The sequence below is a fragment of the Streptomyces sp. 63XJN7_1_ISO-PGPR-S23-121 genome (genome assembly GCF_056173025.1).
Map to the genome: position 1 here is coordinate 7,052,501 of NZ_CM149653.1, position 114,468 is coordinate 7,166,968.

The 114,468-nt window shown below is 72.6% G+C and carries 97 protein-coding genes, 1 tRNA gene and 1 riboswitch (2 of these 99 only partly in view); of the genes, 34 read left to right on the forward strand and 64 right to left on the reverse strand.

Features of this window, described 5'->3' with window-relative positions; translation table 11 throughout:
- On the reverse strand, positions 1–79 hold the 5' end (the start) of the coding sequence (locus AC0VYN_RS31510) for a stage II sporulation protein M (RefSeq protein ID WP_475533715.1). The gene continues 929 nt to the left of window position 1, outside the view; the window shows 79 of its 1,008 coding nt (coding positions 1–79); it begins with the start codon at positions 77–79; its stop codon lies off the left edge, out of view.
- 126 nt (positions 80–205) lie between these two features.
- On the opposite strand from AC0VYN_RS31510, the gene AC0VYN_RS31515 reads away from it, so the two are divergent.
- Positions 206–1,150, forward strand: a complete 945-nt coding sequence (locus tag AC0VYN_RS31515) for an RDD family protein (RefSeq protein WP_475533716.1) — start codon at positions 206–208, stop codon at positions 1,148–1,150.
- Positions 1,151–1,189: 39 nt separating this feature from the next.
- On the opposite strand, the gene AC0VYN_RS31520 is transcribed toward AC0VYN_RS31515, so the two are convergent.
- The 9 genes from AC0VYN_RS31520 to AC0VYN_RS31560 all read right to left on the reverse strand — a co-directional run bounded on the left by AC0VYN_RS31520 (position 1,190) and on the right by AC0VYN_RS31560 (position 11,290).
- Positions 1,190–1,828: a hypothetical protein gene (locus AC0VYN_RS31520; protein WP_475533717.1), complete on the reverse strand. Its 639-nt coding sequence runs from the start codon at positions 1,826–1,828 to the stop codon at positions 1,190–1,192.
- Between the two features lie 110 nt (positions 1,829–1,938).
- Positions 1,939–3,396 carry an adenosylhomocysteinase gene (ahcY, locus tag AC0VYN_RS31525; protein ID WP_385461210.1) on the reverse strand — a complete coding sequence of 486 codons (1,458 nt, stop codon included), beginning with the start codon at positions 3,394–3,396 and terminating at the stop codon, positions 1,939–1,941.
- Positions 3,397–3,718: 322 nt separating this feature from the next.
- Entirely contained in the window at positions 3,719–4,693 is a 975-nt protein-coding gene (locus AC0VYN_RS31530; protein WP_475533718.1) for a cation diffusion facilitator family transporter, read from the reverse strand.
- A 144-nt stretch (positions 4,694–4,837) separates the two neighbouring features.
- Positions 4,838–5,989: a mannose-6-phosphate isomerase, class I gene (gene manA, locus AC0VYN_RS31535; RefSeq protein WP_475533719.1), complete on the reverse strand. Its 1,152-nt coding sequence runs from the start codon at positions 5,987–5,989 to the stop codon at positions 4,838–4,840.
- A gap of 79 nt (positions 5,990–6,068) precedes the next feature.
- Positions 6,069–7,196 carry an SIS domain-containing protein gene (locus AC0VYN_RS31540; RefSeq protein WP_385461219.1) on the reverse strand — a complete coding sequence of 376 codons (1,128 nt, stop codon included), beginning with the start codon at positions 7,194–7,196 and terminating at the stop codon, positions 6,069–6,071.
- Between the two features lie 59 nt (positions 7,197–7,255).
- Positions 7,256–7,426, reverse strand: a complete 171-nt coding sequence (locus AC0VYN_RS31545; protein WP_385461222.1) for a Trm112 family protein — start codon at positions 7,424–7,426, stop codon at positions 7,256–7,258.
- 292 nt (positions 7,427–7,718) lie between these two features.
- The gene (locus AC0VYN_RS31550; protein WP_475533720.1) at positions 7,719–9,083 is read right to left on the reverse strand and encodes a phosphomannomutase/phosphoglucomutase; all 1,365 of its coding nucleotides are present in this window, start codon (positions 9,081–9,083) and stop codon (positions 7,719–7,721) included.
- 60 nt (positions 9,084–9,143) lie between these two features.
- A complete protein-coding gene (locus AC0VYN_RS31555; RefSeq protein ID WP_475537022.1) occupies positions 9,144–10,760 on the reverse strand; it encodes an L-lactate permease in 1,617 nt (538 codons plus the stop codon).
- Positions 10,761–10,915: 155 nt separating this feature from the next.
- Positions 10,916–11,290, reverse strand: coding sequence for a DUF3499 domain-containing protein (locus AC0VYN_RS31560; RefSeq protein ID WP_475533721.1), 375 nt, complete (start codon positions 11,288–11,290; stop codon positions 10,916–10,918).
- A 343-nt stretch (positions 11,291–11,633) separates the two neighbouring features.
- Here AC0VYN_RS31560 and AC0VYN_RS31565 point away from each other — a divergent pair, with 343 nt between their 5' ends.
- Positions 11,634–12,086, forward strand: a complete 453-nt coding sequence (locus AC0VYN_RS31565; protein ID WP_385461306.1) for a metallopeptidase family protein — start codon at positions 11,634–11,636, stop codon at positions 12,084–12,086.
- Positions 12,087–12,117: 31 nt separating this feature from the next.
- On the opposite strand, the gene AC0VYN_RS31570 is transcribed toward AC0VYN_RS31565, so the two are convergent.
- The 3 genes from AC0VYN_RS31570 to AC0VYN_RS31580 form a co-directional block, all read right to left on the reverse strand.
- Positions 12,118–13,629 (reverse strand): DUF5719 family protein, encoded by a 1,512-nt coding sequence (locus AC0VYN_RS31570; protein WP_475533722.1) that lies wholly within the window; start codon positions 13,627–13,629, stop codon positions 12,118–12,120.
- Positions 13,626–17,372 (reverse strand): glycosyltransferase family 2 protein, encoded by a 3,747-nt coding sequence (locus AC0VYN_RS31575; RefSeq protein ID WP_475533723.1) that lies wholly within the window; start codon positions 17,370–17,372, stop codon positions 13,626–13,628. Before AC0VYN_RS31575 ends, AC0VYN_RS31570 begins: the two co-directional genes overlap by 4 nt.
- 271 nt (positions 17,373–17,643) lie before the next feature.
- Positions 17,644–17,907: a WhiB family transcriptional regulator gene (locus AC0VYN_RS31580; RefSeq protein ID WP_003975777.1), complete on the reverse strand. Its 264-nt coding sequence runs from the start codon at positions 17,905–17,907 to the stop codon at positions 17,644–17,646.
- 693 nt (positions 17,908–18,600) lie between these two features.
- On the opposite strand from AC0VYN_RS31580, the gene AC0VYN_RS31585 reads away from it, so the two are divergent.
- From AC0VYN_RS31585 to AC0VYN_RS31600, 4 genes are all read left to right on the forward strand, one after another.
- Positions 18,601–19,122 (forward strand): cysteine dioxygenase, encoded by a 522-nt coding sequence (locus AC0VYN_RS31585; protein ID WP_475533724.1) that lies wholly within the window; start codon positions 18,601–18,603, stop codon positions 19,120–19,122.
- Between the two features lie 44 nt (positions 19,123–19,166).
- Positions 19,167–20,126: a 2-phospho-L-lactate transferase gene (gene cofD / locus AC0VYN_RS31590; RefSeq protein WP_475533725.1), complete on the forward strand. Its 960-nt coding sequence runs from the start codon at positions 19,167–19,169 to the stop codon at positions 20,124–20,126.
- A complete protein-coding gene (locus AC0VYN_RS31595) occupies positions 20,123–21,430 on the forward strand; it encodes a coenzyme F420-0:L-glutamate ligase (protein WP_475533726.1) in 1,308 nt (435 codons plus the stop codon). The genes cofD and AC0VYN_RS31595 overlap by 4 nt, the downstream gene beginning before the upstream one ends.
- A gap of 163 nt (positions 21,431–21,593) precedes the next feature.
- Positions 21,594–22,604, forward strand: coding sequence for a DNA-3-methyladenine glycosylase family protein (locus AC0VYN_RS31600; RefSeq protein ID WP_475533727.1), 1,011 nt, complete (start codon positions 21,594–21,596; stop codon positions 22,602–22,604).
- Between the two features lie 213 nt (positions 22,605–22,817).
- Here the strand turns inward: AC0VYN_RS31600 and manB are convergent, their stop codons facing one another.
- Together manB and AC0VYN_RS31610 are read right to left on the reverse strand one after the other, a co-directional pair.
- Positions 22,818–23,900, reverse strand: coding sequence for a mannose-1-phosphate guanylyltransferase (manB, locus tag AC0VYN_RS31605; protein WP_475533728.1), 1,083 nt, complete (start codon positions 23,898–23,900; stop codon positions 22,818–22,820).
- A 104-nt stretch (positions 23,901–24,004) separates the two neighbouring features.
- Positions 24,005–25,297 (reverse strand): peptidoglycan recognition protein family protein, encoded by a 1,293-nt coding sequence (locus AC0VYN_RS31610; protein WP_475533729.1) that lies wholly within the window; start codon positions 25,295–25,297, stop codon positions 24,005–24,007.
- A 138-nt stretch (positions 25,298–25,435) separates the two neighbouring features.
- Here AC0VYN_RS31610 and AC0VYN_RS31615 point away from each other — a divergent pair, with 138 nt between their 5' ends.
- The 6 genes from AC0VYN_RS31615 (at position 25,436) to AC0VYN_RS31640 (ending at position 35,358) form a co-directional block, all read left to right on the forward strand.
- Complete coding sequence (locus AC0VYN_RS31615; protein WP_385461253.1) at positions 25,436–26,200, forward strand: TIGR03089 family protein; 765 nt, start codon at positions 25,436–25,438, stop codon at positions 26,198–26,200.
- 411 nt (positions 26,201–26,611) lie between these two features.
- Complete coding sequence (locus AC0VYN_RS31620; protein WP_475533730.1) at positions 26,612–27,820, forward strand: LCP family protein; 1,209 nt, start codon at positions 26,612–26,614, stop codon at positions 27,818–27,820.
- Between the two features lie 260 nt (positions 27,821–28,080).
- Positions 28,081–29,826, forward strand: coding sequence for an LCP family protein (locus tag AC0VYN_RS31625; protein ID WP_475533731.1), 1,746 nt, complete (start codon positions 28,081–28,083; stop codon positions 29,824–29,826).
- Between the two features lie 165 nt (positions 29,827–29,991).
- Entirely contained in the window at positions 29,992–31,680 is a 1,689-nt protein-coding gene (locus AC0VYN_RS31630; RefSeq protein WP_475533732.1) for an LCP family protein, read from the forward strand.
- 203 nt (positions 31,681–31,883) lie between these two features.
- On the forward strand, positions 31,884–33,638 hold the full coding sequence (locus tag AC0VYN_RS31635; protein WP_475537023.1) for an LCP family protein: 1,755 nt from the start codon (positions 31,884–31,886) through the stop codon (positions 33,636–33,638).
- 85 nt (positions 33,639–33,723) lie between these two features.
- A complete protein-coding gene (locus AC0VYN_RS31640; RefSeq protein ID WP_475533733.1) occupies positions 33,724–35,358 on the forward strand; it encodes an LCP family protein in 1,635 nt (544 codons plus the stop codon).
- Positions 35,359–35,364: 6 nt separating this feature from the next.
- On the opposite strand, the gene AC0VYN_RS31645 is transcribed toward AC0VYN_RS31640, so the two are convergent.
- Positions 35,365–36,411: a glycosyltransferase family 2 protein gene (locus tag AC0VYN_RS31645; RefSeq protein WP_475533734.1), complete on the reverse strand. Its 1,047-nt coding sequence runs from the start codon at positions 36,409–36,411 to the stop codon at positions 35,365–35,367.
- A gap of 139 nt (positions 36,412–36,550) precedes the next feature.
- Here AC0VYN_RS31645 and AC0VYN_RS31650 point away from each other — a divergent pair, with 139 nt between their 5' ends.
- Positions 36,551–38,044, forward strand: a complete 1,494-nt coding sequence (locus tag AC0VYN_RS31650) for an LCP family protein (protein ID WP_475533735.1) — start codon at positions 36,551–36,553, stop codon at positions 38,042–38,044.
- A gap of 12 nt (positions 38,045–38,056) precedes the next feature.
- Here the strand turns inward: AC0VYN_RS31650 and AC0VYN_RS31655 are convergent, their stop codons facing one another.
- Positions 38,057–39,331 carry an LCP family protein gene (locus AC0VYN_RS31655; protein WP_475533736.1) on the reverse strand — a complete coding sequence of 425 codons (1,275 nt, stop codon included), beginning with the start codon at positions 39,329–39,331 and terminating at the stop codon, positions 38,057–38,059.
- Between the two features lie 118 nt (positions 39,332–39,449).
- Between AC0VYN_RS31655 and AC0VYN_RS31660 the strand changes: the two genes are divergently transcribed.
- Complete coding sequence (locus tag AC0VYN_RS31660) at positions 39,450–40,016, forward strand: acyl-CoA thioesterase (protein WP_475533737.1); 567 nt, start codon at positions 39,450–39,452, stop codon at positions 40,014–40,016.
- Positions 40,017–40,083: 67 nt separating this feature from the next.
- On the opposite strand, the gene AC0VYN_RS31665 is transcribed toward AC0VYN_RS31660, so the two are convergent.
- Positions 40,084–41,241, reverse strand: a complete 1,158-nt coding sequence (locus tag AC0VYN_RS31665; protein ID WP_475533738.1) for an acyl-CoA dehydrogenase — start codon at positions 41,239–41,241, stop codon at positions 40,084–40,086.
- Between the two features lie 182 nt (positions 41,242–41,423).
- On the opposite strand from AC0VYN_RS31665, the gene AC0VYN_RS31670 reads away from it, so the two are divergent.
- Entirely contained in the window at positions 41,424–42,767 is a 1,344-nt protein-coding gene (locus AC0VYN_RS31670) for a UDP-glucose dehydrogenase family protein (protein ID WP_451686133.1), read from the forward strand.
- A 225-nt stretch (positions 42,768–42,992) separates the two neighbouring features.
- Here AC0VYN_RS31670 and AC0VYN_RS31675 read toward each other — a convergent pair whose 3' ends face one another.
- On the reverse strand, positions 42,993–43,499 hold the full coding sequence (locus tag AC0VYN_RS31675; protein ID WP_475533739.1) for a CGNR zinc finger domain-containing protein: 507 nt from the start codon (positions 43,497–43,499) through the stop codon (positions 42,993–42,995).
- A gap of 92 nt (positions 43,500–43,591) precedes the next feature.
- Between AC0VYN_RS31675 and AC0VYN_RS31680 the strand changes: the two genes are divergently transcribed.
- Together AC0VYN_RS31680 and AC0VYN_RS31685 are read left to right on the forward strand one after the other, a co-directional pair.
- Entirely contained in the window at positions 43,592–43,963 is a 372-nt protein-coding gene (locus AC0VYN_RS31680; RefSeq protein ID WP_475537024.1) for a VOC family protein, read from the forward strand.
- 31 nt (positions 43,964–43,994) lie between these two features.
- Positions 43,995–44,387, forward strand: coding sequence for a VOC family protein (locus tag AC0VYN_RS31685; RefSeq protein WP_475533740.1), 393 nt, complete (start codon positions 43,995–43,997; stop codon positions 44,385–44,387).
- A gap of 12 nt (positions 44,388–44,399) precedes the next feature.
- Here the strand turns inward: AC0VYN_RS31685 and AC0VYN_RS31690 are convergent, their stop codons facing one another.
- The 4 genes from AC0VYN_RS31690 to AC0VYN_RS31705 all read right to left on the reverse strand — a co-directional run bounded on the left by AC0VYN_RS31690 (position 44,400) and on the right by AC0VYN_RS31705 (position 48,620).
- On the reverse strand, positions 44,400–45,530 hold the full coding sequence (locus AC0VYN_RS31690) for a dipeptidase (RefSeq protein ID WP_475533741.1): 1,131 nt from the start codon (positions 45,528–45,530) through the stop codon (positions 44,400–44,402).
- 236 nt (positions 45,531–45,766) lie between these two features.
- Positions 45,767–46,945, reverse strand: a complete 1,179-nt coding sequence (locus AC0VYN_RS31695) for a dipeptidase (protein ID WP_475533742.1) — start codon at positions 46,943–46,945, stop codon at positions 45,767–45,769.
- A gap of 5 nt (positions 46,946–46,950) precedes the next feature.
- Positions 46,951–47,484: a 5-(carboxyamino)imidazole ribonucleotide mutase gene (gene purE / locus AC0VYN_RS31700; RefSeq protein ID WP_475533743.1), complete on the reverse strand. Its 534-nt coding sequence runs from the start codon at positions 47,482–47,484 to the stop codon at positions 46,951–46,953.
- Positions 47,481–48,620 (reverse strand): 5-(carboxyamino)imidazole ribonucleotide synthase, encoded by a 1,140-nt coding sequence (locus AC0VYN_RS31705; protein WP_475533744.1) that lies wholly within the window; start codon positions 48,618–48,620, stop codon positions 47,481–47,483. The genes purE and AC0VYN_RS31705 overlap by 4 nt, the downstream gene beginning before the upstream one ends.
- Positions 48,621–48,781: 161 nt before the next feature.
- On the opposite strand from AC0VYN_RS31705, the gene AC0VYN_RS31710 reads away from it, so the two are divergent.
- Positions 48,782–49,351 carry a GtrA family protein gene (locus AC0VYN_RS31710; protein WP_475533745.1) on the forward strand — a complete coding sequence of 190 codons (570 nt, stop codon included), beginning with the start codon at positions 48,782–48,784 and terminating at the stop codon, positions 49,349–49,351.
- Positions 49,352–49,420: 69 nt separating this feature from the next.
- On the opposite strand, the gene AC0VYN_RS31715 is transcribed toward AC0VYN_RS31710, so the two are convergent.
- Positions 49,421–51,001 (reverse strand): IS1182 family transposase, encoded by a 1,581-nt coding sequence (locus AC0VYN_RS31715; RefSeq protein ID WP_475536814.1) that lies wholly within the window; start codon positions 50,999–51,001, stop codon positions 49,421–49,423.
- Positions 51,002–51,293: 292 nt separating this feature from the next.
- Here AC0VYN_RS31715 and AC0VYN_RS31720 point away from each other — a divergent pair, with 292 nt between their 5' ends.
- On the forward strand, positions 51,294–52,385 hold the full coding sequence (locus AC0VYN_RS31720) for an IS630 family transposase (protein ID WP_470534466.1): 1,092 nt from the start codon (positions 51,294–51,296) through the stop codon (positions 52,383–52,385).
- Here the strand turns inward: AC0VYN_RS31720 and draK are convergent.
- Both draK and AC0VYN_RS31730 read right to left on the reverse strand, forming a co-directional pair.
- Entirely contained in the window at positions 52,382–53,653 is a 1,272-nt protein-coding gene (gene draK / locus AC0VYN_RS31725; protein WP_475533746.1) for a two-component system sensor histidine kinase DraK, read from the reverse strand. The two genes, AC0VYN_RS31720 and draK, sit on opposite strands and share 4 nt — an antisense overlap.
- 35 nt (positions 53,654–53,688) lie before the next feature.
- On the reverse strand, positions 53,689–54,366 hold the full coding sequence (locus AC0VYN_RS31730) for a response regulator transcription factor (protein WP_077798502.1): 678 nt from the start codon (positions 54,364–54,366) through the stop codon (positions 53,689–53,691).
- A 548-nt stretch (positions 54,367–54,914) separates the two neighbouring features.
- Between AC0VYN_RS31730 and AC0VYN_RS31735 the strand changes: the two genes are divergently transcribed.
- Positions 54,915–56,411, forward strand: coding sequence for an MFS transporter (locus tag AC0VYN_RS31735; RefSeq protein ID WP_475533747.1), 1,497 nt, complete (start codon positions 54,915–54,917; stop codon positions 56,409–56,411).
- A gap of 574 nt (positions 56,412–56,985) precedes the next feature.
- On the opposite strand, the gene AC0VYN_RS31740 is transcribed toward AC0VYN_RS31735, so the two are convergent.
- Together AC0VYN_RS31740 and AC0VYN_RS31745 are read right to left on the reverse strand one after the other, a co-directional pair.
- A complete protein-coding gene (locus tag AC0VYN_RS31740; protein WP_475533748.1) occupies positions 56,986–57,555 on the reverse strand; it encodes an ATP-binding protein in 570 nt (189 codons plus the stop codon).
- A gap of 195 nt (positions 57,556–57,750) precedes the next feature.
- Positions 57,751–58,128 (reverse strand): STAS domain-containing protein, encoded by a 378-nt coding sequence (locus AC0VYN_RS31745; protein WP_385458949.1) that lies wholly within the window; start codon positions 58,126–58,128, stop codon positions 57,751–57,753.
- A gap of 239 nt (positions 58,129–58,367) precedes the next feature.
- Here AC0VYN_RS31745 and AC0VYN_RS31750 point away from each other — a divergent pair, with 239 nt between their 5' ends.
- Positions 58,368–59,294 (forward strand): RNA polymerase sigma factor SigF, encoded by a 927-nt coding sequence (locus tag AC0VYN_RS31750; protein WP_475533749.1) that lies wholly within the window; start codon positions 58,368–58,370, stop codon positions 59,292–59,294.
- A gap of 111 nt (positions 59,295–59,405) precedes the next feature.
- Here the strand turns inward: AC0VYN_RS31750 and hutI are convergent, their stop codons facing one another.
- The 4 genes from hutI to hutU are packed head-to-tail and all read right to left on the reverse strand — an operon-like array spanning position 59,406 to position 64,901.
- Positions 59,406–60,617, reverse strand: a complete 1,212-nt coding sequence (gene hutI, locus AC0VYN_RS31755) for an imidazolonepropionase (RefSeq protein WP_475537025.1) — start codon at positions 60,615–60,617, stop codon at positions 59,406–59,408.
- Positions 60,618–60,655: 38 nt separating this feature from the next.
- Positions 60,656–61,999: a formimidoylglutamate deiminase gene (locus AC0VYN_RS31760; protein WP_475533750.1), complete on the reverse strand. Its 1,344-nt coding sequence runs from the start codon at positions 61,997–61,999 to the stop codon at positions 60,656–60,658.
- Positions 61,996–63,213, reverse strand: coding sequence for an allantoate amidohydrolase (locus AC0VYN_RS31765; protein ID WP_475533751.1), 1,218 nt, complete (start codon positions 63,211–63,213; stop codon positions 61,996–61,998). Before AC0VYN_RS31765 ends, AC0VYN_RS31760 begins: the two co-directional genes overlap by 4 nt.
- Positions 63,210–64,901, reverse strand: coding sequence for a urocanate hydratase (gene hutU / locus AC0VYN_RS31770; protein ID WP_475533752.1), 1,692 nt, complete (start codon positions 64,899–64,901; stop codon positions 63,210–63,212). The genes AC0VYN_RS31765 and hutU overlap by 4 nt, the downstream gene beginning before the upstream one ends.
- 170 nt (positions 64,902–65,071) lie before the next feature.
- On the opposite strand from hutU, the gene AC0VYN_RS31775 reads away from it, so the two are divergent.
- Positions 65,072–66,472: a type III PLP-dependent enzyme domain-containing protein gene (locus tag AC0VYN_RS31775; protein WP_475533753.1), complete on the forward strand. Its 1,401-nt coding sequence runs from the start codon at positions 65,072–65,074 to the stop codon at positions 66,470–66,472.
- Between the two features lie 69 nt (positions 66,473–66,541).
- Here the strand turns inward: AC0VYN_RS31775 and AC0VYN_RS31780 are convergent, their stop codons facing one another.
- The 16 genes from AC0VYN_RS31780 to AC0VYN_RS31855 form a co-directional block, all read right to left on the reverse strand.
- Entirely contained in the window at positions 66,542–67,126 is a 585-nt protein-coding gene (locus tag AC0VYN_RS31780) for a hypothetical protein (RefSeq protein ID WP_475533754.1), read from the reverse strand.
- Between the two features lie 115 nt (positions 67,127–67,241).
- Positions 67,242–68,084, reverse strand: coding sequence for a MurR/RpiR family transcriptional regulator (locus AC0VYN_RS31785; RefSeq protein ID WP_385458963.1), 843 nt, complete (start codon positions 68,082–68,084; stop codon positions 67,242–67,244).
- A 124-nt stretch (positions 68,085–68,208) separates the two neighbouring features.
- The gene (locus AC0VYN_RS31790; RefSeq protein WP_475537026.1) at positions 68,209–69,507 is read right to left on the reverse strand and encodes an ABC1 kinase family protein; all 1,299 of its coding nucleotides are present in this window, start codon (positions 69,505–69,507) and stop codon (positions 68,209–68,211) included.
- Positions 69,508–69,776: 269 nt separating this feature from the next.
- Positions 69,777–72,029: an anthranilate synthase component I gene (locus tag AC0VYN_RS31795; RefSeq protein WP_475533755.1), complete on the reverse strand. Its 2,253-nt coding sequence runs from the start codon at positions 72,027–72,029 to the stop codon at positions 69,777–69,779.
- 146 nt (positions 72,030–72,175) lie between these two features.
- Complete coding sequence (locus AC0VYN_RS31800; RefSeq protein ID WP_475533756.1) at positions 72,176–73,318, reverse strand: acyl-CoA dehydrogenase family protein; 1,143 nt, start codon at positions 73,316–73,318, stop codon at positions 72,176–72,178.
- A complete protein-coding gene (locus AC0VYN_RS31805) occupies positions 73,300–73,827 on the reverse strand; it encodes a PaaI family thioesterase (RefSeq protein WP_451686174.1) in 528 nt (175 codons plus the stop codon). Before AC0VYN_RS31805 ends, AC0VYN_RS31800 begins: the two co-directional genes overlap by 19 nt.
- 251 nt (positions 73,828–74,078) lie before the next feature.
- On the reverse strand, positions 74,079–75,206 hold the full coding sequence (locus AC0VYN_RS31810; RefSeq protein ID WP_475533757.1) for a ferritin-like domain-containing protein: 1,128 nt from the start codon (positions 75,204–75,206) through the stop codon (positions 74,079–74,081).
- Positions 75,203–76,735, reverse strand: a complete 1,533-nt coding sequence (locus tag AC0VYN_RS31815; protein WP_475533758.1) for a class I adenylate-forming enzyme family protein — start codon at positions 76,733–76,735, stop codon at positions 75,203–75,205. Before AC0VYN_RS31815 ends, AC0VYN_RS31810 begins: the two co-directional genes overlap by 4 nt.
- A gap of 1 nt (position 76,736) precedes the next feature.
- Entirely contained in the window at positions 76,737–76,982 is a 246-nt protein-coding gene (locus tag AC0VYN_RS31820; RefSeq protein ID WP_362497771.1) for a phosphopantetheine-binding protein, read from the reverse strand.
- Positions 76,979–77,998 (reverse strand): hypothetical protein, encoded by a 1,020-nt coding sequence (locus AC0VYN_RS31825; RefSeq protein ID WP_475533759.1) that lies wholly within the window; start codon positions 77,996–77,998, stop codon positions 76,979–76,981. Before AC0VYN_RS31825 ends, AC0VYN_RS31820 begins: the two co-directional genes overlap by 4 nt.
- A complete protein-coding gene (locus AC0VYN_RS31830; RefSeq protein ID WP_385458976.1) occupies positions 77,995–78,252 on the reverse strand; it encodes an acyl carrier protein in 258 nt (85 codons plus the stop codon). The genes AC0VYN_RS31825 and AC0VYN_RS31830 overlap by 4 nt, the downstream gene beginning before the upstream one ends.
- The gene (locus AC0VYN_RS31835) at positions 78,249–79,922 is read right to left on the reverse strand and encodes an AMP-binding protein (RefSeq protein ID WP_475533760.1); all 1,674 of its coding nucleotides are present in this window, start codon (positions 79,920–79,922) and stop codon (positions 78,249–78,251) included. Before AC0VYN_RS31835 ends, AC0VYN_RS31830 begins: the two co-directional genes overlap by 4 nt.
- A gap of 5 nt (positions 79,923–79,927) precedes the next feature.
- The gene (locus AC0VYN_RS31840) at positions 79,928–81,526 is read right to left on the reverse strand and encodes a class I adenylate-forming enzyme family protein (RefSeq protein ID WP_475533761.1); all 1,599 of its coding nucleotides are present in this window, start codon (positions 81,524–81,526) and stop codon (positions 79,928–79,930) included.
- A gap of 251 nt (positions 81,527–81,777) precedes the next feature.
- The gene (locus AC0VYN_RS31845) at positions 81,778–82,698 is read right to left on the reverse strand and encodes an alpha/beta fold hydrolase (RefSeq protein WP_475533762.1); all 921 of its coding nucleotides are present in this window, start codon (positions 82,696–82,698) and stop codon (positions 81,778–81,780) included.
- Between the two features lie 250 nt (positions 82,699–82,948).
- Positions 82,949–84,169 carry a 3-deoxy-7-phosphoheptulonate synthase gene (locus AC0VYN_RS31850; RefSeq protein WP_475533763.1) on the reverse strand — a complete coding sequence of 407 codons (1,221 nt, stop codon included), beginning with the start codon at positions 84,167–84,169 and terminating at the stop codon, positions 82,949–82,951.
- 212 nt (positions 84,170–84,381) lie between these two features.
- A complete protein-coding gene (locus AC0VYN_RS31855) occupies positions 84,382–84,978 on the reverse strand; it encodes a 4'-phosphopantetheinyl transferase superfamily protein (RefSeq protein ID WP_475533764.1) in 597 nt (198 codons plus the stop codon).
- A 352-nt stretch (positions 84,979–85,330) separates the two neighbouring features.
- On the opposite strand from AC0VYN_RS31855, the gene AC0VYN_RS31860 reads away from it, so the two are divergent.
- Complete coding sequence (locus AC0VYN_RS31860; protein WP_475533765.1) at positions 85,331–85,834, forward strand: hypothetical protein; 504 nt, start codon at positions 85,331–85,333, stop codon at positions 85,832–85,834.
- On the opposite strand, the gene AC0VYN_RS31865 is transcribed toward AC0VYN_RS31860, so the two are convergent.
- A complete protein-coding gene (locus AC0VYN_RS31865; RefSeq protein WP_475533766.1) occupies positions 85,811–86,347 on the reverse strand; it encodes an RNA polymerase sigma factor in 537 nt (178 codons plus the stop codon). The genes AC0VYN_RS31860 and AC0VYN_RS31865 overlap by 24 nt on opposite strands.
- A 662-nt stretch (positions 86,348–87,009) precedes the next feature.
- Here AC0VYN_RS31865 and AC0VYN_RS31870 point away from each other — a divergent pair.
- The 3 genes from AC0VYN_RS31870 (at position 87,010) to AC0VYN_RS31880 (ending at position 88,632) form a co-directional block, all read left to right on the forward strand.
- Positions 87,010–87,576 carry an RNA polymerase sigma factor gene (locus AC0VYN_RS31870; RefSeq protein WP_451686193.1) on the forward strand — a complete coding sequence of 189 codons (567 nt, stop codon included), beginning with the start codon at positions 87,010–87,012 and terminating at the stop codon, positions 87,574–87,576.
- Positions 87,573–88,064 (forward strand): hypothetical protein, encoded by a 492-nt coding sequence (locus AC0VYN_RS31875; RefSeq protein ID WP_475533767.1) that lies wholly within the window; start codon positions 87,573–87,575, stop codon positions 88,062–88,064. The genes AC0VYN_RS31870 and AC0VYN_RS31875 overlap by 4 nt, the downstream gene beginning before the upstream one ends.
- Before the next feature lie 142 nt (positions 88,065–88,206).
- Positions 88,207–88,632 (forward strand): hypothetical protein, encoded by a 426-nt coding sequence (locus tag AC0VYN_RS31880; RefSeq protein ID WP_475537027.1) that lies wholly within the window; start codon positions 88,207–88,209, stop codon positions 88,630–88,632.
- 333 nt (positions 88,633–88,965) lie between these two features.
- Here AC0VYN_RS31880 and AC0VYN_RS31885 read toward each other — a convergent pair whose 3' ends face one another.
- The gene (locus AC0VYN_RS31885) at positions 88,966–90,354 is read right to left on the reverse strand and encodes a cystathionine beta-synthase (RefSeq protein ID WP_475533768.1); all 1,389 of its coding nucleotides are present in this window, start codon (positions 90,352–90,354) and stop codon (positions 88,966–88,968) included.
- Positions 90,355–90,521: 167 nt separating this feature from the next.
- Here AC0VYN_RS31885 and AC0VYN_RS31890 point away from each other — a divergent pair, with 167 nt between their 5' ends.
- The 3 genes from AC0VYN_RS31890 to AC0VYN_RS31900 all read left to right on the forward strand — a co-directional run bounded on the left by AC0VYN_RS31890 (position 90,522) and on the right by AC0VYN_RS31900 (position 94,158).
- Positions 90,522–91,547 (forward strand): SGNH/GDSL hydrolase family protein, encoded by a 1,026-nt coding sequence (locus AC0VYN_RS31890; protein WP_475533769.1) that lies wholly within the window; start codon positions 90,522–90,524, stop codon positions 91,545–91,547.
- Positions 91,548–91,865: 318 nt separating this feature from the next.
- Entirely contained in the window at positions 91,866–93,086 is a 1,221-nt protein-coding gene (locus AC0VYN_RS31895; RefSeq protein ID WP_475533770.1) for an acetyl-CoA C-acetyltransferase, read from the forward strand.
- Positions 93,087–93,378: 292 nt separating this feature from the next.
- On the forward strand, positions 93,379–94,158 hold the full coding sequence (locus AC0VYN_RS31900; protein ID WP_475533771.1) for a hypothetical protein: 780 nt from the start codon (positions 93,379–93,381) through the stop codon (positions 94,156–94,158).
- Positions 94,159–94,176: 18 nt separating this feature from the next.
- Here AC0VYN_RS31900 and AC0VYN_RS31905 read toward each other — a convergent pair whose 3' ends face one another.
- On the reverse strand, positions 94,177–94,488 hold the full coding sequence (locus tag AC0VYN_RS31905) for a hypothetical protein (protein WP_475533772.1): 312 nt from the start codon (positions 94,486–94,488) through the stop codon (positions 94,177–94,179).
- Between the two features lie 103 nt (positions 94,489–94,591).
- Between AC0VYN_RS31905 and AC0VYN_RS31910 the strand changes: the two genes are divergently transcribed.
- A complete protein-coding gene (locus AC0VYN_RS31910) occupies positions 94,592–94,822 on the forward strand; it encodes a DUF4287 domain-containing protein (protein ID WP_451686199.1) in 231 nt (76 codons plus the stop codon).
- Between the two features lie 117 nt (positions 94,823–94,939).
- On the opposite strand, the gene AC0VYN_RS31915 is transcribed toward AC0VYN_RS31910, so the two are convergent.
- From AC0VYN_RS31915 to AC0VYN_RS31940, 6 genes are all read right to left on the reverse strand, one after another.
- Positions 94,940–95,851: a Bax inhibitor-1/YccA family protein gene (locus tag AC0VYN_RS31915; RefSeq protein ID WP_385459006.1), complete on the reverse strand. Its 912-nt coding sequence runs from the start codon at positions 95,849–95,851 to the stop codon at positions 94,940–94,942.
- Positions 95,852–96,006: 155 nt separating this feature from the next.
- A complete protein-coding gene (locus tag AC0VYN_RS31920; RefSeq protein ID WP_475533773.1) occupies positions 96,007–97,182 on the reverse strand; it encodes a 4-hydroxybenzoate 3-monooxygenase in 1,176 nt (391 codons plus the stop codon).
- 282 nt (positions 97,183–97,464) lie between these two features.
- Positions 97,465–98,613, reverse strand: coding sequence for a glycosyltransferase family 4 protein (locus AC0VYN_RS31925; protein ID WP_475533774.1), 1,149 nt, complete (start codon positions 98,611–98,613; stop codon positions 97,465–97,467).
- Positions 98,610–99,188, reverse strand: coding sequence for a hypothetical protein (locus AC0VYN_RS31930; protein ID WP_475533775.1), 579 nt, complete (start codon positions 99,186–99,188; stop codon positions 98,610–98,612). The genes AC0VYN_RS31925 and AC0VYN_RS31930 overlap by 4 nt, the downstream gene beginning before the upstream one ends.
- Before the next feature lie 177 nt (positions 99,189–99,365).
- Positions 99,366–101,633, reverse strand: a complete 2,268-nt coding sequence (locus AC0VYN_RS31935; RefSeq protein ID WP_475533776.1) for a bifunctional glycosyltransferase/CDP-glycerol:glycerophosphate glycerophosphotransferase — start codon at positions 101,631–101,633, stop codon at positions 99,366–99,368.
- A 441-nt stretch (positions 101,634–102,074) separates the two neighbouring features.
- Positions 102,075–102,158, reverse strand: a tRNA-Leu gene (locus AC0VYN_RS31940).
- A gap of 439 nt (positions 102,159–102,597) precedes the next feature.
- Here AC0VYN_RS31940 and AC0VYN_RS31945 point away from each other — a divergent pair.
- On the forward strand, positions 102,598–103,368 hold the full coding sequence (locus tag AC0VYN_RS31945) for an ABC transporter ATP-binding protein (RefSeq protein WP_475533777.1): 771 nt from the start codon (positions 102,598–102,600) through the stop codon (positions 103,366–103,368).
- A 45-nt stretch (positions 103,369–103,413) separates the two neighbouring features.
- Positions 103,414–105,945 carry an ABC transporter permease gene (locus AC0VYN_RS31950; RefSeq protein WP_475533778.1) on the forward strand — a complete coding sequence of 844 codons (2,532 nt, stop codon included), beginning with the start codon at positions 103,414–103,416 and terminating at the stop codon, positions 105,943–105,945.
- 78 nt (positions 105,946–106,023) lie between these two features.
- On the opposite strand, the gene AC0VYN_RS31955 is transcribed toward AC0VYN_RS31950, so the two are convergent.
- Together AC0VYN_RS31955 and AC0VYN_RS31960 are read right to left on the reverse strand one after the other, a co-directional pair.
- Positions 106,024–107,340, reverse strand: coding sequence for a class I SAM-dependent methyltransferase (locus AC0VYN_RS31955; protein ID WP_475533779.1), 1,317 nt, complete (start codon positions 107,338–107,340; stop codon positions 106,024–106,026).
- 243 nt (positions 107,341–107,583) lie between these two features.
- Positions 107,584–108,975 carry an NAD(P)/FAD-dependent oxidoreductase gene (locus AC0VYN_RS31960; RefSeq protein ID WP_475533780.1) on the reverse strand — a complete coding sequence of 464 codons (1,392 nt, stop codon included), beginning with the start codon at positions 108,973–108,975 and terminating at the stop codon, positions 107,584–107,586.
- A gap of 515 nt (positions 108,976–109,490) precedes the next feature.
- Here AC0VYN_RS31960 and AC0VYN_RS31965 point away from each other — a divergent pair.
- Entirely contained in the window at positions 109,491–109,763 is a 273-nt protein-coding gene (locus AC0VYN_RS31965) for a type II toxin-antitoxin system Phd/YefM family antitoxin (protein WP_439245941.1), read from the forward strand.
- Positions 109,760–110,029, forward strand: coding sequence for a type II toxin-antitoxin system RelE family toxin (locus AC0VYN_RS31970; protein ID WP_475533781.1), 270 nt, complete (start codon positions 109,760–109,762; stop codon positions 110,027–110,029). Before AC0VYN_RS31965 ends, AC0VYN_RS31970 begins: the two co-directional genes overlap by 4 nt.
- 19 nt (positions 110,030–110,048) lie before the next feature.
- Here the strand turns inward: AC0VYN_RS31970 and AC0VYN_RS31975 are convergent, their stop codons facing one another.
- The 5 genes from AC0VYN_RS31975 to AC0VYN_RS31995 form a co-directional block, all read right to left on the reverse strand.
- Positions 110,049–111,002 carry a Ppx/GppA phosphatase family protein gene (locus tag AC0VYN_RS31975; protein ID WP_475533782.1) on the reverse strand — a complete coding sequence of 318 codons (954 nt, stop codon included), beginning with the start codon at positions 111,000–111,002 and terminating at the stop codon, positions 110,049–110,051.
- Positions 110,999–111,538, reverse strand: a complete 540-nt coding sequence (locus tag AC0VYN_RS31980; protein ID WP_475533783.1) for a DUF501 domain-containing protein — start codon at positions 111,536–111,538, stop codon at positions 110,999–111,001. Before AC0VYN_RS31980 ends, AC0VYN_RS31975 begins: the two co-directional genes overlap by 4 nt.
- Positions 111,539–111,567: 29 nt before the next feature.
- The gene (locus AC0VYN_RS31985) at positions 111,568–112,050 is read right to left on the reverse strand and encodes an FtsB family cell division protein (protein WP_385459022.1); all 483 of its coding nucleotides are present in this window, start codon (positions 112,048–112,050) and stop codon (positions 111,568–111,570) included.
- A gap of 123 nt (positions 112,051–112,173) precedes the next feature.
- Positions 112,174–113,460 carry a phosphopyruvate hydratase gene (eno, locus tag AC0VYN_RS31990; protein WP_475533784.1) on the reverse strand — a complete coding sequence of 429 codons (1,287 nt, stop codon included), beginning with the start codon at positions 113,458–113,460 and terminating at the stop codon, positions 112,174–112,176.
- A 276-nt stretch (positions 113,461–113,736) separates the two neighbouring features.
- Positions 113,737–114,456: a transglycosylase family protein gene (locus AC0VYN_RS31995; protein WP_475533785.1), complete on the reverse strand. Its 720-nt coding sequence runs from the start codon at positions 114,454–114,456 to the stop codon at positions 113,737–113,739.
- Between the two features lie 3 nt (positions 114,457–114,459).
- Positions 114,460–114,468: riboswitch (cyclic di-AMP (ydaO/yuaA leader) on the reverse strand; it runs 158 nt beyond the window's last position.

The window sequence follows — 114,468 nt, forward strand, 5'->3', positions numbered from 1 at the left end:
GCCGGCGTCGGCGCCGCAGCAGGGTGTCGAGGCGGTCCCACTCCGCGCGGTGGGCGGAGACGAAGACGTCGAGGTCCATCGGGGTGCCTGCTCCTCGGCTATCGTCGGCGGCTCGTCGTGGATCAGCTTGTCGTACCGCGGCGCGGTGCGTCCTCAGCTTGGCAGACTGGCGGGGACGGGGGCAGCCAGGGGAAGGGCGTCAGGCGTGAGTGAGCTGGTGACGGGCGAGGCCGTGGCGCTGGAGCTGCGTCCCGCGAAGCTGCCCAGCAGGGCGCTGGCCGTCCTGCTCGATCTGGCGGTCGCCGTGGCCGCCTACGTGGTGGGGACCGTCGCTCTGGTGGCGTCCACCTCGTCCCTGGACGCGGCGGCCCAGACGGCGCTGTCCCTCGCCGTCTTCGTCCTGGTGCTGGTGGGCGCGCCGATCGCGGTGGAGACGCTCAGCCACGGCCGGTCGCTGGGGAAGATGGCGTGCGGGCTGCGGGTGGTGCGGGACGACGGGGGGCCGATCCGGTTCCGGCACGCGCTGGTGCGGGGTCTGATCGGGGTCGTGGAGATCCTGCTGACGCTCGGAGTGGTGGCCTGCATCGCTTCTCTGGTGTCGGCACGGGGGCGCCGCCTCGGGGACGTCTTCGCGGGGACGCTCGTCGTGCGGGAACGGGTGCCGGTCGCGCCCACCGGTTTTCTGCCCCCGCCTCCGCCGTGGCTGGCGGGGCGGTTCTCGGAGCTCGACCTGTCCGCGGTGCCGGACGGTCTGTGGCTCGCCGTGCGTCAGTACCTGGCACGGATGGGGCAGCTCGATCCCCAGGTCGCCCGGACCATGGCGGAACGGCTCGCCTCCGACGTCGCGACCCGTACGGGGGCTCCGGCGCCGCACGGTGTCCCGCCGGCGGGTTATCTGGCGGCGGTGCTGCAGGAACGGCAGGCCCGGGAGGCCCGGCGGGCCTTCGGCGGCGGTGCGCCCGGGGGCGGGACACCTGCCGCGCTGCCGGCCGCGCCTCAGCCGTCGGTGGCGTATCCGTCGCCGGTGTCGCCGGTGACTCCGCCGGTCGTGCCTCCGGCGGGGGCGGCGCACGGTTCCCGGCCGCCGGAGGTGCCGGGGGACGGGCCGCGCGGTGAGCGGCCCGCCACCGGGTTCGTGCCGCCGGAGTAGCGGTCGCCGCCGTCCCGTCCCGCCCGCCGTGTCACGGGGTCACGTGCCCGCGCCCGGTTCCTGCGAGGGGAAGACGGACGGCGGTGACTCCAGGTCCTCCAGCTCGATGCCGGGAGCCGCGAGCACCACGTCGCCGGCGATGTGCACGGCGTGCTGTTCGCCCGTGTCCAGGGCTGTGACCTGGTACTCGTCCACGGTGAGTGACCCGCTGTCAGTGGCGTGTGCTTCTCTGTTCACCAAGGCCCAGGACTGGTCCAGGGTGCGGGGGGCGAGGACCGGGTCCGTGAGGGCGACGAGCCGCAGGCGGGTGGCCGGTGCGAAGGGGGTGAGGCGCAGGAGTCGGGCGGTGGCGACGAGGAAGGCGGGGGACGTGCCGGTGAAGGCGTGGGCGCGCGCATTGCCTTCGGTGGCGTGTACCCCGGTGGGGTCGGTCCGGACCCAGGTGACGCCGTCGATGGCCGCGCCGCGGACCTGCCAGTCGGCTGCGTGGAGTTCGAGACGGATGGGGCGGCCGAGTTCGTCGAGGGCGAGGTCGACGGATCCGAGGTGGTCTCCGGTGGGCGTGGTCCGCCGGGAGACGTAGCGCCAGCCGGAGGGGCCGGGGGCGCACTGGAAGTGTTCTTCCGCGAGGGGGGTGTGATCGTGCGGATCGTGGAGCGAATAACGGCCGCGGGGCATGGGTGTCCTGGGTGGTGACGGGCTCGTCCGGCCGCTGATGCGGGCGCGGCGCTCATGGGGCAGGCCCCCGGCACGGGGGTGCGGGGGCCTGCCTCGGAGGAGCCGGTGACTCAGTAGCGGTAGTGGTCCGCCTTGTAGGGGCCCTCGACCTTGACGCCGATGTAGTCGGCCTGCTCCGGGCGGAGCGTGGTCAGCTTGACGCCGAGGGAGTCGAGGTGGAGGCGGGCGACCTTCTCGTCGAGGTGCTTGGGCAGCACGTAGACGTCGGTCGGGTACTCGTCGGGCTTGGTGAACAGCTCGATCTGGGCCAGGGTCTGGTCCGCGAACGAGTTGGACATCACGAACGACGGGTGGCCGGTGGCGTTGCCCAGGTTCAGCAGGCGGCCCTCGGAGAGGACGATGAGGACCTTGCCGTCGGGGAAGGTCCAGGTGTGGACCTGCGGCTTGACCTCGTCCTTGACGATGCCGGGGATCCGGGCGAGGCCGGCCATGTCGATCTCGTTGTCGAAGTGGCCGATGTTTCCGACGATGGCCTGGTGCTTCATCTTGGCCATGTCCGAGGCCATGATGATGTCCTTGTTGCCGGTCGTGGTGACGAAGATGTCGGCCTTGTCGACGACCTCGTCCAGCGTCGTGACCTGGTAGCCGTCCATCGCCGCCTGCAGGGCGCAGATCGGGTCGATCTCGGTGACGATCACGCGGGCGCCCTGGCCGCGCAGGGACTCCGCGCAGCCCTTGCCGACGTCGCCGTAGCCGCAGACGACGGCGGTCTTGCCGCCGATCAGGACGTCCGTGGCCCGGTTGATGCCGTCGATCAGGGAGTGGCGGCAGCCGTACTTGTTGTCGAACTTCGACTTCGTCACGGCGTCGTTGACGTTGATCGCCGGGAACAGCAGGGTGCCGTCGCGGTGCATCTCGTACAGGCGGTGGACGCCGGTGGTGGTCTCCTCGGTCACGCCGCGGATCTCGGACGCCAGCTGGGTCCACTTCTGCGGGCTCTCGGCGACCGTGCGGGTGAGGAGTTCGAGGATGACGCGGTGCTCGTCGGACTCGGCGGTGTCGGGCGAGGGGACCTTGCCGTCCTTCTCGTACTCGACGCCCTTGTGGACGAGGAGGGTGGCGTCACCGCCGTCGTCCAGGATCATGTTCGGGCCGCCGGTGGGAGTGTTCGGCCAGGTCAGCGCCTGCTCCGTGCACCACCAGTACTCCTCGAGGGTCTCGCCCTTCCAGGCGAAGACGGGGACGCCCTGCGGGTCGTCGGGCGTGCCGTTCGGGCCGACGGCGATGGCGGCGGCCGCGTGGTCCTGTGTGGAGAAGATGTTGCAGGAGGCCCAGCGGACCTCGGCGCCGAGGGCGACGAGGGTCTCGATGAGCACGGCGGTCTGCACGGTCATGTGCAGGGAGCCGGTGACGCGGGCGCCGGCGAGGGGCTGGGCGTCGGCGTACTCCTTGCGGATCGCCATCAGGCCCGGCATCTCGTGCTCGGCGAGGGTGATCTCCTTGCGGCCGAACGCGGCCAGGGAGAGGTCGGCGACCTTGAAGTCCTGTCGGTTGTCGACAGTCGTCATTACGGACTGCTCCTCGGGTTGGGATCGAGGTGATTACGGCTGACCTGCGCGGCGGCGGACACAGGGGTGCCCCGAAGAGGACACAGGCATGCCCGCGTACGCGCAGCGCAGTCCGTCGGAGGCCCTCTCTCCCTCGGCCGGTCCGTCCTGGGACCGCCCGACCGCCATCAGCAGCGACGTCTGGCTCCGTCCCAAGCTACACCGCTGGACCCCGCGTCCCCAGTCCGCCTCCGCAGACTTCCGGCCGTTCCGCGGGTGGGCGGAGCGCGACCGGGGCCCGCCGAGAGTTCGGCGGGCCCCGGTCGAATGGAGCAAGCGGGTGTCAGTGGTGGCCGGTGGCCGGGCCGCCGGGGGTGGCTTCGCGGTCGGAGCCCTTGGCGGCCTCGGACTCGCTGTAGATGTCCGGTTCGAGGTAGATGACGCGGGCGATCGGGACGGCCTCGCGGATGCGGGCCTCGGCGGCGTCGATGGCGGCGGCGACCTCGGCGGCCGTCTCGTCGTGCCGCACGGCGATCTTGGCGGCGACGAGGAGTTCCTCGGGCCCGAGGTGGAGGGTGCGCATGTGGATGATGCGGGTGACGGTGTCGCCGTCGACGGTCGCGGCCTCGATCCTGCGGAGGTTCTCGGCGCCCGCGGACTCGCCGAGCAGCAGGGACTTCGTCTCGGCGGCCAGGACGAGCGCGATCAGGATGAGCAGGACGCCGATGCACAGGGTGCCGATGCCGTCCCAGACGCCGTCGCCGGTGAGCAGGGCGAGGCCGACGCCGCCGAGGGCGAGCACCAGGCCGATGAGCGCGCCGAAGTCCTCGAGCAGGACGACCGGCAGCTCGGGAGCCTTGGCGCGGCGGACGAACTCCGTCCAGGACTGCTTGCCCCGCAGGGTGTTCGACTCCTTGATCGCGGTGCGGAAGGAGAAGCCCTCGGCGATGATCGCGAAGACGAGGACGCCCACTGGCCAGTACCAGTGCTCGAGTTCGTGCGGGTGCTTGATCTTCTCGTAGCCCTCGTAGAGGGCGAACATACCGCCGACCGAGAAGAGCACGATGGAGACGAGGAAGGCGTAGATGTAGCGCTCGCGGCCGTAGCCGAAGGGGTGTTGCGGGGTGGCCTCGCGCTGCGCCTTCTTGCCGCCGACCAGGAGCAGTGCCTGGTTGCCGGAGTCCGCGAGCGAGTGCACGGCCTCGGCGAGCATCGACGACGAGCCGCTGAAGAGGAACGCCACGAATTTCGATACAGCGATCGCGAGGTTGGCGCCGAGTGCCGCCACGATCGCTTTGGTGCCGCCTGACGCGCTCATGTGTCGCGTTGTCCCTTCGCCTTCGCCTGCGTGTGTGCGCCGCCGGGCTGCCCGCCGGTGATCGGCTTTGCCCGTCCTTTGCGGTGGGTCATTGTTGCAGCCCGGCGGGGCACCGGTGCGCCCGACCGGGTTGCCGCTTTCCCGTCAGACACGCACGGTGGCGCGGAAGAGCGTGCCGCCACCGGACACTTCGGCCTTTTCGCCCGCCGGGACGAAGACGGACCGGCCGGGGGCCAGGTCGTGCTCGCCCGCCCGCACGGAACCGGCCGTGCACAGCAGGATCTGCGGTGCGGGGAGGGTGAGGTCGTGCGGGGCGGTGCCCTCGGGGAGGACGTAGCGGGAGAGGCGGAACTCGTCGGTCGGGGTGTCGTAGACCTCTTCGCCGTCGGGGGACGCCTCCGGGCGGAGGATGCCGGGGTCGCCGGGCTCGAAGCGGACGATGCGCAGCAGTTCGGGGACGTCGACGTGCTTGGGGGTCAGGCCGCAGCGCAGGACGTTGTCGGAGTTGGCCATGATCTCGACGCCGAGGCCGTTCAGGTAGGCGTGCGGGATGCCGGCGCCCAGGTACAGGGCCTCGCCGGGCTGGAGCCGGACGTGGTTGAGGAGCAGGGCGGCGAGGACGCCGGGGTCGCCCGGGTAGTGGTGGGCGATGCCGGCGTACGGGGCGTAGGGGCCGCCGAGGCGTTCGCAGGCGGCCGCGGTCTCGGCGACCGTGCGGGACATCTCCTCGGGGTCGGCCGTGAGGATCGCGGTGAGGACCTCGCGCAGGGCGGCGTCCTCGGGGTGGGCGCGGAGCAGGTCGACGTAGGGCTTGAGGGAGGCGACGCCGAGCCCGTCGAGGAGGTCGGCGGTCCCGGTGGGGGCGCGGAAGCCGCACAGGCCGTCGAACTCGGTGAGGGCGCAGACCAGTTCGGGCTTGTGGTTGGCGTCCTTGTAGTTGCGGTTCGGGGCGTCCAGGGGGACACCGCGGCGCTCCTCGTCCGCGTAGCCCTCCTGGGCCTGGGCCAGGTCGGGGTGGACCTGGAGGGAGAGCGGGGCGCCCGCGGCGAGGAGCTTGAGGAGGAACGGCAGCCGCGGACCGAACCTGGCGACGGAGGCGGCGCCGAGTTCCTTCTCGGGGTCGGCGGCGACGACCTGTGCGAGGGTGCCCCGGCCGGTGCGGGAGGGGGCGCCGGGGTGGGCGCCCATCCACATCTCCGCCTGCGGTTCGCCGGTCGTCTCGGTGCCGAGGAGGGTCGGGATCGCGGTGGTGGAACCCCATGCGTAGGGGCGGACGGTGTTGTCGAGGCGGTCCATGGGCTCTCTCTGCCGGTGCGTGCGCGGTGCTGGTGCTCGTGCTCGTGCTCGTGCTGGTGCGTGTGCTGTGCGTACGAGATCAGGCGCCGGAAGCGAGCGCCAGGTAAACGGCGGCGAAATCCGTGATGGCGATCAGTTCGGCGAGGGTCTCCAGTTCGCCGCCCGCCTCCGGCTCGAGCTCGCTGATGGGCGTGTCGTGGCCGAGCGCCAGGTCACGGGCGGCGGGGGCGGCGGTGAGGCCGCCGCCGGGGCGGTCGCGCAGCAGCACCACGCGCGCGTGCAGGGCGGGTGCCTCCTCGACGCGGTCGCGGAAGAAGTCGTCGGGGTCGGCGGCGGCTGCGAGGCGGCCGGCGAGCAGGGCGTTGTGCGCCGCGAGTGCCTCGGGCAGTTCGGCGACGACGGCGGGGGTGCCGGAGAGTTCGGCGAGCGCGGCGGCGAAGCGGCGGCCCGCCGGTCCGGCGGAGGTGCCCTCGGTCCAGACGACGGGGAGGGAGTCGGCCAGCTCGGCCGCCAGGGTCTTGGCGGGGTTGCTGTACGTCACGACGGCGGGTCCGCAGCGTTCGGCGACCTGGTCGAGGCGGTCGGCGACCTTCCCGACGGCGTCGGGCGGCGCGTCCAGCAGGCCGGTGCGGTCCAGCAGCGCGAGAAGCGGGGTGAGGAGGGCCCACAGGACGCCGGGGGCGGCGCCGGCGAGCGGCTCGTCGTGGTCGTAGGGGGCGGTCGCCATGGGGATGAACAGGCCGTGGGAGCCGTTCACCGACTCGCTGAGCGGGGAGCGGTCGGGGGCCACGGCGACGACCGTGCAGCCGCGGCGGTAGGCCTGTTCGGCGAGCAGGGACAGGCCCGGTTCGGCGCCGTCGGGGGTGGCGATCAGCAGCAGGTCCACGGAGCCGGCCCAGCCGGGCAGTTCCCAGCGCAGGGCGCCCGCGGCGGCCGCGACACCGGTGGGGGCGAGGCGGGTGACGGGGCTGCCGGCGCCGGCCAGCGTGCCGAGGAGGTCGGCGGCGTGGGTGGCGGCGGCCCCGGGACCGGCGATGAGGACGGCGCGGGGGCGGCCGTCCGGTTTGAGGTTGCCGACGCCGGCCTCGGCGGCGAGCCGGGCGGCGGTGCGGACGCGGGCACCGGCCTCGGCGGCGCCGCGGAGGAGGCCGCGGCGGTCGGCCTCGGCGAGGCCTTCCGGGGCGTCGAGGAGCGATTCGTCGAGCATGGCGGCAGTCTCCGATCGCCGGGGCGTTCGTTCGGTCGCGCGGGCGCCTTGGCGGCGGTCTATCCGGGGCGGCGGGCCTCGTCGACGAGGAGGACGGGGATGCCGTCGCGGATCGGGTACGCCAGACCGCAGTCCTGGCCGGTGCAGATCAGCTCCGCGTCCTGCTCCTTGAGGGGAGCGTGGCAGGCGGGGCAGGCGAGAATCTCCAGGAGGCCGGCTTCGAGCGGCATGGTGGTTCCCTTCGGGGGCGGTGGGGCTTGTGTGGATGTGCTGGTCAGGGTACCGCCGGTCACGGGGCCGGTGTCGGGGTCCGGTGGATGCGCGGCACGCGGCGCGGTGCGCGGAGGCGGGTTGCGTGGCCCGGCGCTACGGGGTGCCTCCCCCACTCTCGGCTTCGCTCGAGCGGGGGGGACACCCCCACCGCCCACCCGTGCCGGCCCCTGGGGGCACCGCCCAGGCCGTTCAGGCACTGGGGGAGGCACGACTGACCGCAGCTACGGCAGTTACGGCGGCTGGGCGTGGCTAGCTTCGGATGATGGCCAGGGCCTCGTCGCGGATCCTCGTCATCGTCGCCTCGTCGCGGGCCTCCGCGTTCAGGCGCAGCAGGGGCTCCGTGTTGGACGGCCGGACGTTGAACCACCAGTCGGCCGCGGTGACGGTGAGGCCGTCCAGCTCGTCGAGGGTGACGTCGTCGCGGCCCTCGTAGGCGGCGCGGATGGCGGCGAGGCGGCCCGCCTGGTCGGCGACGGTGGAGTTGATCTCGCCGGAGCCGGCGTAGCGGTCGTACTGGGCGACGAGGGCGGACAGCGGTCCGTCCTGCTCGCCGAGGGCGGCGAGGACGTGGAGGGCGGCCAGCATGCCCGTGTCGGCGTTCCAGAAGTCGCGGAAGTAGTAGTGCGCGGAGTGCTCGCCGCCGAAGATGGCGCCGGTCCGGGCCATCTCGGCCTTGATGAAGGAGTGGCCCACGCGCGTGCGTGCCGGGGTGCCGCCGTTCTCCCGCACGACCTCGGGCACGGACCAGGACGTGATCAGGTTGTGGATGACGGTGCCCTTGCCGCCGTTGCGGGCGAGTTCGCGGGCGGCGACGAGGGCGGTGACCGCGGACGGGGAGACCGGGTCGCCGTTCCGGTCGACGACGAAGCAGCGGTCGGCGTCGCCGTCGAAGGCGAGACCGAGGTCGGCACCCTCCTCGCGGACGCGCTTCTGGAGGTCGACGAGGTTGGCCGGGTCGAGCGGGTTGGCCTCGTGGTTGGGGAAGGTGCCGTCCAGCTCGAAGTACATCGGCACCAGGTCGAGGGGCAGGCCCTCGAAGACCGTCGGGACGGTGTGGCCGCCCATGCCGTTGCCGGCGTCGACGACGACCTTGAGGGGCCTGATGGCGGTGAGGTCGACGAGGGACCGCAGGTGGGCCGCGTAGTCGGCGAGCGTGTCGCGGCGGGTGACCGTGCCCTGACGGGAGGCGGGTTCGGGGGCGCCGGACGTGCTCCAGCGCTCCACGAGGGCGCGGATCTCCGCGAGGCCGGTGTCCTGGCCGACGGGCGCCGCGCCGGCGCGGCACAGCTTGATGCCGTTGTAGCGGGCGGGGTTGTGCGAGGCCGTGAACATGGCGCCCGGCAGGTCCAGCGCGCCGGAGGCGTAGTAGAGCTGGTCGGTGGAGCACAGGCCGATCTCGGTCACGTCGGCGCCCTGGGCGGCCGCCCCGCGCGCGAAGGCGCCGGACAGGCCCGGGGAGGAGGGCCGCATGTCGTGGCCGACCACGACGGCGTCCGCGCCGGTCAGCTCGACGAAGGCCGCGCCGAACAGCTCGGCCAGCGACTCGTCCCACTGGTCCGGGACCACACCGCGTACGTCGTACGCCTTCACGATCTGCGACAGATCAGCAGCCACGGCCAACCTTCCTGAAAGTCCTGTCGGAGCCCACAAACTACCCGTACGCACGCGCACGGGTCAGGGCAGCATCCAGCCCAGGACCGGGGTGGACTGTCCGACCACGATCAGGCACATGACCAGCAGCAGGCCGAGGCTCCACGGAAGCACCTTGCGCAGCAGGTCGCCCTCGCGGCCGGCGAGGCCGACGGCGGCGCAGGCGATGGTGAGGTTCTGCGGGGAGATCATCTTGCCGAGGACGCCGCCCGAGCTGTTCGCGGCGGCCAGCAGCTCAGGCGACAGGCCGGACTCCCGCGCGGCGGTCACCTGGAGGGCGCCGAAGAGGGCGTTGGCGGAGGTGTCGGAGCCGGAGACGGCGACGCCGAACCAGCCGAGCACCGGGGAGAGGAAGGCGAGTCCGGCGCCGGCCGCGGCGACGAAGTGGCCGATGGTGGCGGCCTGTCCGGAGAGGTTCATGACGTAGGCGAGGGCCAGCACGGAGGTGACGGTGAGGATCGCGTACCGCAGTTCGCGCACGGTCGCGAGCCACTCCCTGACCGCCACGCGCGCGTGGACGCCGAGGACGACGGCCGTGGCCAGCCCGGCGAGGAGCACGAGGGTGCCGCCGGTGGAGACGACCGGCCAGGAGAAGACGTTGCCGCCGACAGGCTCGCCCCGCGGATCCGCGACGTCCAGGAACGGCCAGTCGAAGGTCCGGGTGGCCCCGGCCAGCCAGTCCTTGACCGGCGGGATCTGCGCGACCGAGAAGACGGCGACGATCAGGGCGTACGGCGCGTAGGCGCGCAGCACCTCCCGGCGGGGGTCGTCCTCGTCGAGTTCCTCGCTGCGGGCCCCGGTCAGCACCGAGGCCCGGACGGGTTCGGCGGCCGGCCTGCGGGCCTGCGGCACGGCGACCAGGGCGCCCGCGCCGAGCAGGGCGGCGCCGATGTCGGCGAGCTGGGCGGAGACGTAGTTGGAGGCGGCGAACTGGGCGACGGCGAAGGCCGTTCCGCAGGCCAGGGCGGGCACCCAGGTCTCGCGCAGTCCGCGCCGCCCGTCCACCAGGCCGACCAGCAGCAGCGGGACGACGAGGGCGAGCAGGGGCGTCTGGCGGCCCACCACGGAGGCGACGTCGTCCAGCGGCAGCCCGGTGACCTGGGCCAGCGTGACCACGGGGGTGCCCATGGCGCCGAAGGCGACCGGTGCGGTGTTGGCGACCAGCGACACGACGGCCGCGCGCACCGGGTCGAAGCCGAGCGCGACGAGCATGACCGAGCAGATCGCGACGGGCGCCCCGAAGCCGGCGAGGGCCTCCAGCAGGGCGCCGAAGCAGAAGGCGACGACCAGGGCCTGGATGCGCGGGTCGTCGGAGAGCCTGCCGAAGGAGCGGCGCAGGATGTCGAAGTGCCGGGTGTGGACGGTCATCCGGTAGACCCAGAGGGCGTTGACGACGATCCACAGGATGGGGAAGAGCCCGAAGACGGCGCCCTGTGCTGCGCTCGAGAGCGTCTGGTCCAGCGGCATGCCGTACGCGAGCCAGGCGACGAGCACCGCCACCAGGAGGCCCGTGAGGCCCGCCAGGTGCGCCTTCATGCGGACGCCGCCGAGCAGGACGAGGACGATCACCAGGGGCAGGGCCGCCACCAGGGCGGACAGGCCGAGGGAGTCCCCGAGGGGTTCGAGTTCCTGGACGTACACGGGCGCCTCCCCGGATTCCGCCATGCGAAAGCGTTTTCTCGCGGCTTCCGGAATGGTCGTGTCCGCGACAAGGAGACGTCAATGGGTGTGCGGGAAGGATGTTCGGCGGAGGGTGCCTGTGACCACGGCGCGGCGGCGCCGGGAGCGGGTGGGGCTCAGTTGTCCGGCGAGCGCAGTACGCGCAGGTGGCCGCGGCGCGCGACCTCCATCGGGTCGGCCGATCGCGCCCCGCCGCCGGCTCCCGCCGCGCGCTGCTGGGGACGGGCGGCCTCGCGCACGGCGTTGGCGAGCGCTTCCAGGTCGTCGCCGCTGGGCCGGGCCGGGGCCGAACCGTCGAGGAGCCGGACGACCTCCCAGCCGCGCGGGGCGGTGAGGCGCTCGGAGTGCTCGGCGCACAGGTCGTAGCAGTGGGGCTCGGCGTAGGTGGCGAGCGGGCCGAGGACCGCGGTCGAGTCGGCGTAGACGTACGTCAGCGTCGCGACGGCGGGACGGCCGCAGGCGGTGCGCGAACAGCGACGTACAGGGCTCACGATGTTGGACGGTACCGCACTCTTGAGCGGGCCGCGACGATCCCCCGCCAGGTCACACCACCGTGTCGCGATGTGAGACGGGTCACGGCAGCCACCGGACGTACCGGTCTGACCTGCGTAGACGCCGATTCTCGAGCTGCCGGGCCGGCCCGGAGGCGGTCATAAGCTGATACAAACAGCGACATTTGCCATGAGATCCATGGTCACGGAGAGATACGGAATCGAGCCCCATCTTGGCCGGAACGGTCGCCCGCCGGTCTACCGTACGGGGTACCGCGACGGGCGCCGGTGTGTCGTGCGGGGTACGGCGCGCGGACGTCCCGAGGACTACCCTTCACCAGTGATGGACAACCCCGTGACGCCCCGTGAGGCCGGCCGCCCAGGACCCCGCCGTCGTGATCGCCACGGCCGGGGCATGCGCGGCCCGATCGCACCGCCGCAGGTACCGCTCGCCGCCAGCCGCGCCGACCTGTTCGCGGACCTGGTGCAGGACTCCGTCGAGCGCCTGGAGCGGCGGTGGCCGCAGCTCGCCGACATCGATTTCCACGTCCTCGAGGTGCCGCGGTTGGAGGGGGCCGGGCAGGTCTGGAACGACGAGGCGGTGCCGCTGGGCGGCACCGTGCCCGCGCGGGACGGGCGGCGGGGGCGCGTGGTCGTCTACCGGCGGCCGGTCGAGATCCGCACCAAGGGACGGGACGAGCGGGCGGCGCTGGTGCACGAGGTGGTCGTCGAGCAGGTCGCGGAGCTGCTCGGACTCACACCGGAGACGGTGGATCCGCGGTACGGGGAGGACTGAGCGGCGGCCCGGGTTCCCGGGCCGGGGCCCGTCACCTCTGCAGCACCGACAGGTCCTCCTCCGCCTCCGGGACCGCGACCATCCCCCGGTCGTCCGGGAGGGTCTGGACCGTGAAGGCCGCCGCGTCGTCGTTCTCCGGCTGGGTCAGGGTGCGGGCCGCGTACACGGGGCCGCCGGACACGGGCTCGACCGTCAGGGCGTAGGTGCCCTTCAGGCCCGCCGGGACCGGCAGTTGCACGTCCTGCGTGGTGCCGCCCTTGATCGTGTACGTCCGGGAGGCCGTCGTGCCGCCCTCGCTGCCCGCCGACGCCGTGACCTTCACCTGTGCGGCCTGGCCGGGCGCGGTCAGGGACAGGGTGGTGCCCTTGGCGCGGTTGTCCACCGCGGTCGCGCGCGCCCCGACCGGGCCGGAGGCGGGGATGAACGCCGTCTCCTGCGCCGCGCCCTTGCCCCGCACCACCCGCAGCGCGGCGACGACCGGCACGGACCGGCTCGCCGGCGTCAGCACCAGCGAGCCCGCCTCGCCCCGCGTGACCTCGCCGAGGTCGATGCCCGTCGTCATGCCCGCCTTGACGCGCACCGTCTCGTGCCCGGCGGGCGTGATCAGCCCGTTCGGTGAGGCGAGCCGCACCTTCAGGTCGGCGTCGGTGTCACCGGGCGTGAACAGCACCAGGCGGACGGCCGTGGCGTCCTTGGGGATGCCCGGCAGCACCACGCTGCCCGCCGGGTCCGTGGCCGCGGCCAGCCAGTCGCCGCCGGTCTTGTCGTCGAGGGCCTGCACCGTGGCGCCGACCCGCCCGCTGCGCACGCCGACATGCACGGTGAGGTCGGCCTCCTGCGCGTCGACGAGCGTGGACAGCAGGATCGACTCGCTCGCGTGGGCGGGCACCGTGATGCCGTCCGCCACCGACGACTTCACGGCGCCGTCCTTGCTGTAGAGCTCGATGTCGACGACGGCCGCCGCGTCGTCGGGGTTCGTCAGGTGCACGTAGTCGGTGCGGTCCGCCGTCGTGGCGGCGCCGGGGAACCAGAACTGGGTGTCCGGCGCGGTGCAGTTGACGCCCAGCAGGCCGCGGCCCGTGCCGGCGGTGACCTCGGTGGTGGCCTGCACCGTCCAGCCGGGGGCGTAGCTCCCCTCCGCGGTGCCGACGAGCGCGGGCTTGTCGGCACCGGTGGTCCCCGCGGCGACCGGGGTGCCGGGGGCCTTGGGCTGGACGACGGGTTTCCCGGCCTTGTCCCCGGCCTTCCCGCCCTGCTCGTCCCCGCTTTCCCCGCTCTGCTCCGCCGTGGCGGCGGCGAGCTGGGCCGAGCCCTTGGCGTCGGTGCCCCGGGTGACGGGCGTGAACGACGTGTACGTCGTCTCGGCCAGGTCGGAGGTGCTGGGCACCGGGCACAGCAGACTGGTCCGCTCCACGGGCAGCCGCGCGGCCGCCGCGCCGGCGGGGTCCGCGCCGGAGGCGTCGGGCGTGGAGAGCGCCGCGAATCCGGTGACGGCGGCGAGCGCGGTGGCGCCGGCGATCAGGGACAGGGTGGTGCGGTTCACTGCTGGCTCCCGTCGGGACGCTCACTGCCCGGGCCGTGGGGCTGCTGGTGGGCCTGGGAAGGGTCGTACGGCGTGTCGTATCCGCCCTGGCCGTACGCCGGGTCGTAGGTGCCGGACCCGGCCGGGTCGCCGTAGGCGTACGGGTCGTACCCGCCCGCCTCGTACTGGCCCTCGTACGGACCGTCCTGGGCACCCTGGGTGGGCTGGGCGCCCTGGTAGGTGTCCGTCCCGTACGGCTGCTGCCCGTAGGCGGCCGGGTCGTACTGCTGCCGGGCGTCCTGGTACTGCTCGCCGTACGTGCCGTAGGAGCCGTACTCGGCGTCCTGGTAGCCGGCCTGTTCCCAGTCGCCGGGCGCCTGCTGGGGGATCGTCACCGGCGGCTCCTGCGGCGGTACGGGGGGCGCGGCGGGGTCTTCAGCCGTGCCGGCCTCCGTCCCGGTGCCGTCGCCGGCCTCCGCCTCGGCCTCCGCCTGGGCCCGCAGCCGGCGCGCCCTGCGTCCCTCGCCGGCGACCGCCTGGGCGGGGACGACCGGCTCGTCGGGCAGGTCGTCGTCGACGTCGCGGCGCCGGCCGGGCAGGGCGAGCACCACGAGCACGACGGCGAGCAGGCCCTGGGCCCACAGCCAGGCGGTGTGGGTGAACGGGTCGTCGTAGGTGACGTCCAGCCGGCCGCCGGCGGCGGGCAGTTCGAAGCCCTGGGCCCAGCCGTCGACCGTGGTGCGGGTGAGCGGCTTGCCGTCGAGGGTGGCCGTCCAGCCGTCGGCGGCGGTGTCGGCGAGGCGCAGCACGCGCCCCTCGGAGCCGGCCGGGATCTTCGTGTGGATCTCCACGGGTCCGGCGGCGACGGGCTGCGGCTCGCCCTTGGCGTCGCCGCCCGGCACGACGGTCGCCCGCGCGACGTCCCGCTCCACCTGCCACAGCCCGCTGCCGTCCTGCTGGCTGAGCCGCCTCAGGCCCGGCGTGGCGTCCAGGACGCGGACGACGTCGTGGGGGGCTCCCTTGTGCACGAGGACGTAGCGCACGGCGAAGCCGCCGAGCTGGTCGGCCTGGTCGGCGCCGGATCCGGCCACGAGGTTGGCGACGACCTTGTCGAGCCGGGTGTTCCCCCCGCCGGCGGCCAGTTCGCCGTCGCCGAGGCGGACCCCGGCGCCGCGGACCAGCATGTAGCTCACATGGGCGGCGGAGTCGCTGTCGAGGACGAGGGTGCGGGCCTGGTCGCGGGTGACGCTGTCCTCGGCGACGAACGCGGGCACCTGCACGGGGTCGCGGCGCTCCAGGGGCCCGTCCGCGCCGCCGATCATCCAGCCGACGGCGGCGATCAGCGGGCCGACGGCCGACGCGAGGGCGATGAGCGCGGCGACCGGCTGACGCCAGCCGAAGCTCTGCTCGGCGACGCGCGAGCGCGCTCCGTCGGCGCCCAGCACGGCCGCGGCCAGCAGGGCGATGCCGTAGACGAGGGTGGCCGGGCCGGCCCAGGCGGACCGGTTCGACAGGACCGCGAAGACCAGGGCGACCAGCGCGACGGCCCAGGCCGCCCGGATCGCCCGCTGCCGCTCGGAGCGCAGCAGGGCGGCCAGCGCGGCCGCCACGAGCCCGATGAGGACCAGCCCGCCGACCGTGCCGGGGCCGCCGGGGCTGGCGCCGAGCAGGTCGAGCGCGGAGGCGGCGGAGGAGCCGTACTCCAGGCCGGCCTCGTCGAGGAAGCCGAACGGCAGCAGCGACAGCGACCAGGGCGCGAGCAGCAGCAGGGACGTGCCGAGCTGGGCGAGGAGGCGCAGCCCGTACGCCGTGATGTCGCCACGGCGCAGGACCAGGACACCGATGCCGAGCAGCAGCGCGATGGGCCACACGACGGGCGTGAAGGCGGTGGTGACGGTCAGCAGCAGCGCGTACGCCCAGGTGGCGCGCCAGCTGCCGCGCGCCCCGCCCTGGCCGGCCAGGCCGGCCGCGGTCACGCCCGCGCGCGCGGCGAGCGGGAGCAGCACGGCGAGGACGGCGGTGCCGATGCGGCCGCTCGCGAGGGCGCCGGTGGCCGCGGGCAGGAAGGCGTAGGCGACGGCCGCCCAGGCGCGCAGCAGCCGGGAGGGCACGAGCGGACGGGAGGCGAAGTACGCGGTGACGCCGGCGAGGGGCACCGAGCAGACCAGCATCAGGGTGACGGCCAGTCCGGTGGAGCCGAGCAGCACGGAGGCGAGCGTGGCGACGATCGCCAGGTAGGGCGGCGCGGAGGCGGTGCCGCCGGTGCCCACGGTGTGCCAGGCGTCCGCGTACCGCGACCACAGCTCGCCGGCGCCGGCCGGGGCGGGCAGCAGCGCGCCGCCCGCGAGTGCGCCGCCGCCGAGGAGTGCGCGGCAGGCGGCCAGGGAGACGAGCAGCAGCACCACGAAGAGCAGCGGGCCGGGTTTGCGGGCGATGCGCTTGAGGCGGGCGAACTGCTCGATCTCGAGGAAGTCGGCGTCGTCACCGCCCGGTCCGGACTCGATGGCGCCGCCGTGCCGTCCGGCGCCCGCGGCCGCTTCCGCGTCGGAGCTGCCGGCGAGGCTGCCCGCGATCTGTTCGACGGTGACGCGGACGGTCGCGCCGGGAGGCGGGAACAGAGAGCGCAGTTCGTCCTTCTCGACCTGCGGGCGCCCGCGTTCACGCCGTCCCGCGACGATGCGCTCGGGCCGGAGCAGGACGCCCAGCAGGCCCCGGATCTCGTCCAGTGCCTGGCCGGGGACCTTGCCGACGAGGTAGGCGAGGGTCCGCAGCAGCGTGCCGAGGACGAGGCGCAGCAGCACCCAGGGCAGGGCGGCGGTGCGGACGTTGACCAGGAGGGTGTGGACGGCGCCGGCCTTGTCCACCTTGTGCGGGGAGGCGGTGGTGCGCCCCGCGCAGTCGACGGCGCGGCGTTCCCGGGAGGCCGCCTCGGCGTGGCGTACGACCGCCTCCGGGGCGACCAGCACGCGCAGCCCGGCGGCGTGCGCGCGCCAGCACAGGTCGACGTCGTCGCGCATCAGGGGCAGCCGGCGGTCGAATCCGCCGAGCCGCTCGAAGACGTCACGCCGGATCAGCATGCCGGCGGTGGACACCGACAGCACGGACCGGACGTGGTCGTGCTGGCCCTGGTCCTGTTCACGCCGGTCCAGGCCGGTCCAGCGGCGGCCGGAGTTGGCGATGGAGACGCCGACCTCCAGCAGTTGCCGGCGGTCGTACCAGCCGCGGAGTTTGGGGCCGACGACGGCGACGTCCTCGCGGCCGAGTTCGTACTCGTTGTCGACGACGCGCAGCAGTTGGGCCAGGGCGTCGGGTTCGGGGGCGCAGTCGTCGTGCAGCAGCCACAGCCACTGCACCGGGTCTCCGTGCGGGAGTTCGGGCAGGTCGTAGGCGTCGTCGCGCCAGGTGCGCGTGACGGGGTCCCAGCCGCTGGGCCGCCGCAGGTAGGCCAGGTCCTCGGGGGTCAGGTGCGGTGCGGTGCGCTCGGCCTCGGCGACGGCCTGGCCGAAGCCGGTGCGCCGGGCGAGGTGCAGCACGCGGTCGTCGCCGAGGGCCTCGGTGACCAGCCGGGCGGAGTCGTCGGCGCTGCCGGTGTCGGCCGCCACGGCGTACTGGACGGGGCGCTCCTGGCCGAGCAGCCCGGCGAGAGCGTCGGGCAGCCAGCGGGCTCCGTCGTGGGAGACGAGGACCGCCGTCACGACATGGCGCGGGAACTCAGGTGCGGCAGCGAGGTCTTGCTGGGCTGCCGTGTGGCTGTGCACGGACATCGAGGTACGGGCCCCGGTTCGGTGGACTGCGGTGGACACCCGTGCCTGTGGGGAACGGCGGGGCGTCTCGGACGAGCGCCCACACTATCGGCAGATCAAACCGGGCGGCGCGAAGCGCCTCGTCGAGGGGCGCCGGCCGGGAGACGGGCGGGCACGACGACGGCCCGCCGCCGGTGGACAATCCGCCTGCGAGGGGCCGTTCATGTCATGGGGTACGCGCGGGGTGCGCCGCTCGCCGGACGGTGGGCCGGGGCCCGCAGCGGACGCCGGGTCAGACGGCGGCCTTCTTCAGACGGCGGCGCTCCCGCTCGGACAGTCCGCCCCAGATGCCGAAGCGCTCGTCGTTGGCCAGGGCGTACTCGAGGCACTCGGAGCGGACCTCGCAGGCGAGGCAGACCTTCTTGGCCTCCCGGGTGGAGCCGCCCTTCTCGGGGAAGAAGGACTCGGGGTCGGTCTGGGCGCACAGTGCGCGCTCCTGCCAGCCGAGCTCCTCGTCCGCGTCGTCGACCAGCAGTTGCTGCACCAGCTCGGTCATGTGCGCCCCTCGTCCGTCCTTCACGTCCCCGTGATCCAGCCGTTATCGATTCCGACTGAACGACACGAGTGAAATTACAAGTGTGCTGCTCCGGGCGAGTCAAGCCGAGATCTGCTATTAGGCCCCTTATTCACTCTGCAGAACCAAGGCCTTGCAGAAAGTGTTCAAATCGCCATAAACCTTGACATGCCAACGAGGCCGCAGAAGCCCCCGCCTCCGCACAGAGCCTGTACGGAGGAGGACGCTCCGGCGTTCGCGCTCGTTCCGGCACACTCACCGAAGCGAACCGGATCACATTCGGATCACGGGATCGCAACGGGGGTTGTGCGCCCGGCTTGTGCCGCATGTGTCCCGTAACCCCCAGGAGCAAACCTTCCATCGGGGAGATGAACCGGATGAGGTGAAACACGTCCCACATCACGGGCATCAGGTTGACAGTGCTGGTGTGAGCCGCTGTCCTTGTGGGCATGCTCGCGAACTCGGCACTCGCCTCGACCCGCACCGCCGGGTCCCACGGTGCTGCCCGCGCTCGCTGTAGCTGTTGCCGCTGTTCCAGCTGTTGAGCCGACCACGCTCCGGCTGACCCGGGTCCACTCGGCCCGGCTGTGATCCCACGCCCCGACCAGGGCGTTCTTCGCGTCTCGCTCCTCTCCGCACTTCCACGCACCCTTCCGCCGAGGAACCACCGCACCCATGAACAGCGACAGCGACCTCCAGATCGCCGGCGACATCCTCGAAGTCCCCCACCTCCTCCAGGCACCGCGCGAGCACCCGGCCACCGTCGCCGAGTTCGCCGGGCTGGTCCGCTCCCTCGCCGCGGACCGCTCCCAGTGGGAGCACCTCGTGCAATACGACACCACGACGCGCTGGTACCACCGGCTGCGCACCGGCCCCGGCTACGAGGTCTGGTTGCTGTCCTGGCTGCCGGGGCAGGGCAGCGGGCGCCACGACCACGGCCCCTCCTCGGGTGTGTGGACGGTCCTGGACGGCTCCCTGACCGAGCGCACGGAGCGCGGCACGCGCGTGCTGGGCGCGGGGACGCAGAAGGTGTTCGCGCCGGGGTACGCGCACGAGGTCGCCAACGACACGCTGGAACCGGCGGTCAGCCTGCACGTCTACTACCCGGCCCTCACCGAGATGCCCATGCACTCCGCGCGGTGCTCGGCCGCCGCGCCGCACGACGCGGACGCCGGGGCCGGAGCCGGGGTGCTGTGACGACTGGCTGACGCAGTGTCGTGGCCGCCTGCGAGACTGGGTGCATGCGCATTGTGGTTCTGGCAGGCGGCATCGGTGGTGCCCGGTTCCTGCGTGGTCTGAAGCGGGCCGCGCCGGACGCGGACATCACGGTCATCGGCAACACCGGCGACGACATCCACCTCTTCGGGCTGAAGGTCTGCCCGGACCTCGACACGGTGATGTACACGCTGGGTGAGGGCATCAACGAGGAGCAGGGCTGGGGGCGGGCCGACGAGACCTTCCACCTCAAGGAGGAGCTCGCGGCCTACGGCGTCGGGCCGGAGTGGTTCGGTCTGGGCGACCGGGACTTCGCCACGCACATCGTGCGGACGCAGATGATCGGCGCGGGCTACCCGCTCAGCGCGGTGACCGAGGCGCTGTGCGACCGCTGGAAGCCGGGCGTGCGCCTCCTGCCGATGACCGACGACCGCGTCGAGACGCACGTGGCCGTCGAGCTGGACGGCGAGCGCAAGGCCGTGCACTTCCAGGAGTACTGGGTGCGGCTGCGGGCCTCGGTCCCCGCCGAGGCGGTCGTGCCGGTCGGCGCGGAGCAGTCGAAGCCGGCGCCGGGCGTCCTGGAGGCCGTCGCCGAGGCGGACGTGATCCTCTTCCCGCCGTCCAACCCGGTCGTCTCGATCGGCACGATCCTCGCCGTGCCCGGCATCCGGGAGGCGATCGCCGACGCCGGGGTGCCGGTGGTCGGCCTCTCCCCGATCGTCGGGGACGCGCCCGTGCGCGGGATGGCCGACAAGGTCCTCGCGGCGGTCGGCGTGGAGTCCACGGCGGCCGCGGTCGCCGAGCACTACGGCTCGGGCCTGCTCGACGGCTGGCTGGTCGACACGGTCGACGCCGAGGCCGTGACGCGGGTCAGGGCCGCCGGCATCCTGTGCCGCGCCGTGCCGCTGCTGATGACCGACGCCGACGCCGCGGCGCAGATGGCCCGGGAGGCGCTTGCGCTGGCGGAGGAGGTGCGGGAGACGTGAGCGACGGTGCTCCCGCATACCGGGTCCGGGCGGTCCCCGGCCTGCCGGAGGTGCAGCCGGGCGACGACCTGGCCAAGCTGATCGCGGCGGCCGACCCCGGCCTGGCCGACGGGGACGTGCTCCTCGTCACCTCCAAGATCGTCTCCAAGGCGGAGGGCCGCGTCGTACGGGCCACCGACCGGGAGGCCGCGATCGACGCCGAGACGGTACGGGTGGTGGCCCGGCGCGGGGCGCTGCGCATCGTCGAGAACCGTCAGGGCCTGGTCATGGCGGCGGCCGGCGTCGACGCCTCCAACACCCCCGCCGGGACGGTGCTGCTGCTCCCCGAGGATCCGGACGCGTCCGCGCGGGCCATCCGCGACGGCCTGCGGGACACGCTGGGCGTGGACGTGGGCGTGGTCGTCACCGACACCTTCGGGCGTCCGTGGCGGGCCGGGCTCACCGACGTGGCGATCGGCGCCGCGGGCGTGCGGGTCCTCGACGACCTGCGCGGCGGCACGGACGCGCACGGCAATCCGCTGGGCGCCACCGTCGTCGCCACCGCCGACGAGCTCGCCGCCGCGGGCGACCTGGTCAAGGGCAAGGCCGCCGGGCTGCCCGTCGCCGTCGTGAGCGGGCTGCCCGGGGTGGTGACCGGGGACGACGGCGAGGGGGCGCGGGCCATGGTGCGCGGCGCGCGCGACGACATGTTCCGGCTCGGCACGTCGGAGGCGGTGCGCCAGACGGTCACCCAGCGGCGGACCGTGCGGGCCTTCACGGACGAACCGGTCGACCCCGGTGCCGTACGCCGGGCGGTGGCCGCGGCGGTCACCGCGCCGGCGCCGCACCACACGACGCCGTGGCGGTTCGTCCTGCTGGAGTCCGCCGCGTCCCGCACCCGGCTGCTCGACGCCATGCGGGACGCCTGGATCGCCGACCTCGAGCGGGACGGCAAGAGCGAGGAGTCCATCGCCAGGCGGGTGCGCCGCGGGGACGTGCTCCGCAACGCGCCCTGCCTCGTCGTGCCCTGCCTGGTCATGGACGGCTCGCACACCTACGGGGACGCACGGCGCGACGCGGCCGAGCGGGAGATGTTCGTGGTCGCCACCGGCGCGGGCGTGCAGAACCTCCTCGTCGCGCTCGCCGGGGAGCGGCTGGGCTCGGCCTGGGTGTCCTCGACGATGTTCTGCCGGGACGTCGTGCGGGAGGTTCTCGGGCTGCCGGAGGACTGGGACCCGATGGGTGCCGTCGCGGTCGGCCACCCCGCCGAGGAGCCCCGGCCGCGGGCGGAGCGGGACGCGGAGGCGTTCATCGAGGTGCGGTGAGGTCGGGGGCGGACGGTGCCGGGGCGGTGCCGTCCGGCGCGGGGGGGGCGGTGCCGCGGGCCGTCCCGGCGCCCGGCCGCGCCGCGACGGGGTGACGCTCTACCCTCGTAGAGGCCTCTCGTTCCGCAGGGGCCTCTCCCTCTCCCGTCCCAGGGGCTTCATCGTGGCAGGACGTTTCGCTCCCCGGCCCACGCGTACGACGGTGCGCGGCGGGGAGACCGTCGTGCCCGTGGGGGCGGTGCCGGCGCCCCGGCAGGCCGTCGCGCCCGGGAAGGTGCGGGTGTGGGTGCCGGACGGGCCGCTGGAACTGGGGCTGGTCCTCGGGCCGTTGCGGCGCGGGCCGGGCGACCCGACCTTCCGGACGACGCCCGACGGCTCGGTGTGGCGGGCCAGCCTCACGCCCGCCGGGCCGGGCACGCTGCGGGTCTCCGCGCGCGGCGGCGAGGTGCGGGGCGAGGCCTGGGGGCCGGGTGCGGAGTGGCTGCTGGAGCAGCTGCCGCGGATGCTGGGCGCCGACGACGACCCGTCCGCGTTCGTGCCCCGGCACCGGCTGCTGGCCCACACCTCGCACCGGCGGCCGGGGCTGCGGCTGACGCGGACCGGGCTGGTGCTGGAGTCGCTGATCCCGTCGATCCTGGAGCAGAAGGTCACGACGCTGGAGGCGTACCAGGCGTGGCGGGTGCTGGTACGGAAGTACGGCGAACCGGCGCCGGGGCCCGCGCCCGCGCGGATGCACGTGATGCCGGCGGCGCGGACGTGGGCGCTGATCCCGTCCTGGGAGTGGCACAAGGCCGGGGTGGACAACAAGCGGGCGTCGACGATCCTGCGGGCCGTGCGGGTCGCCGCGCGGATGGAGGAGGCGGCCGGGATGGAGCCGGCGGCGGCACAGGCGCGGCTGGAGGTCGTGTCCGGCATCGGGCCGTGGACCTCGGCGGAGACCGTGCAGCGCAGTCATGGGGCGCCGGACGCGGTGACGGTGGGGGACCTGCATCTGCCGGGGATCGTGGGGTTCGCGCTGGGCGGGGACCGGGACGCGGACGACGCGGTGATGCTGCGGCTGCTGGAGCCGTATGCCGGGCAGCGGCATCGGGCGGCTCGGCTGGTGCTGTTGAGTGGGCGGGTGCCGGGGAGGCGGGCTCCGCGGATGGCTCCGCGGGGGATCGAGCGGATCTGAGGGGGCGGGACCGGGGGGCGCGTGCCTTCTGGGCGTCGACCGGTCTCCGGTGCTGGTGCGCGCGCTGGTGCTGATGCGGGGCGGGGGTGGGTCTCGTGGCCCGGCGCTACCGGTGCCGCTGCGCCCACCCGTGCCGCCCCTGGGGGTACCTCCCAGGCCGTTCAGGCGCTGGGGGAGGCACGACTGCCCGCAGCTGCGCCCCCGGGCTTCGGGTCAGGCGTCGGAGGAGAAGCGGAGGGAGGCCGGGGGTATGCGGGCGTCGCACCAGACTCGGACGCCGGAGCGGAGTTCGTTGTCGGCGCCGACGACCGCGCCGTCGCCGATGACCGTGTCCGTGAGAACCGAGCGGGTGCCGACGCGGGCGCGGGTGCCGATGAGGGAGTCGGTGATGACGGCGCCCGGCTCGATGACCGCGCCGGGCAGGATCGTGCTGCCGAAGACACGCGCCCCCTCCGCGACGAAGGCGCCCTCGCCCACGACCGTGCCGCCGGTCAGCTTGGCGTCGGGCGCGACGACGGCCGTGGGCAGGATCAGGCGGTCACCGCAGCGGCCCGGTACCGCCGGGGACGGGGCGCGGCCGAGGACGAGGTCCGCCGAGCCGCGGACGAAGGCCGCCGGGGTGCCGAGGTCGAGCCAGTACGTGGAGTCGACCATGCCCTGGAGATGCGCTCCGGTGGCGAGGAGCTCCGGGAAGGTCTCCCGTTCGACCGAGACCGGGCGGCCCGCCGGGATGGTGTCGATGACCGAGCGGCGGAAGACGTACGCCCCCGCGTTGATCTGGTCGGTGACGATCTCCTCCGGGGTCTGCGGCTTCTCCAGGAACGCCAGGACCCGGCCCGTGCCGTCCGTGGGGACCAGGCCGTACGCCCTCGGGTCCGTCACCTTCGTCAGGTGCAGGGAGACGTCCGCGCCCGTCGTCCCGTGGGTGCGCACCAGCGCGCCGATGTCCAGGCCCGTCAGGATGTCGCCGTTGAAGACGAGCACGGGCTCGTCGGGGCCCGAGTGCAGCCGCGACGCCACGTTGCGGATCGCGCCGCCGGTCCCGAGCGGCTCCTCCTCCGTGACGTACTCGAGGTGGAGGCCCAGGGATGAGCCGTCGCCGAAGTACGGCTCGAAGACCTCGGCCAGGTAGCTCGTCGCGAGCACGATGTGCTCGACGCCCGCCGCCTTCGCCCGCGCCAGCTGATGGGTGAGGAACGGCACCCCGGCCGCCCTGACCATGGGCTTCGGGGTGTGCACCGTGAGCGGGCGCAGCCGCGTGCCCTTACCGCCGACCAGGAGGATCGCTTCTGTCACCTGTCGTCTCTGCTTCCTGCCGGGACCGGCCGAACTGTCTTTCGGCCGGCCAGTGTATGCAGACCGTTCCCTGGCGCCTTCGATGGCCGTGCGGTGTTCCGTCCTCAGCGGCCCTGGTACTTCGCCGCCGAGGAACGGGCCGTGCCGAGCTTGCGGTAGAGCTGCTTGCCGGGGCAGCTCGTGGCGAAGCCGTCGCGGTGACCCGAGATGACGTTCAGTCGTACGTTCTTACCTTTTCGGTAGAGATTGCCACCACCGGACTTCAGGTATGTCTTGCCGCGCGGATTCATGCCGGCGAGACCGAGCTTCCACGCGGTGAGCCGGGCGACGGCCTTGACAGCGGCGGACGACGGCTTCTTCGAGCTGTACGTGCCGAGGACCGCGATTCCCATGCTGTTGGAGTTGAACCCCATGGTGTGGGCACCCAGTACCGGCTTCGTCACTCCCCCGGCCCGGCCCTCGTAGATCTTTCCGCACTTGTCGACGAGGAAGTTGTAGCCGATGTCCCGCCAGCCCATGCTCTTGACGTGGTAGCGGTGGATACCGCGAATGACTGACGGGGCCTGCGAGCAGCGGTAGTTGTTGCCCGTGGCCGAGTGGTGCACGAAGGCCGCCTTCACCTTCTTCGTGTACACGGGCTTCTTCCGGCGCAGCTTCTCGTCCGCGCCCCAGCCGCGCCTCGTGGTGATGCCCGGGCGCGCGCCGACGTACGGCTCGGCCCGCTGCCGCTCCGTCAGGACGCCGAGGGCGAGGAGCTCGCTCACGGTCCGGGTGCGGCTCAGTGCGGGGATCTCGGTGGCGCGGGGGCGGCCGACGGCCGCCGGGTCCGTGCGGGGTCGCGGCGGGGTGCCCTTGCCGGGGTCGACGAGTTCGAGGCGCAGGCCGGTGGGGAGCGGGGGCGTGGCGCCGCCGCGCTCGTCCGCCGCGCGGACCCGCACCTCCACGCCGTTCGACTCCCCCACCCACAGTGGTGCGGTGGCGCCGCGCACCCGGCCCGACGCGCTCTCGGCGGTGCCCGGGTCGGCGGCGTGGTCGGCGGTGTGCGTGTCGAAGTCCTGCCAGGCGGACCAGGCGCCGGTGGCGGTGGCGCGGGTGCGGACCTGGACGCGGCCGTGCAGGGCGGTGGCCGGGTCGTCCCAGACGACGCCGACCAGGGAGAAGTACCGGGTGCCCCGGCGGGTGACGCCCTGTTCGGCGGTGCCGGGGGAGGTGGGGGCGCGGTCGCCGGCGAGGGGGGTGAGCGGCAGCGACTGGGTGCTGCCGGGGACGTACGCCCCGGCGGGTGCGGATGCCGGTGCCGCTCCTGCGGCGGCTGCCGTCGCGGGTGCGGCGGTGACCGGGAGGGCCAGTGCGGCCGCGCAGGTGACGCCTATTGAGGAAGTGAGGAATCCATGCATGCCCTCGATCCTGGACACAGCCGGACATATCTGTCCATACGGGATATGACGGCCCGTAGGGTTTTTCCCTCGATCCGGTGGCGGCGACGTGGCCCGTCCGCCCGGGGCACGCGTGGGGGCCCGCGTACGCTTGCGCGGATGAACGCGACCGACCGCACCCCTGCCGACCTGCTGAGTTCCGCGCTCGCCGCGGACCCGGGACGCCCCCTGGTGACCTTCTACGACGACGCGACGGGCGAACGCGTCGAACTGTCCGTGGCCACCTTCGCCAATTGGGTGGCCAAGACCGCCAACCTGCTCCAGGACGAGCTGTCCGTCGAACCCGGTGACCGGGTCGCGCTGCTGCTGCCCGCGCACTGGCAGACGGCGGTGTGGCTGCTGGCGTGCGCGTCGGTGGGTGTCGTCGCCGACGTGGCCGGTGACCCGGCGGCGGCGGACGTGGTGGTGAGCGGGCCGGAGCCGGAGTCGCTGGAGGCGGCGCGGGCCTGCTCGGGGCCGCGGATCGCGCTGGCCCTGCGGCCGCTCGGCGGGCGGTTCCTGCCGGCCGCGCCGGAGGGCTTCGCCGACTACGCGGTGGAGGTGCCGGGGCAGGGTGACCGGTTCGTGCCGTACGCGCCGGTGGACCCGGAGGCTCCGGCACTGATCGTGGCCGGGCGGGAGTTCAGCGGGGCGGAGGTCGTGGAGCGGGCCCGGGCGGAGGCGTCGGGGCTGGGGCTCACGGGGCCGGGGGCGCGGATCCTGTCGGGGCTGCCGTACGACACGTGGGAGGGGCTGAACGCGGGGCTGTTCGGGCCGTTGGCGTCGGGTGGGTCGGTGGTGCTGTGCCGGCACCTGGATCGGGCCGGGGACGGTGTGGTGGATCAGCGGATCGAGGCGGAGCGGGTGTCGGCCACGGCGCGGTGAGGTCTTCGGGGGCGGGGTGACTCCGTCGGTGCGGAGTGGGTGCCGGTGCGGGTGCGTTCACCTACCGGCGTCCGCCAGGCGCCCCGCGTCGGCCCGGGCGCCGGGTGAGTGACGGGGCCCGGCGCTGACCGGGTGCCGCCGCGCCCACCCGTGCCGCCCCTGGGAGTACCTCCCAGGCCGTTCAGGCGCTGGGGGAGGCACGACTGCCCGCGGCTGAGAATGAGAAGGCGGCAGCACGACTTCCCGCGGTTGAGGGGGGCGGCGGTGCGACTGCCCGCGGCTCGGGGGGGCGGTGCGGGTCGTGACCCGTTCGGCTCAGTCGGGGCCGGGGGTTCGGCGGGGTGCGGGTCATGATCGGGGGAGCGCGGGCGGGCAGGGCACGCTCGTACGGCACGAGGGGTTGAGGCTGAGGTGAGCGACAGCGCGGGCGCGTCCCCCGACGGTGCCGGGCCCCTGGGGCCGGGAGCGGGCGCGTCCGCGACCGGGGACGGAAGGCGGCGGCGCAGGCGGCGCCGGCTGCGGTACGCGGGCATCGCGGTCGCCGTGCTCGGCGGCACCGCCGTGGGCGTCGGGTGGGCGGTGTACGCCAAGCTGAGCGGGAACATCACCGCCGACGAGGCCGCGGCGGCGGAGCTCGCGCGGTACGAGAAGGAGCGGCCCACCTCGCTGGTCCGCGGCGCCCAGAACCTGCTCGTCATCGGGTCGGACTCGCGCTCCGGCGACGGCAACGAGCGCTACGGGCGGGACACCGGGACGGAGCGGTCGGACACCACGATCCTGCTGCACCTCGCGGCGGGCCGGGACAGCGCGACCGCCGTCTCCCTCCCCCGCGACCTGATGGTGCGCGTGCCCGGCTGCCACCGCCGCGACGGCTCCCGCACCCAGCCGGTGTTCGCCCAGCTCAACTACGCCTTCGAGGCGGGCGGTTCGGCGAGCACCATCCGCACGGTGGAGGGACTGACCGGCATCCGGATCGACCATCACGTGGTCGTCGACTTCCAGGGCTTCAAGAAGATGGTCGACGCCCTCGACGGCGTCGAGGTGTGCCTGCGCCGGCCGGTCGACGACAAGGACGCCAGGCTGAAGCTGCCCGCGGGCCGGGTGACGCTCGACGGGGAGCGGGCCCTCGGCTACGTCCGGGCCCGCAAGTCGCTCGGCGACGGCAGCGACACCGACCGGATGGACCGCCAGCAGCGCTTCCTGGGGGCGCTCGTCAGCAAGGTGCGGAGCAATGACGTACTGCTGAATCCGGTGAAGCTCTATCCCGTGCTGGACGCGGCCACCTCGTCCCTCACCACCGATCCGGGCCTGGCGAGCCTGCGGGGCGTGTACGACCTCGCGCGCGGCCTGCGCGGCATCCCCGCCGGGCGTGTGCAGTTCCTGACCGTCCCGCGGGAGGCGTACGCGCGCGACGCCGATCGCGACCAACTCGTGCAGCCCGACGCCGAGAAGCTCTTCACCCGGCTGCGGACGGACGAACCGGTGGCGGTCGAGCGGGGCGCGCGCGGGACCGGGGGCGGGAACGGGTCCGGTGCGGCCGGCGCGCGCGAGGCCGAGGGCGCCGATTCCCCGCAGCCGACGTTCAGCGGCAACACCGCCGACGAGGACATCTGCGAGTAAAGCGCATCCAAAGACGGCACAAGGCGGAGCCAAGACATGCGCGACGCGGCGGACACTTGTCCAGGAAAAGGGTCGGATTGCCCAGTTGTAAGGACCGTGGAATGCGTCACCGTCGTCGCCGCGCGCCGAATCCGGCGGTTAATGTGAGCGATCCGGCGTGCCCGGCCACGAGGTTCTGACCCGCGGTCGCGCACTGAGTGACCGAGACCGGGCGCCTGGAGGGGATGGCGCGCGTGGCCCCGACGGAGGATCGGACAACCGTGGACGCGCAAGGCCGTGGGCGGGCGGACGACATCGACCCCGCAGACCAGTGGGTGCTCAACCCGGACACCGGCGAATACGAACTGCGACTGACCCCTTCCGCACCGCAGTCGGCGCCCCCGGCTCCCCGCGGTGCCGGCTCCGGCGCACCGGGCCCCTCGGGCCCGGCACGCGCCCGCACCGCACAGGCGTCCGCCGCGACCACCCCGGGGCGTGCGGTCCCGGGCCCGCGCAAACGGCGTACGGCGCCCGAGGAACCGCCCGGGCGGCGCGGCCGGCGGCGGCCGGTGAAGAAGAGGTCGACGGGCAGGAAGGTCCTGATGTGGACCGGCGGCACGATGGCGTTCGTCGTCCTCGGTGCCGCGGCGGCCGGGTACCTCTACCTGGAGCACCTCAACGACAACATCCAGTCCGTCGCCGACGACGGCGCGAGCACCGGTGGCTTCCAGAAGGACAAGGCCATCAACATCCTGCTGATCGGCACCGACAAGCGCACCGGCGACGGCAACGAGGGCTACGGCGACAGCGGCAGCGTCGGCCACGCCGACACCACGATCCTGCTGCACGTGTCCAAGGACCGCTCCAACGCGACCGCGCTCAGCATCCCCCGCGACCTGATCGTCGACATCCCCGACTGCCCGACCACGCAGGAGGACGGGACGCAGAAGGTCATCCCCGGCTCCACCGGCGTCCGCTTCAACACCAGCCTCGGCCAGGACGGCCGTACGCCCAGCTGCACCATGCGGACCGTCACCGAGCTGACCGGGGTCACCCCGGACAACTTCATGGTCGCCGACTTCAACGCCGTCAAGACGCTGACCAGCGCGGTCGGCGGGGTCGACGTCTGCCTCGCGAAGGACATCGACGATCCGGACTCGCACCTGAAGCTGTCCGCGGGCACGCACACCATCGAGGGCGAGCAGGCGCTGGCGTTCGTGCGCACCCGGCACTCGGTGGGCTTCGGCGGTGACCTGAGCCGCATCGAGATACAGCAGCAGTTCCTCAGCGCGCTGATGCGCAAGCTGAAGTCGAACGACACGCTCACCAGCCCGTCCAAGATGGTGAAGCTGGCGGAGGCGGGCACCAAGGCGCTGACCGTCGACGCCAAGCTGGACAGCATCGGCAAGCTGAAGGACCTCGGTCTGGAGCTGGGCAAGCTCAACACCAAGAACCTGACCTTCACCACGGTGCCGGTCGTCGACAACCCGGCCGAGAAGGTCGCGGCGACGGTCGTCCTCAAGGAGGCGCCCGCCGCCGAGGTGTTCGGCATGATCCGGAACGACATCTCGTTCACCGAGGTCAAGCAGCAGCAGAAGCAGGAGGCCGCCGCCGTCGCGGCCCGCCTCAAGGGCACCAGGTCCGATCCTTCCGAGGTCCGCGTCCGCGTCCTCAACGGCGGCGCCGTGAGCGGCAGCGCCCAGAAGGAACTCCAGTACCTCCAGACCGAGGCCGGCGTCACCAAGTCCGAGAACGCCGGCAACGCCCCCGCCGAACTGGCGAAGACCACCCTGGAGTACGCCCCCGACCAGGCCGACCAGGCCCGCGCGCTCGCCGAGATCCTCGGCCTGTCCGGCGCGGCCATGAAACCCGGCCGGAGCGTCACCAACTCGCAGGGCCTGCCCACCATGACCCTCACCCTCGGCAAGGACTTCAAGGGCGCCGGCGTCAAGCTCAACGCCACCTCCGGAAAGGCTCCGGAGGGGGTGGAGAAGTCCACGGCGGACAAGGTCCAGTGCGCCAGGTGACCTGACGGCCCTCTCCGACGTCTTACCGGACGGCCGTGTTGCGGCCGTGGCGGAACCAATCCGTCGGGACGGCCGTACAGCCAAAAGGGCCGTCCGTACGTCCAACTGTGCGAACAGGAAGCGCCCGTGGGCACGACGGCCGGCGCGAGGGGTGGGGAGAGGAACATGACGCAGAGCGATGTGCGCGGGCAGGGGACGCGGTCCGGTGGTGCCCGGCGCGCCCGGCACGGGGGCGAGGACGGCTCCGGTGCGGGGGCGGGAGACGGCACCGGCGGGCGCGGCGGCCGGCACGGCGCGGGGCGCGGGAAGGGGCGGCGCGCGACGCGCGGGCACCGTGTGCTCAGGTGGTCCGCGTCGACGGTCGCGGTCCTGATACTCGGCACGGCCGGCGCCGGATACCTCTACTACCAGCACCTGAACGGCAACATCGAGAAGGGCGAGCGCAGCAGCGGCGACTCGAAGGCGCACAAGACCGAGCCGAACGCGGACGGTCAGACGCCCCTGAACATCCTGCTGATCGGCTCCGACAGCCGTGCCTCCGACGCGAACGTGGCGCTGGGCGGCGGCAAGGACCACCGCGACAACCCGCCGCTGGGCGATGTGCAGATGCTGATCCACCTGTCCGCGGACCGCAAGAGCGCGGCGGTGGTCAGTATCCCGCGCGACACCCGGGTCGACATCCCCAAGTGCACGGACCCGGAGACCGGCACGACGTTTCCGGCGACCAACACGATCATCAACGAGTCGCTGGGCCGAGGCGGCGCCGGCTGCACGCTGGCCACCTGGCAGAACCTCACCGGTGTCTACATCGACCACTGGATGACGATCGACTTCGCGGGCGTCGTGTCGATGGCCGACGCCGTCGGCGGGGTCGAGGTCTGCGTGAACCAGAACGTGTGGGACCGGCCGCTGCCGCGCGTGTCCGGCGGCTCGGGGCTGAAGCTGACGGCCGGCCCGCACAAGGTCAAGGGCGAGCAGGCCCTGCAGTGGCTGCGCACCCGCCACGCCTGGGGCAGTGACCTGATGAGGGCGCGGGCGCAGCACATGTACATGAACTCGATGATCCGCACCCTGAAGGGCCAGAACGTCTTCACCGACACCGGCCGGCTGATGGACCTGGCCGAGTCGGCCACGAAGTCCCTGACGGTCTCGGAGGAGGTCGGCACGGTCAAGAAGCTGTACGACCTGGGGATGCAGCTGAAGACGGTGCCGACGGACCGCATCACCATGACGACGCTGCCCACCGTCGAGGACCCCGAGGACGTGAACCACCTGCTGCCGGCCGGCGCGGACGCCGAGAAGGTCTGGGCGATGCTCCGCGACGACGTGTCCTTCGACGACAAGGGCGCGAAGACCGGCGGCAGGAAGGATGCCGGCAAGGGTGCCGGCGGCAACGGCACGGACGGCGCCGGCGGGACGCCCGCGGACCCGGCCGCCGACGACGCCGAGATCGGCGTGCTCGTGCAGAACGCCACCCGGTCCGACTCGCTCGGCCCGGTCAGCGGCCGTGCGGGCACGATCGCCGACGCGCTGGTGGAGAAGGGCTTCGACAAGGCCACGAAGGACACCTCGGGCGCACTCTCCGAGGAACGGACCGTCGTGCGCTACCCGGGCCCGGACCTGGCCGGGGACGCGCAGCGGGTCGCGGCGGCGCTGGGCATTCCGGCGAACGCGGTGCAGAAGTCCGCGGACGTCTCCGGGGTCACGGTCGTCGTCGGCTCCGACTGGCGCTCGGGCACGGCGTATCCGAAGCAGAAGACGCCGGAGGCCGGTGACCTGCCCGACAACAGCGACGCCCTCAACGGCGCCGACACCGGCAAGTGCATGGACGTCTACCGGCCCTACCGCTGGTAGGCGTTCCCGGGAATGGGGCGGAATGCCCTGTTGTAGGGAAGTCGAATTTGTCACCGGTGTCGTTCGACGCTGAACTGGGCGGATAGTGTGAGCGCTCCGGTGCCCCCGCCGCGAGGTCCGCCCTGGCGTCGTGCACTTGTTGACCCTTTACCGTGCGCCTTCCGGGAAGGCGCCGCGTGGCCCCGACGGAGGACTCGGAGACCGTGGACGCGCAAGGACGTGGGCGGGCGGACGACATCGACCCCGCAGACCAGTGGGTACTCAATCCGCGGACCGGCGAATACGAGCTGCGGATGGCATCGTCCGCGCCGCAGCCGGCCGTTCCGAAGCCCCGCGAGGGCGGACCGGGCGACGGCGCACCGGGCGGGACGGACGGCGGCCGGGGCACCGGCAGTGCGGGCCGCCGCCGTACGACGGCCCCCGGCCGTGAGGTCCCGCCCCAGCGGCGCCGCCGTCCCGCACCGGAGGAGCCGGCGGCCGGGCGGCGCGGCCGGCGGCCGGCGAAGAAGAAGTCGACGGGCAGGAAGATCCTGCTGTGGACCGGCGGCACGACGGCGTTCGTCGTCCTCGTGGCCGGTGTCGGCGGCTACCTCTACCTCAAGCACCTCGAGGGCAACGTCTCGACGACGGACGTCGGCAGCGCGGGCAGCAGCAACTTCAGCAAGGACGAGGCCTTCAACATCCTCGTCATCGGCACCGACAAGCGCACCGGTGAGGGCAACGAGGGCTACGGCGACGCCGGCAGCGTCGGGCACGCCGACACCAACATCCTGCTGCACGTGGCCAAGGACCGCTCCAACGCGACCGCGTTGAGCATCCCCCGCGACATGATCGTCGACATCCCCGACTGCCCGACCACGCAGGAGGACGGGACCGAGAAGGTCATTCCGGGCCAGCAGGGTGTGCGCTTCAACCGGAGCCTCGGCGAGAGCGGCCGGGACGCGGGCTGCACCATGCGCACGGTGAAGGAGGTGACCGGCATATCGGTCGACCACTTCATGATGGCCGACTTCAACGCGGTCAAGACGCTGACCACCGCGGTCGACGGCGTGGAGGTCTGCGTGGAGCACGCCGTCAACGACAAGAAGTCCAAACTCGTCCTGCCCGAGGGCAAGTCCAAGGTGGAGGGCGAGCAGGCCCTCGCCTTCGTCCGCACCCGGCACGCCTTCGGCAACGAGGGCGACCTGGACCGCATCAAGGTGCAGCAGCAGTTCCTGGGCTCGCTCATGCGGAAGATGTCCTCCGGCGACACCCTGACCAGCCCCACCAAGCTGGTGAAGCTCGCCGAGGCCGCCACGAAGGCGCTCACCGTGGACAAGCCCATCGGCAACGTCGGCACGCTCAAGGACATCGCCCTGGAGCTGAAGAAGGTGCCGCCGAAGAACATCACGTTCGCCACGGTGCCGGTGAAGGACAACCCCGCCGAGGAGATCAAGGCGACGGTCGTGGTGGACGAGGCGAAGGCGCCCCAGGTCTTCGACATGATCCGGAACGACATCTCGTTCACCGAGGTCAAGCAGCAGCAGAAGCAGGAGGCCGCCGCCGTCGCGGCCCGCCTCAAGGGCTCCAGGTCCGATCCTTCCGAGGTCCGCGTCCGCGTCCTCAACGGCGGCGCCGCGGGCGGCAGCGCCCAGAAGGAACTCCAGTACCTCCAGACCGAGGCCGGCGTCACCAAGTCCGAGAACGCCGGCAACGCCCCCGCCGAACTGGCGAAGACCACCCTGGAGTACGCCCCCGACCAGGCCGACCAGGCCCGCGCGCTCGCCGAGATCCTCGGCCTGTCCGGCGCGGCCATGAAACCCGGCCGGAGCGTCACCAACTCGCAGGGCCTGCCCACCATGACCCTCACCCTCGGCAAGGACTTCAAGGGCGCCGGCGTCAAGCTCAACGCCACCTCCGGAAAGGCTCCGGAGGGGGTGGAGAAGTCCACGGCCGACCAGGTGCAGTGCGCCAGTTGACCTGACGGGCCCGCCGTACGTCTCACAGGACGACCGCGGACGGAGGACGGGACCGCGGCGGCGGCAGGGGTGGGGAAGGACGCGAGTGACGCAGAGCGGTGTGCAGCAGGAGGAGGACACGCGGGAGGGTGCGTCGGACGCGCCCGGGCGTGACGAGCCGGCCGTCGAGGACGTGGACGACGGCGGCGGGGACGGCGACGGCGGTGCGGAGACCGGTGGGCGCGGGCCCCGCAGGGGACGCCGGGTGCTCCGCTGGACGGCGCTGACCCTCGCCGTGCTGCTGGCCGGCACGGCCGGCGCCGGGTACCTCTACTACGAGCACCTCAACGACAACATCCGCAAGGACACGCTGAACCTGGGCGACAGCAAGGTCGCCGCGCCGACCCCGAACGCCGCCGGCCAGACCCCGCTGAACATCCTCGTCATCGGCTCGGACGCCCGGGACAGCGAGGAGAACCAGCAACTCGGCGGCGCGCGCGAGACGTTCGGCTCCACCCCGCTGGCGGACGTGCAGATGCTGGTGCACCTCTCCGCGGACCGCAGCAACATGTCGGTCGTCAGCATGCCCCGAGACACCCTGGTGAAGATCCCGAAGTGCACCGACCCGGAGGACGGGACGGTCTACCCGGCGAGCGAGGGCCGGGTGATGACCAACCAGAGCCTCGGCCACGGCGGCCCCGGCTGCACGGTCGCCACCTGGCAGGAGCTCACCGGCATCCACATCGACCACTTCGTCATGGTCGACTTCGCGGGCGTGGTGTCGATGGCGGACGCCGTCGGCGGCGTACCGGTCTGCGTGGACGCCAACATCCACTCACGCGACGGCCAGGGCCACGGCTCCGGACTGAAGCTGGAGAAGGGCACCCACCCGGTGAAGGGCGAGCAGGCCCTCCAGTGGCTGCGCACCCGCTACGGCTTCGAGGACGGCAGCGACCTGGCCCGCGCCAAGGCCCAGCACATGTACCTCAACTCGATGGTCCGCGTGCTGCGCGAGAACGCCACGCTCGGCAGCCCGGGCCGGCTGCGCGCGCTCGCGGAGAAGGCCACCGAGGCGCTCACGGTCGACCCGGGCCTCGACACGGTCAAGAAGCTGTACGACCTCAGCGGCGAGCTGCGCACGGTCGAGCCGGAGCGCATCACCATGACCACCATGCCCAACCGGTACGTGGGCGCGCGCGTGGAGCCGACCGAGGACGCGGAGCAGCTGTTCCGGCTGGTGCGGGAGGACATCGCGCTGGACGGCAAGGACGCGAAGAAGAAGCCCGCGCCGGACCCGGAGCCGACGGCCCCCGCCGACCCGGCCGCCGCCGACGACGAGATAGCGGTGCAGGTCCGCAACGGCACCCGTACCGACAGCCTCGCGGCGGCCCGGGGACGCGCCGACACGGTCGCCGGGCTGCTGGTGGAGCAGGGCTTCGCACGGGCCGTCGCCGACCCCTCGGTGCTGCCCAGCGAGGACCGCACGGTCGTCCGCTACCCCAGCGCCGACCTGGCCGGCGACGCGCAGCGGGTCGCCGCGTCCCTGGGGATACCCGCGAGCTCGGTGCAGCGGTCGACCGAGGTCTCCGGCGTCACGCTCGTCGTGGGCGCGGACTGGCGCGAGGACACGGCGTACCGGGCGCCCGGGGCGGACGACCGGACCCCGGAGTCGGCCGAGGCCCTCAACGGCGCGGACACGAGCGCCTGCATGCACGTGAACCCGGGGTTCACCTGGTCCTGAGCGGCGTCAGCGGGCGCCGGCGGCGTCGGCGTCCGGCTGGACCGCCGGGCGCCGCGACGCGATGACCCGCTTCGCCAGGGACCGGGGGCTGGTCAGGAAGCCGAAGCCCCACGACATGTGCATGGTCGCCAGCGCCACCGGGATCCGCGCCCGCGCCTTCGGTCCGAGCCCCTTTCCGGCCGGGAGCGAGCCCGCGGCGATCGCCGCGAGGTAGGCGCCGGGCACGACGAAGCCCCACGGGGTCAGCGCGGCGCCCACCACGACGCCGGCGGCGATCGCGCACACCGCGGTCGGCGGGGCGAGGTAGCGCAGGTTGATGGAGCCGGAGTGGTAACGGGCGACGACGTGGCGCCAGCGGCCGTAGTCCTTGTACTGCTTGGCCAGCGCCCGCACCGAGGGCCGGGGCCGGTAGGACACCTTCAGCTCGGGCGAGAACCAGATCAGGCCGCCGGCCTCACGGATGCGGAAGTTCAGCTCCCAGTCCTGGGCGCGGATGAACTCCTCGTTGTACCCGCCCTGCCGCTCCAGGGCCTCGCGGCGGAACACGCCCAGGTACACCGTCTCGGCCGGGCCCGCCGCACCGCCCGTGTGGAAGGCCGCGTTGCCCACACCTATCCTCGACGTCATCGCGGCGGCGACGGCGTCCTCCCAGGCGTTCTCGCCCTCGGCGTGCATGATGCCGCCCACGTTCTGCGCGCCGGTCTCCTCCAGCAGCCGTACGGCCGTGGCGATGTAGTTCGGCGACAGCATGCCGTGGCCGTCGACGCGGACGACGACCGGATGGCGCGAGGCCTTGATCGCGGCGTTCAGCGCGGCGGGCGTACGGCCGGTGGGATTCGGCACGGTGTGGACGCGGGGGTCCTCGCGGACGAGTTCGGCGGCGATCTCTTCCGTGCGGTCCGTGGACGGACCGACGGCGATCACGACCTCCATCTCGCCGGCGTACTCCTGGGCGAGGATGGCGCGGACGGCGCCGCGCAGGTGCCGCTCCTCGTTGAGGACGGGCATGATCACGGAAACGGCGGGCGGCCGCACGTCGGACTTGGCGTTCATCGGTGCTCACGTTACCGCGAACGGGGGACACGGGTGCGCGCCGCGGGGGTCACAACCCCGGGCAGCAGATCGTATCGGCCTACGGTGCTCACGGATCCCACGTCCGGCCCCAGGTCCCGCCCCCGCGGAGGTGTCACCCTTGCCCACGCCGCCTCGCTCCCCCAGGGTCCCGGCATCGCCCCCACGGGGCGGCCCCCCGCCACAGCGCACCCGCCGCCCGCCGGGGACCGCCGTACGGCGGAAGAAGCCGCGCTGGGCCATGCGGGCGGTGACGGCGCTGTCGGTGGTGGTGCTCGCCTCCGCCGGGATCGGGCACGCGGTGCTCTCCGGGCTGGACGCGGACATCGCCCGCGTCGACGCCTTCAAGGACATGAAGAACCGTCCGCGGGGCGGGAACGGCATGAACGTCCTGCTGGTCGGCACCGACGGCCGCGAACGGATCGGCGCGGAGGAGCGGCGGAGGTACCGGCTCGGCGGCGCCCCCTGTCACTGCACCGACACGATCATGATCGTCCACATCTCGGAGGACCGGGAGCGGGCGAGCGTGGTCAGCCTGCCGCGCGACTCGTACGCCGTGACGCCCGACCACACCGACCGCAACACCGGCGAGCATCACCGGGCACACCCCGTGAAGCTCAACGCGGCCTACGCCGAGGGCGGGCCCCAGCTGACCATCCGCACCGTCGAGAACATGACCCGCGTGAAGATCGACCACTATCTGGAGGTCGACTTCACCAGCTTCATGAGGACGGTGGACGTCCTCGGCGGGGTGCGGATCTGCACCGTCCAGCCGCTCAAGGACCGTTACACCGGGCTCGACCTGCCGGCCGGCACCCACGAGCTGACCGGCGGACAGGCCCTGCAGTACGTCCGCGCCCGCCACCTCGACGGGGCATCGGACCTGAGCCGGATGAAGCGCCAGCAGCGCTTCCTGGCCGCGCTGATCGACCGGGCGACCTCCACCGGGCTCCTGCTGAATCCGCTCAAGTTCCGCGACGTCACGCGGGCGGTGCTGGGCTCGGTGCGGGCCGACAAGGGCTTCGGCACCGACGAGCTGCTGGCCCTCGGGCGGGCGATGCGGAGCTTCTCGCCGTCGTCGTCGGAGTTCACCACCGTGCCGATCGGGCAGCTGGGCTACGCCGTCGAGGGCGTCGGCTCGACCCTCAAGTGGGACCCCGCCCGGTCGGAGCGGATCTTCGGCGCGCTGCGCGAGGACAGGCCGCTGGCACCCCCCGGACGCAGGCCCGAGGGCCCGGCGCCGGTTCCGGTGCCGGTCGACCCGAAGCGGATCCGGGTCCAGGTGGAGAACGGCACGCACACCGCCGGCCTGGGCAGGCGCGTGGACGACGCGCTGGCCGCGACCGGCTTCCTCACCACCCGGGCTCCGGTGAACGCCGGCCGCACGGTCGCACGGACCGTGGTCGCCTTCGACCCCCGCTGGGACAACTCGGCGAAGTCGCTGGCCGCCGCCCTGCCCGGCAGCGAGCTCAGGCCGGTCAAGGGCCAGGGGGCGACGCTGAAGGTGATCGCGGGTGCCGACTTCCAGCAGGTGGCGAAGGTGAGGGCGGCGGACCCGCCGCGGGATTCGGGCACGGTGGTGCGCGGCGACGAGGTGGTGTGCGGGAAACCGTGACCGGCTCCGGCATCAGTTTCCGGAGACGGTGACCTTCTCGTCGTTCCTCAGCTGCTCCACCAGCCTCTTCACCTTGGCGTCGTCCCAGGTGAGGTTGCCACCGACGCTGCCGGAGACGGGCATGTTCATCGAGGTGCCGTCGCCGCCGCTGACACTCTTCATCGCCCAGAACATGCCGGCCAGGTCGAACAGGCCCATGTCCTTGTCCACGATGAGCGAGTCCAGGCCCGCGCCCATGGTCGGGTACAGCCTGAACGGGTTCAGCACGGTCGACGGGGTGGCCACCTGGCTCGCCAGGGCCGACAGGAACTTCTGCTGGTTCTTGGTGCGGTCCAGGTCGGAGCCGGGCAGCGCGTACCGGGTACGGACGAAGGCCAGGGACTCCTCGCCGTTCAGGGTCTGCTTGCCCTTCTTGAAGTCGGCGCCGGACTTCTTGTCCTTGATGTCCTGCGGGATGTCGATCTCGACGCCGCCGACCGCGTCCACGATGTTCGCGAAGCCGGCGAAGCCGATCTCCACGTAGTGGTCGATGCGCAGCCCGGTGTTGAACTCGACGGTGCGCACCAGCAGCTCGGGGCCGTCCTCCGCGTAGGCGGCGTTCAGCTTCACGTGCCGGCCGGTGCCCTCGTACTTCTTGCCGGACTCCGAGCCGACGAAGCTCGGGATCTCCACGTTCGAGTCGCGGGGCAGCGACACCAGCGTCGACCCGTTGTCCCCGGTGTGCAGGATCATCATCGAGTCGGTGCGCTTGCCCTCGGCGTTGCCGGTGTGCAGGTCCTTCATCTGGTCCTTGGTCATGCCCTCGCGGCTGTCGGACCCGACGATCAGGTAGTTCGTGCCCTCGCCCGCTCCGGGCCGGTCGATGACCTTCGACAGGTCGACGTCGCGGTTGAGCTTGGAGTCGGCCCAGAAGTAGGTCCCGACCGTGGTGACGACCAGCACGGTCACCACGGTGATCGCCGTCCACTTGATCCGGCGCCGCCAGTCGGGCGCGGACCGCGGGCCGCCCGGGCCGGGGCCGCGGCCGCCGGGGCTGCCGTAGACCTGGCCGGTGTTGTAGCCGCTGTCGTACCCGTCCTGGCCGCCGTGGCCCCGGCCGTCGACGTACGACGGCTGCTGCGGCACCCCGCCCCCGTACGGCGGGGCCGTGCCCTGGCCGGGCGGCGGCGCCGCGCCGCGGCGGACCTGACGCATCACGCGGGCGCTCTCGGGCTGTGCGCTCGCGCTGCCGCGTCCGTACCGGCCGGCGCGGTTGTCACCGGGTCGCCCCTCGGGCCAATCAGTCATGCGGACCAGTGTGCAGGTACCGGCGGTGCGGCCGACAGGGCCGTCGGAAAATAGGGGCGGCGCTGTTGCGAAGCTGACACAAAATACCCCCGTGCCGTCCCGGCATAAGGTGGAGGGCATGACAGACCAGGCAGAACAGGCCTCGGACGCGGAGTCGGTGGCATCGGAGATCCCGGGCAAGCCGACCTCGGCCTCCCGCACCACCCTCAGCCACATCATGACGCACGGCGACACCAACCTTCTGGGCACGGTGCACGGCGGCGTGATCATGAAGCTGGTCGACGACGCGGCCGGCGCGGTGGCCGGCCGGCACTCCGGCGGGCCCGCCGTCACCGCGTCCATGGACGAGATGGCGTTCCTCGAACCGGTCCGCGTCGGCGACCTCGTCCATGTGAAGGCGCAGGTCAACTGGACCGGCCGCACCTCCATGGAGGTCGGCGTGCGGGTACTGGCCGAGCGCTGGAACGAGTCGGCCCCCGCCACCCAGGTCGGCTCGGCCTACCTGGTGTTCGCCGCGGTGGACGCCGACGGCAAGCCCCGCTCGGTGCCGCCGGTGGTCCCGGAGACCGAGAAGGACAAGCGGCGCTACCAGGAGGCCCAGATCCGCCGCACCCACCGGCTGGCCCGCCGCCGCGCGATCATGGAGCTGCGGGAGCGCCGGGTGGCGGAGGGCTACGAGGACTGAGCCCCTCACCCGCACGGGAAGGGCGCCCGGGACGGTCGGTCCCGGGCGCCCTTTCGCGGTGCGGGGGTTACGGCAGGTTGCGCGCCATGACGATGCGCTGGACCTGGTTGGTGCCCTCGTAGATCTGCGTGATCTTGGCGTCGCGCATCATGCGCTCGACCGGGTAGTCACGGGTGTAGCCGTAGCCGCCGAGGAGCTGGACGGCGTCCGTGGTGACCTCCATCGCCACGTCCGAGGCGAAGCACTTGGCGGCGGCGCCCTGGAAGGTGAGGTCGCTGTCACCGCGCTCCGACTTGGCCGCGGCCGCGTAGGTGAGCTGCCGGGCGGCCTCGATCTTCATGGCCATGTCGGCGAGCATGAACTGGATGCCCTGGAAGTCGGCGATCGGCTTGCCGAACTGCTTGCGCTCCTTGACGTAGCCCTTGGCGTAGTCGAGGGCGCCCTGGGCGATGCCGAGGGCCTGGGCGGCGATGGTGATGCGGGTGTGGTCCAGCGTCTTCATCGCGGTGGCGAAGCCGGTGCCCTCCGCGCCGATCATGCGGTCGGCGGGGATGCGGACGTTGTCGAGGTAGACCTCGCGGGTCGGCGAGCCCTTGATGCCGAGCTTCTTCTCCGGGGCGCCGAAGGAGACGCCCTCGTCGGACTTCTCGACGACGAAGGCGGAGATGCCCTTGGAGCGCTTGGTGGGGTCCGTGACGGCCATCACCGTGTAGTACTCGGAGACGCCGGCGTTGGTGATCCAGCGCTTGACGCCGTTGAGCACCCAGAAGTCGCCGTCGCGGACCGCCTTGGTCTTCATGCCGGCCGCGTCGGAGCCCGCGTCGGGCTCGGAGAGGCAGTAGGAGAACATGCCGTCGCCCTTGGCGAGCGGGGTCATGTACTTCTTCTTCAGCTCCTCGGAGCCGGAGAGGATCACCGGGAGCGAGCCGAGCTTGTTCACCGCCGGTATGAGGGAGGAGCTCGCGCAGACGCGGGCCACCTCCTCGATGACGATCACCGTGGCGAGGGCGTCGGCGCCCGCGCCACCGTACTCCTCGGGGACGTGCACGGCGTGCAGGTCGTTCGCGGTCAGGGCGTCGAGGGCCTCCTGCGGGAAGCGGGCCTCCTCGTCCACCGCGGCGGCGTGCGGCGCGATCTTCGCCTCGGCCAGCGAGCGGACGGCGTCGCGGAGCATGTCGTGCTCCTCGGACGGGCGGTACAGGTCGAAGTCAGCCGATCCGGCCAAGGTCTCTCACGCTCCAAAACACTGTGATGCTGGGCACGCTAACTACCGTTAAGTAACTCAAATTTTAGAACGCCGCCCGCGTCGCTGGATAGGTGAGGTTGACGACAGCCGGCCGGGGCCTCCGCCCCGTGCCCCGGATATGCTCGGGCGCGCACCTCAGCCGTACACCTCTGGAGCACCTCATGGCCCTCAAGATCACCGTGATCGGCACCGGCTACCTCGGCGCGACCCATGCGGCGGCCATGGCCGAGCTCGGTTTCGAGGTGCTGGGCCTGGACGTGGTGCCCGAGAAGATCGAGATGCTCCAGCGGGGCGAGGTCCCGATGTACGAGCCGGGTCTCGAGGAACTGTTGCGCGCGCATGTCGCGGGCATCGAGGGGTCCAGCGGGCGGCTGCGCTTCACCACCGACTTCGCGGAGGTCGCGGCCTTCGGCGACGTGCACTTCCTGTGCGTGAACACGCCGCAGAAGCACGGCGAGTACGCCTGTGACATGTCCTACGTCGAGTCCGCGCTGGCCTCGCTCGCGCCGCATCTGCGCGGCCCCGCCCTGGTCGTCGGCAAGTCGACGGTGCCGGTGGGCAGCGCCGACCGGCTGGCCGGCTACCTCGCCGAGCACGCGCCGGCGGGCGGCGACGCCGAGCTGGCGTGGAACCCGGAGTTCCTGCGCGAGGGCTTCGCCGTGCAGGACACCCTGCGCCCGGACCGGATCGTGGTGGGCGTGCGCAGCGAGCGGGCCGAGAAGCTGCTGCGTGAGGTGTACGCCACGCCGGTCAACGAGGGCTCGCCGTTCGTCGTCACCGACTTCCCGACGGCCGAGCTGGTGAAGACCGCGGCGAACTCCTTCCTGGCCACCAAGATCTCCTTCATCAACGCGATGGCGGAGGTCTGCGAGGCCGCCGACGGCGACGTCGCCAAGCTGGCGGAGGCCATCGGGCACGACGACCGGATCGGCAGGAAGTTCCTGCGGGCCGGGATCGGCTTCGGCGGCGGCTGCCTGCCGAAGGACATCCGGGCGTTCATGGCGCGCGCCGGTGAGCTCGGTGCCGACCAGGCGCTGACGTTCCTGCGCGAGATCGACTCGATCAACATGCGCCAGCGCGGCCAGATGGTCGAGCTGGCCCGGCAGGCGCTGGGCGGCGGCCCGTTCCTGGGCAAGCGGGTCGCGGTGCTCGGTGCCACCTTCAAGCCCGACTCGGACGACGTACGGGACTCGCCCGCGCTGAACGTCGCCGGGCAGATCCACCTCCAGGGCGGCCAGGTGACGGTGTACGACCCGAAGGGCATGGAGAACGCCAGGCGGCTGTTCCCGACGCTCGGTTACGCGGACTCGGCACTGGAGGCGGTGCGGGGCGCCGACGTCGTGCTGCACCTGACGGAGTGGCGGGAGTTCCGCGAGCTGGACCCGGAGTCGCTGGGCGAGGCCGCGGCGGCACGGGTGATCCTCGACGGCCGCAACGCCCTGGACCCGGAGGCCTGGCGGCGGGCCGGCTGGACCTACCGGGCGATGGGCCGGCCGACCGCGTAGGGGGTGTCTGACAAATGAGCGCGGGAGAAGGAGCGGCGTCCGGTGCGTGCGATCGCAAGGCGCCGGAGCGCCCTCGTGGCGGAGCCACGTGGGCGGTTCGGCAACGCGGCGAGCGTGCGTACCGGGCGTCGCGACGCCGCGGGCATGTGTCAGACACCCCCTAGGCCCTGCCGTCCCGGCGCGCGTCCCGCCGGCCCGCGCACCGGCCGGTGAACCCCGGGGCCGTCACGCCTCCTTGGCGCGGTACCGGCGCATCTTGGCGCGCGCCCCGCACACCTGCATCGAGCACCAGCGCCCGCGTCCGGCCGGGCTGCGGTCGTAGTAGGCCCAGTGGCAGTCGGCGGCCTCGCACGCCTTGAGGCGGCTCCAGGTGCCCGCGACCAGTGCCCCGGCGACGGCCGTGGCGACGCGGGCGAGCAGGGATCCGCCGCGGGCCGGGGCGAGGGCGGCGGAGCCGTCGGCCGTGTCGACCGTCACGACCAGCGGGGCCCCCGCCAGCAGTCCGCCGAGCGGCGCGACCGCGCGGTGCGGCGGGTGGCCGGCGTGCGCGAGCAGGGCGGCGCGCAGCGACTCGCGCAGATCGCGCGCGGCCGGCACCTCCTCCTCCGTCAGGCCGAACCGGGCCCGGCCCTCCGGCGTGCCCAGCGAGTCGGCGCCCGTCTCCAGGTCCAGCGTGTTCACCAGGGCCTCGACCAGCTCCAGGCCCCCCGGTGCGGGCGATCTCTCACTCATGCTTGCGACGTTACCGCCAATGGGGCAGCATGCAGTAACCGTTACTGGTTACCCGCGTCATGCTGGTAACCGCGGACTTCGAGGAGGAAGTCATGGCCGTGGCCGAACTGGGCGCCGTCGTCCTGGACTGTCCCGACCCCCGGGCGCTGGCCCGCTTCTACGCCGGCGTGCTGGGCGGCACCGTCGAGGAACAGGACGACGGCCAGGACGAGTGGATCGACCTGAGGCTGCCCGGCGGGAAGGCACTGGCGTTCCAGGCCGCCCCCGAGTACGTGCCGCCGAAGTGGCCCGGGCCCGACGGCTCCCAGCAGTTCCACCTCGACCTCACCGTGGCGGACCTGGACGCGGCCGAGAAGGCCGTACTTGAGCTCGGTGCACGCCCGCTGGACGCCGAGGACCGGACCCGCACGTTCCGCGTTTACGCCGACCCCGCCGGGCACCCGTTCTGCCTCTGTGCCTGCTGACACCACCTCACATCACCGGGAGGAACCCCCCATGGCACCCGTGGCACGTTTCCGTTCCGTCGTCGTCGACTGTCCCGAGCCCCGCGAACTGGCCCGCTTCTACGCGCAGGTGGCGGGCGGCACCCCCGACGAGCAGGACCCGGACTGGGTCGTTCTCCAGATGCCCGGCGGGCCGCGGCTGTCCTTCCAGCGGGCACCGGGTCTCACCCCGCCGGAGTGGCCGCGCTCCGACCGCAACGCCCAGCAGTTCCACCTCGACCTCGACGGCGGGGCGACCTGGGAGGAGATGGACGCGGCGCACGAGAAGGTGCTCGCGCTGGGCGCCCGGCCGCTGGACCTGGAGGACCGGGAGAAGAAGGGCTTCATGGTGTACGCCGATCCGGCGGGGCATCCGTTCTGCCTGTGCCGGATCGAGCACGGCTGACCCCGGCGGCGCTCAGCCGTCGAGCTCGGCGATCGTCGCCGTCGACGGCTGGCGCCGCAGCTGCGCCGCGCGGGCGGCGAAGGCCGCGCCCCGCAGCACGCGTTGTACGTTGCCCCAGGTCAGCAGGGCGACGTCCGCCTCGTCCCAGCCCCGGCGCAGCAGCTCGGCGACCAGACGGGGGTAGCAGGAGGCGTCGCCGAGCTCCAGCGGATGGGTGCCGCCGGCGTCGTAGGTGCCGGACAGGCCGACGCTCCGCGGGCCGGCGACCCGGCGGACGTGGTCCAGGTGGTCGGCGACGTCGCGGACGGCCGGGCCCGTCTGCTCCGCGGCCAGCGGCACCATGCACAGGCCCTGGGCCGCGCCGAGCTCGGCGAGCAGGTCGTCGGGGAGGTTGGCCGGGTGCGGGCGCAGGGCCAGGGCGGCGGAACGGGTGCACAGCACGGGCGCCTTGGAGACGGCGAGCACACGGCGGACGGTCCCCGCACCGGCCCCCGAGAGGTCGGCGACGACGCCGAGCCGGTTCATCTCGCGGACGACCTCCTCGCCGAAGCGGCTCAGGCCGGCCTCGCCCGCCCAGGAGGCGCCGGTGAGCGTGAGCACCCGCAGACCGAGGGCGTGCAGGGAGCGCAGGATGCCGAGGCTGCCGCCGAGCGCGGCGGCTCCGGCGGGGCCCGGCAGCACGGCGACCCGGCCGCAGTTGCGGGCGTCGATGATCTGCCCGGCGTCGTACGCCAGCCGGAGGCCCTCGGGATGGGCCCGGACGACCGTCCTGGCCAGGTCGAGCTGCTCCAGGGCGGCGCCGACGGCCCGGTCGCCGTCGGCGCCCCCGGGCAGGTGCAGCGACCAGAACAGCGCGCCGACGTGCCCCGCGCGCAGCCGGGGCACGTCGGCGTGGACGCCACTCTCGCCGAGTTCCAGGTCGTAGAAGGGCAGATGCCCGAGCGCCCGGGGCAGGCCGCAGTAGCCGTCGGCGACGGGGTGGGCGGCCAGCACGGCGTGGGCCCGGGTCAGGGGCTCGTCGTCGGGGTCGGAGACGGGCGCGTAGGGCTCGGGCGGGAAGGCCTCGTCGGGCACCGGCACGGACAGGTCGTCGAGCTCGCCGGCCTCCGCACCGGTGTGCAGGTCGTCCTGGAGGTCTGCCATGGCGTGCTCCGTACGGTCGTCGTGCGTTACGGCCACCGTCACACGCGGCAGGTGGGGCTTCCTGGTGGGCGCGGCGTCCGGGGTAACGGCGCCGGGGCCCGCGCTCAGCCGCGGGCCGCGTCGGCCGGGCGCCGCGTCGGCCGGGCGCCGCGGCCGCGGCTCGGACCACCGCTCTCCACGTGCGTGGGCGGGGCGACCGGACGCTCCGGTCGCCCCGCCCACGCAGCGGGGACGGCTCAGCCGTCCAGGTCCTCCAGCGTCGCGTTGGACGGCCCCCGCGTCGCCTGAAGCCCGCGGGCGACGTCCTCGGCGGCGCCCAGCACCCGTACCGCGTTCTTCCAGGTCAGCTTGGTCAGGTCGGACCGGGACCAGCCCCGGTCCAGCAGCTCGGCGACGAGGTTCGGGTAGCCCGAGACGTCGTCGAGGCCGGCCGGCGTGAAGGGCGTGCCGTCGTAGTCGCCGCCGATGCCGAGGTGGTCGATGCCGGCGGCCTCGCGCATGTGGTCGAGGTGGTCGGCGACCGTGGACACCGTGGCGACCGGGCGCGGGGTGCGCTCCTCGAAGGCCGCGTGGACCCTCATCGCCTCCGGGCTCGTGTCCAGGTGGTGGAAGCCGTGCGCGCGCATGTTCTCGTCGGCGGCGGCCGTCCAGTCCACGGCGGCCTGGAGCACGAACTTCGGCACGAAGGTCACCATCGCCATGCCGCCGTTGGCGGGCAGCCGCTCCAGCACGTCGTCCGGGATGTTGCGCGGGTGGTCGCAGACGGCCCGGGCGGAGGAGTGCGAGAAGATCACCGGCGCGGTGGAGGCGTCCAGCGCGTCCCGCATCGTCGTCGCCGCGACATGCGAGAGGTCGACCAGCATGCCCTCGCGGTTCATCTCCCGCACGACCTCGCGGCCGAAGGCCGACAGGCCGCCGACGCCGGGCTCGTCGGTCGCCGAGTCCGCCCACGCCACGTTGTCGTTGTGGGTGAGGGTCAGGTAGCGCACACCGAGCGCGTACAGCGCCCGGAGCGTGGCGAGGGAGTTGTCGATGGAGTGGCCGCCCTCGGCGCCCATCAGCGACGCGATCCGGCCCTCGGCGCGGGCCGCCTCCATGTCGGCGGCGGTCAGCGCGGCGCGCAGGTCCTTGGGGTGGCGGTCGATGAGCTGCCGTACGCAGTCGATCTGCTCCAGCGTCGCCGTCACCGCGCCCGGCAGGTCCGAGCGGACGTACACCGACCAGTACTGCGCGCCGACGCCGCCGGCCCGCAGCCGGGCGAGGTCGGTGTGCAGGTGGGCGGACTGGTCCTCGGCGATGTCACGGGTGTCGAGGTCGTAGCGCACCTGCTCGCGCAGGGCCCAGGGCAGGTCGTTGTGACCATCGACGACGGGGAACTCCCGCAGCAGCTCCCGGGCCCGGTCCAGCGAGGTCATCCGCGTCACTTCCCGAAGCCGAAGGCGGCCGCCGAGCCCGCGACCTTGTTGCGCAGCCGCTTGCCCTTCTCGGTCGCCTGGTCGTTGAGGTCCTGCTGGAACTCGCGCATCCGGGCGAGCAGCTCCTCGTCGTGGGCGGCGAGGATGCGGGCGGCCAGGAGGCCGGCGTTGCGGGCGCCGCCGACGGAGACGGTGGCGACGGGGACGCCGGCCGGCATCTGCACGATGGACAGGAGGCTGTCCATGCCGTCCAGGTACTTCAGCGGCACGGGGACGCCGATGACCGGCAGCGGGCTGACCGAGGCGAGCATGCCGGGCAGGTGGGCGGCGCCGCCCGCGCCCGCGATGATCGCCTTGAGTCCGCGGCCGGCGGCCTGCTCGCCGTACGCGATCATCTCGCGCGGCATGCGGTGCGCGGAGACGACGTCGACCTCGTAGGGGATCTCGAACTCGTCGAGCGCCTTGGCGGCGGCCTCCATGACGGGCCAGTCGGAGTCCGACCCCATGACGATGCCCACGACCGGGCTGACCGGGCTCATTCGGTGATCGTCCCTCTCAGGTAGCCGGCAGCGTGACGGGCGCGCTCCAGCACGTCGTCCAGGTCGTCGCCGTAGGTGTTGACGTGGCCGACCTTGCGGCCGGGCTTCACGTCCTTGCCGTACATGTGGATCTTGAGCTGGGGGTCGCGGGCCATGCAGTGCAGGTACGCGGAGTACATGTCCGGGTAGTCGCCGCCGAGGACGTTGACCATGACCGTCCACGGTGCGCGCGGGCGGGGGTCGCCCAGCGGCAGGTCGAGGACGGCGCGGACGTGGTTGGCGAACTGCGAGGTGATCGCGCCGTCCATCGTCCAGTGTCCGGAGTTGTGCGGGCGCATCGCCAGCTCGTTGACGAGGACGCGGCCGTCGCGGGTCTGGAACAGCTCGACGGCGAGGTGGCCGACGACGCCGAGTTCCTTGGCGATGCCGAGGGCCATCTCCTCGGCCCGCAGCGCCAGGTCCCGGTCCAGGTCGGGGGCGGGCGCGATCACCGTGTCGCACACGCCGTTCACCTGCTGGGACTCGACGACGGGGTAGGCCACCGCCTGGCCGTGCGGGGAGCGGACGACGTTGGCGGCCAGCTCGCGGACGAAGTCGACCTTCTCCTCCGCCAGCACGGGCACGCCGGCGCGGAAGGGCTCGGCGGCCTCCTCGGCGGAGTCGACGACCCACACGCCCTTGCCGTCGTAGCCGCCGCGGACCGTCTTGAGGACGACCGGGAACCCGTCGCCCTCCGCCGCGAAGGCGGCCACGTCGGCCGGATCGCTCACGATCCGGTGCCGCGGACAGGGCACGCCGATCGCGTCGAGCTTGGCGCGCATCACCCCCTTGTCCTGGGCGTGGACCAGCGCGTCGGGCCCGGGGCGCACGGGGATGCCGTCCGCCTCCAGAGCCCGTAGGTGCTCGGTCGGTACGTGTTCGTGATCGAACGTGATCACGTCGCACCCCTTCGCGAACGCGCGCAGCGTGTCGAGGTCGCGATAGTCGCCCACGACGACATCGCTGACGACCTGCGCCGCGGAATCCTGCGGGGTGTCACTGAGGAGCTTGAACCTGATGCCCAACGGGATGCCCGACTCGTGTGTCATACGAGCGAGCTGGCCTCCGCCGACCATGCCGACTACCGGAAACGTCACGCCCCTAGCGTATCGGCCGCCCGGAGCCCACCGGATTCCCGGCCGTTTCCCGGCCCTCCCCCGGCCCTCTCGCCGTGCGATACCGGCTCCCGCAGGAAGATGCGTGCCCGGCTGGTTAGCATGACTGGATCGACACCGACCGGACGGGGGCCTGCACGACCATGGGACATGGTTCCTCGGGTGCCCCCGCGGCGCCCCCGGTGCCCGGGGCGCCCCGCGGCGGCCTGCGGAACCGGCTCGACCGGCTGGTCCGCGAGGCCCTGAAGTTCGGGGCGGTGGGCGGCGCGGGCGTGCTGGTCAACCTGCTCGTCTTCAACCTGGTCCGGCACGTGACCGACCTCCAGGTCGTGCGGGCGAGCATCGTCGCCACCGTCGTCGCGATCGTCTTCAACTACCTGGGCTTCCGCTACTTCACCTACCGGGACCGCGACAAGAGCGGCCGCACCCGCGAGATGTCGCTGTTCCTGCTGTTCAGCGCGGTCGGCCTGGTGATCGAGAACGGTGTGCTCTTCACGGCGACGTACGGCTTCGGCTGGGACAGCCCGCTGCAGAGCAACATCTTCAAGTTCCTCGGCATCGGCCTCGGCACGCTGTTCCGCTTCTGGTCGTACCGCAGCTGGGTCTTCCGCACGCTGCCCGCCTCCGGGCACGCGACGCAGGAGGGCTCCTTCGGGGAGCCCGGGCACCCGGCGGCGGTCCGCGAGACCGACGGCGCCCCGGCCCGCCGCTGACGGCGCCTAGAAGACTCATGAAGATCTTGGTGAGGGGCTGTCCGGCCGTAGGCCGGGCGGCCCCTTGGTCTATGCGGTTGCTGGGTTGATCGTCCAGGTGCTGCCTGTTCGGGTGAGTCCGAGGTTGATCAGTCGGCGGAGGTTGAGGGCTGCTGCTCGGGTGTGTAGCCAGGTGTTGTTGGCGATGGTGCCGCGATAGCGCAGGCGGCGGTTACCGTGCTGGACGAGCCAGGCGACGGCGCGTTCGACCGGGGGTCTCCAGCGCCTGTAGTGGGCTTGCCAGTCGGGGTCGGTGGCGGCCTGGTCGCGGGCGGCTGCCTGGAGGTCGTGGTGCGGGCGGATGGTCAGGATGCGTCCGGCCTTGGCCTTGGTGCACCGCTCGCGCAGGGGACATCCGGAGCACAGGTCCTTGAAAGCGGCCTTGCGCTGCTGGTGCTGTCCTCCGGACTCGGAGAGGGGAACGGTGTGTCCGGCCGGGCAGGTCACGGTGGCGGCGGTGGTGTCGATAGCGAAGTCGTCGGGGGTGAAGCCGCCGGGGACGGCCGGCCGCAGCGGGGCCGGTTTGAGGAACAGCCGGTGACCTTGCTGCTGAAGGGTGTGGCGGACGTCGCTGGTGGAGTAGGCGGTGTCGCCGAAGAGATCGAGGGCAGTGTCCTCGTCGGCGAGCAGGTCCAGGCCCACCTTGGCCTCGTGGTGCTCGGGCCCGGCCCCGGGTGTGAGGGCGACGGCGGTGTATAACCCCGTCTCCGGCTCGATCGCGAGGTGGGCTTTGTATCCGTCCTGCCGGCGGGTGCGGCTCTTGTGGACGTGCCGGGACTGAGGATCGACGGTGGAGACGGTCCGGTCGTAGGCGGTGCCGCGGGTGATGCGCCAGCGGCCGTCGCGGCCGTCGGAGTCCTCGGCCGGCTCCACGTCCTGCCCGGCGACCAGGGCCAGCAGGCCGACCGCGTTCGCGGCCCTCTCGCCCAGTTCCTGCTCGGGAAGGTGGCCCAGCAGCCTGAGCGCGTCGCCGACGAGGGCGTCGACGAGAGCGGCGCGGGCCTGTTCGTCATTCCAGGCGATGCGGGGTTTGCCGGGATCGGTGTAGTCATGGGCGGTGCACTGCACGGCCGCGACCCGGTCGGCGCCGGGGACTTCGCGGATCACCGCGCGGACGGCGGCGATCAGCTGGGTGACGGTGTCCTGGGTGGCGACCGCGTCGTCCAGCACGGTGGAGTCCAGAGCCCGCCGGTGCTTGCCCTTGAGGACCCCGGTGGCCTTGACCACCTCCCGCACCGCCTCGAAGACGCGGTCGGGCCGGGCGGAGCGGGAAAGGCGGCGCCGGAAGTAGGCCAGCAGCGAGGGGTCGAACGCCATGTCATGCAGACCGAGCCCGCAAGCGGCCTTCCACCGCAGGTCACACCGCAGCTCCTGGACCGTCTCGAAGTCCGACAGCCCGTGCAGGGCCTGCAGTGTGATCGCCGAGGCGAGGATCTGCGGCGGCATACTCGGCCGCCCGTTCGCCGAGGGGTACATGTCCGCGAACATCTCCGCCGGGAACAGCGCACCACGGTGCTCGGCCAGGAACGCGAACACACTCCCGGCCGGGATCAACTCCCGGCAGGTCTCCCACACATCCGGCCCGACCGTCTCCCCGGCCCATTCCCCCATCACCACGAAACGAGTCTGGCCCCGCCGCTCACGCGGCGGGGCCAGAACCCCAAGATCTTCATGAGCCTTCTAGGGCCTGTCGTTTGGATCATGCCGGTGTCGCGGGGTGTGGCACGCACATCTGCCGCGTTGTCGTCGGTTGCCAGGGCTCCGCCCTGGCGCCCTCCTCCGCCTTGCAGCTGCACGCACCACACCCCGCTCGGGCCGGCCCGGACGCACCGTCCGTCCCAGCCGGCCTGATCCAAACGACAGACCCTAGTGACCTGAGTCGGAGATTCGTCGTTGGTTGGGTATGAGTCGTCCGGGTCCGAAGATTCCGCCGTTGTCGGTCACTGATGCCCAACGCGATGTGCTGGAGGGCTGGGTGCGTCGTCGCTCGACAGCCCAGTCCCTGGCTCAGCGCTCAAGGATCATTCTGGCGTGCGCCGAGGGGCACTCGATCATGGAAGTGTCACGCCGGCTCGGTGTCACCGCGGACATGGTCCGCACCTGGCGGCGGCGCTTTTTGGAACGTGGTCTGGACGGCTTGTCCGACGAGCCGCGGCCCGGTGTCCCGCGGAAGATCACCGACGCGGACGTCGAGCGGGTCATCGTCAAAACGCTGGAGGAGAAGCCGAAGAACGCCACCCACTGGTCGACCCGGTCGATGGCGGCAGCCACGGGCATGTCGCAGTCGACGGTCTCGCGGATCTGGCGGGCGTTCGCGCTGGCCCCGCACCGGTCACAGACGTTCAAGCTTTCCACCGACCCTTTGTTCATCGACAAGGTCCGTGACGTGGTGGGTCTGTATCTGGATCCGCCGGAGAAAGCCCTGGTCCTGTGTGTGGACGAGAAGTCGCAGATCCAGGCCCTGGACCGGTCCCAGCCCGTGCTGCCGATGGTTCCCGGGGTCCCCGAACGCCGCAGCCACGACTACGTCCGGGCCGGCACCACCACCCTGTTCGCGGCCCTCGAAGTCGCCACCGGCAAGGTCATCGGCTCCCTCCACCGACGGCACCGGGCCGTCGAGTTCAAAAAGTTCCTCACCAAGCTGGACAAGGAAGTACCCGCCGAACTCGACGTGCACCTGATCCTGGACAACTACGTCACCCACAAGACGCCCGCCATCAAACAGTGGCTGCTGGCGCATCCCCGCTTCCACCTGCACTTCACGCCGACGAGTTCGTCCTGGCTGAATCTGGTGGAGCGGTGGTTCGCCGAGCTCACGCAGAAGAAGCTCAAGCGCGGTGTCCACCGCTCCGTCCAGGCCCTCGAACGCGACATCCGAGCATGGCTCGCCGACTGGAACGACAACCCACGGCCGTTCGTCTGGACGAAGACCGCCGACGAGATCCTCGACAAAGTCGCCGCCTACTGCCGACGAATCTCTGACTCAGGTCACTAGCGCACCGTCACGCCCTCGTCCGGCGACGACTTCTTCGGCGGCGTCCGCGACAGGAACAGGCCGAAGACCGGGGGCCTGGACTGGAGGAGCTCCAGGCGGCCGCCGTCCGCCTCGGCCAGGTCCCGGGCGACGGCCAGGCCGATGCCCGTCGAGTTGCGCCCGCTGATCGTGCGCTCGAAGATCCGCGCCCCCAGGTCGGCCGGGACGCCGGCTCCCTCGTCGGTGACCTCGACGACCGCCTGGTTGCCCGTGACCCGGGTGCGCAGGGCCACCGTGCCGCCGCCGTGCATCAGGGAGTTCTCGATCAGCGCGGCCAGCACCTGCGCCACCGCGCCCGGCGTGCCCACGGCCGTCAGATGCCGCTTGCCGGAGCTGACGATCGCCCGCCCGGAGCTGCGGTAGGCGGGGCGCCACTCGGCGATCTGCTGCTGGATGACATCGTCCAGCTCGAAGGTGACGGCGGAGCCGCTGCGCGGGTCGCGGGAGTTCGTCAGCAGCCGGTCCACGACGTCCGTCAGCCGCTCCACCTGCGACAGCGCGATCGTCGCCTCCTCCTTCACCGTCTCCGGCTCGTCGGTGAGGGTGATCTCCTCCAGCCGCATCGACAGCGCCGTCAGCGGCGTGCGGAGCTGGTGGGAGGCGTCGGCGGCCAGGCGGCGTTCGGCGGTCAGCATCCGGGCGATGCGCTCGGCGGAGGAGTCCAGCACGTCCGCGACGCGGTCCAGCTCGGGGACGCCGTAGCGCTTGTGCCGGGGGCGCGGATCGCCGGAGCCGAGGCGTTCGGCGGTCTCGGCGAGGTCGGTGAGCGGGGACGCGAGGCGGTTGGCCTGGCGGATCGCCAGCAGCACCGCGGCGATCACCGCGAGCAGCGCCACCAGGCCGATGATCAGCAGGGTCCGGCCGACCTCCCGGGTCACCGAGGAGCGCGGTTCCTCCACGAGGACCGTCTCGCCCTCCTCGCCGGTGGCCTTGCCGCGGATGACGTCGCCCTCCGGCTTGCCGCCGACCTCGATGACCGGCCTGCCGGGGATGCGGATCACGGCGTACCGGGCGTCGGCGACCTGCTCGCGCAGGAAGCCCGCGTCCACGGACCCGGTGCCGAGCAGCCGGCTGTCCACGATGCTGGCCAGCCGCACCGCCTCCAGGTCCACGCGTTCCTGGGCGGTGCTGCTGATCGTCCGGGCCTCGACGATGACCAGGGAGACGCCGAAGACGGCGATCACGACGAGCACCACGGCGAGCGTGGACTGGATCAGTCGGCGGCGCATGTTCCCCTACGTACCCGCGTACGGCCCCGGAGGGCTCAGTTCTTCTCGAAACGGAAGCCCACGCCCCGCACGGTGGCGATGTAACGGGGGTTGGCCGCGTCGTCGCCCAGCTTCTTGCGCAGCCAGGAGATGTGCATGTCGAGGGTCTTCGTCGACGACCACCAGGTGGTGTCCCAGACCTCGCGCATGAGCTGGTCGCGGGTGACGACCCGGCCGGCGTCGCGCACCAGCACCCGCAGCAGGTCGAACTCCTTGGCGGTGAGCTGGAGCTCCTCGTCGCCCATCCAGGCGCGGTGCGACTCGACGTCGATGCGCACGCCGTGCGTGGCGGGCGGCTGCTGGGGCTCGGCGGCGCCGCGCCGCAGCAGGGCGCGGACCCGGGCGAGCAGCTCGGCCAGCCGGAAGGGCTTGGTGACGTAGTCGTCCGCCCCGGCGTCCAGGCCGACGACGGTGTCCACCTCGTCGGCGCGGGCGGTCAGGATCAGGATCGGCACCGCGTGCCCTTCCGAGCGCAGCCGGCGGGCGACCTCCAGTCCGTCCATGCCGGGCAGCCCGAGGTCCAGCACCACCAGGTCGATGCCGCCCTGCATCCCGGCGTCGAGCGCGGTGGGGCCGTCCTCACGCACCTCGACCTCGTACCCTTCGCGGCGCAGTGCGCGGGCCAGCGGCTCCGAGATGGACGCGTCGTCCTCGGCGAGCAGTACACGGGTCATGAGCTGATGGTAGTCCGCTCGGAGCAACGCCCGGGGTGTGATCGTCGCGAGGGACTCTTACCTCCGGACATGCCGGACAGATGCGGAATCCGCGCCGGGCGCGGTCCGCGCGGCCCTCGTCGCCGCCCCGGTGGCGGGCCTGCGGCTGTGGGGTGCCATCCTGGGATGGACCTTCGAATGACCGTTCCCGGTTCCGTCGAAACCTGTGATTCGCGTCTCAAGTCCTTCCATACCGGGCGGTGTCCTGCCGTATGGTGAATCAGCGCCTGTAGCACCCGGACGACCTTTGGCGACAGTTCGACGCTGAAGGTCTCTTTCGCGTGCGGGCCGGTTCATGACCGGCCTTGAAAGGAATGACCTGTGGCCGGGCCTCATCGCGTGCAGAGAAGCGCGCGGAGGCGTGGATCCCGGTGGTCGCCGTCCATCGCTCCGTGATCCGGAGCGGTATCCCTCAGGCGTGGGGTCGGACGGTTGAGCCCGCCGGTGCCGGCTGCCCCCCACCGGGCGCGCATCGCCTCATGAGCGCGTCCCGACAGCAAGGAACGACCATGGCGTCCAGCCTGACGAAGGACTCGGTCCGCCCGGGTACCCCCGGTTCCGAGAAGACCTTCTTCGGCCACCCCCGCGGACTGGCCACTCTCTTCATGACCGAGATGTGGGAGCGATTCTCCTACTACGGCATGAGGGCTCTGCTCCCGCTGTACCTCGTCGCTCCTGGCGGCCTCGGGCTCAGCGCCGGCAGTGCGACCGCGATCTACTCGGTGTACCTGTCCCTGGTGTACCTGCTCACGATGCCGGGCGGCTGGTTCGGCGACCGCGTCTGGGGCCCCCGCAAGACCGTCGCCATCGCCGGCGGCGTCATCATGCTCGGCCACCTCACGCTGGCGCTGCCCTCCTCCGGCACGTTCTACGCGGGGCTCGGCCTGGTCGCCATCGGTTCGGGTCTGCTGAAGGCCAACATCTCGACGATGGTCGGCCAGCTCTACGACGGCCCGGACGACCCGCGTCGCGACGGTGGCTTCACCGTCTTCTACATGGGCATCAACCTGGGTGCCTTCGTGGCGCCGCTGACGATCGGCACCATCGGTGAGAACGTCAACTGGCACCTGGGCTTCGCGCTCGCCGCGGTCGGCATGGCGCTCGGTGTGGTCCAGTTCCTGATCGGCAGCCGCCACCTCGACCCCCACTCGAGCGTCGTCCCGAAGCCGCTGTCGGTGGAGGAGAAGACCTCCACGCTGCGCAAGGCCGCGTTCTGGGCCGCGATCGCCGTCGTGTTCTACGCGATCGTCGGCTTCTCCGGCCACTACACGCTGAACTGGATCCTGGTCCCGCTGACCCTGCTCGGCGTGATCATCCCGATCCTGGTGCTGACCCGCATCAAGCGCGACCGGTCGCTGGACCGTGCCGAGCAGTCGAAGATGTCCGCGTACATCTGGTTCTTCGTCGCCGCGGCCGTGTTCTGGATGATCTACGACCAGGGCGGCTCGACGCTGTCGATCTTCGCCGACTCCTCCGCCGAGAACAGTGTCCTCGGCTGGCAGTTCCCGGTCTCCTGGTACCAGTCGGTCAACCCGGTCATCATCATGGCCCTGGCCCCGGTCTTCGCCTCCGTCTGGCTGGCGCTGGCCCGCCGCGGCAAGGAGCCGAGCACGATCGTGAAGTTCTCGTTCGGCCTGGTCCTGGTCGGCGCGTCCTTCTTCCTCTTCCTCGCCCCGCTGGCGATCGCGGACGGTGGTCACAAGGCGGCCGCGATGTGGCTGGTGGCGATCTACTTCGTCCAGACCTGCGGTGAGCTGCTGCTCTCCCCGGTCGGTCTGTCGGTCACCACGAAGATGGCGCCGGTGAAGTACGCCTCGCAGATGATGGGCGTCTGGTTCCTGGCCGTCACCGCGGGTGACGCGACGACCGGCCTGCTCTCCATCGCCGGTGTCGACCTGAACAAGACGGGCATCGTCGCCCTGGAGGCCACGCTCGCCGTGGTCGCCGGCGCCGCGGTGTGGATGTACCGCAAGCGCGTCAAGGAACTCATGGGCGACGTCCGCTGAGGCCTGCCGGCCGGACCTCGCTTCCGGAGGGCCACCGCATCCAGTCGTGATGCGGTGGCCCTCCGGGCGTTTTGGGGGGGCGCGGTTCGGGCCACGACGGCAGGCGGGCGGCGGCGAGGGCGTGTGTACGGGGCGAGGAGAGCGGCGGCGGGACACGCCAGGCCACCGAGAGGGCCGCTGAGCGGGCGCGTGCGAGGTCGGGGCGCACCGGTGGGGCTCGGGCCCCGTGGTGCGGCCCGGGAGCAGGCGGCGCCCTCGACGTGGCACCGACGCGATCGAAGGCGGTTCGCCAGGACGGGCAGGGCCGACGGCGTCGGTGACGGACAGGCGCGCGCTGCCAACGCGGGCACGGGCGGTCGCCGGCGCTCCTGAGGCCGGTGGCATCAACGGCGGAGAGGGGCGCGCTGCCAACGCGGACGCGTGCGGTCGCCGGGGCCGGAGAGCCGGGGGCGGCGAGGCGCGCGTGGGCGGTGGGGGTGGTGGGGGCTGCGGCGCCGGTGACGGAGTGCGTGCCGGTGTGGCCGTGGGCGGTCGCCGGGACGGGGGACGCCGGCGATACCTGGGGCGAAAAGGGTTACGCCGGGGCGCCCAGTTCTGCCCAGACCCGCTTGCCCGCGACGCCCGGGGTCCGTACGACGCCCCAGTCCAGGCACAGGCGCTGCACGATGAACATGCCGTGGCCGCCGGGGCGGCCCGCGCGGTGCGGGGTGCGGGGTGCGGGCTGGCCCGCGCCGCGGTCGGAGACCTCCAGCCGGATCACCTTCTTGTCGCAGGTGATCCGCAGCTCGTCCGGCCCCTCGGCGTGCAGGCACGCGTTGGTGACCAGCTCGGAGACGACGAGCAGCACGTCCTCCGCGGCGGCACGCTGGTCGGCGGTGGCGGAGGGCAGCCAGCCCCACGCGTACAGCGCCTCGCGGGTGAAGTCACGGGCGAGCGGAACGACGCCGCTCTGGTCGTCGAAGCTCAGCGTGCGGACCTGCGGGCCGGCCACGGCCGCCGCCGCGGACGCGGGCACGCCGACGGGAGCGGGCGTGCCGCCTGCCCCGGGCTCTTCGGACCCGGGTGCGCCCCCCTCGGACGCCCCGGAAGCGCCGCTGGGCTCCGGACCGCGGTCGCCCGGCGAGTAGGGCCGGGTGGTGCTCATCAGCGCTTCACCTCACCGATTCACCAGTTCACGTTTCAAAGTCGTACACAGTCACAGTCGAAGTCACGGTCAGGATGTCTCCTGCCCGACCGGACCGGCGGAACACCCCTGTAGTCGCCACGAATCACGGGACGGGGCAAAAACGCCGGCCTCGAAGGCCGCACGAGACCCGTCGCGGTGACCGAGGACGACGGCTCAGCCGGACTCGTCCGACAGGGCCGCCTCGAGCGTGTCGTGGAGGGTGAAGACCGCTTCGGCCCCCGTGATCTCGAACACGCGCGCCACCACCGGCTGCATGGCCACAAGATGTACGCCACCCCCCGCGGCCTCCGCCTTCAACCGCGCGCCCAGCAGGACGTTGAGTCCCGTGGAGTCGCAGAACTCCAGGCGCGAGCAGTCGACGACGAGCCGGTTGAATCCCTTGTCGAGGCACTCGTCCAGCGGCTCGCGCAACAGCTCGGCGGTGTGGTGATCCAGCTCACCCGCCGGGGTCACGACGGCACTGGGGCCTTCCTCGCGCACCTCGACCAGAAGCCGGCCCGACTGTGCGCTGCCGACCGTCCCGCGGTCCATGCCGTCTCTCTCTCCCGACGTCGTGACTCCTTGCTGACGCCATCGAACACTACGCCTTCCCGCGGCACTCCGACACCCGAACAAGTGCACGCAAACGGACATACCCACACAGAACACACTTGCGGTGGGCTCGGTAAACCCGGTAGGCCTAGTAGGAACACACCCGACACGGCCGGCTTTGGAGGCGCCGCACACCGCAGTGCACGCATTTTGGCTTCGGCAGCCGTATGCCGAGAACGATGGAGGACATCATGTCACCCCGGCTCGACGGATCGCGTACCCAGGAAGCGACGTCGACACTCCCTCCGGAACATCTGGATCCCATCGAGCATCATGACGCTGCCGTCGGCGACGACGGCACACTCACCGGGCTTCCGGACATCCCCGCCTACGACGAGGTGACTCCGGCAGACGCCCGGGCCCTGTCGAAGACCCTCTTCGAGCGGCTGGAGTCGCTGGAGGAAGGCGGCCGCGACTACTCCTACGTGCGCAACACGCTCGTGGAGCTCAACCTCGCGCTGGTCAAGTTCGCCGCCTCCCGCTTCCGCTCCCGCAGCGAGCCGATGGAGGACATCGTCCAGGTCGGCACGATCGGCCTGATCAAGGCGATCGACCGCTTCGAGATGTCGCGCGGCGTCGAGTTCCCGACGTTCGCGATGCCGACCATCATCGGCGAGATCAAGCGCTTCTTCCGCGACACCTCGTGGTCCGTGCGCGTCCCGCGCCGGCTGCAGGAGCTGCGGCTCGACCTGGCCAAGGCCGGCGACGAGCTGGCCCAGCGCCTCGACCGCGCCCCGACCGTGTCCGAACTGGCCGAGCACCTCGGCCTGTCCAGGGACGAGGTCGTCGAGGGCATGGCCGCCTCCAACGCCTACACCGCCTCCTCGCTGGACGCCCAGCCGGAGGAGGACGACGCGGAGGGCGCGCTCGCCGACCGGATCGGCTACGAGGACCACGGTCTCGAGGGCATCGAGTACGTGGAGTCGCTGAAGCCGCTGATCGCCGAACTCCGTCCCCGCGACCGGCAGATCCTGTCCCTGCGCTTCGTCGCGGGCATGACCCAGTCGGAGATCGGCGAGGAGCTCGGCATCTCCCAGATGCACGTGTCCCGGCTGCTGTCGCGGACGCTGGTACGGCTGCGCAAGGGACTCACGGCCGAGGACTGATCCTCGCCGGGTGACGCTTGTCCTCCAGAGGGACGGTCCGGGCCGGGCCGTCCCTCTTCGGGTTCCGTGCCCGGCGCCCCTCCCCCGGCCCTGACGGCGCCGCGCCGGGCGTCACACCACGCGTACGCCGCGCCGCCACACCGCGTCGACCAGCGGCACGCCGGGCCGGTAGGCCAGGTGCACGTGGCTCGGGGCGTCCAGGAGGCTCAGGTCGGCGTAGGCGCCCGGGGCGATGCGGCCGACGTCGTCGCGGCGCAGGGCCGCCGCACCGCCCGCGGTGGCCGACCAGACCGCCTCGTCCGGTGTCATCCCCATGTCCCGCACCGCGAGGGCGATGCAGAAGGGGACGGAGGACGTGAAGGACGAGCCGGGGTTGCAGTCGGTGGAGAGGGCGACCGTGACACCGGCGTCGAGGAGGCGGCGGGCGTCCGGCCACTCGGCGCGGGTGGAAAACTCGGCGCCGGGCAGCAGGGTGGCGACCGTGTCGCTGTGGGCGAGGGCGTCCACGTCGGCGTCGGTGAGGTGGGTGCAGTGGTCGGCGCTGGCGGCGTCCAGCTCGACGGCCAGTTGGACGCCGGGCCCGTAGGAGAGCTGGTTGGCGTGGACGCGCGGGTGCAGGCCCCTGGCCCGGCCGGCGGTGAGGATCGCGCGGGCCTGGTCGCCGTCGAAGGCGCCCTTCTCGCAGAACACGTCGACCCAGCGGGCGTGCGGGGCGCAGGCGTCGAGCATCTCGCCGGTGACCAGGGCGACGTACGCGGCCGGGTCGTCGGCGAGTTCGGGGGCGACGACGTGGGCGCCGAGGAAGGTGACCTCGTCGGTGTGCCGGGCGGCGATGCGCAGGGCGCGGGACTCGTCGGCGGTGGTCAGGCCGTAGCCGGACTTGGTCTCGAAGGTCGTCGTGCCCTGGCGCAGGGCCTCCGCGAGGTGGCGGACGAGCCCCGCCTCCAGTTCCTCGTCGCTCGCGGCGCGGGTGGCGGCGACGGTGGTGCGGATGCCGCCGGCGCTGTAGGGGCGGCCGGACATGCGGGCGTTGAACTCCTCGGTGCGGTCGCCCGCGAAGAGGAGGTGGGAGTGGGAGTCGACGAAGCCGGGGAGGACGGCCCGGCCGCCGGCGTCGACGCGGTCGTCGGCGGCGGGTGCTCTGCTCGCTTCACCGGCCCACGCGATGCGGTCGCCGTCGATGACGACGGCCGCGTCCCGGACCAGTCCCAGGGGCGGTCCTCCCCCACTCTCGAACTTGCTCGAGCGGGGGGACCCCCGTCCCAGGGAGGGGTCGTTGGTGACCAGCGTGGCGATGTTGGTGATGACGGTGCTGCTGCTCATGGTGTCCGTGGCGTCCTCGTGGGGGCGGGGTCGGGTGGTCATGCGCGCAGGGCTTCGACGGCCCGCGCGAGGGCCTGCGGCACGTCGGGGACCAGGGTGTGGGCCCCGTCGCGTACGACGTGCCGCCCGCCCACGACCGTGTGCCGTACGTCCGCCGCCGTCGCCGCGAACACGGCCGTCTCGGCGCCGAGCCTGGGCAGCGGCCCCGCCGTCCTGACCGAGTCCAGCGCGATCGTCGTGAGGTCGGCGCGGGCCCCGGCGTCGATGCGGCCGGTGTCGTCCCAGCCGAGGGCGGCGTGCCCGTCCTCGGTGGCGGCGCGCAGCAGGGCGGCGGCCGTCCAGTGGCCGCGGGTGCGGGTGCGCAGCCGCTCGTTCAGCTCCATCGCGCGGGCCTCCTCCAGCAGGTCGACGACGGCGTGGCTGTCGGAGCCGAGGGAGAGGGGCGAGCCCGCCCGCTGGAGGGCGGGTGCGGGTCCGATGCCGTCGGCGAGGTCCCGTTCGGTGGTCGGGCACATGCAGGTGCCGGTGCGGCTGCCGCCGAGCAGGGCGATGTCCTCGTCGGTGAGGTGCGTGTTGTGGACGCCGGTGGTACGGGGTCCGAGCACGCCGTGGTCGGCGAGGAGACGGGCCGGGGTGCACCCGTGGGCCCGCAGGCACGCCTCGTTCTCGGCGGTCTGCTCGGACAGGTGGACGTGCAGCGGCGCCCCCCGTTCCTCCGCCCAGCGCGCCACGGTGGCCAACTGGGCGGCGGGCACGGCCCGTACGGAGTGGATCGCCGCCCCGATCCGCGCGTGGTCCCGGTCCCGGAGAGCCGAACAGCGTTCCGCCCAGGCGTCCGCCGTCCCGTCGGAGAAGCGGAGCTGGTGGGTGTTCGGGGGCTCGCCGAAGCCGGCGGAGAGGTAGCAGGTGTCGAGGAGGGTGATACGGATGCCGGCCGCGGCCGCGGCCTCGATCAGGGCCTCGCCCATCGCGTTGGGGTCGGCGTAGGGGGCGCCTGCGGGGGCGTGGTGGACGTAGTGGAACTCGCCGACGGCGGTGATGCCGGCCAGGGCCATCTCGGCGTACACCGCGCGGGCGAGGTCGTGGTACGCCTCGGGAGTCAGCCGGTCGGCGACGGAGTACATGACCTCGCGCCAGGTCCAGAAGGTGCCGGAGCCGACCTGGACGGTGCCGCGCAGGGCGCGGTGGAAGGCGTGGCTGTGGGCGTTCGCGAGCCCCGGCAGGGTCAGGCCGCGCAGGATCTCGGCGCCGGGCGGCGGGGTGTCGGCACCGGTGCGGACGGCGGCGATGCGGCCGTCCCGTACGCCCACGGCGACGCCCGGCTCGACGTGGGTGCCGAGCCAGGCGTGCTCCAGCCAGTATGTCCGTGGGGTGGGAGTCACGTGCGGGCCAGCCCTTCCAGTACGTCGGCGAGTGCGTTCACCCCGGCCACGCAGTCGTCCTCGGCGGCGGATTCGGCCGGGGAGTGCGAGACACCGGTGGGGTTGCGTACGAACAGCATGGCGGTCGGGACGCGCCCGGAGAGGATTCCGGCGTCGTGTCCGGCCCCGGTGCCGAGGACCGGGATTTCCGCTTCGGCGCCGCTGCCCAGGATGCGGGCGAGTTCGTCGCGCAGGGCGTGGTCGAACTCCACGACGGGCGTGAAGGACTCGCGGACGACGTCGAGGTCGACGCCGTGGGCGGCGGCGTGCGCGCGGGCGGCCCGCTCGATGCCGGTGACCACGGTGTCCAGGGTCGCCTGGTCGGCGGCGCGGGAGTCGAGCCAGCCGCGGACGAGGGAGGGGATGGCGTTGACGCCGTTCGGCTCGACGGAGATCTTGCCGAAGGTGGCGACGGCACCGGCGAGTTCGGCCTCACGGCGGGCGGCGAGGACGGTCTCCGCGTAGCCGAGCATGGGGTCGCGCCGGTCGGCGAGCCGGGTGGTACCGGCGTGGTTCGCCTCGCCGCGGAAGTCGAACCGCCAGCGGCCGTGCGGCCAGATGGCGCTCGCGACGCCGATCGGGTCGCCGGACAGGTCGAGGGCGCGTCCCTGCTCGACGTGGAGTTCGACGAAGGCGCCGATGCGGCCGAGCCGTTCGGGGTCGGGGCCGATGGCGTCCGGGTCGTGTCCGGCGGCCTCCATGGCCCGCGGCAGCGTGACGCCGTCGGCGTCGGTCAGGCGGTGGGCCTGCTCGACGGTGAGGGCACCGGAGGTCAGCCGGGAGCCGACGCAGGCGAGGCCGAAGCGGGCGCCCTCCTCGTCGCCGAAGTTGACGATGCCCAGCGGCCTGGTGATCCGCGCTCCCCTGCGGCGCAGTTCGTCCAGGGCCGCGAAGGCGGAGACCACCCCGAGCGGGCCGTCGAAGGCGCCGCCGTCGGGCACGGAGTCCAGGTGGGAGCCGGTGACGACGGCGTTCCCGGCGGCCGGGTCGCCGAGCCAGGCCCACTGGTTGCCGTTGCGGTCCAGCTCGTACGTCAGCCCGCGCGCCTCGGCCTGTTCCCGGAACCAGGCCCGGCAGTCGGCGTCGGCGCCGGTCCAGGCGAAACGGCGGTAGCCGCCGGAGGCGGAGCTGCGGCCGACCGGCAGCAGCTCCGCCCACATGCTGTGGAAGCTCACGCGGCGCCGTCCTCGTCGCCTTCGCGCATCGGCACCCGCACGCCGCGCTCCGCGGCGACCGACTCCGCGATGTCGTACCCGGCGTCGACGTGCCGGATGACGCCCATGCCGGGGTCGTTGGTGAGGACCCGGCGGATCTTCTCGCCGGCGAGGGCGGTGCCGTCGGCGACCGTGACCTGCCCGGCGTGGATCGAGCGGCCCATGCCGACGCCGCCGCCGTGGTGGAGGGAGACCCAGGAGGCGCCGGAGGCCACGTTGACCATGGCGTTGAGCAGCGGCCAGTCCGCGATGGCGTCGGAGCCGTCGAGCATGGCCTCGGTCTCGCGGTAGGGGGAGGCGACGGAGCCGCAGTCCAGGTGGTCGCGGCCGATGACGATCGGCGCGGCCAGCTCGCCGCTCGCGACCATGTCGTTGAACCGCTCGCCGGCCTTGTCGCGCTCGCCGTAGCCGAGCCAGCAGATGCGGGCGGGCAGGCCCTGGAAGTGGACCCGTTCGCCGGCCATCTTGATCCAGCGGGCCAGGGACTCGTTCTCGGGGAAGAGGTCGAGGATCGCCTTGTCGGTCCTGGCGATGTCGGCGGGGTTGCCGGACAGGGCGGCCCAGCGGAAGGGGCCCTTGCCCTCGCAGAAGAGGGGGCGGATGTAGGCGGGGACGAAGCCGGGGAAGGCGAAGGCCCGGTCGTACCCGGCGAGCTGGGCCTCGCCGCGGATGGAGTTGCCGTAGTCGAAGACCTCGGCCCCGGCGTCCTGGAAGCCGACCATGGCCTCGACGTGCCGGGCCATGGACTCGCGGGCGCGGGTGGTGAAGCCCGCCGGGTCCTTGGCGGCGGCGTCGGCCATGTCCGCGAAGGCGATGCCGACGGGGAGGTAGGCCAGCGGGTCGTGGGCCGAGGTCTGGTCGGTCACGATGTCGATGGGGGCGCCCATGGCGAGGAGCTGCGGCACCAGCTCGGCGGCGTTGCCGAGGACGCCGATGGACAGCGGTTTGCGCTGGTCACGGGCCTCGGTGGCCAGCTGGAGGGCGTGGTCGAGGGAGTCGGCCCGCACGTCGAGGTAGCGGTGCTCGATACGGCGGTCGATGGCGCGGGGGTCGCAGTCGACGCAGATCGCGACGCCGTCGTTCATGGTGACCGCGAGGGGCTGGGCGCCGCCCATGCCGCCGAGGCCGGCGGTGAGGGTGATGGTCCCGGCCAGGGTGCCGTCGCCCCCTTTGCCCGTTGAATGCAGCTTCGCGGCGACGGCGGCGAAGGTCTCGTAGGTGCCCTGGAGGATGCCCTGGGTGCCGATGTAGATCCAGGAGCCGGCGGTCATCTGCCCGTACATGGTCAGGCCGAGGGCCTCCAGGCGGCGGAACTCCTCCCAGTTGGCCCAGTCGCCGACGAGGTTGGAGTTGGCGATGAGGACGCGCGGGGCCCACTCGTGGGTCTGCATGACGCCGACCGGCCGGCCCGACTGGACGAGCATCGTCTCGTCCTGCTTGAGGGTCTCGAGGGTGCGGACCATGGCGTCGAAGGAGCGCCAGTCGCGGGCCGCCTTGCCGGTGCCGCCGTAGACGACGAGCTTGTCGGGGTGCTCGGCGACCTCGGGGTCGAGGTTGTTCTGCAACATCCGCAGGGCGGCCTCCTGCTGCCAGCCCAGGGCGCTCGGCTGCGTACCGCGTGGCGCTCGGACGGCGCGGGGCTCGGACATGGTCTGCCTCCTGGTGGCTTGCTCCCGGCGGATTATTACTGCGGATATTCATATCCTCGCTTCGTGAATAGAACTAGTCAATACGTCCGTGTCCCGGCGCGGCCGCGTCGCGGATGTTTGGCTGGAGGCCGGGCCGGGGCAGGCGGGCGGGCGAGGAGACGGAGGAGCACATGGACAACGGCACGGGCACGAACGGTGAGCTCGACGGCACCGACGGGATGCGGGCGGCGCGGCGCGACGAGGCGGTGCGGGCGGCCGTGGAGCAGGGGCTGCTCGGCCCCGGCGCCCCGGTCGTCGGATTGCTGGACGTCGCCGGGATCCGGGAGTCGGCGGCGGCGCTGCGGGCGGCGTTCGAGGCGGTGACGGCGCCGGGGACACCGGTGCTGCACGCCTTCGCGGTGAAGGCGACCCCCTTGGTGCCGGTGCTGCGGCTGCTGCACGAGGAGGGCATCGGCACGGAGGTCGCGAGCCCGGGCGAGCTGGCCCTGGCGCGTGCCGCGGGCGTGCCGGCGGAGCGCACGGTGCTGGACTCGCCCGCCAAGACGCCGGACGAGCTGCGCGAGGCGCTGGCGCTGGGGGTCGCGGTCAACGCGGACAACCCGCAGGAGCTGGCGCGCCTCGATGCCCTGATGGCGGCGGGGGCGAGCCGGTCCCCGCTCGGCATACGAGTGAACCCGCAGGTCGGAGGAGGCTCCATCGAGGCGCTCTCGACGGCCACGGCGACCTCGAAGTTCGGCGTGGCGCTGCGCGACGAGGGGGCGCGCGAGTGGGTGGTCCGGGCGTATCTGGACCGGCCGTGGCTGACCCGGCTGCACGCGCACACCGGCTCACAGGGCATCCCGCTGACGCTGATGGCCGAGGGGGTGGCGGCGACGTACGCGCTCGCCGAGGAGATCAACGAGCGGGCCGGGCGCCGGCAGGTGGACACGGTCGACATCGGCGGCGGGCTGCCGGTGAACTTCGCGTCGGACGAGACGACGCCGACGTACGCCGCGTACGCGCGGGTGCTGCGCGAGGCGGTGCCGGGGCTGTTCGACGGGCGGTACGGGCTGGTCACCGAGTTCGGGCGGTCGCTGCTGGCCAAGCACGGCACGGTCGTGGCCCGGGTGGAGTACGCCAAGAGCGCCGGGGGCCGGCCGGTCGCGGTGACGCACGCGGGCGTGCAGGTGGCGACGCGGACGGTGTACGCGCCGGGGGCGTGGCCGCTGCGGATCGCCGCGTACGACGGCAAGGGACTGCCGAAGGAGGGGCCGGACGTGGTGCAGGACGTGGCGGGTCCGGCGTGCTTCGCCGGCGACCTGCTGGCGACCGGGCGCGCGCTGCCGCTGCTGGAGCAGGGGGACTACGCGGCGGCGCTGGACACGGGGGCGTACTACTTCGCTCACCACTACGCGTACAACTCGCTGGCGCGGCCGGCGGTCTACGGGTTCGCCGGGGGCGGCGGCGGGGGTGTCGCCTTCGCCACCGTGCGCAGGGCGCAGGAGGTCGAGGAGATCGTGGCCGAGGCGGGGGGAGAGCACGCCGACGCACTGACCGGAGCCCTTGGCCATGGGGGCGCGGGTCCGTCCTAGGCGCGTCCGTCGTGGCGGATCGCGCGGGCCCCCGCGCCCCTGACGGGGGGCCTGCGCGACCGCCCCCGCTCAGACCGGCGCCGCCGTCCTGCGCCTCGCGCCGCCGGGGGCCGCGTCGCCCGCCGCGACGCCCGTGCTGCGGTACGTCTTGACGGCCCTGCCCGCCGGGCGGCCGCCGGTGCGGGCGAGCCAGTCCACGCGGACCCAGAGCAGGGCGTCCCCGTCCTGTTCACGGCGGCCGATCCAGGCGGACTTCAGCCACAGCCCGGCACCGCAGCCCGCCATCAGCAGTCCCGCCGCGGCCGGAACGGCGAAGGCGCTGCCGAGCGCGGCGAGGAAGGCGAGCAGCAGCCACCAGCGGTGGCCCCGGCGCCAGTTGCGCACGGTCACCGCGCGGTCCTGGAGCACGTCGTGCTTGCCCGCGCGGGTGGCCGCGCCGGCCAGGGCGGTGTACCGCCCGCGGCGCGCCGAGGCCACCACGGCCGTCGCCACGATGAACAGCGCCGCGCCGGCCAGGACGCCGATCCGGCGCCCGGTCAGTCCGGGCACCAGCACACCGATGCCCGCCGCGAGCGCGCCCAGCCACCACAGCGGCGCCGCCCCCGCCCGTACGACGACGGCGACCCGAGCCAGTCCCTGTCCTCCGCGTGCCACGTGCCGGCCTCCTCGTCCCCAGTCCTGTCAGTTCGATGCGTCCGACGGATGTGTCGGGCGCCGCACTGTAACGGGGGAAGCTGAGACGAATCTGAGAACCCGTCGGCCGTCGCGGTCACTCCACGAACAGGCCCCGGGCCACGGCCTCGGCGTCGAACTCCTCGAGCCGGGCCTGGGCGTCCGGCAGCCCGTCGCACATCGCCTCCAGCAGCACCCGGCCGAGCAGCATCGGCGCGCAGGCCGTGTCGAAGGCGAGGCCGGTGCCGACGGCGGCCGGCAGCAGCAGGTCGGACACCTTGGCGACCGGCGCGAAGGCGGAGTCGGCGACGGTCACCACCGTGAGCCCCGCCTCCTTGGCGTGGGCGAGCGTGTCGACGACCTCGCGCGGATGCCGGGGCAGGGCGAAGCAGAGCAGGGCGCTCGCGCCGGCCCGGACGGCGGCGTCGATGCGGTCGTGGAGCATCGTGCCGCCCTCGTTGAGGAGCCGCACGTCGGGGTGGACCTTGGCGGCGAAGTAGGCGAAGCCGTGCGCCTGGGCGGCCGCCGCGCGCAGCCCGAGCACCGGGAGCGGCCGGCTGCCGGCGAGCACCCGGCCCGCCTCCCGCACCGGCCCGGGGTCGGCCAGCGCCTCCGCCAGGTGCCGCAGGTTCGCGATCTCGGCCTCCACGGCCTGCTGGTACTCGTTCCAGGAGCCGGTGTCCGCCGCCGGTTCCGCGGGGGCGACCTCGCGCAGGTGCCGGCGCAGCGCCGGGTAGCCGTCGAAGCCCAGGGCGACGGCGAAGCGGGTCACGGACGGCTGGCTGACCCCGGCCAGCTCGGCCAGCTCCACGCTGGAGAGGAAGGGCACGTCGGACGCGCGCCGGACCATGCTGTGCGCGATGCGCCGCTGGGTCGGCGTCAGCCGGTGCCCCTCGAAGAGCGCCTGCAGCCGCGCGGCCGGGCCGTCCGTCCCGCTCATGACGTGCTCCCCCTCGACCTATTCACCCGTACCGGATTCTGCATACCGTTATACAGGTCGCACGGGACCGGGACACCCGACGCCGGGACGGCCGACGCCGGGACGGCCGGGCCCGCCGGGGGAGTCAGTCGCCGGTGGCCTCCCCCTCCCGCGCGCCGGCCGGGACCGGCAGGAGTCCCGGCAGCCACCGGGCCGCCTCCGCGCGGAACGGGATCTCGCACTCGAGCTGGCACAGCACCGCGGTGGCGGCGCCGACGACGCGGTTCACCAGCACGTAGGCGGGCGGGAGGTTGAAGCGGCGCAGCAGGCCGCCCTCGCGCAGGTCGACGGCCTGCACGACCTCCTCGCGGAGCCATTCGCGGGTGAAGCGGTACGTCTCCGCGGCCGACGGCGTGGCCACCGGCAGCAGGAACGCGCCGAGGGCGTCGTGGTCGAGGGGGGCGCCCGCCGTGACGAAGCCCTCCCGCACGAGGAGTTCCTGGGCGGCGGCCCAGTCCCCGTCCTGTGCCAGCCGGATCAGGCTGCCGAGGGCCGGGGGGAAGCCGTCCGGGAGGTGCTTGACGGCACCGAAGTCCAGGACGCCGAGCCTGCCGTCCGGGAGCAGGCGGAAGTTCCCGGGGTGCGGGTCGGCGTGCAGGCGCCCCACCCGCTCGGGCCCGGAGAACAGGAAGCGCGCGTACCTGAGGCCCGCGGCGTCGCGCTCGGCCTGCGTGCCCTCCCGGATGACGGCGGCGAGCGGTGTCCCCTCCAGCCACTCCGTGACGAGCACCCGCCGGGTGAAGGCCACCACGCCGGGGACCACGATCTCCTCGTCGCCCCGGTAGGCGTCGGCGAACGCCTGCTGGGCCTCGGCCTCGAGCCGGTAGTCCAGCTCCTCGGCGACCCGTTCGCGCAGCTCGCGCAGCATGGGCTCGACGTCCAGGCCGGGGGTGACCAGTGAGAACAGCCGGATCAGCCGGCCGAGCCGGGCGTAGTCGCCGAGCAGCGCCTCGCCGGCGCCCGGGTACTGGATCTTGACGGCGACGGTCCTGCCGTCGGTGTGGACGGCCCGGTGCACCTGGCCGATGGACGCGGCCGCCGTGGGCGTGTCCTCGAACGCGCTGAACCGGTCGCGCCAGTCGGGGCCGAGCTCCTCCCGGAGGACGGCGTGCACCTGGTCGGCCGGCAGGGCGGGCGCGGCCTCCTGGAGCAGGGTCAGAGCGGCCCGGTAGGGACCGATCACCTCCGGTGGGAGGGCCGCCTCGAAGACGGACAGCATCTGGCCGAACTTCATTGCCCCGCCCTTGAGTTCGCCCAGGACGCGGAAGAGCTGGCGGGCGGTGCGGCGCTGCAGTTCACCGGCGATCAGGTCGCCGGGCTCCCCCAGCAGCCGCCGCCCGAACCCGAGCGCGGAGCGGCCCGCGAAGCCGAGCGGCAGGGACATCAGCCGTGCGCCGCGGGTGAAGGAGGAGCGGGGTATGGCGCGGGCGGCGGGCACGTCGTCCCCCGGCCCCGCGGCGGGGTCGCCGGCAGGTGCCGCGGTCCGCTCGTCGCCGGCGGCCGCCGTGACGCCCTCGTCCACCGCGGCCGCGGTACCGCCGGCCGACGGTGCCGCGGCCGACTCGACCGCGGGTTCCGCCGCCCGCTCGTCCCCCGCGTCCGTGGGGTCCCCGGTGCGGTCGGGCACCGGGTTCCGGTGGGTCTCGTTCGTCGTCATCGCGGGCTCCCGGCCGTCGCGGTGGCCCGCACGGAGCCCTTGAGTCCGGCCACGGCGTTGGCGATCAGGGTGAGACCCGCGTCCTCCCCGGTCGTCATGATCGACTCGGGATGGAACTGCACGGCCGCCACCGGCAGGGTGCGGTGCTCGACGCCCATCACCGTGCCGTCGGCGGTGCGGGCGGTCACCCTCAGCTGCTCCGGCAGCGTCGCCGGATCGGCGTACAGGGAGTGGTAGCGCCCCGCGCGGAACCGGGCCGGCAGGCCGCGGAACACGGTTCCCCCGTCGTCGGCGACCTCGACCGACGACGGCTTGCCGTGCACGGGCCACGGCAGCGTGCCGAGGGTCCCGCCGAAGTGCTCCACGATGCCCTGGAGGCCCAGGCAGACCCCGAACACCGGCAGTCCGCGCGCCAGCACCCCGTCCAGCAGGGCGGACATCCCGAAGTCCGCCGGGCGGCCGGGGCCGGGCGAGAGGAGGACCAGGTCGGGCGCCAGGGTGTCGAGCAGGTCCAGAGGGAATCCGGCGCGGTACGTGACCACCTCCGCGCCGGTCTGCCGGACGTAGTCGCCGAGCGTGTGGACGAAGGAGTCCTGGTGGTCGACGAGCAGCACGCGGCGCCGGCGGCCGGCCGGCACCGGCACGGCTGCGGACCGTCCGCGGGCTCGCTGCGCCCCGCCCGCGCCCGCGTTCTCGACCGCGTCGAGGAGCGCACCCGCCTTGAGCACGGTCTCGTCCTCCTCGGCCCGCGGGTCCGAGTCGAACAGCAGTGTCGCCCCGGCCCGCACGGTGGCGACGCCGTCGCGGAACTGGACGGTGCGCAGGGTGAGCGCGGTCTCCAGGCCCCCGTCGAAGCCGATGCGGCCCACCGCACCGCCGTACCAGCGGCGCGGGCTGCGTTCGTGCTCCTCGACGAAGGCGATGGCGGCACGCTTGGGGGCTCCCGTGACGGTCACCGCCCACATGTGGCTCATGAAGGCGTCGAGCGCGTCGCGGTCGTCACGGAGCCGGCCGCGGACGTGGTCGACGGTGTGGATGAGCCGGGAGTACAGCTCGATCTGCCGGCGGGCCAGGAGCTCCACGCTGCCCGGCACGCACACCCGCGCCTTGTCGTTGCGGTCGACGTCCGTGCACATCGTCAGCTCCGACTCCTCCTTGTCGGAGCCGAGCAGCGCCCGGATCTGCTCGGCGTCCTCCAGAGGGTCCCGGCCGCGGGCGACGGTGCCGCTGATCGGGCAGGACTCGACGGTGCGGGCCCGCGGATCGACGCGCACGAACATCTCCGGCGACGCCCCCACCAGGTGCTCGCCGTCGGCGAGGTTCATCAGCAGGCCGTACGGCGCCGGATTGCGGGTCCGCAGCCTGCGGAAGACCTCGGAGGGCGGTGCTTCGGCGCGCCGGTGGAAGCTCTGGCCGGGCACCACCTCGAACAGGTCGCCGGAGCGGAACCGCTCCTTGGCGAGGCGGACGAGCGCCGCGTAGGCCCCCGGGGCGTGGTCGCGCGGGGCCGGCGGCCGGGCCGGCGGTGCGAGGGGCGCGGCGGGTGTGGCGCGGTCCAGCCCGACGGTGCTCCGACCGGCGTGGGAGAAGTCGTAGCTGTGCCGCACCGCGGTGCCCCGGTGCCGGTCGACGCACAGGATGCGGTCCGGCAGGTGCAGGGCGAGGACGCGGTCGCGCGGGTCGCGGTCCTGGTGCTGCGGTACGGGGTCGAGTTGCAGGACGAGGTCGTAGCCGAACGCCCCGTACAGGCCCCACACGTCGTCGTGCGGTCCGGCGAGGGCGGCGACGACGGCGCGCAGCACGGTGAAGGCCGAGGGCAGCCGGGTGCGGTCCTCCTCGGCGAAGGGGGCGCGGTCGGGCGTTGCGCCGCCGCTCGGGTCGATCGCGACGGTGACGGTGCCCGCGGTCTCGTCCCGGCGGGGCCGCAGCGGGGCCAGGGCGTGGAACAGCGCGGGAAGCAGGACCCGGCCGCGTTCGTTGAGCGCGCGCAGCCGGACGTCGTCCTGGTGGGCGGTCACTTCGACGGGCGGGTCGACGTAGGCGATGTCGTACGGCCGGTAGCGGCCCGGCTGGTCGCAGCGGCCCGACATGAGCAGTCCGCGCCGGGTGTCCAGGGCTTCTTCCAGACGGGCGAGCTCGGTCTCCGCCCGTGCGAGGTCCTGGGGTTCGGACCGGCGGGTCACCTCGGCGCCGGCCGGGGTGGTCCACTGGTGTGCCGTCGCCGCGGTCCGGTGGGTCGTTGCCGTCATCGTGGTCCTTTGCGTCGGGTCGTCGGCGGATTCGCCGGACTGGTGCGGGCCGGAGCCGACGGCCGGGCGGCGGGGCCGGGCCGGTGCGGCCGGGGAGCGGCGCGGGCGGGGAGCGGCGCGGGCGGGGAGCGGCGCGGGCGGCCGGGTCAGACGCCCAGGTCCCGGCCGATGATCTCCTTCATGATCTCGTTGGTGCCGCCGTAGATCGGGTGCACCCGGTTGTCCACGAACGCCCTGGCGACGGGCGTCTCCCGCATGAAGCCGTAGCCGCCGTGCAGCTGGACGCAGCGGTCGAGCACCCGGCGCTGGACGTCGGTGGCCCACCACTTGGCCTTGGCCGCGGCCACCGCGTCGAGACGCCCCGCGTTGTGCTCGATCACCGCCCGGTCGACGTAGGTGCGGGCGACGTCCAGTTCGGTGGCCATCTCGGCCAGTTCGAAGCGGACGTGCTGGAACGTGCCGACGGGCTGTCCGAAGGCGGTGCGGTTCTTGCAGTACTCGAGGGTCTGGGCGAAGGCGGTCTCGGCGGCGGCCACGGCGTAGGCGGCGATGCCGAGCCGCTCCTGCGGCAGGTTGGCCGCCAGGTGCAGGAAGGCGCGGCCGGGGGTGCCGAGCAGGTTGGCCGCCGGGACCCGGACGTCGTCGAAGAACAGCTCGGCGGTGTCCTGCGCGGCCATGCCGATCTTCTCGAGCCTGCGGCCGCGGGAGAAGCCGGGCATGCCGCGCTCGACCACGAGCAGGCTCAGGCCCCGCGCGCCCGTGCCGGGGCGGGTCCGGGCGACGACGACGACCAGGTCGGCATGGATGCCGTTGGTGATGAACGTCTTGGCGCCGCGGAGCACGTAGTCGTCGCCGTCCTGGAAGGCGGTGGTCCGGATGGCCTGGAGGTCGCTGCCGGCCTCGGGTTCGGTCATCGCGATGGCGGTGACCAGGTCGCCCGAGCAGAAGCCGGGCAGCCAACGCCGCTTCTGCTCGTCGGTGGCCAGCTCCAGGAGGTAGGGCGCGACGACGTCGTTGTGCAGGGCGAAGCCGATGCCGGTCGCGCCGACGCGCATGATCTCCTCGCTGAGGACGACCTGGTAGCGGAAGTCGCGGACGCCTCCGCCGCCGTGCTCCTCCGGCACGTCGATGCCCAGCAGTCCGAGCTTGCCGGCGCGGCGCCACACCTCGCGGTCGACGAGTCCCGCGCGCTCCCAGTCCGCGTGGAACGGGACGATCTCCCGCTCGACGAAGTCGCGCACCATGGCCTGGAAGTCGCGGTGGTCCTGGGTCAGTTCGCTGTCGCGCATGTCCCTCGCTCCGTCTGCGGGCCGGCCGTGCGGTGGATGATCTGTTCGACGGTCCCGGTGCAGGCCCGGGTGCCGTACTGCTCGAAGCGCACCTCGGCCACGGCCCGCCGGGTGGAGCAGCTGGTCAGTACGGTCTCGATGCGGACGGGGCCGGGCACCAGCGGTGCGTGGTAGTCGACGGACAGTCCGGCGGTGAGGAAGCCGGCGCCGTCCGGGATGGCCGACAGCATCACCAGTCCGGCGAAGTGGTCGACCAGGCAGGCGATCCAGCCGCCGAAGACGACACCGGGGGTGAGGGTCAGCTCCTCGTCGAAGGACGTCTCGCAGACGACCAGGCCGGGCAGCCACGAGGTGGCGGGCGGCAGCGCGAGCGTGCGGGCGGCCGGCGGGGCGGGCACCGTGCCGTCGGCCAGGCCGGCGAGCATGCGCCGGCCGCTGGTGTCCGCACCGTCCGGTGCCAGGCCGCGCAGCCGGGTCGGCCGGGTGGGTGGCGGGGTGGTTTCGAGCATGCTGGCATCTCCGCGTTTCCAGGGTTCGGGGACCGGTACGGGGCACGGTGTGCCGCCCCGACCGGCGGGTGCGGGCGCGCCGCCCGCGCCGACGCGGCGCCCTCCCGGACACCGCTGGGCTCGCCGCGTTCCGGTGCCCGGGGTCGCCGGGCGGGGGCGCCGCGGGTCGCGTGTCCCGTGGCCGTGTCGGGGGATGGGGCCGCCGCCGCGGCGGGGCCGGGGGTTGTACCCCGGCGCGGCGGCGGCCCGGTTCAGGGGGCCGGGGTGCCGTCCGAGGGCGCCGCGCTGCCGAGGTCGGCGACCTGCTCGATGTCGCGGTGCCGCAGCGCCATCTCGTGCTGGGTCAGCGCGTCCACCGCGGCCTTGTCGTCCAGGGCACGCAGCGCCTCCTCGTCCACCTCGTGGAAGCCGAGGACTCCCATCTTGGCCAGCGCCTCCTGGACCCGGGGCCCGAACATCCCGATCTCCTTGAGGCCGGGCACGATGCGCATGAAGACCAGCCGGCGGAACTCCCGCTTGGCGGGCGAGCGCCGGGAGGCCTTGATCGCCTCCTCCCCGTACCCGAGGTGCTGCCAGATCTCGTCGTCGACGTACCGGTCGCGCAGCGCCCAGCAGCCCTCGACGACGAAGTCCTCGCGCTCCCTGAGCTCCGCCTCGGACAGCTGCGGGTAGTAGGCGCGCAGCAGCAGCCGTCCGAAGGCCACGTGCCGGGCCTCGTCACGGGCGACGTAGGCGCTGAAGGCGCGGGCCAGCGGGTCGCGCAGCCGCTCGCGGTGCACGCCGAAGGTCGCCAGGCCCATGTTCTCGACCAGGATGTGCGCCGCCAGCACCCCGAAGTCCCAGCGGGGCTCGCGCATCGCCTGCTCGAACATGGCGGAGATCGACGGGGACAGGCCGTAGCGCAGCCCGATCTTCGTGTGCAGGAACCGGTTGAAGCCCTCCACGTGCCGGGCCTCGTCCATCATCTGCGTGGCGGCGTACAGCTTGGAGTCGAGGTCCTCGACGGTGAGCAGGATCTTGCCGACCGCGATGAGCGCGGCCTGCTCGGAGTGGAGGAACTGCGAGTACAGCCAGCCGCTGCTGTGCCGGCGCACGATCCGCCGCTCGCTCTCCGGCAGCCGGTCCCACAGCTTGGAGCCGGCGATGGAGATGAAGTCGTCGGGCAGGCCCAGCGGGTCGTCGGGGTCCACCTCGTGGTCCCAGTCGAGCCGCTCGTCCATGTCCCACTGGCGCTGCTTGCCCTGCTGGTACAGCCGGACCATCTTGTCGTTGCGCCGGTCGTAGTCCCACTGGATGACGGCCCTGCCGTTGACCGGGACGGCCCACTCGCCGGCGAGGTCCGTCAGTACCTCGGGACGCGTGTAGTCGGTGGTGCTCATGAGGTGTTCTCCCTGTCGGCGGTGAGCGTCTGCCGGGCGATCTCGCGCAGGTCGGTGCGCAGGGCCTTGCCCGCCGGGTTGCGCGGGATGCGCTCGATCGGCAGGAAGTGGGTGGGCCGCTTGTAGGGCGCGAGTCCCGCCACGCACAGCCGCAGCAGTTCCTCCGCGTCGAACCGGTCGTCACCGGTGGGCTGCACGAACGCCACCGGCGTCTGGCCCCAGGTGTCGGACGGCACCGGTACGACGACCACGTCGGCGACGTTCCCGGACTGGCGCAGGACGTGCTCGATCTCGGCCGGGTAGACGTTCTGGCCGCCGCGCAGGATGAGGTCGTTGCGGCGGTCGACGACCCAGACCCGGCCGTCCCGGTCGACGCAGCCCACGTCGTGGGTGTTGAGCCGGCCGTCGCGCAGGACGTCGGCGGTGGCCTCCGGGTTCTTCCAGTAGGCCTGCATCAGCCCGTCGCCGCTCACCTGGAGCTCGCCGATGACACCGGCGGGCACCTCGCGGCCGTCGGCGTCGGTGACGCGCAGCCCGGCGCCGAGCATCGGCACGCCGACGCAGACCGCGCCGGGCACCGGCGGCGGCCCGACAGGGGTGTCCGGGCGCAGGGTGAGGACGGGCCCGCCGCCCTCGGTGATGCCGAAGATGGTCTGCAGGTCGGCGCCGAGCCGCTCGCGGGCCTCGCGGGCCAGGTCCTCGGGCATCGGGGCGGCGCCGTGCAGCAGCAGCCGCAGCCGGGAGAGGTCGGTGCCGGGCAGGCCCTTGGCGCGCAGCAGCAGCCGGACCATGGACGGCACCAGGAAGGCGTGCTCGATCCGCCACCGCTCCAGGGCGGCCAGGCAGCCCTGCGGGGTGAAGCGGTCCAGGACGCAGACGGTGCCGCCCGCGGCCAGGTGGTCCAGGGCGATGACGACGCTGCCGTGGAAGAGCGGGCCGGCGTTGAGGAAGGCGGTGCCCGGGCGCGGGCCGACGTCGGCGATCCAGGACAGCGCGTTGATCTGGAGCGAGCGCTGGTCGACGACGACGCCCTTGGCGCGGCCGGTCGTCGCCGAGGTGTGCAGGATGAGCACGGGGTCGGCCATGCCGGTGCCGGTGCCGTCCGCGGACCCGGCACCGTCCTGCCCGGCGTCCTCGTCGGGCAGTTCGGCGACGGTCGCGATGTCGGTGACGGGCAGCCCCGGGTACAGGGCGCCCAGCCGGGCCGCGTACGCCTCCTCGGCGACGGCCGCCGAGGGCTCGACGGACTCCATGATGGCGCCGATCTCGGGATCGGTCAGCGCCGGGTTGACCGGCACGGCGACCAGACCGGCGGCGGCGCAGGCGAAGTAGGTCTCCAGCACCTCGACGCGGTTGGCGCTGAGCACCAGGACGCGGCTGCCGGGCAGGGTGTCGTGGCGCAGCCGGGCGGCCAGGGCCCGTACGTCCCGGTGCAGGGTGCGCCAGCTGACGTCGCGGCGGGCGTCGCGCAGGGCGAGGGCGTCGGGGTCCCGGTCGAGGCCCCGGCGCATCACGTGGTTCAGCCACATGTCAGCTCGCCTCCGCCCCGGCCAGCCGGGCGACGGCGCGGACCGTGGTGAGGCCGAGGAGCTCCTCGTCCTCCAGGGGCCGGCCGAGTTCGTCCTCCAGGCTCAGCGCGATGCGGATCAGCTCGCCCGAGCCGATGCCGGCCCCGGCGAAGTCGTCGTCGTCGCCGAGCCGGTCCAGCAGGACGGGGTGGTCCAGGCTGCCCCGGATCAGGGCGCGTACGTCGGTCAGGGAGCGGACGGCGGTCATGAGCTCCTCCTGGGGCGGGCGCCGACGCCGACCATCGCCCAGTAGGGGGCGGGTTCGCCGTCGAAGTACACGAGGGGTTCGGCGCTGTCGGTGCGGCAGGGCAGCAGCCGGTTGAAGCGGCTGCCGAAGCAGGCGGCGGCGAACTCGGGCGACTCGGCGACGCCCCGTTCGTCACCGACGGTGGCGACGAAGGCGAAGACCGGGTCGAGCGACTTGTGCACGCCGTCCTCGACGACGTCGCACCAGGCGTGGTCGCTGCCGAACAGGCCGAGCAGGTAGCCGCGGCGGGCGGTCGCCTCCAGTCCGGCCGCGCGCAGCCGGTCGGCGAGCAGCCGGGAGGCGACGACGCAGTCGGCGATGCCGAGTTCCCAGGCCCGGTGGTGGTCGGCGCGCAGGGCTTCGGGCACGGTCTGGTAGATGACCCGGCGGGCGGCCAGGGCGTCGACGACCTCGGACCACGCCTCGTGGACGCGCGGGTCGCGCACGGTGTGCCGGGCGCCGGTCAGCCGGACGGCCGCGGTGTACCCCGAGGGGCGCAGCGGCTCGTCGAACGGTCCGCCGTCCAGCAGTTCCACGCCGGGCGCGGACAGGTCGGGGACCCGCACGGTCACCTGCCGGCCCGTGTCGCCGGCGGCGCGGTCCTCCGCCGCCTCGCCGCCGGCCGTACGGGAGGGGTGGACGCCGATCTCCCAGTCGCGGGGTGCGAACCAGCTGTCCCGCTGGGCGGCGGCGAAGCGCATCAGGAAGCGCAGCCCGAGTTCGGGCACGGTCTGTCCGGTGCCGCAGAACATGCCGACGTTCATCAGGTCGTCGTAGTCGAACAGCGGCCCCCGCGCCGGGTCGACGACGTGCGGCAGTCCCGCCGCGGCGAGCCGCGCGACCTGCTCGGGGGCGGCCCGCAGGGCGCGGGCCGCGGTCGGGGTGTCGGTGTCGTAGCGGGCGACGTCCGCCGGTGCGGTGCGGAACCGGTCGAGGGCGCCGAGCAGGGTGTCGGCGGCGGCGGTCTCCACGGTCATACGGAGCTGCCCTCCCGTGTCAGCCGGGCCACGAAGTCCGCCAGTTCGCGCACGGTCGCGGTCTCGAAGAGGAAGTCGTCGGGGATGACGACGTCGCACTCGTCCTCGATCTCGGTGATGGCGCGCAGGGCCTTGACGGACTCGATGCCCGGCACGGCCGACAGCGGCTTCTCGGGGTCGACGGACGACTCGGCGACGCCGGCCTGTGCGGCCAGTGCCCGTACGACGATGTCCAGGGTCGCGGTGACGCTCACGAGTGCTGTCCTTCCGGTGCGGTGGGCAGTGCGGAGTGGTGCCGGCGGTAGAGGTCGGCGGCGCCGGAGCGCTTGACCTTGCCGGAGCTGGTGAAGGGGAGGGTCTGCGGGGAGACCGCGAGGGTCTCGACGGCGGTGAGGCCGAGGTGCTCGGCCAGCCGGGTGCGGATGGCCTCGCCGACCGCGTGGGCCGTCTCGGTGTCGAGCTTCGTCTCCCAGATCACGACCATGTACTCCTCCTGGCCGTCCTCCCAGGCGAAGGCGGCGCAGTGCCGGCGGTCGACCCCGGGGGTGGCCTTGACTATCTCCTCGACGTCCTCGGCGTAGTAGTTCTGGCCGCGGACGACGGCCATGGCCTTGACGCGGCCCATGACGTAGAGCTCGCCGTCGTGGCGGAAGCCGATGTCGCCGGTGCGGAGCATGCCGTCCGCGGTGAAGGGCTGCTGGTCGGCGGGGAGTCCGAGGTAGCCGGACGTGACGGGGGCGCCGCCGATCTGCACCTCGCCGACCACGCCGTCCTCGAGGGGGGTGCCGTCGGCGGCGCCGATGCGCACGTCGACGCCCTCGACGGGCGCGCCGCAGGAGACGACGGTGCGGGTGGTGGGGCCGGGCTCGGCGGCCTCCCGGACGCGGTCGCCGACGGCGAGGCTGGAACGTTCCGCCTCCAGGCTGCGGTACGGGGAGCCGGGTACGCCGGTGCTGACGATGAGGGTGGCCTCGGCGAGGCCGTAGTTGGGCTGGACGACCTGGGGACGCAGGCCGTACGGCTCGAACGTCCGCTGGAACTCCTCCAGGCTGGAGCGGCGCACCGGCTCGGAGCCGTTGCCGCCGTAGCGCCAGGCGGACAGGTCCAGGTCGTCGGGGATGCCCTTGGCCGCGGCGGCCACCAGGTAGTCGTAGAAGAAGTTCGGGGCCGGGAGGATCGTGGCGCGGCTGGCGGCGAACTCGGCGAGCCACCGCATCGGGCGGCGCACGAAGTCGCCGGGCTGCCACAGGGAGACGGGCGAGCCGATGCGCAGCGCGGCGAGCATCGTGAACAGGCCCATGTCGTGGAAGAGCGGCAGCCACTCGCCGAGCCCGTCCTCGGTCGTCCACCGGGTCCCGGCCTCGATCGCGTCGAGCCCGGCGGACACGTTGGCGTGGGTGACCACGACGCCCTTGGGGGCGGAGGTGGAGCCGGAGGTGTACTGGACGATCGCGGGTGCCGTGCCGCCGCCGTGCGTGGCCGGCAGGTCCTCGCGGGAGTGCGGGGCGTCGGCGATGTCGACGAACGGGATATGCGGGACGGCCTCGGCGACGCGGGCGACGATCCGGCCGCCGAGGCTGCCGTCGACGAGCATGGTGTCCAGTGCGGCGTCCCGGGCGATGCGCCGTACGTGGGCGGCGTAGGCGTCGGCGCCGCCGAAGGCGACCGGCAGGGCCAGCGGGACGGCCGCCGCGTCGAGGCGGAACGCGGCGAGCAGGCCGCGCACCCAGGGCTCGCCGTTGGCCATGAGCAGGCCCACCCGGCGCGGGGCGCGGCCGTCGCGGGCCGCGAGGACGGCACCGGCCGTGCGCTCGGCGCGGTCGAACAGGGCTGCGCCGGAGACGGGTTCCTCGGTGCGCGAGGGGGTGTGCAGCAGCGTGCCGTCGCGCAGGCCGCGGGACAGTTCGTGCCAGAGGTGCGTCATGCTGCTCAGGCCTCCTTCGGGGCGGTGGCGGCGGTGCGGTGGATCCGGCCGGCGAGCTTGCGGCGCAGCACGGACCTGCGGACCTTGCTGGTGCCTGTGACGGGCATGGCCTCCCACTCCCAGAAGCGCACCTGGAGTCCGGGGAGCCCGGCCTCGGCGGCGACCGCGCGGAAGCGGTCGGCGTCGGGGGTGGTGTCCGGGCGGGGGCAGGCCACCGCGAAGACGGTGCCGTCGTCGTCCTTGACCAGGACGAGTTCGACCAGTTCGGGCAGGGCCTCCAGCAGGTGGTCCTCCTTCTCCAGGAGGCTGCCGACGCCGTCGACGTGTTCGACGGAGCGGTCGAGCAGTTCCAGCGAGCCGTCGTCGAGGAGGCGGCCGATGTCGCCCATGGGCCACCAGGAGTCCTCGGGCGGCATCGGGTCGCCGCCGACGTAGCCGCGCATGCGGCCGGGCGAGCGGGTTTCGATCAGGCCGGGCGTGTTCGGCGGCTGCGGGACGCCGTGCTCGTCGACGATCCGGATCTCCATGCCGCCGCCGCTGTGGCCGACGTTGCGCGGCGAGTAGTCGGCGGACTCCTCGCGGCTGACGATGCGCAGGCAGATGGGGCCGGACTCGGTCTGCCCGTACGCCTGGAAGTAGTGGGCGCGGGGGTGCTCGGAGGCGTTCAGCAGGGTCCGCACGGTGCGCGGGTGCATGGCGTCGAAGGTGCTGATGAACCGTTCGACGTGCTGGAACGGGCGGTCGGGGTCGTCGGCCAGGGACTCCCACTGGATGTAGACGTTGGGGTGGGTCTCGAGGGAGGTCGGGCGGTGTTCGAGCATGAGCCGCTTGACGTTCGCGGGGTCCGGATCGGCGATGGCCAGGGCGGGCATCGCGGTCTCCAGCGAGGCGAGCGTGCCCGCGCAGGTGCGGGCGTGCACGAAGGACAGGTGCTTGGCGTTCAGGTCCTGCGGCGAGTACTGGTCACGGAAGATCATGATCATCGGGGCGACCATGCCGAACAGGGAACGGGTGGAGTGCGCGGCCATCTTGGGCGCCCCGGTGGTGCCCGACGAGTGGGTGATGACGAACCACTCGTCCGCGTCGCGCGGGCCCGCGGTGTGCGCGACGCGTTCCTGGAGCGGTACGACCCAGTTCTCGTCGGTCTCCTCCAGGCACAGCACGTTGCGCGTCAGCCGGCGCAGCGCGTGCTGGTGCTCGGTGAGCCGCGCCAGCCCGGTCGAGTCGACGACGAGGTAGGGGTCGTCCAGGCGGGCGAAGCACTCCAGGAGCTCGCCGGTCTCCATGGCGGACGAGAGCAGGGCGGGCAGGGCGCCGATCTTGCCCAGGGCGCACATCACGCCCTCGACCTCGATGTGGTTGCGCTGCACCACCGCGACGACGTCCCCGCGGCGGATGCCGCCGGCCCAGAACCGGTCGGCGTAGTCGTCGACGGCCCGGGCGAAGTCCGCGAAGTCGCGGACCGGGCGGTCGTAGGTGCGCCAGGGCGTGTCGGAGAGGAAGGGGGTGTCGGGGTACTTCTCCGCCGCGACGGCCGGGAGGATCCCGAGAGGTGCGGTCGGCTGCGGCATGACATCGAGCTTCAGTGCGGATACGTCGGGCATGGAAGGTCCCCCTGCTTGCCTGCGAAGACGTCCGGGCAGCACGAAGTACGCGCCGGTATAGGGCTGTCCGGTGTCGGAAGTGGTCGGGATCGCTCACCGTCCGGTCGGGAGCGGCCGACATCAGACAAGAGGTGGTTTCCGGCCGATGCACTCCACCGGACTTCGAGAATTTCCGGACGCTCCGGCTCCGCCACGGCCGCACCTGGCGCCCCCGCGTGCGCGGTGAGCGGTGCGGCCGTGGCCGGGCGGGGTCAGCTCGGGCGGGAGAAGAGCCGCTCGGCGGTGCGGGCGACCAGGTCGGGCCGCTCCTCGTGGAGGTAGTGGCCGCAGCCGGGGACCACCTGGACCCGCAGGTCGTCGGCGTGCCGGCCGGCCGAGGTCAGCACGCTGGGGGGCAGCATGAAGTCGAGTTCCCCTCCCATGACCACGGTCGGGGTGGTGAGCCGGAGCTTCTTGTACCGGCCCGTCAGCAGCCGCGCGATGTCCCGCAGGGCGAAGGCCCGGTGCAGTGCCTCCCCGGCGCGCGCCCGCGCGGGCTCCCGGCTGGAGCGGACGAACTCCTCCATCGCGTCCGGGGTCCAGGCCGCCGGGTCCGCCACTCCCTTGCGCATCAGGTAGCGCGTGAAGCCGGGGCGGCGGCGCAGCATCCAGCGCCCGAGGAGCGGCTGCTCCAGCAGCGCCGTGTACCAGAAGCGCCAGGACTGCGGCATCAGGCGCCGGTGCAGCGGCCAGGGGTGCATCATGTTGAGCGCCAGGTAGTGCGTGACGCGCAGCGGTGCCCGCAGGCAGAGGTGGAACCCGGTCCACGCTCCCCAGTCGTGCCCGACGAGCCTCACCCGGTCCAGGCCCAGTGCGTCCAGGAGGGCGACCACGTCGGCCACCCTGCTGTCGGTGTCGTAGCCCTTGCCCGGCGCGTCGGACCAGCCGAAGCCGCGCTGGTCCACGCAGATCAGCCGGTAGCTGCCGGACAGCAGCGGGATCAGCCGCCGCCAGCCGTACCAGTGCTGGGGGAAGCCGTGCAGCAGCACGACCGGCTCCCCCTCGCCCGCCTCGGCGACGTGCAGGCGCACGCCGTCCCGCACGGTCACCCAGTGGTGGCGCACGCCCGCCAGTTCGGGCTGGGGCGGTGAGGCCGAGTCGTTCTCGACGGGCTCGTTCTCCACGGACTCCACGAAAAGCTCCTGAGGGTTGTCGGACCGGATCGTTCGGTCGGTCAGGAGGCGGCGGACCGGGCAAAGGTTCCCCCGGAACTGGCCCGGGCCGGGTCCTGCCCGACGGGCCGGGCCGGGCGGGCCCGGGTGGCGGAGGCAGGCCCCGGCGGCGCCGGACACACCGATGCCGCCGGCACCAGGTCCGGCGGCATCGTGCGTCGCGGGGCAGCGCCCGAGCTCCGCTGGACCGGCGTGGCCCGGACGGCGGGCGCTAGTCGCCGCCCTCGCACAGCCACGCGGTGAGCGCGGCGATCTCGGCGGTCTGGGAGCCGTTGAGACGGGGGTCGCAGGCGGTCTCGTACCGCTGGTGCAGATCGTCCTCGGTGATGCCCGCGCCGCCCCCGACACACTCGGTGACCTCGGCGGGCGTGGCCTCCAGATGCACACCGCCGGGAGTCGCGCCGGCGGCGCGCGCCGCCGCGAAGAAGCCGCGTATCTCGGCACCCACCGTCGCCACGTCCCGGGTCTTGTGCCCGTTGCCGCCGACGTAGGTGTTGCCGTGCATCGGGTCGCACATCCACACCACCCGGTGCCCCGCGCCCGCCACCTCCTCCAGCAGCGGCGGGAGCAGCTCGCGCACCTGGCCGGCCCCCATCCGCGAGATCAGCACGAGGCGCCCCGGCTCCCGGTCCGGATCGAGGCGGGCGCACAGCGCGGCCAGGCGGGCGCGGTCGGTGCCCGGCCCGATCTTGACGCCCACCGGGTTGGCGACCCCGGACAGGAACCGCACGTGCGCCCCGTCGGGGTCACCGGTGCGCGCGCCGATCCAGGGCAGATGGGCGGAGGTCAGGCACAGGCTGCCGGTGACGGGGTCGCGTCGTACCTGGGGCTCCTCGTAGTCGAGGACCAGCGCCTCGTGGCTGGTCCACACCGCCGGGGCGCCGGCCACCGTCGCCCCGGGCAGGGCCATGCCGGACTCGGCGAGCTCCCGCAGCAGGGCCAGCACCTCCCGCGCGTGCGCGTGTCCGTGCAGCAGCCGCATCGCGTCGGGGACGCGCGCGGCGGGCTCGGGGCGCGGATCGTTCACCAGGTGCCCGCGGAAGGACGGCAGCAGTAGGTCGCCCACCCGCTCGGTCGGGGAGGACCGCGGTTTGGCGTACTGGCCGGCCAGCCGGCCGATGGGGATCACGGGCCGGCCCAGCGCGGCCCGGACGGTGCCCGCGGTGCCGTGCAGCTGGCCCACCCGCGCCGCCACACCGGCGAACGTCGGGGCGTCGAAGGTCTCCGCGCAGTCCCCCAGTTGGACCACGAAGGCCTCGCCCGCGGCGGCCTCGGCGAGCGCGCGGCGCAGATCGAGGATCTCGTCGGACCGTACGAGGGGTGCGGCGCCGGCCAGCCGGGCGCGGATCCGGCGCAGCAGCGCGGAATCGGGCCAGTCGGGCTGCTGCGCGGCCGGGCGTTCACGCCAGTCGGACGGCGTCCATGAGGGCACGCGGCGGGGTGAGGCGAGTACGGCGGGCGGGTGCATGACGAGATCGGCCTCCGTCGTCGGATGCGGCAAGGTGGTGGGGCAGGCGTGGTGGGGCAGGCGTGGTGAGGCAGGCGTGGGACAGGCGTGGAGCAGGCGTGGTGGGGCAGGCGTGGGGCAGGGCTGGGACCCGCGTGGGGCGACGGGACGCCCGGGGCGCGGGAGCGGGTGCCCGGTCAGTCCCGGGGCAGCGCCCAGCACAGGACGCCCTCGCGGGGCAGCGGCCGGACGCTCACGTGGACGCGGGTGTGCGGGTGGCCCGCGGCCCAGGCGAGGTAGCCGGTCCCGTCCGGCTCCAGCCGCACGTCCCGCAGTCCCCGGGGGGCCGGGTCCACGACGGCGTGCAGCGCCTTGAAGGCGGACTCCTTGGCGGAGTAGAGCGCGAGCAGGCGGCGCGCGGCCGTGTGAGGCGGGCCGAGCAGCGGGCGTTCGGGGGCGCGCAGCACCAGATGGGCCGCCCGGACGGGCAGTCGGGTCGTCTCCAGGTCGACGCCCAGGGTCCGGAACCGGGCCGAGGGGCCCGCGACGGCGACCGCGACACCGCCGGAATGACTGATCGACGCGGCGATCCCCTCGGGCAGCCGGGGGCGGGGTCCGTCGCACAGTACGGAGCCGGCGGTCAGGCCCGCCGCACGCACCGCGCGGTGCAGCGCGCTGCGTCCGATGAGGAAGTCGCTGCGGCGCGCCTCCGGCATGGTCCGCGCCAGACTCCGCTCCTCGTCGGTCACCGCGACGGGCGGTCCCTCGTGGGCCGAGGCGACCCCGAATCCCATGCCCGGAATGCGCGGCCCATTGCTGGAAAAAGCGCGGTGAAGGTTGTGGAGCGGCCCACTGAAATACACGATGCTCGCTTCCCCGTCCGTTGTCCTCGGTATCCGTGAGAACCGGCGACAGACCGCCCGCGCGAACCCTTCTCCCGGCGGGCGCGAGGGTCGGTATCCTGGTTTCTCACAGAGAGAAGAGGCGCCCCGGACCGCATGTACTCCCCCGGGTGCCAAATCCCTTCGTTCGCGGCCCGGGCGCACCCGCGCCAAAAGTTTTTCCAGCTCTTGACCATCCCGGGAGACAGTGCGACGCTCCCTCACATACGTCACCCCGCGTACGCGTGGAGAGGGAGCGACAGCAATGACCGGTGCGGTGGACAACGGCTGGCCGCGGGCCGAACTCGACCCGATCCGCCGGCTGAGGGTCATCGCGTCCAGCGCCCGGCACCCGGCCTTCGCCGAGCGCCGCTTCGACGTCCCCGTCGACCGCGTCTGGGCCGTGGCGTCCGACCTCGAGGCCGAACTCCCGCTCATCGTCCCGGGGCTGCGGTCCTTCACCGTCACGGTGTCCTCGGGGGAACGGCTGTCGGGCCGCGCGGCCGGCGCCTTCGGCTACCGCGAGCGCTTCGACGTCGTCCTGCGCCCCGGGTGGTGCCTGATGCAGGGCACCGCGCTGACCAGCGGCATGGCCGCCGCCCCGGACGGCGACGGCTGCCGCTTCGCCTTCTTCAGCACCCTGCGTCTGCCGGGCGGCGACACCCTGGACCGGATGCGCGCCCCCTGGTCGGCGAGGCGGGCCCAGCGGATGCTCGACCGCCTGGGCGAACGGGTGGCCGTCCGCTCAGCCCCAGGCCGAGCGGAATGACCGCCGGGCCCGGAACAGCCGGGACCTGACCGTCCCCACGGGTATCTCCAGCAGCGCGGAGACCTCCTGTTCGCTCATGCCCTCCACATGACGCAGCATCAGTACGGCCCGGTGCTCCGGCATCAGACGGCCCAGCGCGTCCGTGATGTCCGAGGCGAGGTGGAGGTCCCCCGCGACGGGCGGGTCCTCCCACTCCATCGGCACGGTCGGCTGACGCCGGCGCTGGTTGGCGAACTTCAGCGCCTCGCGCACGGCGATCGCCCGCACCCAGCCGAACAGGGCCGCCGGCTCCTTGAGCTGACGGATGCTGCGGAACACCGCGATCAGCGCCTCCTGCGCGGCGTCGGGACCGTCCTGCAACGCCACGGGACCGCAGATCCGGCCGACGAAGGGCGCGAGGATCTCCAGCAGTTCGTCCATCGCCAGCGCGTCCCCGCGCCGCGCCCCCTCGACCAGGCGGGCCAGCAGCTCCGGGTCGTGGAGCCCCGTGCGCCCCTCCCCGCCCGCACTCACCGCGCCCCCGCTGTCGCCGGGACCGGGACCGGACGGGAATGCGGGAAGGAAATTCCAGATTCAACCGAATAGCCGGACGGCGACGGGAACGGACGGCACCGCACCCTCGCGTATTGACGGAAATTAAAACAGGCTCGGCCGACAGCCGCTTTCCATAGAAATACCTGCACCATGTGTAACGGACCCCCCGTAGATGGCTAATTCAATAGCCGCACATCGCGCCCACCCTAGCACCGGGTGCAGAACTCCGGGAGGTTCGGCCGAGGAGTCCGCCGGGCCCAGGCATATGCCGGGTGGCGGCCGCAACAGATCGGCTCAGAACGCACCACCTCTCCACACCTCGGCGATAATCCGGCGCGATGGAATAGCCCGCCGCGCATGCCGGGGAGTGCCTCGGCGTTCGGTCCGCCCGGCACTCCCTGTCCACCCCGTCCGACGCCCGTCCCGCGACCGTGCGCCGGCCGCGGGACGGACATCCCCACCCGGACAGAGGCCCGCCGGGGCCCATGCACTCCCTCGGCCGCCGATTCCAGTTCAAGCCAGTTCCCGACGGACGGGAGTGCCCGGCCGCCGCCGCTCCTCCTCATCCACGAAAGCTCCCACACCGACGCCGTCCTGGTGCCGCCGCTGGAGCGCCGACGTCCAAGGGAGGAGAACGGCAGATGACCACAGCCCGAGCGGGCACCCTGCGCAAGGCCGCTGCCCCGCGGCAGGACACCCAGGAGGATCCCTGGGCCGCGGGAGGCGTCCTGGTGCGGGCCGCCCAGTCCGGTGACGCCCTGGCCCTCAACGACCTGCTGAGCCTGCTCACCCCGTACGTGAGCCGGCTGTGCCGGCCGATCGCCCTCGGCCACAGCGCCGACGCCGTGCAGGAGTCGCTGATCGCGGTGTTCCAGGGCCTGCCCCGGCTCCGCGACCCCCGCGCCCTGTACGCGTGGGTGCGCACCGTCACGGTGCGCGAGGCGGTGCGGGTGGCCCGCCGGGCCGAACGGGAGACACCCGTGTGCGAGTTCGACGACATCGCCTGGCCGGGCAGCCCGGAACTGGCGGTGGACATCCAGGACGTGCTCACCCGCATGTCCACGGAACACCGCGCGGTCCTGGTGCTGCGCGAACTCGAGGGCCTCGACGAGCGGTCGGCGAGCCGGATCCTCGACATCTCCCGCGGCACGATGAAGTCCCGGCTCCACCGTGCCCGTCACAGCTTCCGAAAGGCCTGGCCGCGATGAAGACGAACTGGCCGACGGCGGAACTCGACCCGGTCCGGCGCCTGCGCGTCATGGCCGCGGGACTGCACGCCGTCATGTACGCGGAGTCCCATGTCGACCTGCCGATGGCGGACCTGTGGTCCGTCGCCGGCGACCTGGAGGGTGAACTCCCCCATCTGCTGCCGACGCTGCGCGAATTCCACTGCCGTCCCTGCGGCGGGGACCGCTTCCACGGCCGGGCCTACGGGCCTTTCGGCCACACCGCCCGCTTCGACGTCCGGCTCCAGCCCGGCTGGTGCCTGATGCAGAGCCAGTACGTGGTCGGCGGCATGGCGGCCGTCGCGGAGGGGTCGGGCACGCGCTTCGCGGTCCTCGGCGGGCTGCGCCGGCCCTGGTCTGCCCCCCTCCAGACCGCCCTGCGCCCGGTCGGCCGCACCCGGGGCCTGCAGATGATCGACCGGGCCGCCCGGCGCGCGCGGCTGCGACGGGACACCCGGGAGGCGGGCTGAGCACTCGCCCGGCCGCCGGACGGACCGGGTGGCGGGGCCCCCGCCCGCCGCCCCGTCCGTACCGCTCGCCCCCCGCCGGAAACGGGGGTTAGACCCCGTGCCGGCGCGGCCCCCGCCGCATACCGTGGTGGCCATGACGGGAATGGACGGGCGGGACACCGACCTCAAGAAGGAACTCGACGCCACCCTGCAGACCCGCAGGGAACTGGGTGAGGAGTACGAGTCCGCGCTGGTCGAGTCCTTCCTGGAGAAGGTCGACCAGCGCATCGACGGCGCGGTCGAGCGCCGGGTGCGCCGGCAACTCGCCGAGCAGCAGATGACGGCGGCCCGGGACAGCCGGTCGCCGCGGGCCACCGACTCCTTCGGCGATCGCTTCGGCTTCGGCATCGTCTCGCTGGTCCTCGCCGTCCCGCTCTCCGCGATCGGCGGCGGCGTCGCCAACCTCCCCGGGCTGCTGGCCGCGTGGGCGGGCATCGTCGGGGTCAACGTCGTCCAGGCCGCCCGCACCAACCCGGACCTCTTCGCCCGGCGCCGCACCGCCGGCCGCGAGGAAGGCTGGAAGGACTGAGCGCGACCGGGCGCGCGGGAAGTCTGCGCGGGGACCGCCGCACCCCCATCGCTGGAGGGCGGGACGACGACGGTCCCCGCGGGGGACGCGGTGCCCGGCCGCACGGCCGGGGCGACGCGTCCGTGGCGTCCGTGGAGGTCCGGGAGCCGCTCCGGAAGATCCTCGACGCCGTTCGGTGCCGGCCCGGACGGGGAGCCTCCCCCCGTGCTCAACGCCTGGGAGGTACCCCCACCGCCCTGCCGACACCCCTACTGTGCCGAACCCGTGTTAAGCGGGTGCTGCGCGAACGTGACGTGCGCGTACCACTTCCGCGAAGTCCGTGCGGACCACGCCCTACTTGCCGCCCTTGGCGAGGAAGGCCAGCAGGTCCTGACGGCTCACCACACCCGTGGGCTTGCCCTCGACCAGGACGATCGCCGCGTCCGCCGTGCCGAGCACGGACATCAGGTCGGCGACCGGTTCTCCCGAGCCGACCTGCGGCAGCGGCGACGACATGTGCTTCTCCAGCGGGTCCTCCAGCGAGGCGCGCTGGGTGAACAGGGCGTCCAGCAGCTCCCGTTCCACGACCGAGCCGACGACCTCGGCGGCCATCACGTCCGGGTGGCCGGCGCCGGGCTTGACGATCGGCATCTGCGAGACGCCGTACTCGCGCAGCACCTCGATGGCCTGGCCGACCGTCTCGTCCGGGTGCATGTGGACGAGCGAGGGGATGGCGCCGTGCTCCTTGTCGTTGAGGACGTCGGCGACGCGGGCGCTGGGGCCGGTGTCCTCCAGGAAGCCGTAGTCGGCCATCCACTCGTCGTTGAAGATCTTGCTGAGGTAGCCCTTGCCGCTGTCCGGCAGCAGGACGACGACCACGTCGTCCTCGCCGAGCCGGGCGGCCACCTCCAGCGCCGCGACGACGGCCATGCCGCAGGAGCCGCCCACCAGCAGGCCCTCCTCCTTGGCGAGGCGGCGGGTCATCTGGAAGGAGTCCTTGTCCGAGACGGCGACGATCTCGTCCGCGACGTCGCGGTCGTAGGCGGTGGGCCAGAAGTCCTCGCCGACGCCCTCCACGAGGTACGGGCGTCCGGAGCCGCCGGAGTAGACGGAGCCCTCGGGGTCGGCGCCGATCACCTTCACGGCGCCGCCGCTGGCCTCCTTCAGGTAGCGCCCGGTGCCGGAGATGGTGCCGCCGGTGCCGACGCCGGCGACGAAGTGGGTGATCCTGCCGTCCGTCTGCTCCCACAGCTCGGGGCCGGTCGAGTGGTAGTGGGAGAGCGGATTGTTCGGGTTGGAGTACTGGTCCGGCTTCCAGGCGCCCGGCGTCTCGCGGACCAGGCGGTCGGAGACGTTGTAGTAGGAGTCCGGGTGCTCGGGGTCGACCGCCGTCGGGCAGACGACGACCTCGGCGCCGTACGCGCGCAGCACGTTGATCTTGTCCGTGGACACCTTGTCAGGGCAGACGAAGATGCACTTGTAGCCCTTCTGCTGGGCCACGATGGCGAGGCCGACGCCCGTGTTGCCGCTGGTCGGCTCGACGATCGTGCCGCCGGGCTTCAGCTCGCCGCTCTGTTCGGCGGCCTCGATCATGCGCAGGGCGATGCGGTCCTTCACCGAGCCGCCCGGGTTGAAGTACTCCACCTTGGCCAGGACGGTGGCCCTGATGCCCTTGGTCACGCTGTTGAGCCGCACCAGCGGGGTGTTGCCGACGAGGCTGATCATCGAGTCGTGGAAATGCACCGTGGTCTCCGGATGCCGCAAAAGATGTGTCGTGATTGGTTCCGCCAGCCTATGGCCTGCCGGGCCGTCGATGCCCTGTGCCGGTCGTTCACTCCCCGTTGAGATTGGGCCACCGTCCGTACGGGGCAAGCAGTGGGTGAACGGCTTGGAGGAGGTGGCGGCGACGTATGACGAGCATGTGGAGGGCGAGGGCGGCCCGGCGCATCGCGGCCGGCGCGGCGTACGGCGGCGGCGGGATCGGGCTGGCCGGTGCGGCGGCGGTCGGCCTGCTGCTGGCGGAGGTGCAGCTGGCCAGGCGCCGGGTGGGCATCGGCACACCGGACCGGGTGCCGAACGCGGCGGGACTGTACGGCGGCACCCTCTCGACGGCCGTCGGGGCGCCGCTGCGGCTGGTGATGCTGGGTGACTCCACGGCCGCCGGCCAGGGCGTGCACCGGGCCGGGCAGACGCCGGGCGCGCTGCTGGCGTCGGGGCTCGCGGCGGTGGCCGAGCGGCCGGTGGAGCTGACCTCGGTCGCGGTGCCGGGGGCCCGGTCGGACGACCTGGACCGGCAGGTGACGCTGGCGCTCGCCGGCGGGTACCCGCTGCCCGACGTCTGCGTGATCATGGTCGGTGCGAACGACGTCACCCACCGCATGCCGGCCACCCGCTCGGTGCGGTACCTGTCGGCGGCGGTACGCCGGCTGCGCACGGCCGGTGCGGAGGTGGTGGTCGGCACCTGCCCGGACCTCGGCACGATCGAGCCGGTGCCGCAGCCGCTGCGCTGGCTGGCCCGGCGCACCTCGCGGCAGCTGGCGGCCGCGCAGACGATCGGCGTCGTGGAGCAGGGCGGGCGCACGGTGTCGCTGGGCGACCTGCTGGGGCCGGAGTTCGCCGAGAACCCGCGGGAGCTGTTCGGCCCCGACAACTACCACCCCTCCGCGGAGGGCTACGCCACGGCGGCGATGGCGGTCCTGCCGTCGGTCTGCGCGGCGCTCGGTCTGTGGCCGGCGTACGAGGAGCGTCCCGACGCCGCCCGCCGCGAGGGCTTCCTGCCGGTGGCGCGGGCGGCGGCCGAGGCCGCGGACGAGGCCGGCACGGAGGTCGCGGCAGTGATGCCCACGGGCCCGCGGGGCCCCTGGGCCCTCCTCAAACGCCGCCGCCGCCGACGCGTCTCGGAAACGGAACCGACGGCCTCCACGCAACGCGGATAGAGGACGGCGCCGGCCCGCCCGCGGAGCGCGGGAGACGCGCCCGCCGGGCCGCGCGGAGTCACGCCCGGGGGCGCCCCGCGCCCGGGCGGTCGTGCGGCGCGGCGGGAGACGCGCCCGCCGGGCCGCGCGGAGTCACGCCCGGGGGCGCCCCGCGCCCGGGCGGTCGTGCGGCGCGTCCCGTCCGCCCACCGCCGGAGGGCCAAGCAAGCGCTTAGAAAGTTGCGGTCCATGTCACACCGCCGTAAGCGTGACCCGGGCCATACGTCCGGGTAACTTCCCAACCAGCCGCCTCATCCCCGCGACGCCACTGGAGCCGTGATGCCCGAAGCCGTGATCGTCTCAGCCGCCCGCTCCCCCATCGGCCGCGCCTTCAAGGGCTCGCTGAAGGACCTGCGCCCCGACGACCTGGCCGCCACGATCATCCAGGCGGCCCTCGCCAAGGTCCCCGAGCTGGACCCGAGGGACATCGACGACCTGATGCTCGGCTGCGGCCTGCCCGGCGGCGAGCAGGGCAACAACCTCGCCCGGATCGTCGCCGTCGAGATGGGCATGGACCACCTGCCCGGCTGCACCGTCACCCGGTACTGCTCCTCGTCCCTGCAGACCTCCCGCATGGCCCTGCACGCCATCAAGGCCGGCGAGGGCGACGTCTTCATCTCGGCCGGCGTCGAGATGGTCTCCCGCTTCGCCAAGGGCAACTCCGACAGCCTGCCGGACACCCGCAACCCGCTCTTCGCCGAGGCCGAGGCCCGTACCGCCGAGGTCGCGCAGCAGGAGGGCACCACCTGGCACGACCCGCGCGAGGACGGCCTGGTCCCCGACCCCTACATCGCGATGGGCCAGACCGCCGAGAACCTCGCCCGCTGGAAGGGCGTCACGCGGCAGGACATGGACGAGTTCGGCGTCCGCTCGCAGAACCTCGCCGAGGAAGCCATCAAGAACGGCTTCTGGGAGCGCGAGATCACCCCGGTCGCCCTCCCCGACGGCACCGTGGTGTCCAAGGACGACGGCCCGCGCGCCGGCGTGACCCTGGAGGGCGTCCAGGGCCTCAAGCCGGTCTTCCGCCCCGACGGCCTGGTCACCGCCGGCAACTGCTGCCCACTCAACGACGGCGCCGCCGCCCTGGTGATCATGAGTGACACCAAGGCCCGCGAGCTGGGCCTGACCCCGCTGGCCCGCATCGTCTCCACCGGCGTCTCCGGCCTCTCCCCCGAGATCATGGGCCTGGGCCCGGTCGAGGCGAGCAAGCAGGCGCTGTCCCGCGCCGGGCTGACCATCGACGACATCGACCTGGTCGAGATCAACGAGGCCTTCGCCGCGCAGGTCATCCCCTCCTACCAGGACCTGGGCATCCCGCTGGAGAAGCTGAACGTCAACGGCGGTGCCATCGCCGTCGGCCACCCCTTCGGCATGACCGGCGCCCGCATCACCGGCACGCTCATCAACTCCCTCCAGTGGCACGACAAGCAGTTCGGCCTGGAGACGATGTGCGTCGGCGGCGGCCAGGGCATGGCCATGGTCATCGAGCGCCTCAGCTGAACCGGGACGGGCTGCTGATGAACCGTCAGTAGTCCTCCGGGCGCCCAGCGTCACCCCACGGCCCAGGCCCCGCGGACACCAGGGTTCTGGGCCGTTTTGTGACCCAAACTCCCTCAGGATGTGACCTAGCTCTCCGTCCCGCCGATTCCCGCAGGTCAGACCCGCCACACCCGCCCCTCCCGGGCCCAAGGCCCTGTCCGTTTCGTGACGTTACGCACTGACAGACGGTTAGTCCACCCTTCAAGCTGAGGTAGTAAGTCGGGGGTCGACTTTGAACCGGGAGAGTACGTCAGTGAGCGCCATGCCGATCGCCCTGCTGCTCACCACGGCCGCCACCGGCGCCGTGGGCGTCGCCGTCCTGCGCGCTGTCCTCGTGCTGCGCCGCCAGGTCGCGGCCCTGCACACCGAGCTGGCCGAGAGCCGCGCCGCCGCGCGGGGCCGGGTCCCGGCCGCCCGCGGCACCAGCGACGCCGAGGAGATACGCGCCGCCGTCGCCGAGGCGCTCGCCGAGGAGCGCGAGCGGGAGCTCGCCGAGGCACGCGCCTTCTGGGCGGCCCAGGAGAGCCGCGACGCCTCTGACGCCCCCCTGCTGCTCGGCCTGTCCGACAGCGAGATGTTCCTGCCCCGCCAGGCCGACCTCGTGGGCCTGGAGCCGGTGGCCGAGCCGGGCGCGGACGCCGACGAGCCGGCCGGGGAGTCGGCCGAGCTGGCCGCGGCCCGCCGCCGTCACCCCTCGCACCCGGACTTCGTGCCCAACCCGGCGCCGGCCGTGAACGACCACGAGCGCACCGTCGCCGCGCTGGAGGAGCTGGCCGCCTCGCACGTCGCCCTGGCGGACGTCCGCCCGGGCCCGCTGGGCACCCTCGACGTGTACGTCTTCGCCGACGGCACCACCCTGTGCATGACGCCGGGCCACCGCGAGACCGCGGAGCGACTGGCCGGCGCCCTGCGCGCGGGCCGGACGCCCTACCTGCTGGGCGGCTCGGGCATCTCGGGCGCCTACACGCTGACCTTCGCCTGCGGCGAGGAGAACGTCTACATCCTGGCGGACCGGGTCATCGCGTCGCTGTAGCCGCGGGCACCCCGGCCGTCACACCCCGGCCCGTTTGCGGGCCTCCTCCACCAGCCCCACCGCCTCCTCCACCTGGTCCGCACCCGTCAGGACGACGGCGAGGTCGTGCGCGGCGACGGCGATCTGGTCGGCCGCGGCGAACATCCCCGCGTCCGGCATCTCCCGCGGCTCGGCGTCCGGGTCCTCCACGAGCTGGGCGCGCCGGGACAGTTCCCTGGCCAGCTCCAGCGCCTCGGCGGCGGCCCCGCGTTGCAGCCTGCTCTGCGGGGCGGCCCGCAAGCGGTCGGCGAAGTCGTCCACGGCATGGGTCAAGGGCGTCGTATCAACCACGGCGCGAGCGTACGCGGCGTTCCGGGACTGTTGCCAACGGACGCACGCTCGGGCACGGTGACCTGAAGGACCGGCCTACATCCCCTTTCGCCCGGAGGCGCCGATGTCCCACGTCTTCTCCGAGGAGACCCACCGCAATCTGCTCGCCCGCATTCCGCACTGCACCGGTCGTGAGATCGCCGACTGGCTGCGCGCCGTCGAGGACGGACCCTCTCTCTTCCGCTTCGAGGAGAAGGTGAGCTGGCTCCGTCACGAACACGACCTCGCGTACGGCCACGCGAAGGCCATCGTCCACGAGTACGACCTGAGGAGGGCGGCGCGCAACCTGCTCTAGGCGTGCACCGTTCCCGCCGGCGGTGACGGCGGCGACGACATACGGCGAAGGGGCCCCGGGCACAGTGCCCGGGGCCCCTTCACGCTGCGCTCCGGCGGACGGGGCGCGGCGCTGCCGTCAGTCGCTGCTGTTGAGGATCGAGATGAGCCGCAGGAACTCCATGTAGATCCACACCAGCGTCAGCGTGAGGCCGAAGGCGGCGAGCCAGGCCTCCTCGCGCGGGGCACCGTAGGCGATGCCGTCCTCGACCTGCTTGAAGTCCAGGGCGAGGAAGCAGGCGCCGAGGATGATGCCGACGACGCCGAAGACGACACCGAGGGCGCCGCTGCGGAAGCCGAGGCCGTCACCGCCGCCGAAGACGGCGAACAGCATGTTCACCATCATCAGGAAGACGAAGCCGAGCGCGGCCGCCATCACGAAGCCGTAGAAGCGGCGGTTGACGCGGATCCAGCCGGCCTTGTACGCGATCAGCACACCGGCGAAGACCGCCATCGTGCCGATCACGGCCTGCATGGCCGCACCGTCGGCGATGCGGTTGTCGACGACGCTGGAGACGACGCCGAGGAACACGCCCTCGAACGCCGCGTAGGAGAGGATCAGCGCGGGCGAGGCCTTGCGCTTGAAGGACTGGACGAACGCCAGCACCATGCCGATCAGCGCGGCGCCGATACCGATGCCGTAGGAGCGGCTGATGTGGGCGTCGTCGACCGGCAGCAGCGCCCAGGCGAGCGCGGCGGTGACGATGAGGACACCGAGCGTGGAACCGGTGCGGACGACGACGTCGTCGATCGTCATCCGGCCGGTGGTCGCCGGCGCCTGCGGCGGCGTGCCGTACTGCTGGTCCTGCTGGGCGTACGGGTTCTGCGCGTAGGGGTTGCCGGCGGGCTGGGCGTACGGACTGCCCTGCGCGTACGGGTTGCCCTGCGTGGCGACGGCGGGACCCCCGGCCTGCGGCGCGGCGTTGAAGCCCGCGTAGCCGTTGTCGCGGCTGAACCCCCGTCGCGAGAAGACCGGGTTTCTGCTCCTCATTTCACTCCTCCATGGCCACGCTGCGCGGCCTTGGCTCAAGAGTAATAGAACGGCAAAGGATTGACCCTACTGCTTGGGGAGGATCTTTCCCTCGCCTTGTCCCGCAACACGCTACGGGCCAGGGTGATTCCCCTCACTGGCGGGGTGCCGTCCGTTCAGCCGATCGGGAAGCCGGTGTACGCCTCGGCGAGGTCGGTCTCGGCGGCGCGGGAGGAGGCGATCCGGTCCAGGCGCGCCACCTGGAGGCGGTCGTCGAAGGGCGTGGCGTCGGGCGCGCGGTGCAGAAGGGTCGTCATGTCGTAGGAGAACCGCTCGGCCTGCCACACCCGGCGCAGGCAGGTGGCGGAGTAGGCGTCGAGCAGCTCGGCGGAGCCCGTCTCGTGCCGGTGCGTCAGGGCGCGGGCGAAGGTGACGACGTCGCCGACGGCCAGGTTGAGGCCCTTGGCGCCGGTGGGCGGCACGATGTGCGCGGCGTCGCCGGCCAGGAAGAGGCGGCCGTGCCGCATGGGTTCGTGGACGTACGAGCGCATGGGGGTGACGGACTTCTGGGTGACGGGGCCGCGCCGCAGCGTCCAGTCGTCGTCCGTCTCGAGGCGGCGTTCCAGCTCGGCCCAGATCTCCTCGTCGCTCCACGCCTCGGCGTCCGTGCCCTCGGGCACCTGGAGGTAGAGCCGGGAGACGGACGGGGAGCGCATGGACAGCAGGGCGAAGCCGCGGTCGTGGCGTGCGTAGACCAGCTCGTCGTGGGAGGGGGCGACGTCGGCGAGGATGCCGAGCCAGCCGAAGGGGTACGCCCGTTCGAAGGTGCGGCTCAGCCCGGCCGGGACCGCCTTGCGGGCGACGCCCCAGAAGCCGTCGCAGCCGACGACGTAGTCGCACTCCAGGACGTCCTCCGTGCCGCCGTGCCGGAAGCGGACGCGCGGCCGGTCGGTGTCGGCGCCCTCGACGGCCAGTGCCTCCGCCTCGAAGAGCAGCGGGCCGCCCTCCGCGAGCTGGAGGGCGATGAGGTCCTTGCAGACCTCGGTCTGGGCGTAGACCGTCACGGACCGGCCGCCGGTGAGGGCCGGGAAGTCGACGCGGTGACGGCGCCTGTCGAAGCGCAGCTCGATGCCGTCGTGGCGCAGCCCCTCGCGGTCCATCCGCTCCGCCGCGCCGGCCGCGCGCAGGACGTCCACCGTGCCCTGCTCCAGGATTCCGGCGCGCTGGCGCCGCTCGACGTAGTCGCGGTCGCGGCTCTCCAGGACGACCGAGTCGATCCCGGCGTTGTGGAGCAGCCGGGCCAGCAGGAGTCCGGCGGGGCCGGCCCCGATGATGCCGACGGTGGTGCGCATCGGTCGTTCCCTTCGATTGGCGTCGTTGCCGCAGGGTGGCGCCCTGTTCGCACAGTGAAGTTTTCTTCACGCGTTTCGCCGAGTTTCGGCCTCCCGCGCTGCGGTGTCAACGGTTCCGGGGCACTTCGCGCCCGGTCCGCACCAGGTCACGCCACCTGGCGCTTCCCCTCAGGACCCGGGACGAAGTGATCCGCCCGGCGCACCGGCTGCGGATCCGCACGGTCCCGGGCCCGGAGCCCGTCTGTGGCGCGGCCGGGCGCGGGTCAGGACCCGCACCCGTCATCACTTCGCCGCGGTCAGGGCCTCGTAGAGGCGTTCCCATGATGCGGTGATGACATCCGGGCCGTACGCGGCGGCCTTCTTCAGCGCCGCCCGGGAGAAACTGCGGCGCAGCTTCTCGTCCTCGATCAGGCGGATGATGCCCGACGCCAGGGCGTCCACATCCAGTTCGGGGACGAGCAGGCCGTCCACGCCGTCGTCGACGAGTTCTCGGGGCCCGACCGGGCAGTTGAAGCTGACCACGGGGAGGCCACAGTTCATGGCCTCCAGCAGCACCATGCCGAAGCCCTCGGACTTGGAACTCATGGCGAAGATCGAGCCCTTCGCGAGCTCCTCGTCCAGCTTGCGCGTCGGGCCCATGAGGAAGACGTGGTTGTACAGGTGCCTGACGCGGACGGCCTTGCGAAGGGCCTCCAGCTCAGGCCCGTCGCCGTGGACGCGCAGGGTCCAGTCCGGGTGGACTTCCACCACCTTGCCGAACGCCTCGATCAGCTTGTCGATACCCTTGTTGCCGTCGAGCCGTCCGGCGCTGACAACCTGGGGCCGCGAGAGGTCGCTGCGCGGGACGTCCAGCGAGTGCAGCGCGTTCGGGATGCGCTCGACTCGGACGGTGGGGAACGCCTCGGCGTAGGCGGCACGGTCCCCTTCGGTGAGGCAGACGAGCGCGTCCATCTTCACATAGGCGGCGTCGATGGCCTCGCGCCACTCGCCCTTGTGCGTGGACAGACCCGCGTGCTCCTGGACGACCCGGACCAGCGACGGGTCCGCGTACTCCGCGATGATCAGGTTGATCGTGGGCCGGGTGCCGACCACGATCCGGTCCTCCAGACCGCGAAGAAAACGGATCATCGCGCTGATACGGCGACGACTGTCGACGTTCTTGGAGACGCCCGCCGGGAACCGCTCGTGCCAGGAGGTGTCCTCCGGCCCGTCGTACCGGTCCCAGTCCACGTACGAGCCGGACCGGTTGTCGATGAGCGCCGTCACCTTCACCCGGGGATCCAGCGGGAACGGTGGCTCCTCGTGGTAGCGCAGCATGGTCGCGATCTCGACGTCGTGGCCACGCTCGACCATGGCGTTTGCCTGGTTGAAAATGGTGCGGACGGTGCCGCCGACGCCGAACGCGTTGTAGATCAGGTAGGTCAGCTTCATGTGGCGCTCCCGTTGGCGTCGTCGCGTCGGGCGCAGCGTATGGAGAGGTCGTCTCCATCGGTGTAGTACGGCAGTACGGCGACCCCTGAGCTGTACTGCTCGGGGAACTTCACGATCTGCTTCTTGCCCGGCATGTCGTCGAGGTGCCGGCCGACCCGGAGCGTCACCTTCTTGCCGCCTCGCGTCGCGAGCATGTGCAGGTCCCAGTGCTCACGGGGCAGCGTGTCCCAGACGGCCAGGTCGCGGACGGGCACGACCGTCTCGAAGCGGGCCCCGTCGTGGACGACGGGGAAGAACAACTGACGCGGTGTGGGCGGCGAGGTCCGGGTCACCGTGCGCACGAAGCGGCCCTTGAGCCGCTGGGCGCCGGACAGGACGGGAAGCTCGGGCCGCTCGCGAGAGGTGAGGCGCAACGTCCAGGACTTGTCCACGGGGACGTCGTCCGACACCCCGCCGATGACGATCGTCCCGAGGACACGGATCCGACCGTCGCGCGGCCAGACCCGTCTGATCTCGGCGTGGGGCCGCTCCCCGGCACTGGCTTGCATGGCCACCTTCTCTTCTGTTCCTGTCATTGGCCTTCCTCCGGGAAGGCGAGAGGTCAGGCAAAGCAGCGGCGCCAGACCGCTTCGTTCCGCCAGGCTCACCGAGGGTGGCAGGACGGGAGTCTGTTCACGCGCACCGGGATTGTCAATAACCGGTACCGGCGTCGGCGCGCTCCTCAGGGGCGCGCCGACGCTCCGGCCGGGGACCTACGCGGCCGTGGCATGCCCGACACCGGGCCGCGTCACGCCTTCCGCCTGGGCGGCCGTGGGCGACGGGGCCGGCGTCCGCTCGTCCAGCGGCACGACCGGCAGCTTCTCGGCCGGCTCGCCCAGCAGGATCTGCCGTATGACGCGCTCGGCCGCCCGGCCGTCGTCGTACTCGCAGAACTTACGGCGGAAGGTGTCACGCAGGGCGTCGGACCGCTCGTCGTTCCAGGCGCCGCTGACGAAGATGTCGTGCAGTTCGTCCTGGGTGAGGGCGACGTGACCGGGCGGCTCCTTCGTGAGGTCGAAGTACACACCACGGGAGATCTGGTACACGTCCCAGTCGTTGGCGTAGATCACGATCGGCCGGTCGAGGTTGGCGTAATCGAACATGATGGACGAGTAGTCCGCCAGCAGCACGTCCGCGGCAAGCTGCAGCTCCTCCGAGGACGTGTGGGAGGTCACGTCGATGACACGGGCCGACGCCTCCAGTGCCCGGAGCTCCGCCGTCTGCTCGTAGAAGTGGTGGCCTCGCATGAGCACGACGAACTCGTCGCCGAGGGCGTCGGTGAGACGGGCGAGGTCGAGCTGGGGGACGAAGCTCTTGGTGTAGTCCCGGTGGGTCGGGGCGTAGAGGACGGCGATCTTGCCCTGGGGAATGCCTATCTTGTCCCGAAGGCGACGGACGTCGTCGGCGGTCGAGGTGTAGAAGACGTCGTTCCGGGGGTAGCCGCTCTCCAGCGCCGCGAAGGAGCACGGGAACGCCTGCTCCCAGACGTCCGAGGAGAACCGGTTGGAGGAGATGCAGAAATCCCACCGGTCCGAGCGCTGCAGGAGCTTCGTGAAGTTCGTGCCCTTGGCAGCGGCCGGGTGGGCCAGCAGGTGGATGCCCATGTGCTTGAGCGGCGTACCGTGCTGCGTCTGCACGTGGACGGTGCCGGGCCGCTTGACGAAGCGGTCCTCGAAGTTGACGTTGTTGAAGAAGTACTTGGCGCGCGCCATGACCTCCCAGTACCTGGGGGTACCGGGGACCACGTAGTCGGTGCCCGGCGGGAGCTTCTTCACCTCGTCCTGCTTGGCGACCACCACACCCTTGACGTGGGGCGCTATCTCCTTGGCCTTGGCGTGCAGGGCTGCGGGGTTGCACACGTACCCCCGGCCCCAGTAAGCCGAGTACACCGCCAGGTTCTCGTCTATGGGCTGCTTCAGCGCGGCTTCGTAATGACGCTCGAGGCGCTTGCTCGCAGCCTTCTTCCGGGTGTCCCGGAGGGTCTTGCGGACCTTTCGCCGGCCTTTGTTGGCCACCTTGAGGGTCTGGTAGACCGGGTAGGCGTTCCGTGCGATCAGTGCGTGCCGAATGCCGAGTTCTCCCTCGGGGCGCACGTAGTCCGCCGGCAGGTAGCGCCGATAGTGCCGATGGGCCAGCGCGAAGAACTCTGCGCGCAGCTCTTCGGGCACTCGGTTGTTCTTCGCCAGGATGGCGATGAAGTGGTCGATCATCTTCGTGAAGAGCTGAGCCCTCCACGACGCGAGGGACGGGTCGCTGTCCATGAAGGTGAAGACCCGCTCGTACTGGTCGAAGATGTCGAAGTGCTTGCGGCTGACCGTGCGGAGGATGTTGCCCTGGCGACGCTGACGGTAGTGGACCACGACGTGGTCCAGAGCGGCGATCCGGTCGGCCGACATCAGGACCGGGAAGGTCCAGGGGGTGTCCTCGTAGTACCCCGGAGGGAACTGGAAACCGCGCTGCTCGACGAACTCGCGTCGGTAGACCTTGTTCCACACCACCATGAGCAGGCTGAGGAACTCCGGCCGCTGCTTCGCCGTGAAGACCTCAGGCCCCTCCGTTCGGAAGACCGAGGCCAGGCTGTTGCGGGTCTCCCCGCCCCACCAGAAGGTACGCGCGTAGTCGAAGATCAGGACGTCCGGGTCGGCCGTCTGCTCCAGCCGGTCCGCGATGAGCTGCAGCGAGTCGGGGGTCAGCGTGTCGTCGCTGTCGAGGAAGAAGAGGTAGTCGCCGCGCGCTATCCCCATGCCCGCGTTCCGCGCCCGGCCCAGGCCCACGTTCTCGGGCAGGTGCAGCGCCCGGACCCTCTCGTCGGCCTTGGCGTACTCGTCCACTATCTCGCCGCAGCGATCGGGCGAGCTGTCGTTGACGGCGATGACCTCGATGTCGCGGAAGGACTGCTCAAGGATGGACTCAAGGCACTCCCGCAGGAAGGACTGCACTTGGTAAATCGGCACAATCACACTGATACGCGGCTTCGACACGCCCTGCTCTTCCAATCCTTTGGCCCCACCGGTTCACTGTCCGGTTCCGGTTCCGGGTCCGGGGTCCTGAGTCTCTCGCCACCCGAAGGGCCTGCAGGGCAGACGCATGGTTGACGGACGATGCACAGTACACCGACGAACAGTTCATATGATAGTGAGGTGTTGAACTTGTGATGTCACGGTAGGTCGTACGGACCATTGGCCAAGCCGACCTCGTCGAGGCAGCCACTCCGAGGCCGACCGGGGGCTTCGGCGAACTTCCGCAGGACGGAGGCCCTGTGGACGGCGCGGGTCGGCAGCCATCAGGTTGCTCGGCGTACCGGGTGGCGGGCCCCGCCGTGTGGCCGTCATCTCACTTCCCCGCCCGACCGTCACGTCGTCGTGACGGATGTCTGACGGCGTCCACCAGTCACCGCACCTGGAGGACACTCTGTGCGGAAGTGCCCGGAGCCGGACTTGAACCGGCACGCCCGCGAAGGGGCAGCGAGGTTTAAGCTCGCCGTGTCTGCATTCCACCATCCGGGCAGGCCATGGGCACCGCGTCGAGTGCTCCGACCCTATCGGGACACCCCCCTCCGACAGCGGGTGGGCAGACCGATGTTGTCTTATTTTATTGGCGCCTGAGGGTGCATCAGCTCCGTGAGCAGGCCATCCGCACTTGCCAACAGCCTTGCGCGCGGCGGTCCGCCACGCATACGGAATGACGGGATTTCACCGCCTCTACCAGGACGCCCGCCCTGTTCTCATCCTCGCGGGCGACAGCGGGTCCACCGGGAGTGCCGCCGGGGACCCCGCCGGACGGCGGGTGGGGGACGCCCGTCATCCGCAGGTATGACACGGGCCGCGGCCGTCCGACCACAGTCGCCCCCCGAAACCGGAACAGCGGCTGACTCCACGGCGCCCCCCGGCCGGGACGATGGACACGTCCCCGAGCACACCGCCGCACCGACAGGAGCACCCTCCCGTGACCACCGCACCCATCGCCGACCGGTCCACCACCGTGGCCGCGCGCGCCACGGAGCTTTCCAAGATCTACGGCCAGGGCGAGACCCAGGTGGTCGCCCTCGACCGGGTCTCCGTCGACTTCCGGCAGGCCGAGCTCACCGCCATCATGGGCCCCTCCGGCTCCGGCAAGTCGACGCTGATGCACTGCGTCGCCGGGCTGGACACCTTCTCCTCCGGCGCGGTGCGCATCGGGGACACGGAGCTGGGCTCCCTGAAGGACAAGCAGCTCACCAAGCTGCGCCGGGACAAGATCGGCTTCATCTTCCAGGCGTTCAACCTGCTGCCGACGCTCACCGCGCTGGAGAACATCACCCTCCCGATGGACATCGCCGGCCGCAAGCCGGACCGGCAGTGGCTGGACTCCGTGATCCAGATGGTCGGCCTGTCCGGCCGCCTCGGTCACCGCCCCTCGCAGCTCTCCGGCGGCCAGCAGCAGCGCGTCGCCGTGGCGCGGGCGCTGGCCTCCAGGCCGGAGATCATCTTCGGTGACGAGCCGACCGGCAACCTCGACTCCCGCTCGGGCGCCGAAGTGCTGGGCTTCCTGCGCAACTCGGTGCGCGAGATGGGCCAGACCGTCGTGATGGTCACCCACGACCCGGTGGCCGCCGCCTACGCGGACCGGGTGGTCTTCCTCGCCGACGGACGCATCGTCGACGAGCTGCACGGGCCGACGGCCGACTCGGTGCTGGACCGCATGAAGCGTTTCGACGCCAAGGGCCGCACGAGCTGACGCCCCGCCCGCCTTCCACCCCGCACCCCTGGACGAAGTAGACCCATGTTCCGTACCGCCCTGCGCAACGTCTTCGCGCACAAGGCCAGGCTGTTGATGACCGTGCTCGCCGTGATGCTCGGCGTGGCGTTCGTGTCCGGCACCCTGGTCTTCGCCGACACCCTCTCCAACGCCTTCCGCAACCAGTCGGCGAAGAGCTACGCCGACGTCGCCGTCGCCGTCACCTCGCACGCCGACCCGGACGACCCCCGGGAGGAGCCCGGCCTCTCCGGAAAGGTCCTCGACCGGATCTCCGCCGTGGACGGCGTCGCCGGGGTGTACGGCCGCGTCGAGGGCTTCGCCGGGGTCGCCGACCCCGACGGGAAGCTGATCGGCGTCGGCTGGTCCAACAAGGGCGGCAACTTCGCGCCCGGCAAGGACGGCAAGGACGCCGCCTACACGTTCACCGACGGCTCCGGCCCGGTGAAGGACGACCAGATCGCCCTGGACGAGGAGTCCGCCGCCAAGGGCGAGTACCGGGTCGGCGACCGGGTGCGCGTCGCGACCAACGGCCCGGTGAAGGAGTACACCCTCAGCGGTGTGTTCACCACCGAGGACGGCGCCGTCAACGCCGGCGGCAGCCTCGTCCTCTTCGACACCGCCGTCGCCCAGGAGCAGTACCTCGAGCCCGGCTACTTCGAGAGCGTCACCGTCACCGCCGCCCCCGGCGCCGACGACGCGAGGATCCTCTCCGCGGTCGAGCCGCTGCTGCCCGGCACGGCCGAGGCCCGGACCGGCAAGGCGCTCGCCGACGAGCAGGCCGATCAGATCGAACAGGGCCTGGGCAACCTCAAGCAGGTGCTGCTCGGCTTCGCGGGCATCGCGCTCTTCGTCGGGATCTTCCTGATCTCCAACACGTTCACCATGCTGGTCGCCCAGCGCACCAAGGAGATCGCCCTGATGCGCGCCGTCGGCGCCTCCCGCAGGCAGGTCACCCGCTCGGTGCTCGCCGAGGCCGCGCTGGTGGGTCTGGTGGCCTCGGCCGTCGGCTTCGCCCTCGGCATCGGCCTGGCCGTCGGACTGCGCTCCGGCATGGCCGCGTTCGACATGAAGATGCCGGCCGGTCCGCTGGTCCTGTCCGCCACGCCGGTGGTCGCGGCGTTCGCGGTGGGTGTGCTGATCACGGTGTTCGCCGCCTGGCTGCCCGGCCGCCGGGCCGCGAAGATCCCGCCGGTGGCGGCCATGAACAGCGTCCACGCGGTGGCCACCACCAAGTCGCTGGTGCTGCGCAACTCCATCGGCGCCGCCGTCACCGCCCTCGGCGCGGCGGCGATCGTGGCGGGTGCCTCGACCGGCGGCGACGACGGCCGGATGTACATCGGGGCGGGCGCGTTCCTCGCGCTGATCGGCGTGATCGTGCTGATCCCGCTGCTGTCCCGGCCCGTGATCGCACTGGTCCGCCCGCTGCTCGTCGGCCCCTTCGGGGTGGCGGGCAAGCTGGCCGGCCAGAACGCGGTCCGCAACCCGCGCCGCACCGGCGCCACCGCCTCGGCGCTGGCGATCGGCCTGACGCTGGTGACCGGCCTGTCGGTGCTCGGCGTCACGGTCGGCGCGGCCATCGACAAGATGACCACGGACAACATCAGGGCCGACTATATGGTCTCGATGGCCAACGGCGGTGACCTCGACCGGTCCGCGCTGACGGCGCTGGAGAAGGCCGACGGCGTGTCCGCGGTGTCGCCGCAGCAGGACGCCTACTTCCGGGTCGGCGACGACTACGTGTCCGCCTCGGCGGTCACCCCGGGCGACATCGAGAAGGTCCTGACCGTCGACGTCGTCAGCGGCAGCGCGGGCTCGCTCGCCCAGGGCCGGATCGCGGTCGCCGAGAAGACGGCCGAGAGCAGGGGCTGGAAGACCGGCGACACCGTCCCCGTCACCTTCGACGACGACAAGAAGGCCACGCTGACGGTCGGCGCCGTCTACAAGGACAGCGAGTTCCTCTCCCCCGTCCTCGTCGACCGGAAAATCGTGGACCCGCACGAGACGAAGCCGTCCATCCGGCAGATCTTCGTGAAGGTCGACGGCGGCCAGTCCGCGGCGAACGAGAAGGTCCTCGTCGACGCGCTGGGCGACAACCCCGCGATCACCGTGATGGACCGCCAGGACATCCGCGACGAGTTCGGCGGCGCCATCAACACCCTGCTGAACGTCATGTACGGCCTGCTGGCGATGGCGCTGATCATCGCGGTGCTGGGCGTCGTCAACACCCTCGCGATGTCGGTCTTCGAACGGCAGCAGGAGATCGGCATGCTGCGCGCGATCGGCCTGGACCGGCGCCGGGTGAAGCGGATGGTCCGGCTGGAGGCCGTCGTCATCTCGGTGTTCGGCGCGGTGGTCGGCATCGGTCTCGGCACGTTCCTCGGCTGGGCGATCGGCGAGACCGTCGCGGACCAGATCCCGGGCTACGCGCTGGTCCTGCCCTGGGACCGGATCGGGATCTTCGTGGTGCTGGCCGGCCTGGTGGGTGTCCTGGCCGCGATGTGGCCGGCCCGCAACGCCGCCCGGCTGAACATGCTGAACGCGATCAAGGCCGAGTGACCTCGCCGCGCCGCGGCACGAAGAAGGAGGGCCGGGCTCCCCGTGACGGGGAGCCCGGCCCTTCCGGTCGCGTCCGGGTCAGGCGTGGCCGGGCGCACCCCACACGCGGGCCCGCAACGGCATCCCGGAGGCACCCGAGTCCGGCGTCCGGACGGCGAGGACCTGGTTGACGCCGATGCGGTTGTGCTCGAAGGCGAGCGCGGAGGCCGCCATGTACAGGCGCCAGACGCGGGCCCGGCCGGGGCTGACCAGCCGGGTGGCCGCCGCCCAGCCGGACTCCAGGTTGGCGACCCAGCGGCGCAGGGTCAGCGCGTAGTGCTCGCGGATCGACTCCACGTCGCGCACCTCGAACCCGGCGCGCTCCAGCTGGGTGACGGTGGTGCCGACGGGGGCCAGCTCGCCGTCGGGGAAGACGTAGGCGTCGATGAACTCGTCCACGTTGTAGGCGGACTCGTCCCGCCGGGGGCGGCGGGCGATCTGGTGGTTCAGCAGCCGCCCGCCGGGCTTGAGGAGCCGGAACAGGTCGACGGCGTACTCCAGGTACCGCTCGGCACCGACGTGCTCGGCCATGCCGATGGACGAGATCGCGTCGTACGGCCCGTCGGTGACGTCCCGGTAGTCCTGGACGCGGATCTCCACCCGGTCGGTGAGCCCCTCGTCGGCGACCCGCTTGCGCGCGTAGGCGGCCTGCTCCTGCGACAGGGTGACACCCACGACGCTCACACCGTGCTCGCGGGCCGCGTGGACGGCCATGGAACCCCAGCCGCAGCCGACGTCGAGGAGGCGCTGACCGGGCTTCAGGCCGAGCTTGCGGCTGACGAGTTCGAGCTTGTCGCGCTGCGCGGTCTCCAGGGTTCCGCCCTCCGCCTCGGGGGCGGGCCAGTAGGCGCAGGAGTACACCATGGACGGGCCGAGGACGAGTTCGTAGAAGTCGTTGCCGACGTCGTAGTGGTGGCTGATGGCCCGCCGGTCGGTGCGCTTGGTGTGCAGGTGAGCGCGTGTCCTGCGGATCTCCTCCGGCGGCGGCGCCGGCGGCAGCGGCGGCCCGGCGAGCTTCACGAGGCCGCGCACGGCGGCCCGGACCTCGGGGTCGCGGAGGGCGGCGGCGAGTCCCCGGGCGTCCTCGCCGCGTTCCCAGACGAGGCCGGCGAGCAGGTCGAGGGTGGCGTAGAGGTCCCCCTCGACGTCGAGGTCCCCGGCCACCCAGGCCCGGGCCAGCCCCAGCTCACCCGGCTTGAACAGCAGGCGGCGCAGCGCCCTGCGGTTGCGGACGACGAGGGTCGGCGCGCCCGGCGGTCCCGCCTGCGAGCCGTCCCAGGCCCGAACGCGCACCGGAGGCGGCGTTCCCAGCAACTGCTCGAAGAGGTTCTGCAGCCGCAGCGCGGCATCAGCCATGGCGTACCTCCGTGACAAGCGATCCCGGAATGTCCTGACACCACGTAAACACCTGACACCCCGGCGCACAGTCCCCGGCACGCGTTACGACTGAGCAAAATACTTGTACACACCACGCTTTGTGGGCCTGCCGGCGCAACGGCGCGGCACGGTACGGCGCGGCACGCCGAAGGGGCCGCCCGCACCACGGATGGCGGACGGCCCCTTCGGGGAGCTCGGACTACTTGTGCGGCGGACCGGGGGTCAGGAGGCCTTGGCCTCGGTCTTCTGCACCGGCTTCTCGGCCTTCGGCGCGGCCGGGGCCGGCTTGGCGGCCTCGTAGAACTCCTCGCGCGGGGTCTCGATCGCGCCGAGGGAGACGACCTCGCGCTTGAGGAACATGCCGAGGGTCCAGTCCGCGAAGACGCGGATCTTGCGGTTCCAGGTCGGCATCGCGAGACCGTGGTATCCGCGGTGCATGTACCAGGCGAGACGTCCCTTGAGCTTGATCTTCATCTTGCCCATGACGATCATCGCGACGCCCTTGTGCAGGCCGAGACCCGCCACCGCGCCCTTGTTGGCGTGGCTGTACTCCTTCTGCGGGAAGCCCCGCATGCCGGAGACCACGTTGTCGCCGAGGACCCTGGCCTGGCGCAGCGCGTGCTGGGCGTTCGGCGGGCACCAGGCGTTCTCGTTGCCCGCCTTGCGGCCGACGAGGTCCGGGACCTGGGCGTTGTCGCCCGCGGCCCAGATGTAGTCGGTGCCGGTGACCTGGAGGGTCGGCTGGCAGTCGACGTGACCGCGGGGGCCGAGCGGCAGACCGAAGCGGGACAGGGCCGGGTTCGGCTTGACGCCGGCCGTCCACACGATCGTGTTGGAGTCGACCTCGAGGCCGTTCTTCAGCACCACGTGGCCGTCGACGCAGGAGTCCATGGAGGTGGACAGGTAGACCTCGACACCGCGGCCCTCGAGGTGCTCCTTGCCGTACTGGCCGAGCTTCGGGCCGACCTCGGGGAGGATCTTGTCGGCGGCGTCGACGAGGATGAAGCGCATGTCCTCGCGGGACACGTTCTTGTAGTACTTGGCCGCGTCGCGGGCCATGTCCTCGACCTCACCGATGGTCTCCGCGCCGGCGAAGCCGCCGCCGATGAAGACGAAGGTGAGCGCCTTGCGGCGGATCTCCTCGTCGGTGGTGGAATCGGCCTTGTCGAGCTGCTCCAGGACGTGGTTGCGCAGCCCGATGGACTCCTCGATGCCCTTCATGCCGATGCCCTGTTCGGCGAGGCCGGGGATCGGGAAGGTGCGGGAGACCGCGCCCATGGCGATGACCAGGTAGTCGAAGGGCAGCTCGTACGCCTCGCCCACCAGCGGGGCGATCGTGGCGACCTTGCGGTCCTGGTCGATGGTGGTGACCCGGCCGGTGAGGACCTCCGCCTTCGGAAGCACGCGTCGCAGGGGGACGACGACGTGCCGCGGGGAGATGTTGCCGGCGGCGGCTTCGGGGAGGAAGGGCTGGTAGGTCATGTACGACCGCGGGTCGACGACGGTGACGGTCGCCTCGCCGTAACGCATCTTCTTCTGGATGCGTCGAGCTGCGTACAGGCCTACGTACCCACCGCCTACTACGAGGATCCTGGGACGCTCCGTGGTGCTCATGGCATCGAGTATCCACCCGCTCCAGGGGGGTGGTTCGTGCGCCCCTTCACAAGCTTCGGCAGCCCTTGTGCTACCATCCGCGACCCACGTGACGGAGATCATGGCGCGACGAGGAACCGGCGTGTAGTGCGTCCCGTTGTCAATGCCGCGTGAGCTGCCACTCCGCGCCTCCGAGGGCGGTGGACCAGCCCCTGCGCACCCTCCCCGGGGCTCTCCCGCAACCCCGTCCTGAACACGTTCAAAGGGCAGTTGAACCCCCAAAAGGGTCAACAGGCGGCCTTTCCTCGTCCGGCGGGACCCAAATCCTTGTGAAGAACTTCACGAAGTTTGCCGACGAGATGTCGCCCGGGGGCCCCTCACGGAGCCCCCGGGGCGCGCTCAAACGTTGTCCGGCCTGCTCAGAGAGCCACCGCAGACACCTACGCCACCGACCACGCGATGCCGTCGAGGATCGCGCACGAACGCGCTCCCCTCTACGGATGCGCCGTGTACACGATGATGCGTACACTGACTTCATGACTGAGAACACCGTGACCGTACGGGAAGCTCGCGCGCACCTCGCCGATCACATCAACCGGGCCGAGGAAGGTGTCCCGACCGTCATCACGCGCAACGGCGCACCGGTGGCAGCCGTGGTCCCGATCTCGGACTTCGAAGCGTTGGAGGAAGCCGCCGACGTGATGCTGGCGCGCGAGGCCGAAGCTGTGCTGGCCGAGGGCGGCACCACCGTGACGATGGCGGAACTGCTGGCGGACCTGTTCACCGAGCAGGACGGCGAGGCGACGTGAAGTACGCCTTCCGGTTCACCACGGCGGCACAGCGCCAGCTTCGGGCCATCAGCCGACCCGACGCCATGCGCATCCTGACCGCGTTGACCGCACTCGGTGACGACCCGTACCGCCAGGACGCCGACGTCAAGAAGCTCACCGGCCCGTCGGACCTCTACCGGCTCAGGGTCGGCAGCTACCGGGTCGCCTACCAGATCAACGATGGTGAACTCGTGGTCCTCGTGGTCAAGGTGGGCGACCGGCGGGACGTCTACCGCAACCTGTGACGCCCCGCCCGGCACCGCCTCAGCGCACCTCGGCGGCGCAGCTGTGGGCTATGCCGTCGAGGATGTCGTGCTCGCTCACGACGACCTCCTCCGCGCCCGTCCGCTCCATGATCGCCAGGAGCACCAGCGCCCCGGCCGCGATCACGTCGACCCGGCCCGGGTGCATCGAGGGCACCGCGGCGCGTTCGGCGTGGGTGGAGCGCAGCAGCCAGTCGGTGATCCCGCGGACCCGGTCGCGCGAGATGCGGGAGTGGTGGATGGCCGCCGAGTCGTACTCCGGCAGCTCCTGCGCGATCGCCGACACGGTCGTGACGGAGCCCGCCAGGCCGACCAGCGTGCGCGCCTCGTCCAGCGGCACGGACCGCCCGGCCTCGTCCAGGGCCGCCTCGACGTCGGCCCGCATGGCCGCGATCTGCTCCTCGGACGGCGGGTCGGTCACCACGCCCTCGCGGACCAGGTGCCGCTCCGTCATCCGGACGCAGCCGACGTCCACGGAGCGGGCGGCCCGCACGCGGTCGTCGCCGACGACGAACTCGGTCGAGCCGCCGCCGATGTCCACGACCAGGTAGGGCCGGTCCAGGTCCGCGCGGCCGGCCAGCTCCTTCGTCGCCCCCGTGAAGGAGAACTCGGCCTCCTGGTCGCCGGAGATGACCTCCGGCTCCACGCCGAGGATGTCCAGCACCCCCTGCACGAACTCGTCCCGGTTCTCCGCGTCGCGGGAGGCGGAGGTGGCCACGAACCGCAGCCGCTCGGCGCCGTGCTCCTTGATGACCGCGGCGTACTCGCGGCAGGCGGCGAAGGTCCGCTCCAGCGCCTCGGGCGCCAGCCGCCCGGTGCGGTCGACGCCCTGCCCGAGCCGCACGATGGTCATGCGGCGGTCCAGGTCGGTCAGCTCGCCCGTCGCCGGGTCCGCGTCGGCCACCAGCAGCCGGATGGAGTTCGTACCGCAGTCGATGGCGGCGACTCGCGTCACTTGCCGTCCTCCCCGCAGGTCTCGGAGACCGTCACGCACGGCCCCTTGCGCCACCACTCGGGCAGCATCGCGATCGCCTCGTCGCCCAGCGGGTTGACACCCGGGCCGGCCGCCAGCGAGTGGGCGACCAGCACGTGCAGGCACTTCACCCGGTCCGGCATGCCGCCCGCGCTCGGGAAGCCGGTCAGCTCCTCGATCTCGTCGCGCCGCCGGACGTAGTCCTCGTGCGCCGCCCGGTAGGCGTCGGCCAGCTCCGGGTCGGAGGCCAGCCGCTCGGTCATCTCCTTCATGACCCCGTTCGCCTCCAGCGTGCCGATCGCGGAGGCCGCCTTCGGGCACGTCAGGTAGTACAGCGTGGGGAACGGCGTGCCGTCGGGCAGCCGCGGCGCCGTCTCCACGACGTCCGGCTGTCCGCAGGGGCAGCGGTGCGCGATGGCGCGCAGGCCGCGCGGAGGACGCCCGAGCTGCTGCTTGAAGGCCTCCACGTCCGCGTCGGTGGGCTCGGTGCGCGGGGTGGTCGGCGGGGGATTCTGCATGACTGTCTTCTGCTGGTCTTCCTGTTGAGTCACTGCCGGTGGGCGGCGGCGTCGGCCTTGTCGACCCCGTCCCACACGTTCCGGTACCAGGGGCGGTCGGCCGCCCCGACGTCGGCGTGCGACTGCTCGGCCGCGTGCGGGTCGACGACGACGAAGCCCGTCTCCCCCGGCATCACGTAGTGCAGCCGCAGCCGGATCTGCTGCTCGGCGTAGGCGTCGTCCTGCCAGCGCGCCTTGAGGTCGCGCAGGTCCTCGACCCGCTGACGGGTCCGCGCCTGCTCCTCGCGCAGGTCGGCGATCTCCGCGCGCTGGGCGACGTACTGCCGTATCGGGTAGGCGAGCGCCACGACGAGCGAGCACAGCACCATCGCGAGCAGCGCCGCCCGGCCGGTCAGGCGGGAGCGGCGGGCCTGGCGCTTCGTCTGCGAGCGATAGACCCGGGCCGCGGTCTGTTCCCCGATGATCCGGATCCTGGTCGCGGTGGAGAAACGGTCCCGGTCCTTCACCGCCATGTCTCCGCCTCCGCCTTCATGGTCGATGTACGCGTACGTCCCCGCACACGGTACGGGACCGAGTACGGGGACGTACGTACGACGCTGCCCGCAGGGGGTGACGCTCAGCCCCTGCCGTGCCGGCTAGTTCGCGGAGCGGAACCGCGGGAAGGCGCTGCGGCCGGCGTACACCGCGGCGTCGTCGAGGATCTCCTCGATGCGCAGCAGCTGGTTGTACTTGGCGACGCGCTCGGAGCGGGCCGGGGCGCCGGTCTTGATCTGACCGCAGTTGGTCGCGACGGCCAGGTCGGCGATGGTGACGTCCTCGGTCTCGCCGGAGCGGTGGGACATCATGCACTTGAAGCCGTTGCGCTGGGCCAGCTCCACGGCGTCCAGGGTCTCGGTCAGCGAACCGATCTGGTTGACCTTGACCAGCAGGGCGTTGGCGGCGCCGTCCTCGATGCCGCGGGCCAGACGCTCGGGGTTGGTGACGAACAGGTCGTCGCCGACGAGCTGGACCTTGTCACCGAGCTTGTCGGTGATGGTCTTCCAGCCCTCCCAGTCGTCCTCGAACAGCGGGTCCTCGATGGAGACCAGCGGGTACGCCTCGACCAGCTCGGCGTAGTACTCGGTCATCTCGGCGGCCGAGCGCTCCTTGCCCTCGAAGGTGTAGGAGCCGTCCTTGTAGAACTCGGACGCGGCCACGTCGAGCGCGAGCGCGATCTGCTCGCCCGGGGTGTAGCCGGCCTCCTTGACGGCCTCGAGGATGAGGTCGAGGGCCTCGCGGTTGGAGCCGAGGTTCGGGGCGAAGCCGCCCTCGTCGCCGAGGCCGGTGGCCAGGCCCTTGCCCTTCAGCACCTTCTTGAGGGTGTGGTAGACCTCGGTGCCCCAGCGCAGCGCCTCGGAGAAGGACTCCGCGCCGATCGGGGCGATCATGAACTCCTGGATGTCCACGTTGGAGTCGGCGTGCGAGCCGCCGTTCAGGATGTTCATCATCGGCACCGGCAGCAGGTGCGCGTTCGGGCCGCCCAGGTAGCGGAACAGCGGCAGGTCGCTGGCCTCGGAGGCGGCGTGCGCGACGGCGAGGGAGACGCCGAGGATGGCGTTGGCGCCCAGCGAGCCCTTGTTGTCGGTGGCGTCCAGGTCGAACATGGCCTGGTCGATCAGGCGCTGCTCGGTGGCGTCGTAGCCGACCAGCTCCGGGCCGATCTGCTCGATGACGGCGAGGACGGCCTTCTCGACACCCTTGCCCTGGTAGCGGTTGGGGTCGCCGTCACGGAGCTCGATGGCCTCGAAGGCACCGGTGGAGGCGCCGGACGGAACGGCGGCACGCCCCGTGCTGCCGTCGTCGAGGCCGACCTCGACCTCGACCGTGGGGTTGCCTCGGGAGTCCAGGATTTCCCGGGCTACGACGACGTCGATGGACGGCACGAGCATCTCCTTCTTCAATGTGACGCTTCGGTGTGACGCGGGTCCGCAGGACCGCAGCGGCTCTGCGGGACGAGCCTAACCGGCTCCGGGCGATCGGCCAGCCGGTCGCCCACCCGATGGACAGAACCGAGAGTAAATTGTTTCCGAACGGAACAAAGGCGGTTCACGGAAACTGGGCCCGCCCGGCCCGTCCCCCGGCTCCGCGGGCGTGAAAAAACCCGCCCCGGCGCGTACGGGGGAACACGCACCGGGGCGGGAGCAGGGGCGGGCCGCCGCTTACTTGAGGTGCAGCTGCTGGCCCGGGTAGATGAGGTCGGCCTCGTCGACGATGTCGTCGTTCAGGTCGAACAGCTTCGCCCAGCCGCCCTTGACGTGGTGCTCCGCGGCGATCGAGCTGAGCGTGTCGCCCTTGACGACCTTGTACTCGCCGTCACCCTTCTCGACCTTCTTGCCGGTCGGGGTGGTGACGGTCTTCTTCTCGGCCTTCGGCTCGGCCTGCTTCTCGGCGGCCGGACGCTCGGACGAGCGGGAGGCCTTCTGCTCGGTGGAGCGCTCGGCCGTGGAGCCGCTGGAGGACTGCGAGGAGCCGCTGTCCTGGCTCTCGGCGGAGCCACCGGCGTACGCGGCGCTCGACAGGCCGGTGCCGCAGACCGGCCAGGCACCCTTGCCCTGGCTCGCGAGCACCTTCTCGGCGACCGCTATCTGCTGCGCCTTGCTCGCCTGGTCGGCGGTCGAGGCGTACTGCGTGCCGCCGTAGGCGGCCCAGGTGGACGCCGAGAACTGCAGTCCGCCGTAGTAACCGTTGCCGGTGTTGATGGACCAGTTGCCGCCGGACTCGCACTGGGCGACGGTGTCCCACTCGGATGCGGTGGCGGCGGAGGCGTTGCCGGCCGCCATCAGCGGGGCGGCGACGGCCGCACCGGTGACACCGGCGACGGCGATGACCCGGGTGGCCTTGAACGGACGACGGTGCTTGCCCTTGCCGGAAAACAGCATGGTTGATCCCCT

Coding starts and splice junctions, on each gene's coding strand:
- AC0VYN_RS31520 (WP_475533717.1), bottom strand. CDS start 1,828: ATGCCCCGCGGCCGTTATTCGCTCCACGATCCGCACGATCACACCCCC.
- ahcY (WP_385461210.1), bottom strand. CDS start 3,396: ATGACGACTGTCGACAACCGACAGGACTTCAAGGTCGCCGACCTCTCC.
- AC0VYN_RS31530 (WP_475533718.1), bottom strand. CDS start 4,693: ATGAGCGCGTCAGGCGGCACCAAAGCGATCGTGGCGGCACTCGGCGCC.
- manA (WP_475533719.1), bottom strand. CDS start 5,989: ATGGACCGCCTCGACAACACCGTCCGCCCCTACGCATGGGGTTCCACC.
- AC0VYN_RS31540 (WP_385461219.1), bottom strand. CDS start 7,196: ATGCTCGACGAATCGCTCCTCGACGCCCCGGAAGGCCTCGCCGAGGCC.
- AC0VYN_RS31545 (WP_385461222.1), bottom strand. CDS start 7,426: ATGCCGCTCGAAGCCGGCCTCCTGGAGATTCTCGCCTGCCCCGCCTGC.
- AC0VYN_RS31565 (WP_385461306.1), top strand. CDS start 11,634: ATGGACAACCCCGTGACGCCCCGTGAGGCCGGCCGCCCAGGACCCCGC.
- AC0VYN_RS31575 (WP_475533723.1), bottom strand. CDS start 17,372: ATGTCCGTGCACAGCCACACGGCAGCCCAGCAAGACCTCGCTGCCGCA.
- AC0VYN_RS31580 (WP_003975777.1), bottom strand. CDS start 17,907: ATGACCGAGCTGGTGCAGCAACTGCTGGTCGACGACGCGGACGAGGAG.
- AC0VYN_RS31585 (WP_475533724.1), top strand. CDS start 18,601: ATGAACAGCGACAGCGACCTCCAGATCGCCGGCGACATCCTCGAAGTC.
- cofD (WP_475533725.1), top strand. CDS start 19,167: ATGCGCATTGTGGTTCTGGCAGGCGGCATCGGTGGTGCCCGGTTCCTG.
- AC0VYN_RS31610 (WP_475533729.1), bottom strand. CDS start 25,297: ATGCATGGATTCCTCACTTCCTCAATAGGCGTCACCTGCGCGGCCGCA.
- AC0VYN_RS31615 (WP_385461253.1), top strand. CDS start 25,436: ATGAACGCGACCGACCGCACCCCTGCCGACCTGCTGAGTTCCGCGCTC.
- AC0VYN_RS31630 (WP_475533732.1), top strand. CDS start 29,992: ATGACGCAGAGCGATGTGCGCGGGCAGGGGACGCGGTCCGGTGGTGCC.
- AC0VYN_RS31645 (WP_475533734.1), bottom strand. CDS start 36,411: ATGAACGCCAAGTCCGACGTGCGGCCGCCCGCCGTTTCCGTGATCATG.
- AC0VYN_RS31655 (WP_475533736.1), bottom strand. CDS start 39,331: ATGACTGATTGGCCCGAGGGGCGACCCGGTGACAACCGCGCCGGCCGG.
- AC0VYN_RS31660 (WP_475533737.1), top strand. CDS start 39,450: ATGACAGACCAGGCAGAACAGGCCTCGGACGCGGAGTCGGTGGCATCG.
- AC0VYN_RS31670 (WP_451686133.1), top strand. CDS start 41,424: ATGGCCCTCAAGATCACCGTGATCGGCACCGGCTACCTCGGCGCGACC.
- AC0VYN_RS31675 (WP_475533739.1), bottom strand. CDS start 43,499: ATGAGTGAGAGATCGCCCGCACCGGGGGGCCTGGAGCTGGTCGAGGCC.
- AC0VYN_RS31680 (WP_475537024.1), top strand. CDS start 43,592: ATGGCCGTGGCCGAACTGGGCGCCGTCGTCCTGGACTGTCCCGACCCC.
- AC0VYN_RS31685 (WP_475533740.1), top strand. CDS start 43,995: ATGGCACCCGTGGCACGTTTCCGTTCCGTCGTCGTCGACTGTCCCGAG.
- AC0VYN_RS31690 (WP_475533741.1), bottom strand. CDS start 45,530: ATGGCAGACCTCCAGGACGACCTGCACACCGGTGCGGAGGCCGGCGAG.
- AC0VYN_RS31695 (WP_475533742.1), bottom strand. CDS start 46,945: ATGACCTCGCTGGACCGGGCCCGGGAGCTGCTGCGGGAGTTCCCCGTC.
- purE (WP_475533743.1), bottom strand. CDS start 47,484: ATGAGCCCGGTCAGCCCGGTCGTGGGCATCGTCATGGGGTCGGACTCC.
- AC0VYN_RS31710 (WP_475533745.1), top strand. CDS start 48,782: ATGGGACATGGTTCCTCGGGTGCCCCCGCGGCGCCCCCGGTGCCCGGG.
- AC0VYN_RS31715 (WP_475536814.1), bottom strand. CDS start 51,001: ATGGGGGAATGGGCCGGGGAGACGGTCGGGCCGGATGTGTGGGAGACC.
- AC0VYN_RS31720 (WP_470534466.1), top strand. CDS start 51,294: ATGAGTCGTCCGGGTCCGAAGATTCCGCCGTTGTCGGTCACTGATGCC.
- draK (WP_475533746.1), bottom strand. CDS start 53,653: ATGCGCCGCCGACTGATCCAGTCCACGCTCGCCGTGGTGCTCGTCGTG.
- AC0VYN_RS31730 (WP_077798502.1), bottom strand. CDS start 54,366: ATGACCCGTGTACTGCTCGCCGAGGACGACGCGTCCATCTCGGAGCCG.
- AC0VYN_RS31735 (WP_475533747.1), top strand. CDS start 54,915: ATGGCGTCCAGCCTGACGAAGGACTCGGTCCGCCCGGGTACCCCCGGT.
- AC0VYN_RS31740 (WP_475533748.1), bottom strand. CDS start 57,555: ATGAGCACCACCCGGCCCTACTCGCCGGGCGACCGCGGTCCGGAGCCC.
- AC0VYN_RS31745 (WP_385458949.1), bottom strand. CDS start 58,128: ATGGACCGCGGGACGGTCGGCAGCGCACAGTCGGGCCGGCTTCTGGTC.
- AC0VYN_RS31750 (WP_475533749.1), top strand. CDS start 58,368: ATGGAGGACATCATGTCACCCCGGCTCGACGGATCGCGTACCCAGGAA.
- hutI (WP_475537025.1), bottom strand. CDS start 60,617: ATGAGCAGCAGCACCGTCATCACCAACATCGCCACGCTGGTCACCAAC.
- hutU (WP_475533752.1), bottom strand. CDS start 64,901: ATGTCCGAGCCCCGCGCCGTCCGAGCGCCACGCGGTACGCAGCCGAGC.
- AC0VYN_RS31775 (WP_475533753.1), top strand. CDS start 65,072: ATGGACAACGGCACGGGCACGAACGGTGAGCTCGACGGCACCGACGGG.
- AC0VYN_RS31785 (WP_385458963.1), bottom strand. CDS start 68,084: ATGAGCGGGACGGACGGCCCGGCCGCGCGGCTGCAGGCGCTCTTCGAG.
- AC0VYN_RS31790 (WP_475537026.1), bottom strand. CDS start 69,507: ATGTCCCTGCCGCTCGGCTTCGCGGGCCGCTCCGCGCTCGGGTTCGGG.
- AC0VYN_RS31795 (WP_475533755.1), bottom strand. CDS start 72,029: ATGACGGCAACGACCCACCGGACCGCGGCGACGGCACACCAGTGGACC.
- AC0VYN_RS31800 (WP_475533756.1), bottom strand. CDS start 73,318: ATGCGCGACAGCGAACTGACCCAGGACCACCGCGACTTCCAGGCCATG.
- AC0VYN_RS31805 (WP_451686174.1), bottom strand. CDS start 73,827: ATGCTCGAAACCACCCCGCCACCCACCCGGCCGACCCGGCTGCGCGGC.
- AC0VYN_RS31810 (WP_475533757.1), bottom strand. CDS start 75,206: ATGAGCACCACCGACTACACGCGTCCCGAGGTACTGACGGACCTCGCC.
- AC0VYN_RS31815 (WP_475533758.1), bottom strand. CDS start 76,735: ATGTGGCTGAACCACGTGATGCGCCGGGGCCTCGACCGGGACCCCGAC.
- AC0VYN_RS31820 (WP_362497771.1), bottom strand. CDS start 76,982: ATGACCGCCGTCCGCTCCCTGACCGACGTACGCGCCCTGATCCGGGGC.
- AC0VYN_RS31825 (WP_475533759.1), bottom strand. CDS start 77,998: ATGACCGTGGAGACCGCCGCCGCCGACACCCTGCTCGGCGCCCTCGAC.
- AC0VYN_RS31835 (WP_475533760.1), bottom strand. CDS start 79,922: ATGACGCACCTCTGGCACGAACTGTCCCGCGGCCTGCGCGACGGCACG.
- AC0VYN_RS31840 (WP_475533761.1), bottom strand. CDS start 81,526: ATGCCCGACGTATCCGCACTGAAGCTCGATGTCATGCCGCAGCCGACC.
- AC0VYN_RS31855 (WP_475533764.1), bottom strand. CDS start 84,978: ATGGGATTCGGGGTCGCCTCGGCCCACGAGGGACCGCCCGTCGCGGTG.
- AC0VYN_RS31860 (WP_475533765.1), top strand. CDS start 85,331: ATGACCGGTGCGGTGGACAACGGCTGGCCGCGGGCCGAACTCGACCCG.
- AC0VYN_RS31870 (WP_451686193.1), top strand. CDS start 87,010: ATGACCACAGCCCGAGCGGGCACCCTGCGCAAGGCCGCTGCCCCGCGG.
- AC0VYN_RS31875 (WP_475533767.1), top strand. CDS start 87,573: ATGAAGACGAACTGGCCGACGGCGGAACTCGACCCGGTCCGGCGCCTG.
- AC0VYN_RS31880 (WP_475537027.1), top strand. CDS start 88,207: ATGGACGGGCGGGACACCGACCTCAAGAAGGAACTCGACGCCACCCTG.
- AC0VYN_RS31890 (WP_475533769.1), top strand. CDS start 90,522: ATGACGAGCATGTGGAGGGCGAGGGCGGCCCGGCGCATCGCGGCCGGC.
- AC0VYN_RS31895 (WP_475533770.1), top strand. CDS start 91,866: ATGCCCGAAGCCGTGATCGTCTCAGCCGCCCGCTCCCCCATCGGCCGC.
- AC0VYN_RS31910 (WP_451686199.1), top strand. CDS start 94,592: ATGTCCCACGTCTTCTCCGAGGAGACCCACCGCAATCTGCTCGCCCGC.
- AC0VYN_RS31915 (WP_385459006.1), bottom strand. CDS start 95,851: ATGAGGAGCAGAAACCCGGTCTTCTCGCGACGGGGGTTCAGCCGCGAC.
- AC0VYN_RS31920 (WP_475533773.1), bottom strand. CDS start 97,182: ATGCGCACCACCGTCGGCATCATCGGGGCCGGCCCCGCCGGACTCCTG.
- AC0VYN_RS31925 (WP_475533774.1), bottom strand. CDS start 98,613: ATGAAGCTGACCTACCTGATCTACAACGCGTTCGGCGTCGGCGGCACC.
- AC0VYN_RS31930 (WP_475533775.1), bottom strand. CDS start 99,188: ATGACAGGAACAGAAGAGAAGGTGGCCATGCAAGCCAGTGCCGGGGAG.
- AC0VYN_RS31950 (WP_475533778.1), top strand. CDS start 103,414: ATGTTCCGTACCGCCCTGCGCAACGTCTTCGCGCACAAGGCCAGGCTG.
- AC0VYN_RS31955 (WP_475533779.1), bottom strand. CDS start 107,340: ATGGCTGATGCCGCGCTGCGGCTGCAGAACCTCTTCGAGCAGTTGCTG.
- AC0VYN_RS31960 (WP_475533780.1), bottom strand. CDS start 108,975: ATGAGCACCACGGAGCGTCCCAGGATCCTCGTAGTAGGCGGTGGGTAC.
- AC0VYN_RS31965 (WP_439245941.1), top strand. CDS start 109,491: ATGACTGAGAACACCGTGACCGTACGGGAAGCTCGCGCGCACCTCGCC.
- AC0VYN_RS31980 (WP_475533783.1), bottom strand. CDS start 111,538: ATGCAGAATCCCCCGCCGACCACCCCGCGCACCGAGCCCACCGACGCG.
- AC0VYN_RS31985 (WP_385459022.1), bottom strand. CDS start 112,050: ATGGCGGTGAAGGACCGGGACCGTTTCTCCACCGCGACCAGGATCCGG.
- AC0VYN_RS31995 (WP_475533785.1), bottom strand. CDS start 114,456: ATGCTGTTTTCCGGCAAGGGCAAGCACCGTCGTCCGTTCAAGGCCACC.